General features: G+C 59.2%; 103 protein-coding genes, 5 tRNA genes and 1 pseudogene (1 of these 109 running past the window's edge). 71 read left to right on the forward strand and 38 right to left on the reverse strand.

Features of this window, described 5'->3' with window-relative positions:
- Positions 1–480 (forward strand): IPTL-CTERM sorting domain-containing protein (locus tag G518_RS0109405; RefSeq protein WP_028602319.1); only part of this gene is annotated, 480 nt, incomplete at its 5' end.
- Between the two features lie 242 nt (positions 481–722).
- Here the strand turns inward: G518_RS0109405 and G518_RS0109410 are convergent.
- Positions 723–1640, reverse strand: coding sequence for a LysR substrate-binding domain-containing protein (locus G518_RS0109410; protein WP_028602320.1), 918 nt, complete (start codon positions 1638–1640; stop codon positions 723–725).
- 169 nt (positions 1641–1809) lie between these two features.
- Here G518_RS0109410 and G518_RS0109415 point away from each other — a divergent pair, with 169 nt between their 5' ends.
- The 8 genes and pseudogenes from G518_RS0109415 (at position 1810) to G518_RS0109445 (ending at position 9038) form a co-directional block, all read left to right on the forward strand.
- A complete protein-coding gene (locus G518_RS0109415; protein WP_028602321.1) occupies positions 1810–2838 on the forward strand; it encodes an amidohydrolase family protein in 1029 nt (342 codons plus the stop codon).
- A 2-nt stretch (positions 2839–2840) separates the two neighbouring features.
- Complete coding sequence (gene ligK, locus G518_RS0109420; protein WP_028602322.1) at positions 2841–3524, forward strand: 4-carboxy-4-hydroxy-2-oxoadipate aldolase/oxaloacetate decarboxylase; 684 nt, start codon at positions 2841–2843, stop codon at positions 3522–3524.
- 38 nt (positions 3525–3562) lie between these two features.
- The gene (locus G518_RS0109425; RefSeq protein WP_028602323.1) at positions 3563–4564 is read left to right on the forward strand and encodes a Bug family tripartite tricarboxylate transporter substrate binding protein; all 1002 of its coding nucleotides are present in this window, start codon (positions 3563–3565) and stop codon (positions 4562–4564) included.
- Positions 4565–4577: 13 nt separating this feature from the next.
- The gene (locus tag G518_RS0109430; RefSeq protein WP_028602324.1) at positions 4578–5510 is read left to right on the forward strand and encodes an amidohydrolase family protein; all 933 of its coding nucleotides are present in this window, start codon (positions 4578–4580) and stop codon (positions 5508–5510) included.
- A 13-nt stretch (positions 5511–5523) separates the two neighbouring features.
- Positions 5524–5844, forward strand: a pseudogene (gene ligA, locus G518_RS40945) (protocatechuate 4,5-dioxygenase subunit alpha); the annotation flags it as partial.
- Positions 5845–6021: 177 nt separating this feature from the next.
- Positions 6022–6882 (forward strand): class III extradiol dioxygenase subunit beta, encoded by an 861-nt coding sequence (locus tag G518_RS40950; protein ID WP_245597947.1) that lies wholly within the window; start codon positions 6022–6024, stop codon positions 6880–6882.
- The gene (locus G518_RS0109440; protein WP_028602326.1) at positions 6883–7848 is read left to right on the forward strand and encodes a Gfo/Idh/MocA family oxidoreductase; all 966 of its coding nucleotides are present in this window, start codon (positions 6883–6885) and stop codon (positions 7846–7848) included.
- 182 nt (positions 7849–8030) lie between these two features.
- Positions 8031–9038, forward strand: coding sequence for an aldo/keto reductase (locus G518_RS0109445; protein ID WP_028602327.1), 1008 nt, complete (start codon positions 8031–8033; stop codon positions 9036–9038).
- 11 nt (positions 9039–9049) lie between these two features.
- Here the strand turns inward: G518_RS0109445 and G518_RS0109450 are convergent, their stop codons facing one another.
- A complete protein-coding gene (locus tag G518_RS0109450) occupies positions 9050–9931 on the reverse strand; it encodes a formylglycine-generating enzyme family protein (protein ID WP_211231692.1) in 882 nt (293 codons plus the stop codon).
- Positions 9932–10018: 87 nt separating this feature from the next.
- On the opposite strand from G518_RS0109450, the gene G518_RS34520 reads away from it, so the two are divergent.
- The 3 genes from G518_RS34520 (at position 10019) to G518_RS0109470 (ending at position 13117) form a co-directional block, all read left to right on the forward strand.
- Positions 10019–11425: a sulfatase-like hydrolase/transferase gene (locus G518_RS34520; RefSeq protein ID WP_051236319.1), complete on the forward strand. Its 1407-nt coding sequence runs from the start codon at positions 10019–10021 to the stop codon at positions 11423–11425.
- A 42-nt stretch (positions 11426–11467) separates the two neighbouring features.
- On the forward strand, positions 11468–11944 hold the full coding sequence (locus tag G518_RS0109460) for a MarR family winged helix-turn-helix transcriptional regulator (RefSeq protein WP_169457924.1): 477 nt from the start codon (positions 11468–11470) through the stop codon (positions 11942–11944).
- 183 nt (positions 11945–12127) lie between these two features.
- Positions 12128–13117 carry a Bug family tripartite tricarboxylate transporter substrate binding protein gene (locus G518_RS0109470; RefSeq protein ID WP_028602330.1) on the forward strand — a complete coding sequence of 330 codons (990 nt, stop codon included), beginning with the start codon at positions 12128–12130 and terminating at the stop codon, positions 13115–13117.
- Positions 13118–13190: 73 nt separating this feature from the next.
- Here the strand turns inward: G518_RS0109470 and G518_RS0109475 are convergent, their stop codons facing one another.
- Both G518_RS0109475 and G518_RS34525 read right to left on the reverse strand, forming a co-directional pair.
- Positions 13191–14246 carry a LysR family transcriptional regulator gene (locus G518_RS0109475; RefSeq protein ID WP_028602331.1) on the reverse strand — a complete coding sequence of 352 codons (1056 nt, stop codon included), beginning with the start codon at positions 14244–14246 and terminating at the stop codon, positions 13191–13193.
- A gap of 27 nt (positions 14247–14273) precedes the next feature.
- Positions 14274–16724: an AI-2E family transporter gene (locus G518_RS34525; protein ID WP_084651634.1), complete on the reverse strand. Its 2451-nt coding sequence runs from the start codon at positions 16722–16724 to the stop codon at positions 14274–14276.
- Positions 16725–16964: 240 nt separating this feature from the next.
- On the opposite strand from G518_RS34525, the gene G518_RS0109485 reads away from it, so the two are divergent.
- Positions 16965–17726, forward strand: a complete 762-nt coding sequence (locus tag G518_RS0109485) for a tyrosine-protein phosphatase (protein ID WP_028602332.1) — start codon at positions 16965–16967, stop codon at positions 17724–17726.
- A gap of 390 nt (positions 17727–18116) precedes the next feature.
- Here the strand turns inward: G518_RS0109485 and ppx are convergent, their stop codons facing one another.
- Entirely contained in the window at positions 18117–19628 is a 1512-nt protein-coding gene (gene ppx / locus G518_RS0109495; RefSeq protein WP_028602333.1) for an exopolyphosphatase, read from the reverse strand.
- Between the two features lie 238 nt (positions 19629–19866).
- Between ppx and pstS the strand changes: the two genes are divergently transcribed.
- The 7 genes from pstS to phoR all read left to right on the forward strand — a co-directional run bounded on the left by pstS (position 19867) and on the right by phoR (position 26645).
- Positions 19867–20913, forward strand: a complete 1047-nt coding sequence (pstS, locus tag G518_RS0109500; RefSeq protein ID WP_028602334.1) for a phosphate ABC transporter substrate-binding protein PstS — start codon at positions 19867–19869, stop codon at positions 20911–20913.
- 143 nt (positions 20914–21056) lie between these two features.
- Positions 21057–22022 carry a phosphate ABC transporter permease subunit PstC gene (gene pstC / locus G518_RS0109505; RefSeq protein WP_036594191.1) on the forward strand — a complete coding sequence of 322 codons (966 nt, stop codon included), beginning with the start codon at positions 21057–21059 and terminating at the stop codon, positions 22020–22022.
- On the forward strand, positions 22019–22882 hold the full coding sequence (gene pstA / locus G518_RS0109510; RefSeq protein ID WP_028602336.1) for a phosphate ABC transporter permease PstA: 864 nt from the start codon (positions 22019–22021) through the stop codon (positions 22880–22882). The genes pstC and pstA overlap by 4 nt, the downstream gene beginning before the upstream one ends.
- Positions 22883–22957: 75 nt before the next feature.
- On the forward strand, positions 22958–23716 hold the full coding sequence (gene pstB / locus G518_RS0109515; protein ID WP_036594276.1) for a phosphate ABC transporter ATP-binding protein PstB: 759 nt from the start codon (positions 22958–22960) through the stop codon (positions 23714–23716).
- Between the two features lie 56 nt (positions 23717–23772).
- A complete protein-coding gene (gene phoU, locus G518_RS0109520) occupies positions 23773–24474 on the forward strand; it encodes a phosphate signaling complex protein PhoU (protein ID WP_028602338.1) in 702 nt (233 codons plus the stop codon).
- Between the two features lie 19 nt (positions 24475–24493).
- Complete coding sequence (phoB, locus tag G518_RS0109525; protein WP_028602339.1) at positions 24494–25222, forward strand: phosphate regulon transcriptional regulator PhoB; 729 nt, start codon at positions 24494–24496, stop codon at positions 25220–25222.
- Between the two features lie 100 nt (positions 25223–25322).
- Positions 25323–26645, forward strand: coding sequence for a phosphate regulon sensor histidine kinase PhoR (phoR, locus tag G518_RS0109530; RefSeq protein ID WP_245597936.1), 1323 nt, complete (start codon positions 25323–25325; stop codon positions 26643–26645).
- On the opposite strand, the gene G518_RS0109535 is transcribed toward phoR, so the two are convergent.
- A complete protein-coding gene (locus G518_RS0109535) occupies positions 26631–28013 on the reverse strand; it encodes an MATE family efflux transporter (protein WP_211231693.1) in 1383 nt (460 codons plus the stop codon). The genes phoR and G518_RS0109535 overlap by 15 nt on opposite strands.
- A gap of 112 nt (positions 28014–28125) precedes the next feature.
- The gene (locus G518_RS0109545; protein WP_028602342.1) at positions 28126–29835 is read right to left on the reverse strand and encodes a hypothetical protein; all 1710 of its coding nucleotides are present in this window, start codon (positions 29833–29835) and stop codon (positions 28126–28128) included.
- 120 nt (positions 29836–29955) lie between these two features.
- On the opposite strand from G518_RS0109545, the gene G518_RS0109550 reads away from it, so the two are divergent.
- From G518_RS0109550 to G518_RS0109580, 7 genes are all read left to right on the forward strand, one after another.
- Positions 29956–30927, forward strand: a complete 972-nt coding sequence (locus tag G518_RS0109550) for an amidohydrolase family protein (RefSeq protein ID WP_028602343.1) — start codon at positions 29956–29958, stop codon at positions 30925–30927.
- A gap of 316 nt (positions 30928–31243) precedes the next feature.
- Positions 31244–31408: a hypothetical protein gene (locus G518_RS39900; protein WP_156909331.1), complete on the forward strand. Its 165-nt coding sequence runs from the start codon at positions 31244–31246 to the stop codon at positions 31406–31408.
- 322 nt (positions 31409–31730) lie between these two features.
- Positions 31731–32750: a benzoate 1,2-dioxygenase electron transfer component BenC gene (gene benC / locus G518_RS0109560; protein ID WP_028602344.1), complete on the forward strand. Its 1020-nt coding sequence runs from the start codon at positions 31731–31733 to the stop codon at positions 32748–32750.
- Between the two features lie 11 nt (positions 32751–32761).
- Positions 32762–33217, forward strand: coding sequence for a bacteriohemerythrin (locus tag G518_RS0109565; RefSeq protein ID WP_028602345.1), 456 nt, complete (start codon positions 32762–32764; stop codon positions 33215–33217).
- Between the two features lie 45 nt (positions 33218–33262).
- Entirely contained in the window at positions 33263–34657 is a 1395-nt protein-coding gene (antA, locus tag G518_RS0109570; RefSeq protein WP_028602346.1) for an anthranilate 1,2-dioxygenase large subunit, read from the forward strand.
- Complete coding sequence (gene antB, locus G518_RS0109575; protein WP_211231694.1) at positions 34654–35148, forward strand: anthranilate 1,2-dioxygenase small subunit; 495 nt, start codon at positions 34654–34656, stop codon at positions 35146–35148. Before antA ends, antB begins: the two co-directional genes overlap by 4 nt.
- A 29-nt stretch (positions 35149–35177) precedes the next feature.
- Positions 35178–36566 (forward strand): MFS transporter, encoded by a 1389-nt coding sequence (locus G518_RS0109580; RefSeq protein ID WP_028602348.1) that lies wholly within the window; start codon positions 35178–35180, stop codon positions 36564–36566.
- Between the two features lie 90 nt (positions 36567–36656).
- On the opposite strand, the gene G518_RS0109585 is transcribed toward G518_RS0109580, so the two are convergent.
- On the reverse strand, positions 36657–37661 hold the full coding sequence (locus G518_RS0109585) for an AraC family transcriptional regulator (RefSeq protein WP_028602349.1): 1005 nt from the start codon (positions 37659–37661) through the stop codon (positions 36657–36659).
- A gap of 487 nt (positions 37662–38148) precedes the next feature.
- Here G518_RS0109585 and G518_RS34535 point away from each other — a divergent pair, with 487 nt between their 5' ends.
- The 10 genes from G518_RS34535 (at position 38149) to G518_RS34540 (ending at position 50850) form a co-directional block, all read left to right on the forward strand.
- Entirely contained in the window at positions 38149–38514 is a 366-nt protein-coding gene (locus G518_RS34535) for a 2Fe-2S iron-sulfur cluster-binding protein (protein WP_051236391.1), read from the forward strand.
- A 2-nt stretch (positions 38515–38516) separates the two neighbouring features.
- Positions 38517–39458: a catechol 2,3-dioxygenase gene (locus tag G518_RS0109600; RefSeq protein WP_028602351.1), complete on the forward strand. Its 942-nt coding sequence runs from the start codon at positions 38517–38519 to the stop codon at positions 39456–39458.
- A 182-nt stretch (positions 39459–39640) separates the two neighbouring features.
- Complete coding sequence (locus tag G518_RS0109605) at positions 39641–41104, forward strand: 2-hydroxymuconic semialdehyde dehydrogenase (RefSeq protein ID WP_028602352.1); 1464 nt, start codon at positions 39641–39643, stop codon at positions 41102–41104.
- Positions 41105–41114: 10 nt separating this feature from the next.
- Positions 41115–41897, forward strand: a complete 783-nt coding sequence (dmpE, locus tag G518_RS0109610; RefSeq protein WP_028602353.1) for a 2-oxopent-4-enoate hydratase — start codon at positions 41115–41117, stop codon at positions 41895–41897.
- 18 nt (positions 41898–41915) lie between these two features.
- Complete coding sequence (dmpH, locus tag G518_RS0109615; RefSeq protein ID WP_036594193.1) at positions 41916–42707, forward strand: 2-oxo-3-hexenedioate decarboxylase; 792 nt, start codon at positions 41916–41918, stop codon at positions 42705–42707.
- Positions 42708–42844: 137 nt separating this feature from the next.
- Complete coding sequence (locus tag G518_RS0109620) at positions 42845–46432, forward strand: indolepyruvate ferredoxin oxidoreductase family protein (RefSeq protein ID WP_028602355.1); 3588 nt, start codon at positions 42845–42847, stop codon at positions 46430–46432.
- Between the two features lie 28 nt (positions 46433–46460).
- Complete coding sequence (locus G518_RS0109625; RefSeq protein WP_028602356.1) at positions 46461–46895, forward strand: MaoC family dehydratase; 435 nt, start codon at positions 46461–46463, stop codon at positions 46893–46895.
- 11 nt (positions 46896–46906) lie between these two features.
- Positions 46907–48586, forward strand: coding sequence for a class I poly(R)-hydroxyalkanoic acid synthase (gene phaC, locus G518_RS0109630; RefSeq protein WP_028602357.1), 1680 nt, complete (start codon positions 46907–46909; stop codon positions 48584–48586).
- A gap of 282 nt (positions 48587–48868) precedes the next feature.
- Positions 48869–49795, forward strand: coding sequence for a TauD/TfdA dioxygenase family protein (locus G518_RS0109635; RefSeq protein WP_028602358.1), 927 nt, complete (start codon positions 48869–48871; stop codon positions 49793–49795).
- An 80-nt stretch (positions 49796–49875) separates the two neighbouring features.
- Complete coding sequence (locus G518_RS34540; protein ID WP_051236323.1) at positions 49876–50850, forward strand: Bug family tripartite tricarboxylate transporter substrate binding protein; 975 nt, start codon at positions 49876–49878, stop codon at positions 50848–50850.
- A 61-nt stretch (positions 50851–50911) separates the two neighbouring features.
- On the opposite strand, the gene dmpG is transcribed toward G518_RS34540, so the two are convergent.
- The 8 genes from dmpG to G518_RS0109680 form a co-directional block, all read right to left on the reverse strand.
- On the reverse strand, positions 50912–51934 hold the full coding sequence (dmpG, locus tag G518_RS0109645; protein ID WP_028602359.1) for a 4-hydroxy-2-oxovalerate aldolase: 1023 nt from the start codon (positions 51932–51934) through the stop codon (positions 50912–50914).
- On the reverse strand, positions 51931–52893 hold the full coding sequence (locus G518_RS0109650) for an acetaldehyde dehydrogenase (acetylating) (protein WP_281170522.1): 963 nt from the start codon (positions 52891–52893) through the stop codon (positions 51931–51933). Before G518_RS0109650 ends, dmpG begins: the two co-directional genes overlap by 4 nt.
- A 112-nt stretch (positions 52894–53005) precedes the next feature.
- On the reverse strand, positions 53006–53773 hold the full coding sequence (locus tag G518_RS0109655) for a 2-keto-4-pentenoate hydratase (protein ID WP_028602361.1): 768 nt from the start codon (positions 53771–53773) through the stop codon (positions 53006–53008).
- The gene (gene mhpD, locus G518_RS0109660) at positions 53770–54573 is read right to left on the reverse strand and encodes a 2-keto-4-pentenoate hydratase (RefSeq protein ID WP_028602362.1); all 804 of its coding nucleotides are present in this window, start codon (positions 54571–54573) and stop codon (positions 53770–53772) included. Before mhpD ends, G518_RS0109655 begins: the two co-directional genes overlap by 4 nt.
- 70 nt (positions 54574–54643) lie before the next feature.
- On the reverse strand, positions 54644–54898 hold the full coding sequence (locus G518_RS38375) for a tautomerase family protein (protein WP_051236325.1): 255 nt from the start codon (positions 54896–54898) through the stop codon (positions 54644–54646).
- Between the two features lie 38 nt (positions 54899–54936).
- Positions 54937–55920: a Bug family tripartite tricarboxylate transporter substrate binding protein gene (locus tag G518_RS0109670; protein ID WP_051236327.1), complete on the reverse strand. Its 984-nt coding sequence runs from the start codon at positions 55918–55920 to the stop codon at positions 54937–54939.
- Positions 55921–55944: 24 nt separating this feature from the next.
- Positions 55945–56835, reverse strand: a complete 891-nt coding sequence (locus tag G518_RS0109675) for an amidohydrolase family protein (RefSeq protein WP_028602364.1) — start codon at positions 56833–56835, stop codon at positions 55945–55947.
- The gene (locus tag G518_RS0109680) at positions 56832–57302 is read right to left on the reverse strand and encodes a carboxymuconolactone decarboxylase family protein (protein WP_084651638.1); all 471 of its coding nucleotides are present in this window, start codon (positions 57300–57302) and stop codon (positions 56832–56834) included. The genes G518_RS0109675 and G518_RS0109680 overlap by 4 nt, the downstream gene beginning before the upstream one ends.
- A 98-nt stretch (positions 57303–57400) precedes the next feature.
- Between G518_RS0109680 and G518_RS0109685 the strand changes: the two genes are divergently transcribed.
- The gene (locus G518_RS0109685; RefSeq protein ID WP_028602366.1) at positions 57401–58297 is read left to right on the forward strand and encodes a LysR family transcriptional regulator; all 897 of its coding nucleotides are present in this window, start codon (positions 57401–57403) and stop codon (positions 58295–58297) included.
- Positions 58298–58463: 166 nt separating this feature from the next.
- Here G518_RS0109685 and G518_RS0109690 read toward each other — a convergent pair whose 3' ends face one another.
- From G518_RS0109690 to trxA, 3 genes are all read right to left on the reverse strand, one after another.
- Positions 58464–58718 carry a type B 50S ribosomal protein L31 gene (locus G518_RS0109690; protein ID WP_028602367.1) on the reverse strand — a complete coding sequence of 85 codons (255 nt, stop codon included), beginning with the start codon at positions 58716–58718 and terminating at the stop codon, positions 58464–58466.
- A gap of 198 nt (positions 58719–58916) precedes the next feature.
- Complete coding sequence (rho, locus tag G518_RS0109695; protein ID WP_028602368.1) at positions 58917–60182, reverse strand: transcription termination factor Rho; 1266 nt, start codon at positions 60180–60182, stop codon at positions 58917–58919.
- Between the two features lie 269 nt (positions 60183–60451).
- On the reverse strand, positions 60452–60784 hold the full coding sequence (trxA, locus tag G518_RS0109705) for a thioredoxin TrxA (RefSeq protein WP_028602370.1): 333 nt from the start codon (positions 60782–60784) through the stop codon (positions 60452–60454).
- A gap of 47 nt (positions 60785–60831) precedes the next feature.
- Between trxA and G518_RS34550 the strand changes: the two genes are divergently transcribed.
- The 4 genes from G518_RS34550 (at position 60832) to G518_RS0109725 (ending at position 69298) form a co-directional block, all read left to right on the forward strand.
- Positions 60832–63447: a PD-(D/E)XK nuclease family protein gene (locus G518_RS34550; RefSeq protein WP_245597937.1), complete on the forward strand. Its 2616-nt coding sequence runs from the start codon at positions 60832–60834 to the stop codon at positions 63445–63447.
- A gap of 88 nt (positions 63448–63535) precedes the next feature.
- Positions 63536–66832: a UvrD-helicase domain-containing protein gene (locus tag G518_RS0109715; protein ID WP_028602371.1), complete on the forward strand. Its 3297-nt coding sequence runs from the start codon at positions 63536–63538 to the stop codon at positions 66830–66832.
- A gap of 58 nt (positions 66833–66890) precedes the next feature.
- Positions 66891–68252: a carboxylesterase family protein gene (locus tag G518_RS34555; RefSeq protein WP_051236329.1), complete on the forward strand. Its 1362-nt coding sequence runs from the start codon at positions 66891–66893 to the stop codon at positions 68250–68252.
- A 44-nt stretch (positions 68253–68296) separates the two neighbouring features.
- Positions 68297–69298 carry a Bug family tripartite tricarboxylate transporter substrate binding protein gene (locus tag G518_RS0109725; RefSeq protein WP_084651642.1) on the forward strand — a complete coding sequence of 334 codons (1002 nt, stop codon included), beginning with the start codon at positions 68297–68299 and terminating at the stop codon, positions 69296–69298.
- Positions 69299–69394: 96 nt separating this feature from the next.
- On the opposite strand, the gene G518_RS0109730 is transcribed toward G518_RS0109725, so the two are convergent.
- Positions 69395–69631: a hypothetical protein gene (locus G518_RS0109730; protein ID WP_028602373.1), complete on the reverse strand. Its 237-nt coding sequence runs from the start codon at positions 69629–69631 to the stop codon at positions 69395–69397.
- A 171-nt stretch (positions 69632–69802) separates the two neighbouring features.
- Here G518_RS0109730 and G518_RS0109735 point away from each other — a divergent pair, with 171 nt between their 5' ends.
- Positions 69803–71146, forward strand: coding sequence for a TIGR03862 family flavoprotein (locus G518_RS0109735; RefSeq protein ID WP_028602374.1), 1344 nt, complete (start codon positions 69803–69805; stop codon positions 71144–71146).
- Positions 71147–71325: 179 nt separating this feature from the next.
- Here the strand turns inward: G518_RS0109735 and G518_RS0109740 are convergent, their stop codons facing one another.
- The 5 genes from G518_RS0109740 to G518_RS0109760 all read right to left on the reverse strand — a co-directional run bounded on the left by G518_RS0109740 (position 71326) and on the right by G518_RS0109760 (position 76892).
- Positions 71326–72006 (reverse strand): OmpW/AlkL family protein, encoded by a 681-nt coding sequence (locus G518_RS0109740; protein WP_028602375.1) that lies wholly within the window; start codon positions 72004–72006, stop codon positions 71326–71328.
- Between the two features lie 36 nt (positions 72007–72042).
- On the reverse strand, positions 72043–73209 hold the full coding sequence (locus G518_RS0109745; RefSeq protein WP_028602376.1) for an SGNH/GDSL hydrolase family protein: 1167 nt from the start codon (positions 73207–73209) through the stop codon (positions 72043–72045).
- A 317-nt stretch (positions 73210–73526) separates the two neighbouring features.
- Positions 73527–74993 carry an NAD-dependent succinate-semialdehyde dehydrogenase gene (locus tag G518_RS0109750; protein WP_028602377.1) on the reverse strand — a complete coding sequence of 489 codons (1467 nt, stop codon included), beginning with the start codon at positions 74991–74993 and terminating at the stop codon, positions 73527–73529.
- A gap of 60 nt (positions 74994–75053) precedes the next feature.
- On the reverse strand, positions 75054–76505 hold the full coding sequence (gene cls / locus G518_RS0109755; RefSeq protein WP_028602378.1) for a cardiolipin synthase: 1452 nt from the start codon (positions 76503–76505) through the stop codon (positions 75054–75056).
- Between the two features lie 18 nt (positions 76506–76523).
- Positions 76524–76892 carry an ArsC family reductase gene (locus tag G518_RS0109760; RefSeq protein ID WP_036594200.1) on the reverse strand — a complete coding sequence of 123 codons (369 nt, stop codon included), beginning with the start codon at positions 76890–76892 and terminating at the stop codon, positions 76524–76526.
- Positions 76893–76931: 39 nt separating this feature from the next.
- Here G518_RS0109760 and folC point away from each other — a divergent pair, with 39 nt between their 5' ends.
- From folC to G518_RS0109815, 11 genes are all read left to right on the forward strand, one after another.
- Positions 76932–78221 carry a bifunctional tetrahydrofolate synthase/dihydrofolate synthase gene (gene folC / locus G518_RS0109765; protein ID WP_028602379.1) on the forward strand — a complete coding sequence of 430 codons (1290 nt, stop codon included), beginning with the start codon at positions 76932–76934 and terminating at the stop codon, positions 78219–78221.
- Between the two features lie 3 nt (positions 78222–78224).
- Complete coding sequence (locus G518_RS0109770; protein ID WP_028602380.1) at positions 78225–79181, forward strand: SPOR domain-containing protein; 957 nt, start codon at positions 78225–78227, stop codon at positions 79179–79181.
- Positions 79178–79693, forward strand: coding sequence for a CvpA family protein (locus tag G518_RS0109775; RefSeq protein WP_028602381.1), 516 nt, complete (start codon positions 79178–79180; stop codon positions 79691–79693). The genes G518_RS0109770 and G518_RS0109775 overlap by 4 nt, the downstream gene beginning before the upstream one ends.
- Positions 79694–79829: 136 nt before the next feature.
- Positions 79830–81338: an amidophosphoribosyltransferase gene (purF, locus tag G518_RS0109780; RefSeq protein WP_028602382.1), complete on the forward strand. Its 1509-nt coding sequence runs from the start codon at positions 79830–79832 to the stop codon at positions 81336–81338.
- Between the two features lie 13 nt (positions 81339–81351).
- Positions 81352–82590 carry an O-succinylhomoserine sulfhydrylase gene (locus G518_RS0109785; protein ID WP_028602383.1) on the forward strand — a complete coding sequence of 413 codons (1239 nt, stop codon included), beginning with the start codon at positions 81352–81354 and terminating at the stop codon, positions 82588–82590.
- A 56-nt stretch (positions 82591–82646) separates the two neighbouring features.
- Positions 82647–84056: a glutamate--tRNA ligase gene (gltX, locus tag G518_RS0109790; RefSeq protein WP_028602384.1), complete on the forward strand. Its 1410-nt coding sequence runs from the start codon at positions 82647–82649 to the stop codon at positions 84054–84056.
- Positions 84057–84090: 34 nt separating this feature from the next.
- Positions 84091–84166, forward strand: a tRNA-Ala gene (locus tag G518_RS0109795).
- Between the two features lie 30 nt (positions 84167–84196).
- Positions 84197–84272 (forward strand) — tRNA-Glu (locus tag G518_RS0109800).
- A 49-nt stretch (positions 84273–84321) separates the two neighbouring features.
- Positions 84322–84398: transfer RNA gene (locus G518_RS0109805), tRNA-Asp, on the forward strand.
- Positions 84399–84480: 82 nt separating this feature from the next.
- Positions 84481–84556 (forward strand) — tRNA-Glu (locus G518_RS0109810).
- A 48-nt stretch (positions 84557–84604) separates the two neighbouring features.
- Positions 84605–84681, forward strand: a tRNA-Asp gene (locus G518_RS0109815).
- A gap of 196 nt (positions 84682–84877) precedes the next feature.
- Here the strand turns inward: G518_RS0109815 and G518_RS0109820 are convergent.
- Both G518_RS0109820 and G518_RS0109825 read right to left on the reverse strand, forming a co-directional pair.
- Complete coding sequence (locus G518_RS0109820; RefSeq protein WP_156909332.1) at positions 84878–85414, reverse strand: hypothetical protein; 537 nt, start codon at positions 85412–85414, stop codon at positions 84878–84880.
- Positions 85415–85710: 296 nt separating this feature from the next.
- Positions 85711–86535: an IclR family transcriptional regulator gene (locus G518_RS0109825; RefSeq protein WP_051236331.1), complete on the reverse strand. Its 825-nt coding sequence runs from the start codon at positions 86533–86535 to the stop codon at positions 85711–85713.
- A gap of 98 nt (positions 86536–86633) precedes the next feature.
- Between G518_RS0109825 and G518_RS0109830 the strand changes: the two genes are divergently transcribed.
- The 6 genes from G518_RS0109830 (at position 86634) to G518_RS0109855 (ending at position 91561) form a co-directional block, all read left to right on the forward strand.
- Entirely contained in the window at positions 86634–87800 is a 1167-nt protein-coding gene (locus tag G518_RS0109830; RefSeq protein WP_028602387.1) for an acyl-CoA dehydrogenase family protein, read from the forward strand.
- Positions 87797–89005 carry a CaiB/BaiF CoA transferase family protein gene (locus tag G518_RS0109835; RefSeq protein WP_028602388.1) on the forward strand — a complete coding sequence of 403 codons (1209 nt, stop codon included), beginning with the start codon at positions 87797–87799 and terminating at the stop codon, positions 89003–89005. Before G518_RS0109830 ends, G518_RS0109835 begins: the two co-directional genes overlap by 4 nt.
- 41 nt (positions 89006–89046) lie before the next feature.
- Entirely contained in the window at positions 89047–90009 is a 963-nt protein-coding gene (locus G518_RS0109840) for a Bug family tripartite tricarboxylate transporter substrate binding protein (RefSeq protein ID WP_028602389.1), read from the forward strand.
- Between the two features lie 124 nt (positions 90010–90133).
- On the forward strand, positions 90134–90574 hold the full coding sequence (locus tag G518_RS0109845) for a group III truncated hemoglobin (protein ID WP_051236333.1): 441 nt from the start codon (positions 90134–90136) through the stop codon (positions 90572–90574).
- Positions 90575–90658: 84 nt separating this feature from the next.
- Positions 90659–91114, forward strand: a complete 456-nt coding sequence (locus tag G518_RS0109850; protein WP_028602391.1) for an RrF2 family transcriptional regulator — start codon at positions 90659–90661, stop codon at positions 91112–91114.
- A gap of 39 nt (positions 91115–91153) precedes the next feature.
- On the forward strand, positions 91154–91561 hold the full coding sequence (locus G518_RS0109855) for a SirB2 family protein (protein WP_028602392.1): 408 nt from the start codon (positions 91154–91156) through the stop codon (positions 91559–91561).
- A gap of 61 nt (positions 91562–91622) precedes the next feature.
- On the opposite strand, the gene G518_RS34560 is transcribed toward G518_RS0109855, so the two are convergent.
- A complete protein-coding gene (locus G518_RS34560) occupies positions 91623–92609 on the reverse strand; it encodes a tripartite tricarboxylate transporter substrate binding protein (RefSeq protein WP_036594207.1) in 987 nt (328 codons plus the stop codon).
- Between the two features lie 41 nt (positions 92610–92650).
- On the reverse strand, positions 92651–93595 hold the full coding sequence (locus G518_RS40625) for an amidohydrolase family protein (protein WP_051236335.1): 945 nt from the start codon (positions 93593–93595) through the stop codon (positions 92651–92653).
- Positions 93596–93702: 107 nt separating this feature from the next.
- On the opposite strand from G518_RS40625, the gene G518_RS0109870 reads away from it, so the two are divergent.
- The 6 genes from G518_RS0109870 to G518_RS0109895 all read left to right on the forward strand — a co-directional run bounded on the left by G518_RS0109870 (position 93703) and on the right by G518_RS0109895 (position 101073).
- Entirely contained in the window at positions 93703–94143 is a 441-nt protein-coding gene (locus G518_RS0109870) for a MarR family winged helix-turn-helix transcriptional regulator (protein WP_028602393.1), read from the forward strand.
- 220 nt (positions 94144–94363) lie between these two features.
- A complete protein-coding gene (gene pobA / locus G518_RS0109875) occupies positions 94364–95545 on the forward strand; it encodes a 4-hydroxybenzoate 3-monooxygenase (protein ID WP_028602394.1) in 1182 nt (393 codons plus the stop codon).
- Entirely contained in the window at positions 95542–95955 is a 414-nt protein-coding gene (gene ligA, locus G518_RS0109880; RefSeq protein ID WP_028602395.1) for a protocatechuate 4,5-dioxygenase subunit alpha, read from the forward strand. The genes pobA and ligA (G518_RS0109880) overlap by 4 nt, the downstream gene beginning before the upstream one ends.
- Complete coding sequence (locus G518_RS0109885) at positions 95948–96811, forward strand: class III extradiol dioxygenase subunit beta (RefSeq protein WP_028602396.1); 864 nt, start codon at positions 95948–95950, stop codon at positions 96809–96811. The genes ligA (G518_RS0109880) and G518_RS0109885 overlap by 8 nt, the downstream gene beginning before the upstream one ends.
- A gap of 38 nt (positions 96812–96849) precedes the next feature.
- A complete protein-coding gene (locus G518_RS0109890) occupies positions 96850–97842 on the forward strand; it encodes a Bug family tripartite tricarboxylate transporter substrate binding protein (protein WP_028602397.1) in 993 nt (330 codons plus the stop codon).
- Between the two features lie 15 nt (positions 97843–97857).
- A complete protein-coding gene (locus G518_RS0109895; RefSeq protein WP_028602398.1) occupies positions 97858–101073 on the forward strand; it encodes a 4Fe-4S dicluster domain-containing protein in 3216 nt (1071 codons plus the stop codon).
- 75 nt (positions 101074–101148) lie between these two features.
- Here G518_RS0109895 and G518_RS0109900 read toward each other — a convergent pair whose 3' ends face one another.
- From G518_RS0109900 to G518_RS34570, 3 genes are all read right to left on the reverse strand, one after another.
- Positions 101149–102051, reverse strand: a complete 903-nt coding sequence (locus G518_RS0109900; RefSeq protein WP_028602399.1) for a LysR family transcriptional regulator — start codon at positions 102049–102051, stop codon at positions 101149–101151.
- Between the two features lie 86 nt (positions 102052–102137).
- A complete protein-coding gene (locus G518_RS0109905; protein WP_028602400.1) occupies positions 102138–103127 on the reverse strand; it encodes a Bug family tripartite tricarboxylate transporter substrate binding protein in 990 nt (329 codons plus the stop codon).
- A 49-nt stretch (positions 103128–103176) separates the two neighbouring features.
- Positions 103177–104958, reverse strand: a complete 1782-nt coding sequence (locus G518_RS34570; RefSeq protein WP_211231695.1) for an acyl-CoA dehydrogenase family protein — start codon at positions 104956–104958, stop codon at positions 103177–103179.
- A gap of 197 nt (positions 104959–105155) precedes the next feature.
- On the opposite strand from G518_RS34570, the gene G518_RS0109915 reads away from it, so the two are divergent.
- Entirely contained in the window at positions 105156–106379 is a 1224-nt protein-coding gene (locus G518_RS0109915; RefSeq protein WP_028602401.1) for a CaiB/BaiF CoA transferase family protein, read from the forward strand.
- Between the two features lie 19 nt (positions 106380–106398).
- Positions 106399–107223 (forward strand): IclR family transcriptional regulator, encoded by an 825-nt coding sequence (locus tag G518_RS34575; protein ID WP_051236337.1) that lies wholly within the window; start codon positions 106399–106401, stop codon positions 107221–107223.
- A 77-nt stretch (positions 107224–107300) separates the two neighbouring features.
- Here the strand turns inward: G518_RS34575 and G518_RS0109925 are convergent, their stop codons facing one another.
- Genes G518_RS0109925 through G518_RS0109945 form a run of 5 tightly spaced genes read right to left on the reverse strand, consistent with a single transcriptional unit; the run spans position 107301 to position 111796 of the window.
- The gene (locus G518_RS0109925; protein ID WP_028602402.1) at positions 107301–108278 is read right to left on the reverse strand and encodes an acyl-CoA dehydrogenase family protein; all 978 of its coding nucleotides are present in this window, start codon (positions 108276–108278) and stop codon (positions 107301–107303) included.
- 12 nt (positions 108279–108290) lie between these two features.
- Positions 108291–109448: an acyl-CoA dehydrogenase family protein gene (locus G518_RS0109930; RefSeq protein WP_028602403.1), complete on the reverse strand. Its 1158-nt coding sequence runs from the start codon at positions 109446–109448 to the stop codon at positions 108291–108293.
- Between the two features lie 18 nt (positions 109449–109466).
- On the reverse strand, positions 109467–110243 hold the full coding sequence (locus G518_RS0109935) for an SDR family NAD(P)-dependent oxidoreductase (protein ID WP_028602404.1): 777 nt from the start codon (positions 110241–110243) through the stop codon (positions 109467–109469).
- A 12-nt stretch (positions 110244–110255) separates the two neighbouring features.
- A complete protein-coding gene (locus G518_RS0109940) occupies positions 110256–111413 on the reverse strand; it encodes a thiolase (protein WP_028602405.1) in 1158 nt (385 codons plus the stop codon).
- Positions 111413–111796, reverse strand: coding sequence for a Zn-ribbon domain-containing OB-fold protein (locus G518_RS0109945; RefSeq protein WP_028602406.1), 384 nt, complete (start codon positions 111794–111796; stop codon positions 111413–111415). Before G518_RS0109945 ends, G518_RS0109940 begins: the two co-directional genes overlap by 1 nt.
- A gap of 332 nt (positions 111797–112128) precedes the next feature.
- On the opposite strand from G518_RS0109945, the gene G518_RS0109950 reads away from it, so the two are divergent.
- The 3 genes from G518_RS0109950 to G518_RS34580 all read left to right on the forward strand — a co-directional run bounded on the left by G518_RS0109950 (position 112129) and on the right by G518_RS34580 (position 114712).
- The gene (locus G518_RS0109950; protein ID WP_028602407.1) at positions 112129–112923 is read left to right on the forward strand and encodes a crotonase/enoyl-CoA hydratase family protein; all 795 of its coding nucleotides are present in this window, start codon (positions 112129–112131) and stop codon (positions 112921–112923) included.
- Positions 112924–112963: 40 nt separating this feature from the next.
- A complete protein-coding gene (locus G518_RS0109955) occupies positions 112964–113899 on the forward strand; it encodes a LysR family transcriptional regulator (RefSeq protein WP_028602408.1) in 936 nt (311 codons plus the stop codon).
- Positions 113900–114271: 372 nt separating this feature from the next.
- On the forward strand, positions 114272–114712 hold the full coding sequence (locus tag G518_RS34580; RefSeq protein WP_036594297.1) for a GAF domain-containing protein: 441 nt from the start codon (positions 114272–114274) through the stop codon (positions 114710–114712).
- Between the two features lie 177 nt (positions 114713–114889).
- Here G518_RS34580 and G518_RS0109965 read toward each other — a convergent pair whose 3' ends face one another.
- Positions 114890–115343, reverse strand: the 3' portion of a protein-coding gene (locus G518_RS0109965; RefSeq protein ID WP_028602409.1) for a LysR substrate-binding domain-containing protein. The gene runs 449 nt beyond the window's last position; the window shows 454 of its 903 coding nt (coding positions 450–903); its start codon lies off the right edge, out of view; the stop codon is at positions 114890–114892.

Consider the following 115343-nt stretch of genomic DNA (forward strand, 5'->3'; position numbering starts at 1 on the left):
GGCACACCTGGCCCCGCGAGTGCAAGCTTCACCGGAGGCGGTGCGAGCTGCCGCTTCGAGAGTGCTGGATTTGTGGCGTCTCCTGCAGCGCCCCCTGTGGGCCAGCGTTTGCCACAAGGCATGTTCAGGTTCAAGCTGATTGGATGCGATGAGACACCGGTGCAGATGAGTGTGACCTGGCCTCAGGAGGTGAGCGGCTACACCAAACACGGCAAGGCCAGTGCAGGAGCAGCAGAGAGCTACTTTGTGCCAGAGGGCTTGATGGTCAGTGGGCACACGGTGAGCTTCACGGTGCAGGATGGGCAGTTGGGTGATGATGACTGGCAGGTCAATGGGGAGATTGTTGACCCGACTGGTCCAACTGAGTCCATACCCCCGTTGGTTGTGACACCTGTGCCGACTCTGGGCGAATGGGGTTTGATGCTGCTGGGGTTGCTGGCAGCGGGGCTGGGGATGCGCAGGCTGCGGCAGGCAAGCTGATTTGAGAGCGCGCAATCAGGGTCTTCGCGGCTGTTTGAATGCTCTTTTCGGCTCAATCATGTAGGCCGTGAACACGTGCTTATCTGTTCGGCCTTATGAATCGTGAATTCCTTTGGCTCGGGCTGTTTACCTGGGACCGCCGAGCTCCTGCTCGGCATCTTCGACGCTGGAACAAATGCAGATGCCGCGCAGGAGCTCGGCGGCCCCAGAAAATACTAAGCTCGATACATCACCGAGCGAGATCAACTGGCCGCGTCAAGCCGTTCGAGGGCGCTGGCTTTCACCAAGGCCAGGGCGGCTTGCTGAGTACGCGTGGCGGGGCGCAGGGCGCTGACGGCCGTAAAGAGTTCAATGCGGAGCGCAGGCGCATGACGTGTCTCGATTCGCCGTACGCTGAAAGCCTCCGGACGCGGCGCGCTTGCTACAGCGTTGCGCGACAAAATAGCGCAGCCTGCACCTCCTGCCACCAGATCCAGGATGGCTGGTACCCCATCTATTTCCAACTCGACACGTGGCGTGCAGCCTGCAGAGGCTAGTGCAGCGTCTACATGCATGCGAATGGCATTAGGGTGGCTTGGGATGATGAGGGGCAGCGCTGAGATTTCACGCAGGGTGGCGGGCCTGGGTTCACCAGCAGGTCGATCGGATGCCGCTTGCACCAGCAATAGCTCCTCCACCGCAAGCGGCTCGATGTCCAAACCTGCTCGCGGCCTGGCGTTGTAGAGCACGGCTATATCGAGCCGGCCACTTAGTAGCGCTTCCTGCATGCTGGCCGAAAGCCCTTCGGTGATGGCAAGTCGAGCCTCGGGTAGTTGCGCGCGAAAAGCCTGGGTGAGTGGCACCGCCAGTGCGCGTGCCACGCTTGGCGGAAGGCCCAGTGCCACACGCCCTGCAAGGCTCCCCCGCATGCGCGCCAGTTCCTCCCGTGTGCGCTCTACCTGATGAAGAATGCCGCGGGCGTGTTCGAGCAGCAAAGTGCCCGCCTCGGTAGGCACCGCACCACGGCCATTGCGCGTGAGCAGGGGTTGGCGCAGTTCCACTTCCAGCAAGCGTACCTGGCGGCTGAGCGCCGGCTGGGCGACCCCCATCGCCGTGGCCGCGCGCGTGAAACTGCCAAGCTCCGCGACGCGAACGAAGTATTCCAGTTGCTTGAGATCCATAGGAAAACTCCAGGAAGTGCTGATGGCGGCATGACGAGTGATGAGTTATAACAAAATTTTATAACTGCTAGTGCCTGTGGTGGCTGGCATCACCGGCATCCAGGCGCCAAAATGACCGGTTAGCGATCGCCGGTGATTCGGCGGGTTTGCCCATAAAAGAGGAGAGTTCATGATTATCGATTGCCACGGCCACTACACCACGGCGCCCAAGGCGCTGGAAGACTGGCGCAACCAGCAAATTGCGGGCATCAAGGAGCCGGCCGCCAAGCCTAGAGTGGCCGATCTGAAGATCAGCGATGACGAGTTGCGCGAGTCCATTGAGACCAACCAGCTGCGGCTCATGAAAGAACGCGGCAGCGATCTCACCATCTTCAGCCCTCGCGCCAGCTTCATGGCCCACCATATTGGCGATTTCGAGGTGAGCAGCACCTGGGCTGCGATCTGTAATGAGCTGTGCTTCCGGGTGAGCGAGCTGTTTCCTGATTACTTCATTGGCGCAGCCATGCTGCCGCAATCGCCTGGCGTTGACCCTGCGAGCTGCATCCCTGAACTGGAAAAGTGCGTCAAGGAATATGGCTTCGTTGGCCTGAATCTGAACCCAGATCCCTCCGGTGGCCACTGGACAAGCCCGCCCCTCACGGATCGCCACTGGTATCCCATCTACGAAAAGATGGTGGAATGGGATATTCCCGCCATGGTCCATGTGAGCACCAGCTGCAACGCGTGTTTTCACACCACGGGTGCGCACTATCTGAATGCAGACACCACGGCTTTCATGCAGTGCCTGCAGGGCGATCTGTTCAAGGATTTCCCCACGCTGAAATTCGTGATTCCCCATGGCGGCGGCGCTGTGCCCTATCACTGGGGCCGATTCCGCGGCTTGGCGCAGGAAATGAAAAAGCCTTTGCTGAAGGATCACCTGCTCAAGAACATTTTCTTTGACACCTGCGTCTATCACCAGCCGGGCATTGATCTGCTCACCAAGGTGATTCCGGTGGAAAACATCTTGTTTGCCAGCGAAATGATCGGCGCCGTACGAGGCATTGATCCAGAGACCGGCAACTACTACGACGATACCAAGCGCTACATAGAAGCTTCCACCATTGTGGTGGGAGACGACAGACACAAAGTGTATGAGGCCAATGCGCGCCGCGTTTATCCGCGGCTGGATGCGGCTCTGAAGAAGAAGGGGAAGTAAGCATGTACGAACTCGGAGTTGTCTACAGGAACATCAATCGTGCTGATCGCGCCGCCACCGATGAGCTGGCCAAGTTCGGCAGCGCCACCGTGCATGAGGCCATGGGCCGAGTAGGCTTGCTCAAGCCCTATATGCGCCCTATCTACCCAGGCAGCCAGATCAGCGGTAACGCCGTGACCGTGCTACTGCAGCCCGGCGACAACTGGATGATGCATGTGGCTGCCGAGCAAATTCAGCCGGGTGATGTGGTGGTGGCTGCCGTCACTGCGGAGTGCACGGATGGCTACTTTGGTGATCTACTGGCCACGAGCTTTCAGGCCCGTGGCGCGCGGGCGCTGATCATCGATGCCGGCGTGAGGGACGTGAAGACCCTGAAAGAAATGGATTTCCCCGTCTGGAGCAAAGCGATTTCCAGCAAAGGCACCATCAAGGCAACGCTGGGCTCCGTCAATATTCCCATTGTGTGCGCCGGCATGCTGATTACCCCTGGTGATGTCATCGTGGCTGATGACGATGGCGTGGTCTGTGTGCCAAGCGCCTTGGCTGCCAAGACATTGGAGGCTGCTGCCGCTCGCGAAGCCAACGAAGGTGCCAAGCGGCAAAAGCTGGCCAGTGGCGTGTTGGGCCTTGATATGTACCAGATGCGCGAGCCGCTGCAAAAAGCCGGCCTTCGCTACGTAGATTGATTTCCCTCGCCCTTAAAAAACAACCAGGAGACAACACCATGCGTCAATCCTCCATTGCTCGCCGCGCGCTGTTAGGCGCCTGTGTCGCTGCAGCGTTTTCAACCGCACTGCCAGCGAATGCCCAGAATGCCGCAGCGCAGTTTCCGAACAAGGCAGTGCGCATCATCAACCCGTTTCCCGTAGGCGGTGGCCCTGATGGCCTGTCCCGGCTGGTAGCTGAAAAACTCTCTCGCATCTGGGGCCAGCCTGTCACCGTGGAAAACCGCCCGGGCGGCAATGGCTTCATCGCTATTGATGCCTGGAAGCGTGGTGCCAAGGATGGCACAGACCTGCTGTTGCTCGACAACGTGCACCTGACAGCCTACCCCTTCCTGTTCAAGAAACTGCCTTACGACGCCGCCAAGGATTTCGACACCTTGCTGCCGCTGTTTCGCACACACTTTTTCTTTACCGTACCGGTCAACAGCCCCTACAAGACCGTTGGCGATCTAATTGCTGATGCCAAGGCCAACCCTGGCAAATTGAACTACGGCTCGTGGTCTATCGGTAATCCAGTGCACCTGGGCTCAGAGCTGTTCAAAAGCATGACCGGCACGCAGATGGAGCATGTGATCTTCAAGGAAACATCGCAGCTCTACACCTCGGTTTCTACTGGTGATATTCAGTTTGCGCTGGGTAGCGCTGCCACGGCAGGCCCGCTTTACCGTGCAGGCAAGTTGCGCCTGCTGGCCTATGCTGGCCCCAAACGCTCTACCGATTACCCAGATGTGCCTACGGTCGCTGAATCAGGCGGTCCCAAAGACTTCGCCGTGATGGGCTGGAACGCCATTGCCGTTCCTCCTGGCCTTCCCGCAGGCGTGGCGGAAAAGATCCGCACCGACATCCTGCAAGCACTCAGTGGCCCCGATGTGGCGGAAAGATTCAAGACCTTCGGCTATGAGGCTTTCCCTGTCACGCGCGCCCAGTTCAATGAGTTCGTGAAAGAAGACTCCAAGAATATTGGCCAGGTGATCCGCAAGGCCAATATCTCCATCGATTGATCATTGCTTCGATATGAGTAAACCCACTACAGGTCCTTTCGAAAAAACACCCGGTTGGCTAGACTGGTACGCAGGCCCCTCCAAGCCCACATTCCAGGCGCCACCGGGCAGTGTGGATTCACACTGCCACGTTTTTGGTCCGGGCGAGGCATTCCCTTATGCCCCCGAGCGTAAGTACACCCCTTGTGATGCCAGCCGGGAGCAATTATTTGCTTTGCGAGACCATCTCGGTTTTGAGCGTAACGTCGTGGTGCAAGCCACCTGCCATGGTGCGGACAATCGCGCCCTGGTGGATGCGTTGCAGGCCGCCGGTGGTCGCGCGCGCGGGGTAGCTACCGTCAAACGCAGCGTGACAGATGCAGAGCTTCAGAGCCTGCATGATGCGGGTGTGCGTGGCGTGCGCTTTAACTTCGTCAAGCGACTGGTGGACTTCACTCCGCGAGACGAGTTGATGGAAATCGCGGGCCGCATTGCCAAGCTGGGCTGGCATGTGGTCATCTATTTCGAAGCGGTGGATCTGCCTGAGCTGTGGGACTTTTTCACCGCCTTGCCCACCACCGTGGTGGTTGACCACATGGGCCGGCCGGATGTGAACCAACCCCTGGACGGCCCCGAGTTCGAGCTGTTCGTCAAGTTCATGCGCGAGCACCCCAATGTCTGGAGCAAGGTCAGCTGCCCGGAGCGGCTTTCCGTGAGCGGGCCCCAAGCCCTGGCAGGGGAGCAAAACGCTTACCGCGATGTGGTGCCGTTCGCGCGCCGGATTGTTGAAACCTTCCCTGACCGCGTGCTGTGGGGTACCGACTGGCCGCACCCCAATCTGAAAGGCCACATGCCAGACGATGGTCTGCTGGTCGACTTCATTCCGCATATTGCGACCACGCCCGAATTGCAGCAGAAGCTGCTGGTGGACAACCCCATGCGGCTATATTGGCCCGAAGAGGCCTGAACGGAGACGATGAATGTCGCTTGACAAGCCCTACCTGGATGTACCGGGCACGACCATTTTTGATGCCGAACAAAGCCGTAAAGGCTACTGGCTCAATCAGTTCTGCATGTCGCTGATGCAGGCAGAGAACCGTGTTCGCTTCAAGGCAGACGAAGACGCTTATCTGGCCGAGTGGCCCATGACCGCGGAGCAACGTGCGGCAGTGCGCGCACGTGACCTCAACTGGGCCATGCGCACGGGAGGCAACATCTATTTCCTTGCCAAGCTGGGCGCTACAGACGGGCTCAGCTTTCAGCAGATGGCCGGCAGCATGACCGGCATGACCGAGCAGCAATACCGCGACATGATGATCGCTGGTGGCCGCTCCGCCGAAGGAAATCGCGTGCTGGGTGAGGGCGGCAATGCGCAAGGCCCGGCAGCCCTCTCGGACGCCGGCAAGGCATGGGACGCGAAGGCGCAAGATGAGCTTGCGGCGGCTGTGCAGGCACACGATGCGGCTAAGGGCAAGGAAGTGGGCCAGGCGCGCATTTCGGCTTCGGTCTATACATCGCATGTGCCCGCCATTGGCGCGGCCATCGATCATGGCAAGACAGAAGAGCCCTATTGGCAGCCCCTTTTCAAAGGCTATGAATTCAGCAAGCAGTGGATGAAGGAGAACTTGCCTGATGTCATTTTCCTCGTCTACAACGACCACGCTACCAACTTCGATCTGGGGGTGATCCCCACTTTCGCCATTGGCACAGCGGAAGATTTTGAACCGGCCGATGAAGGCTACGGCCCGCGCCCGGTGCCTGTGGTGAAAGGCTATCCTGAGTTGGCCTCACATATTGCGCAGTCGGTGATTCAGCAGGATTTCGATCTGACGATTGTGAACAAGCTGAAGGTGGATCATGGCCTGACCGTGCCCCTGAACCTCATGTTCGGCTCGCCCGCTGAGTGGCCCTGCAAGGTGATCCCGTTTCATGTGAACGTCGTGCAGTATCCCGTGCCTTCGGGCGCGCGCTGTTTTGCGCTGGGGCAGGCCATACGCCGTGCCATAGAAAGCTTTGACAAGCCACTCAATGTGCAGATCTGGGGCACCGGCGGCATGAGCCACCAGTTGCAGGGGCCACGCGCTGGTTTGATCAATGCCGATTGGGACAACCGCTTCCTTGACCGCATGATTGCGGACCCAGCGGATCTCTCCACCATGCCCCACATCGACTACGTCCGTGAAGCGGGTAGCGAAGGGATAGAGTTGGTCATGTGGCTGATTGCCCGGGGCGCCATGGCGGATGTCAAAGGTGGCCCCGCGCCCAAGGTGGCACACCGCTTCTTTCATGTCCCGGCGTCGAACACGGCGGTTGGGCACCTTATTCTGGAGAACGAATAAATGAGCAAGACGATCAAGGTGGCCCTGGCGGGCGCCGGAGCCTTCGGCATCAAACACCTGGACGGCATCAAAAACATTGACGGCGTGGAAGTTGTTTCACTCGTGGGACGTCGTAAAGACCAGACCCAGGAAGTGGCTGACAAATATGGCATCAAACACGTTGCTACTGATTTGGCTGAGAGCCTGGCCTTGCCAGAGGTAGATGCCGTCATTCTGTGCACACCCACGCAGATGCATGCAGACCAGACCGTGCAATGCCTTCAGGCTGGCAAGCACGTGCAGGTGGAAATTCCGCTGTGTGACAGCCTGGAAGACGGCCTGCGGGTGCTGGAAGCCCAGAAAAAATCTGGCCTGGTGGCCATGTGCGGCCACACACGCCGCTTCAACCCCAGCCACCAATACCTGCACAAGAAAATCAAGGCGGGCGAGTTCAACATTCAGCAGATGGATGTACAGACGTATTTCTTCCGGCGTACTAATATGAATGCGTTGGGCCAGCCCCGCAGCTGGACAGACCACCTGCTGTGGCACCACGCTGCGCACACGGTGGATCTGTTTGCGTATCAGGCCGGCTCGCCCATCGTGAAGGCCAATGCGGTGCAAGGCCCTATCCATCCTGAGCTGGGTATCGCCATGGACATGAGCATTCAGCTCCAAGCAGCCAATGGCGCGATTTGTACGCTCTCTTTGAGCTTCAATAACGATGGCCCTCTAGGCACCTTCTTCCGCTACATCGGTGACAACGCCACTTACATCGCCCGCTACGATGATCTGGTGAAATCGAGCAGCAAAGGTGGCGAAGAAGCGGTGGATGTCAGCAAGGTCGATGTGAGCATGAACGGCATCGAGCTGCAAGACCGTGAGTTCTTCGCTGCCATTCGTGAAGGCCGTGAACCTAATTCCAGCATCGCGCAAGTGATGCCTTGCTATGAAGTGCTGCACAATCTGGAGCAGCAACTGCGATGAGCCTCACTTGAGAGCGTGTTCACGTTCTCAAGCGCTACGGCAAGATTTCATCAGCGGCTGTGGCAAGGCCGCTTCGAAGCGGCTCTTGGATCACTTGTCCTGCGCCCTTCGAGATTTTGCGTTTGATTCGCAGTGAGGGCGCAGCATCATGGTTTTGGGAAACTGAAATAGGAGCATTACGGATGCAACAGCGCCAATTGGGTCCTTACACTGTCAGCGCCATCGGTCTGGGCTGCATGAATATCTGCCATGCCTATGGCGATCCTGTGTCCAAGGAGCAAGGTGAGCGTGTGCTTCGCACCGCACTGGATGCGGGTGTAACCCACTTCGATACTGCGGCGCTCTATGGCTTTGGTGTCAGTGAAAAAATGGTTGGGGAGGTGCTTGGGCCTTATCGCCAGCAATTCACCTTGGCCAGCAAATGCGGGATGACGGTAGAAGAAGAGGGCAATCGCGTCAGAACGGGCCGTGTGATCGACGGGCGCCCTGCCACTTTGCGTGCCACGTGCGAAGGTTCGCTCAAGCGCCTGAAGACCGATGTGATCGATCTGTACTACCTGCACCGCTTTGACAAGAGCGTTCCGATTGAGGAAAGTGTGGGCGCTTTGGCTGATCTGGTGCGAGAAGGCAAGATTCGAACCATAGGCTTGTCCGAGGTATCTGCCACCACCTTGCGAAAAGCGCATGCGGTGCACCCCATCTCTGCGGTGCAGACAGAATATTCCCTGTGGACCCGCAACCCTGAGATTGCGGTGTTGGCTGCATGCCGTGAACTGGGCGTGAGCTTTGTCGCCTTCAGCCCGGTTGCGCGCGGATTCTTGTGCGATGTGCTGCCTAGCATCGCTGCGCTGCCAGAGAAAGACATTCGCCGCGCCATGCCGCGTTTTTCGCCTGAGAACTATCCAAAGAACCTGGCCCTGCTGACCCCCTACAAAAAGATTGCAGAGGAAGTGCGATGCACGCCGGCGCAACTGGCGCTGGCTTGGCTGTTGCACCAAGGAAAAGACATTCTGCCTATTCCCGGCACAGCCAGCGAAATCCATGTGCGCGAGAACTTGGCCGCTGCAGATATCGTTCTTTCGAACGAGGTGATCGAGCGTTTGAACAACCTGATCAATCAGCGCACGGTTTCAGGAAATCGCTACAGCGAGCAAAGCGCCCGGGAAGTCGATACAGAGCCTCTGCCTTAAGTTTGAGGTGATCAAACGCGCACGATGCAGCGGAAGCCAATGTGACCAGTGGTTTCCCGGGCCGGCTGTGCATGCCTGGCGGCTGGCCGGTAGCGTTGGCAGTAGTTTTGGGCACAGAGGTGTGAGCCGCCCTTGAGCACCAACGATGACTCTTGTTCCGGACGTTTTGTCGAGCAGCATGAGGGCTTGCCGCCTTGCGCCGCGTTTGACACCGTCCAGAGGTCCGACGTCCACTCCCAAACGTTGCCGATCATGTCGAAGAGTCCGTAGCCGTTTCCAGGATAGCTCCGCACGGGCGATGTCCGCTCCCATCCATCGGCCAACGTGTTTTGCATAGGAAATTCGCCCTGCCAGTAGTTGCCGAGCATCAGTCCATCCGGAGCTAGAGAGTTGCCCCACGCGTAGTCCTCGCCGTCGAGTCCACCGCGGGCAGCGAATTCCCATTCCGCTTCTGCGGGCAATTCCTTACCCGCCCAACTTGCGAAGGCAGTGGCATCTTCGTAGGCGACATGAACCACTGGATGCTCTTCAAGGCCTGCAGTCGTGCTGTGCTGGCCCAGAGGATGACGCCAACACGCACTTGCCCTGAACTCCCACCACTGGGATGGGTCACCGAGGTCCACCGGATGCTCTGGACGCGCGAAGACGGAAGATCCGGCGGCCGGCATTCTGGCGACTGACATTCCCTCGGCGATCCGCTCTGCAAGCGTCACGTACCCGGTTTCGTCAACAAACCTGGCAAAGACCTTGTTTGTTACCGGCGTCTCGTCGATCCAGAACGAGTTCACTCGTACCCGCTTGACAGGGCGTTCCTCCTCATAAAACCGGGCCGATCCCTTCGAAAACTCACCGCCGTCGATCAGGATCATGCCGGGGTATGTCATCTCTTTCATATCAATTCCACTTGCATATGCTTGTGCATACGATACCATGTGACCACCCGAACAGACTCTCAACCACCTATTTTTACTATGACGACAATGGCAAATTCCCAAACGCCCCGGCGACCCAATGTCGTCATCATCCTCGCCGACGACATGGGCTACGGCGACCTGTCCTCCTATGGCAGCGAGCTCGTCGAGACCCGCAACATCGACAGCGTAGGGCGCGATGGTGTGCGCTTCACCGCGGGCTACAGCTCAGCACCGCTGTGCAGTCCGTCGCGTGCCGGCCTCATTACAGGCCGCTACCAGCAGCGCTTCGGCTTTGAGCAGCAGGTCTCGTCCGGCGCGTTCCCGGAGCAGCGCGAAGTCCGTAACGAAGACGGCAGCCTGGCGCCCATGCAGGGCGAGGCGGAGTTCCTGCGCCGCGGCATCCCTACGACGGAGAAGAACGTCGGCGAAGTGTTCAAGGCAGGCGGGTATCGAACCGGTGTCTTCGGCAAGTGGCACCTGGGCCATGCACCCGAATTTCTTCCCCAAAATCGCGGGTTCGACGAGTCCGTCGTGTTCTATGGCAACACCAGCCTGCAGTCGACGCGTCCGGACGATCCCGATCTGATCAGCGTTCGTGTCGACTTTCACGATGAAGCCAAAGACACCGCGTGGACGCGTGACGGGTTGAATTCAGTGTTCCGCAACGGACATAAGATCGATGTTGATCAGTACCTGATGTTTTTCTTTCGCGACGAAGTCGTGAAGTTCATTGACCGGAACAAGGACGAACCCTTCCTCCTGTACTTTCCGGTCAATTCGCCCGTGCCGCCGTTGCAAGTGCCCAAGGCCTACTTCGATAAGCTGCGCGACCGCATACCCAACATCAACCAGCGCGCCTACAACGCCATGTTGTTGGCTCAGGACGAGGTCGTCGGATCTGTGCTCGAGGCGCTTCGCCGCCATGGCCTTGAAGACGACACGTTGGTGATCTTCGTGAGCGACAACGGCAACGCCCTGAGCCGCCCCGGTAGCAACGCACCTTTCTCGGGCGGGAAATACAGCACATACGAAGGCGGCATCCGTATGCCGTACATGATGAAGTGGCCGGGGCATATCCAGCCGGGTCAAATCTACGAGCAGCCTGTGAGCACGCTCGACATCCTGCCAACGGCTGCGGCCGCCTGTGGAGTGACCACCGCAGGAACGCAGCCGCTGGACGGCGTCAACTTGCTGCCCTACCTGAAGTCGGAGGCAAAGGGTGCGCCGCACGAAGCGTTGTTCTGGAAGCTTGCCGCGTATTCGGCGGTGAGAGTCGGCAACTGGAAGCTTTACCTGGAGCCAAAGAATGGGGTGGCGAATCTATTCCACCTCGAAGCCGATCCGGGTGAGAAGGTGGACCTGAAAGCACTCCAGCCCGCTGTGTTCCACGATCTGCTGGCTCGCTATCAAGCATGGGACAAATCACTGCCGCCGCGTGCGTGGACCAACATCTCACCGGTTTTCAAGAAGTAGCGCCTCGGCTGCGCATTGCATCGGACCACACGAATGCCATCCATGAAGAATCCTCTGCACAAGGCGGAGCATCCATTTGATCTGGAAACTTTCCTTCCGTACAAGCTGTCTGTCGTTTCAAGACTCACGCAAGGCTTGCTCGCTTCGGCACTGGGCAAGAGCGGCGTGACCATAGCGCAATGGCGGGTTTATCTCTGCCTGACCAAGCTCGGGCCTATGCACCTCAACGGCATCGCCGATTTCACTCTGCTGCCGCAATCGTCTCTCAGCCGGTCGATTGCACAAATGGACGAGCGGGGGCTCGTAAGGAACGCACGGAACGAGAACGACCGAAGAATCTCCCGTGTGGAACTCACGCCAGAAGGGCGCAAGCACTTCGAGCTATTGACGGTGGCAATGAATGAAGCTTGCGATGCGGTATTCGATATGGAACCGTCGCAACTGGCCGAGTTCGTTCTCACCATCGACAAACTGATCGCGCGCCTCTCGGGTATCGATGCTTCGGGCAGCCAATCCTAGGGCGTGTTCACACTAAATTCGCGGGGGTGGATTTAGTGTGAACACGCCCTAGTCCACCACGACATTCATGTTGCTGATCGGGTCTTCCACTTTTCTCACTTCCCAATTGGTGGTGGCCGTTCTAGACTGAAATCGCAGGCAGCTCGCCATGCCACCGTTCATCAATCGGTAACCCCTTCAGCCATGACCTCAGCTCGCTCAATCCAGAACCCCGGCCGTCGCGACCTCATTGCTGCCGCACTGGCGGCCGGTGCGCTCTCGTATCCGATCCGAGCGCTGGCCGCGGCGTATCCTGCTCGCACCATCACACTTGTTTCGCCATTCGTAGCGGGTGGGCCCAATGACATTGTGGGCCGCATCATCGCCGAATCGCTGAAGGACGCGCTGAAGCAGCCCGTGCTTGTCGACAACGTGACCGGTGCAGGTGGCCTTGTCGGCACGCGCAAGGTGCTTGTCGGCCCCTCAGATGGCTACACATTGCTGATTGGTGCCGCATACCTCGTCACGGCGCCGCATCTCTATAAAGCCGCGACGTTCGATCCAGCGCAGGACCTCATTCCGCTGTCGCCTCCGATCGAGTCCTCGCTTGTGTTCGTCTCAGCCGAACACACGGATCTGAAGTCACTGATTGAAAGCGCGAAGAAGTCAGGAAAGCCGATCCGACTGGCATCTCCCGGCGCGGGAACCCTGTCGCACCTGGGCGGCGAGATGCTTCGTTTGGCGGCGAACGCACCGCTCGTTCACATTCCCTATCGCGGCATCGGGCCCGCCATGACCGACGTCATGGGGGGCCACGCCGATCTCCTGATTGATGGCGTTTCTTCGTCTCTCCCCCAAATCCGCGACGGGCGGCTCAGAGCGCTCGCGGTCCCTGATGAACAGCGAAATTCGCTGCTGCCTGACGCACCGACTACGGCCCAACTGGGCTGGCCGAGCGTCAAGGTTCGCGCCTGGAACGCTATCTTCGCCAAGGCCGGCACGCCTGCCGACATCGTGGAGCTGCTGACCACCGAGATCACGAAGGTGGTGAACCGTCCAGAGATCACCAGCGAGCTGAAGAAGCGCGGCCTGGACCCGTCACCGCTCGCCGCAGCTGCGTTCAAACAGCGTCTGGCTGTCGAAACTGCTCACTGGAAATCCGTAGTCCAGTCGGCCAAGATCACCCTGGAGTGATACCCAAAGGGTAGCTGCTTGTAGCAGCCTCACCAAAAATCAAGGGGGTCCGGGATATGTAGATATTTATGTCCTAACGGGACAGGGGCGGCCTCTGCGGGACGTTCTGCATCATGACGTCAAGGAGCACCTGGGTGGATGGACGCGAGGGCGCGTCCGCGTCCGTCATCAAGGCGACAGCACTCTCGATGTCACCAATGCTGTCTACCAAGACCGTCACCAGGCCCGACTGGGCGAGAAACGTCGCAACACCTGAGGCGAGCACGCAGACATCGAAGGTTTCCTTGAGCAGCGAGAGGCACGACAGCATCGAAAGCGAGGACTCGATCGCGACGCCCGGCGCCCGCCCGCAGGTTTCGGCGAAATGGGCGTCCAGCTTCTGCCTAAGAAATGAGCTGCGCGCGGGCAACACCCAACGCTTGTCCATCAGCAAATCCAGCGAAGGCGCGCCCGTTCCTCTCGCAAGTTCATTGTTCACGCTGCAGACAACCGAAAAACGTTCACGATAGAGGACGTGCCGCTTCAGGCCGGACTCGACCTCGGATGTGATCAGACGCCCAACGGCCGCATCGAGTTCGCCTCGACGCACGGCTCCCGGAAGAAACTCCTGAGGGGCCTCGCTCAGCGACACCTGTAGCTTGGGTAGCCTCTTCTGAAGCATCTCTATGCTTCTGGAGAGGAAGTCTGGGTCAAGAGAGCCAAAAATTCCCAACCGCAGCACGCCGGCGTTGCCTGTCGCCGCGCGCTTCGTATCGAGATAGGCATTGAGCATTCTGTTCTGGAGCGAGATCGCATGCGAGATCATCATCTCGCCGGCAGGAGTGACCTGCATCTTGCCCTTGTTGCGTATGAACAGGGGCTCACCAACGGTCTCTTCGAGCTCCTGCAGCAGCCGCGTTGCGCCGGGTTGGGATACGTGAATTCGTTCGGCCGCACCCCGGAGCGTGCCCGTGTCCGCAAGCGCCGTCAGAAGTGCAAGCTGGCGCAGCTTGAAATTGATGTTCGAGCGCGCAACATCTTGCACCTCCTGCGGGGGCAAGGCCGAATTGGTTGCAGCCGCATCTGGTTGCTGGGCCGGCGTAGGCGCCGCATCGTTCATCCTGGCTCCGGACTGATCATCCTTTGCCATTGAACCACACTCTCCGGTCTCAGAACGTCAGGTGAGCCCACCGGCCAGTCCGCTGGAGGACGTAGGAGCTGGTTCGGGGGTCGCGCGGCTGCGCTTGACCATTTGCATCAAATCAGCCGCCATCGATTCGAGCAACAAGATGTCCCGCGAGGTGAGCGAGCGCGGTTCGGTGTCCAGCAGGCACAGCGTTCCCAGGATCATGCCGTCTGAATCACGCAGCGGGGCCCCGGCGTAAAAGCGGATTCCTCGTTCCATGAGCAATTCATTGCCTGCAAAGCGAGCGTCTCGCCGGACATCCGGCACCACCAGAGTTTTGCGAAGGGCGACGACGTGAGAACACAAAGCCTGATCACGAGGAGTGGCGCGTTGAGGTGTACTGCCCTCAAGGCTGCCGCCGTTGCCAGCGGCGCCATGCACCAACTGCCATTGCTCATCCACCAGCGAAACCTGCGCAATGGCGCAATCAAACGCATCTGCAGCGTGGCGGGCATAAGAGTCCAGCCGCTCACGCATGGTTTCGGCCAACAGCCCGCTGGAATGCAGTGCACTCAGGCGATCTGGCTCGTTGTCAGGAAGCGGCGCCGGCACATAGGGAGCTGCTTCCCCTAGCCGGCTTTCAGCCTGCACCAGCAATTCATCCAGCGAGGTGACCAGAGCGTCGGCGCCAATTTGCTCTACCGGATTGGGCTCTTGCTCATTGGGGGAATGGTTCCACGCCGCCAAGACGACCTGTATGTTCGGCCACCGGCGCTTGAGTCGCCTCACGAAGAACCTGGCGTGCGTGGTGGGGGAGGGCGAGAAGTAGCAAAGGCACACCACGCTGACGCCATCCAGGTCGAGCTGGGCGAACTGCTCTGCCGAGATGATGCCCACTTGCACCACCCGGCTCCCGTAGCCCCTGAGAGACAGCACATGCGCCGCCATTTCAGCGGCCAGGGCATCAACTGCCCAACGGCCCCCGATGCAAGCCACTCGCACGGGCAATTCAGGCTCAGGCGGATATTGTTCGCGCATCTCCTCAATGACTTGTTCCATTCCTGAAACCACACGATGCCTATGCTGCGCGGTGGCCACTGTCCCGTGGGCGTTGGTGGCCAGGCGGAGCGTGTCCAGGCCAACGCGGGCGTAGAAATCTTCAGGGGAGGATTTTTCGGCATGCTCCACTGATAGTTCCACCGCTTCCTCTGTATCGCCAGCCAGCAGGCGTTGGTATAGCCGCGTGGGCTCATCAAGTGCGCGCGAATTACCCAGAAGCACTTCAAGAAAATGCAAGGCCGGAAGATAGCGCCCCGCCACCAGCAGGACCACCGTGATGGGCGTGGAAAGAATCAAGCCCATGGGGCCCCACAGCGTTGTCCAGAACATGGCCGCCAGGATGAGCGAGAGCGTGGAGAGCCCCGTGCTGGAGCCATATAGCCAGGGCTCGACGATGTTGTTGCTGATGAGTTCCAGCACCAAAATCAAGGCGAGAGTCCAAAGCACCATGTCCCACCCTGGGTCTATGGCAAAGGCCAGCGTGAGCGGAAACACTGCCGAGATCAGTGGACCCGCATACGGCACAAAGCGCAGCAGAGCGGCCAGCAGCCCCCAGACCAACGCGCCAGGCACGCCAATCACGAGTAAGCCAAGGGTCATGGGCAGACCATACGCTGCGTTGACGATGAGCTGCATGGTCAGGTACTTGCTGACCCGTTCGCCGGCCTCGGTGAGCGCATCTGTGGCGCGATGAAGACTCCCTCCCATAAGGCGAAGTAATCGATCGCGCAGATCGCCGCGGTCAAGCAATATCAAGAAGACAAAAACTATGACGATGCCCGCAGAAGCAATCGTAGGCACGAATGTTTCCGCCCAGCCCATGAGCCTGGCCATTGGTTTGGCGTCGCTTACCACCTCCACTTGTGTAGGCGCCGCGGGGCGAGGCCCAGGCGAAGCCTGAACGGCGCCAATTTCCTTCTCCACTTTGCCGAACACGCGTGAAAACTGATCCACCACACCAGGCTTGCGCAGATCACGGCCAAAGTCTCGCAACTTCTTGGTGATGTTGGTTTCGTAGGTCGGCAGGTTGTTGCCGATCTGGCGGAGCTGGGTGAATGCGAACAAGCCCGTGGCGACAATCAAGCTCAGTGTGGCGGCGACCACCAAAGTCACGGCGGCAGCGCGGGGAACGCCCACGCGTTTAAGCCAGGTCACCAGCGGATCAAGCACAAAGCTGATCAAGATGGCGAAAGCCAGAGGAACGAGCAGATCCTGCCCGAAATACAAAGCTGCCGTAATGATGGCCAGGCTGACCAGCGCGTTCATCACCGGCGCGCGAGCCGCGCCGGCATAGGGGGATTCAGGGCTTGGAAAATCCTCATCAGCGCCTTCGCTCCACGGCAGCCCCTGCAACGCAGGTACGCCCAAGCGAGGCTCCCGAGCATGTTCCACACCCGAAGGTGCCTTCATACCCCCTTTTGCTCCCTGCGTATCAGCCGCCATGGGGCGCACTCCGTTTAATATGCATACATTGTCATCGGCACCGGCAATAAGGCACTGTAGGACAAGTCCCTGATAGCTGTTGCGGTGACCGCGTCGGCAGTGTCCTGGCCAATAGTCGCTCCTGTTGGAGACTGCCTCGGCAACGATCCCAACCCTGATTGGACCACCGTGGCAATAGCCGCCACGACGCTGTCACGTGCCGGGCGAGAATGTTATTCAATCACTTTACTTTGAACCGCCATGCTTTTTCACCCTGATCGCTCCCTGAAACTCACTGGTGCCAGCAATTTTCGTGATCTTGGCGGTTACACGGGGGCAGATGGCCAAGCGGTGCGGTGGCGGCGATTGTTTCGCTCAGATCACCTGGCTGCGCTTACCCCTGAAGATGAGCAATCTCTCGCATCGCTAGGCGTGGCTCGTGTTTTCGATTTTCGTGGCGTGGGCGAACGTGCAGCGGTACCGTACAACTTGGCCGGCATGGCACAGCATTCGCTGCCCATCGAACCAACGGTGGTTCAGCGCATGAAAGACCTGCTGGATGCCGGGCATGAGATCACTCCCGCAGATACCGTAGCGCTCATGCAGCAAACCTATCAGGCCTTTGTGCACGACAACGCGGCGCGCTTTGGCAGCTTGTTTGAACACTTACTGCAAAGCGATTCGCCCCTTGTGTTCCATTGCACTGCGGGCAAAGACCGCACAGGCTTCGCAGCTGCCCTTATCTTGCTGGCGCTGGATGTGCCGCGTGATGTGGTGATGCAAGACTATCTCCTCACCAATGAGCTCTACCGTATGCCGCATGTGAGCGCTGGCCGAACACCGCAAGAGGTGTTGAATGTGCTGTGGCGAGTACAGGAGGCATTTCTTGATGCCGCCATGCAGGCGGTTGATGCAGACTACGGCGGAGTGAAGGCTTACCTGGCGGATGAGCTCGGCGTCGGAGATCGGGAGCGTACGCGGCTAAAAGAGCTGTATCTGGTTTCGCCAGAAGGCGTCCGCTGATAGATCGTGCCCATTTCATCCTGGGCACGTGTTCTGAGGTCATGGAGTTGATCGCGACCTAGGTTCATGCCTGCGCGGAGGCTGCAATAGGCCGCAATGGGCTGCGATGGGCGCCAATCCCAGGCAAGGGGCATCGCTCAAGGTGATGCGGTTGGGCGATCCATGGAACCTGTTGGACGAGTTATTGAAGGCGTTTGTGAACCATGCATTTTTGCTTGTAATGTGAGCGAAAAAGCGCGGTAAAAATACCCATCGCATGGGCGCCATGCGGCGCCACAACTCCGCGCCAACCGCCCGCCAAATCAAGCGCAAGACCAAAAGGTAGCCCCGCGGTTTGCTCGTTGCCTGGCGCTCAATTCCGCCGAGCTGTTTGCTCGGCGGAATTCCCATCTAGCGCGCGGCCTGCACCAGCCCCAAACCCCAAGGGGTTTTTTGCCAGGCCAGTACTTCTTCGCGCAATAAATGCGCTGATTGTGGCCAGGCGTCAGCCCAGCCTGAGCGGAAGGTCAGCGTGAAACCAGGGGCTGGCCCTGGATCGGCGACGATGCCTATGTCTTGTATGTCCGGGTCTTGCCGTGCGTGGCAGAAGATCACGGCCAATCGAAGTGCCATCAATTGGCGCATGAAAAGCTCATCACCAAAGCGGGTTTCCAGCTTGCGCAGTTTGCCGCGGTGGCCCAGGACCAATTGGCTTAAGTCATGCATCTCATGCATCGAAAAGCCTGGCACATCGGCGTTGTCCAGAATGTAGGCACTGTGCTTGTGATAGTCCGCGTGGGAGATGCGCGAACCAATTTCGTGCAGCCGTGCCGCCCATTCAATATGCCGCTCGCTTGCCTGGCGCTCAGCTTTTTTCGTGCGCGGGAGTAATTGGCCCAAAAGATGGACCGCAGCGCGGCCCACGCGTGAGGCCTGTGCCGAATCTGCGTTGAATTTGGAGGCCAGGCGCTCGATGGACGACGAGCGTACGTCGGTGTGGTTTTCTTCTCTGTCCAGAAGGTCGTACAGCGCACCGTGGCGCAAAGCACCGTGGGCGTGCTGCATGGAATCAATGCCAAGCAGGTCGAAAACCGCACGCAAAACCGCCAAACCCCCGGCAATGACGGGCTTGCGCTCATCCTTGATGCCCTCGATGCGAATGGCATCCGCGCGCTGTGCTTTCACCAGCCTGTCTCGCAGCCAATCCAGCCCTTCCCGGGTGATGACACCCTCAGCGGGGGTGCGGCCGGCTTGCTGCAGGACGTCCGCCACGGCCCCTATGGTCCCTGATGAGCCGTAGGCGGCTTCCCAGTGGTTGCGTGAATATGCGGTGAGCGCGTCGTCCAGCACCGCTTTGGCTGCAATTTCCGCGATTTCGAATGAGCGCGTCGAGAGTGCTCCATCGGGGAAATAGCGCATCGACCAGGCGACGCTCCCAATGCGGTAGGACTCCATGGTTTCGGCAGCATAGCCTTGGCCAAGGATCATTTCAGTGGAGCGGCCACCAATATCGATGACCAGTCTTTTTTCATCGGATTGAGGCAAAAGGTGTGCCACACCCTGATAAATCAGGCGTGCTTCTTCGCGTCCGGAGATGACATCGATTGGAAAGCCAAGAATCTGCTGCGCCACAACGAGGAATTCTTCCCTGTTGCGCGCCTCACGCAAGGTCTGCGTGGCCACGGCGCGCACCTGGCCGGGCGTGAAGCCGGCGAGGCGTTCCCCGAAGCGTGCCAGACAATTCCAGCCACGTTGCATGGCTTCCTGTGAGAGCCTTCGATCAGCATCCAGCCCATTTCCCTGACGTACCGTTTCCTTGTGGTATTCCATAGGCTGGATCTGGCCCAGCTCCAAGCGGGCGATTTCGAGGCGGAAGCTATTGGAGCCGAGATCCACGGCGGCGAGACGAGTACCAGTTTGCATGATCCGAGCTAAGTTAGGCGCCCCGCATGGTACTCGCTGTACGTTTCAATTTTTTATCCGTCATGACAGATGAGTCTGCCACGTGCCATTTGCGGCACTATTTGTCATATGAAGCGGCGGGAAATTGCTGGGCTAACGGCCTTGCCGCCATGACATTTTGATGGCGTGTCTGTCACGGTTATGTCACACAGCGGTCGTACAGTTCGATTCATTCCACAACCCCAAAGGTTTGATTCACATGAACAACTCTCGCACATTCGTACTCAGCAGCCTGGCTGGCTTGGCTATGTTCGGCCTGTCGGCCACCGCTTTCGCTCAAAGCGTAACAGGCGCTGGCGCCAGCTTTCCTGCCCCCCTTTATTCCAAATGGGCTGCTGATTACAACAAAGCCACGAACGTGCGCGTGAACTACCAATCGGTGGGCTCCAGTGCTGGCATGCGCCAGATCGAAGCCAAGACGGTTGATTTCGGTGCTTCTGATGCTCCCCTGACCGATGAAGACCTGGCCAAGAAAGGCCTGGTTCAGTTCCCCACTGTGGTGGGTGGCGTCATTCCAGTGGTCAACATTGTTGGCGTCAAGCCCGGCGAGATGAAGCTCGACGGCCGTGTACTGGGTGATATTTTCCTGGGTAAAATTACCAAATGGAATGACCCAGCCATCACTGCGCTGAACCCCGGCGTGAAGCTGCCTGACTCTGCCATCGCTCCTGTGCGTCGTGCAGACGGTTCCGGCACCACCTTCGCTTTTACCAACTACCTGAGCCAAGTCAGCCCAGATTGGAAGAGCAAGGTTGGCGAGGGCACGGCAGTGAACTGGCCTACCGGCGCGGGTGGTAAAGGCAATGAGGGCGTGGCCGCTTTCGTCGGTCGCCTGCCAAACTCCATTGGCTACGTGGAATATGCGTATGTCAAGCAAAACAAGATGACTTACGTGCAGCTGAAAAATGCTGCTGGCAAGTATGTGAATCCAGATGACTCAGCTTTCAAGGCTGCTGCTGCAGGAGCCGATTGGGCTAAATCGTTCAACCAGGTGCTGAACAACAAGCCGGGTGATGCTTCGTGGCCTATCACTACCGCTACTTACATCATCATGCACAAGACTCAGGACAAGCCCGCCCAAGCTGCGGAAGTGCTGAAGTTTTTTGAGTGGGTTTACGTCCAGGCTGACAAAACAGCCGCTGAACTGGACTACGTGCCCATGCCAGCCAGCGTGAAGGATTTGATCCGCCAGCGTGCATGGGGCGAGATCAAAGACGCTTCCGGTAAAGCCGTAGCTTACAAATAAAAAATAAGCCAACGGGTACCAATCCACTCACGAGCCGGACTTAGTTCCGGCTCTTTTATAAGTTTGGGTATAACGTCGTGTCTTCCACTCTTCCTGTCGGCGCCGATGGCTTTGCCAGACCAAACCAACGGCCCGGGGCTACCATGACCAATCCGCCCCCTGAGCGCAAGGCTCGAACTGGCGCAGGCACCGATCTGGTGTTCGCCTTCCTTACCAAAGGTGCAGCACTGCTCACCTTGTTTGTGCTGATCGCCATCATGGCTTCGCTGGTGGTGGGCGCCTGGCCGGCCATCACGCATTTCGGGCTCGGTTTTTTGACGAGCGCGAAATGGGATCCAGTGCAGCAGGAGTTCGGCGGCCTGGTGATGATTTACGGTACGCTGGTCACTTCGTTCATCGCGCTGCTGATCGCTGTTCCAGTGAGTTTCGGCATTGCGTTGTTCCTGACCGAGTTGGCACCCAGCTGGCTTAAGCGTCCATTGGGAACTGCCGTCGAATTGTTGGCCGCGATTCCTTCCATTGTTTACGGCATGTGGGGCTTGCTGGTGTTCGCCCCCATCCTCTCGACCTATGTGCAGCAGCCTTTGCAGCGCTGGTTTGGTGACTGGCCGGTGCTGGGTACCCTGTTTTCGGGGCCACCTGTCGGTATCGGTATCTTGTCTGCGGGCATTATTTTGGCCATCATGATCATCCCCTACATCGCTTCGGTGATGCGAGATGTCTTCGAGGTCACTCCTGCGCTGCTCAAAGAGTCTGCTTACGGCCTGGGTGCCACTACCTGGGAGGTTGTCTACAAGGTGGTGTTGCCTTACACCAAGGCGGGTGCCATTGGCGGCATCATGCTGGGCTTGGGGCGTGCCTTGGGGGAGACCATGGCGGTCACCTTCGTGATCGGTAATATGAACCAGCTGAATTCACTGAGTGTGTTCGAAGCAGCCAACTCCATTACCTCGGCACTTGCCAACGAGTTCGCTGAAGCGGGCCCCGGTTTGCATCAGGCTTCGTTGCTCTATCTGGGCTTGGTCCTGTTCTTCATCACCTTTGTGGTGTTGGCGCTCTCCAAGGTGCTTTTGTCCAAGCTGGCCAAAGGTGAAGGAACCAAAACATGAGTACCGCTCTCGCCTCCCAAAGCCGCCTGGCGATCTATCGCAAGCGTCAGATGGTCAACAAGATCGCTCTCACGCTCTCTTTGGCGGCCATGGCCTTCGGCCTGTTCTGGCTGACCTGGATTTTGTGGGAAACGCTGCGTCTGGGTCTGTCAGGGCTTAGCTGGTCCACTTTTTCTCAAGCAACACCTCCGCCCAATGCAGAGGGCGGCCTGATCAATGCGATTTACGGTTCTCTCATGATGGTGGGTGTGGCAACGCTGGTGGGTACGCCCATCGGTATCCTGGCCGGCATCTATCTGGTTGAATACAACCGTGGAAGCTGGCTGGGCACCGTGACTCGTTTTGTGAACGACATTCTGTTGTCGGCACCTTCCATCGTGATTGGCCTTTTTGTGTTTGAGGCTGCAGTGCGACCCTTCGGTGGTTTCTCCGGATGGGCCGGATCCATTGCCCTCGCGTTGATCGTCGTTCCTGTGGTGATCCGAACCACGGAAAACATGCTGCGCCTGATCCCACCAGGCTTGCGCGAAGCGGCCTATGCACTCGGTACGCCTAAATGGAAGGTGATTCTGAGCATTACGTTGCGTGCTGCCCGGGCTGGTGTTATCACCGGTATCCTGTTGGCGGTAGCCCGTATCGCTGGTGAGACCGCACCGCTTCTGTTTACCGCTCTGTCGAACCAGTTCTGGTCCGCTGATCTGTCTTCACCCATGGCCAGCTTGCCGGTAGTGATCTATCAGTTCGCGATGAGCCCTTACGAAAACTGGCAACACCTGGCCTGGACCGGTGTGCTCCTTATCACGATGGCTGTGCTTGGCTTGAACATCCTTGCGCGCTCGCTGTCCGGTAGCAAGAATTGAAATCGAGAGGTTCCTAGAATGTCCGCCGTCCTTGAAGCTCCTGTTGTTGCTGGAGGCACTATTGCCTCGGCAAATATGTCCAAACCGAAGATATCGGTGCGTAACCTGAATTTCTATTATGGAAAATTCCACGCACTCAAAAACATCAACCTTGATATCCCCGAGAAAAAGGTGACAGCGTTCATCGGCCCTTCGGGCTGCGGAAAATCCACGCTGTTGCGCATTTTTAACCGCATGTTCGAGCTCTATCCGGAGCAGCGCGCTGAAGGGCAGATCATGCTCGATGGCAACGATCTGCTGGACAAGAAAGTCGATGTAGCGCTGGTGCGCGCCAAAGTGGGCATGGTGTTCCAGAAGCCCACGCCATTTCCCATGTCGATCTACGACAACATCGCGTTCGGTGTTCGTCTGTTCGAGAAATTGAACAAGGGCGATATGGACGACCGCGTTGAATGGGCGCTCCGCAAGGCCGCGCTGTGGAACGAAGTCAAGGAAAAGCTTGGCCAGAACGGCAGCAGCCTCTCCGGCGGCCAGCAACAACGTTTGTGCATTGCGCGCGGCGTTGCCATCAAGCCTGAAGTGCTTCTGTTGGATGAGCCTTGCTCGGCACTGGATCCAATCTCCACCGGGAAGGTGGAAGAGTTGATCACAGAGCTGAAGGACGAGTACACCGTGGCCATCGTTACCCACAACATGCAACAGGCTGCCCGTGTGAGCGACTACACAGCCTACATGTACCTGGGTGATTTGATCGAATTCGGTGAAACCGAACAGATGTTCTTCAAGCCCAAGCGTAAAGAGACCGAGGACTACATCACGGGCCGTTTCGGTTAAGCGCCCGCACGGCGCAAGACCCCTAGGCAACGTGGCAATTCTCAGGAGAAGTATTCATGCACGAAAAGCATCTTTCCAGTCAATTCGATAGTGACCTCAACCGCGTGTCTACACGGGTGCTGGAGTTGGGGGGCTTGGTTGAATCACAAATTCGGCAAGCGATCTACGCGCTGTCTGAGTTCAGTACCGAGGTCGCAGACCAGGTGTTGGAAACGGAAATTCGCGTCAACTCCATGGAATTGGAAATTGACCGCGAACTCTCCAGCATCATTGCCCGCCGGCAGCCCACTGCGGTAGATCTCCGGCTGTTGCTGGCGATCTCCAAGACCACGGCTAACCTGGAGCGTGTGGGTGACGAGGCGAGCAAAATTGCACGCATGGTCAAATCCATCATTGATGCAGGGGCTGCGCGCTCGCTTCCAGCGGGTGAGCTGCGGGTAGCCGCAGATATGGCCGCTTCCCAACTGCGCAAGGCACTGGACGCATTTGCCCGCCTGGACGTGGTAGCTGCAGTGTCCATTCTCAAGGAAGACGATTACCTCGACCGGGAGTTTGATGGTTTTGTGCGCAAGCTCATCACCTACATGATGGAAGACCCGCGTACCATTTCGGCGAGCCTGGATCTGCTGTTCCTGGCCAAGGCGATTGAGCGCATTGGCGACCACGCGAAAAATATCGCTGAGTTCATCATCTACATCGTCAAAGGTGCCGACGTACGCCACGCTTCGATGGAAGAGGTGGAGTCAGCCGCCAGATGAACACTGCGGTCACTACGTTATGAGAACTATGCCCCGTGTACTAATCGTCGAGGACGAGGCCGCGATCGCGGAGTTGATCGCGGTGAACTTGCGCCACAACGGGTTCCAGCCCACGTGGGCCATGGACAGCGAAACGGCCCAGAGAGAACTTGATGCCGTGCTGCCCGATGTCATCTTGCTTGACTGGATGTTGCCCGGCGAAAGCGGATTGTCTTTGGCCAAAAAGTGGCGCAAGGATGCACGAACCAAGAGCGTGCCCATCCTCATGCTGACCGCTCGTGGCGACGAAGCGGACCGTGTAGCCGGGCTCGATGCGGGCGCGGATGACTACATCATCAAGCCGTTTTCCACCAAGGAAATGCTGGCGCGCATACGTGCCGTGCTGCGACGCCGGGCGCCGGAGCAGGCGGGTGGCTCGGTGGCCATTGGCGGGTTGCTGCTGGATGCTGCCACTCACCGCGTGTCCTATGATGGGCAGATGCTCAAGATGGGACCCACTGAATTCAAGCTGCTGCACTATCTGATGAAAAATGCAGAGCGGGTGCACAGCCGTGGCCAGCTGCTGGACAAGGTGTGGGGAGACCATGTCTTCATTGAAGAGCGTACAGTGGATGTACATGTCAAGCGCTTGCGCGAAGCACTGGGTGTTGCAGGCATCTTGATAGAAACCGTGCGCGGGGCTGGCTACCGCCTGACCGCTCAACCGTTGATCCAGATTCAAAGTCCACAGACGGCCACACCTTCTTGAGTTCTGTCAGGTTCATGCTGATTGCAAAAATTTTCTCCATCCTGCGTATGCCTGTGCAGGAATGTGGGAGTGCGCGCCCGAGATGATTTTCCGGCTTTGCATGTTCTTCGTTGCCCAGTTGCTGGGCGGCGTGCTGGGCTGGTTCCTGGGCGGTTGGCCGGGCGCTCTCATGGGCATGGTGATTGCCTCGACGGGCGTATTCATTGCCGATTCACTACGCGCTCAACTTTTCATTCGCTGGATCACGGAGCCTGATACCTCGAAACCGCCCATGCTGCATGGCCTGTGGGGGGAGGCGGCCTACCGTGCGCGCCGCGCACTGCGCGGGCTGGAAAAGAATGCGCATGACAGCAACCGGCGGCTAGAAGAGTTCCTGGAGGCCATTCAGGCTTCTCCCAATGGTGTGGTGCTGTTGGACCCGGAAGGCCGCATTGAATGGTGCAATGAAGCGGCTGCGGAGCATTTTGGCTTCGACGCTGAGCGCGACCGGCTGCAGCACATTGGCAATCTCGTGCGCCAACCCGCCTTTGCGGCCTACTATGCGGCCAAGACCTACGAACGGGACGTCAAGCTGATAGGCAACGGGGACAGCGCCACACATCCCGTGAAGTTGTCAGCGCAATTGCACCCCTATGGCGATGGCTACAAGCTCCTGCTCTCGCGAGATGTCACCGCGCTGGCGCAAGCCGAGGCCATGCGCCGCGATTTCGTGGCGAACGTCTCTCACGAGATTCGCACTCCGCTCACCGTGCTGGCGGGGTTCGTGGAGACTATGCAAAGCCTGCCGTTGTCAGAAGCTGAGCGGTCCACGTATTTGGCGCTCATGGCATCCCAGTCCGGGCGCATGGAGACCTTGGTTAACGATCTGCTCACGCTTTCGCAACTGGAGGGCAGCCCGCTCCCGGGGGCTGGCGAAATGGTGGATCTGAGCTCACTGATGGCTCAAAGCGAGACCGAAGCGCGCGGGCTTTCCCGGCTGCTGCATCCACCGGACAAGCGGCCTCAGACGCTGCAGTTTGCTCCAGCGCCAGATTTCATGCTGGCAGGTTCGGTGAGTGAGTTGCGCAGCGCAGCCTCGAATCTCATCAACAACGCGGTGCGCTATACCCCCGGCGGAGGCACTATCGACGTGCGCTGGGAACGCTTGCCAGATAATCGGGTACGGCTGGCCATTACAGATTCTGGCCCTGGCATTGCCCCGGAGCATTTGCCCAGGTTGGCTGAGCGTTTTTATCGCGTGGACCGGAGCCGCTCGCGCGAATCAGGGGGGACCGGGCTGGGGCTGGCCATCACCAAGCACGTGGCGCAGCGCCACGGCGGAGAATTGCAGATCACCAGCCAATTGGGCAAAGGCTCCTGCTTTGCATTAGTTTTTCCAGCTCAGCGCGTTCGCGAAGTGCAGGCTTCATCAAGCCCTAACTGACCGCTGGGTCACGCGCCGCAATAGCCCAAGGAAAATAGTCGCTACCAGGGCCGTGGCGCCTGCGCTGGCCATCCAGAATGCGCTCGGCGCAGACATGGCTGACCATGGCCCCAAGCCGTTGAAAGCCAGGTAATAGCCTCCCACGAGGCCTAGTCCCCAGAGAAACAGGCAATAGATCAGTAGCGGCGCCAGGACCATGCGGTAGCTGCGCAGCACGAAAACGCTCACGGCCTGGATGGCGTCCCCAAGGTGGTAGAGCGCCACCAAAGTGAGCAACCCGGAAGTCATGGCGATGATGGCGGGCTGGTCAACATACAGCGCTGCAAGAGGCCGGGCGAGAAGCGCTACGCCAGTGGCCAGGCAGAGGGCGATGGCGCCTGCTACCCATATACCCAGGAAGGCGGCACGGCGGGCTTTCATCTCATCGCCGGCGCCCAGCCAAAAACTTACCCGGGCGCTGGCGGCAATTCCCAGCGCAAGGGGCACCATGTAGAGAATGGCCGCGACGTTGGAAGCGATTTGATGGCTGGCGGCGGCCAAAGTGCCCAAGCGCGCAATGAACAGCGCCATCAAGGTGAAAGAAGTGACCTCCACCATGACCGCTAAGCCCGCAGGAATGCCCAGGCGAGCAAACCTGGCAATCTGGCTCCAATCCGGGCGTTCCATACGGCTCCAGATACCGTAAGGACGATAAAGGCGCTGTTTGCGCAGCAAATACACAGCCACTACCAAAAGCGCGTAGTTGACCAGCAGCGTGGCCCAGGCACAGCCAGCCGCACCTTGCGGTGCCAGCCCGGCCCCGCCAAAGGTGAACCAGATGGACAGCAGTATCTTCGGTAGCAAGGCGCCGATCTGCAATGACGACACCAATCTCGGCTGTCCCAGGCTCTGGTTGAGCGTGCTGAAAAGCCTGAACAGTAAGGCGGGGGGTAAAGCCCAGGCCAAAATAGCCAGGTACCTGCTCGCTTCCACCTGCAGTTCCGCAGGCACGCCCGTGGCGCGCAGCATGGGCCCGGGTGAGAGTAATACCACCATACCGACGAAGATGGTGAGCACGCACAAGTAAAGAGCCTGCCGCACCGAAGGGCCGACTTCCCCCTGCCGCTGGCCTCCGTGCAATTCCGCCCAGACCGGCAGCAAGGCTTGAATGATGCCCATCAAACCTACATAGACACTGATGTAGACCGCGGAGCCCACGGAAAGTGCTGCCAGTGCAGTCTCGGAATAACGCCCGGCGACCACCGTGTCGGTCACGCCGAAAGCCATGACTGCTAACTGGCCCACCAAGACGACGCCAGCATGTTGCGAAATTTGTTTGAGCTCCGCCAGTCTTCCTGCCGTAGGGGTAGGCTTGAGTCCGTCACTCATGGGTTTGCGCCGAATAGGGGGAGGAAAAAGGTGCTGAAATGGAAAAGGCGAGCGCGCCCCAGGCGCAGATGCGGTCAATCATCTATTTCTATTGGCTAAATCTCGATATCTATTAGCGAGAAGGCTCAGTGCGCTTGAAAAGCAGGAGTGTGTCGCTGATGTCCGTGGGTCGAGGCACTCGGTTCGTCAGTGACCATTGCGAGGGAGTGAATGCATATTGAAGCTCCTTCTCAGCATTCACATCCACCAACAACCAGGGGCAACCGTCGGTATCGCTGAGTGGACGTGGTGTCCAGCCCCCATGAAAACGCACGGCCGCCACTTGGGGCGAGCTGAATCCATACACTTGGACGCATGGTGCATCCCCGATGATCCTGCGTACCTCTCGCATCTGCGGTGCGAAACTGCGGGCGTAGTCCAGGGCTGGGAGCCACAAAGTCATCAAAAGTAGCCAGCACAGGGTGGCACCTGCTGCAGGGAGTACGAGGCTCTTCCACAAGGCCGTGCGATGGCGGCCAGTGCGCCAGCGGGCGAGCAATCCCCAGGCGAGCGTGCCAGCCAGTGCAGCAGCCAACGCCACCCATTGGAATACTGGCTCGAAACCGGGAGCCAGCCGGGCGACGTTAGCCGCCGGCTTTGGAGGTATGCCAGTTTGCAGTGAGAGCCAAACACCCCAGATCACAATCGCCCACGCGCTGAAAAAGAGCACTGTGAACCAATCGATGAAAGCGGATGCACTGCGCTTGAAGGTAGGTAATGCGAACGCTGCCAAGGCGGCCAACGCGGGCAACGCAAGCAAAAGCGAGCGATCTCCGGCGTGTGTGGCAATCGTACCGGCCACCGGCACCAAAGCCATGAAGAAAGGCAGGCCCAGATGACGGTGTTGCTGCATGTCAAGCAACTGATAGCGCCAACGCCAGAGTGTCCAGAGCACCAGAGGCCAGACTGGCCACGTAAACCATAGGAACAGACGCCCAAGAATGCGCCACCGGTCCCAGTTGGCCAGGGAGAGATCGAGGCTCCAGAGGAACAGATTGAAACGCAGGGCCAGAGCGATGCTGACAAGGGTGCTGATCAGAACGATGATCAAGGCCCGCCGGCGAATCTGCGCCTCCAGGTGCATCACGCGTGCGTTCAGCAGCCCGAGTAGGCTGACCACGCCATATATAAGGGCAATGGCGGGCGCCCCGGAAAGGGTGAGGCCCGGCAGGCCCACAAGGAGGGCAATCGTTGAACTCAATGGGCGAAACGGGATGACCGCAAACCCATAGAACACAATGGCTGTGAAGCAAAGCTGTGTCAGGGCGGGTGTTGTCTCGTGAGACAACTGTGCAAGGCCTAGAGTGGCAATTAAGGCCAGGAGACTCCCATCGGCCAGCGCCCGGGCGTAGTCGGTAGGTTCGGCTTCACCCCCAAAAGCAAAGGCGACCGGCTGCGCACCTGGGGTTCGCGCCAAGTAGTACACCGCATACCAGGTAGCCGCCAGCGTGAGGCTCAGCATCAGTCCGAACGGAACCCGGGCCGCAAAATCAGGCGCCACCCAGGCGGGGGCCAGTTGCATGGCCCACGCGCCAATCCAATAGGGCAGCAAGGCGGAGGTGTCAGCGGGAATACCCATCAGGGTGGGATTCAGCCAAGTCTGCCATTGCTGCGACCCCAGCATTTCGAGCATGTACCCGAATGATGCAATGTCAGCGTTTTTCCAGGGTTCACGGCCAATATAGCCGGGCAGCACGTAAACCACGCACAGCAGCAACAAGGCCCAGCGCGGCAGGCGGCGCACGGCGTCTTGCGTAACGAGGGCGGGACTAGGCTGGTTCAAGTGAAATGTTCGGAAGGGAAACCGAGCGATTTTGCCGGATTGGCTCGAGGGTGTCTGCGGAGCGAGCCAGGGCGTGCGTTGCCGGTCAACGGGAGCGCATGATACTTCGTTAACCGGAGTATGGCGCCATTCCTATTGTCGGCCTGTTTGGCCTTGTTTTCGCTGGCGGCTTGGGCGCAGGTAGATAGTCCTGGAGCCGAGCGCCAGTTGCGCAGATCGATGTCACAAATATCGTCTGCCCAGGTATCTGCCGGGACGGGTGTAACGCCACCCGCCACCCTCATTCCGTTCGTTGATGCACACGCGCACCTCAACGATCCCGCCATGCAGCTGGAGCTGATGAAGCGCTGGGGCGCCAGCCATGCGGTGGTGTTCTGGGGTGGGCGCAGCAGCAATGAATCGGTCGCGGAGGCTGCGCGGGCCTTTCCTGGTCAATTGATACCCTTCGCGTCGATCTCACCGGAACGCACGGCTTACCGACCAGCTTGGGTTCAGTTCGACGATGGGTTGCTCAAGCAGCTCGATGCTTTGCTAGCCACGGGTTCGTTCAAGGGTATTGGTGAGATCTCTGCCGTACATTTTCCGTCAACCGGCTTCGATGAGACCGATTTCAGTCTGTTGGGTCCTATGGTCACGGGTATTTTGGAGTTGGCACGTAAGTACAAGGTGCCCGTGATGTTGCACGTGGAGAGCACCCATATGGCAGAACTTGGCCAATTGCTGGCGCGCTTTCCTGATGTGCCGGTGATCTGGGCCCATGGCGGGTACACGCCGCTTTTTCTGGCGCGCCGCATGCTCGAACGCCACCCCAATTTGTACTATGAACTGAGCGCCCGCACCTGGCCGCACCACCCACGCTCGCCAGACTACACCATCCTGCGCGATGGTCAGCAGGTCTGGCCCGAGTGGTTGCGTTTGATTGAAGCGATGCCACAGCGCTTCATGGTGGGTACCGACGCGAGCAATCGCTCGGCGTCAGCAGATGCGATGAAGTTTGCGAGTGTGCAAAATTTCCTGGCTCAGCTTTCACCGGCCGCACGTGAGCAAGTGGGTAGCGGCACGCTACTCAAGCTGGTGGGGGTTCGGCCTTGAAAAATACGAACGTGCATTCTTATACAGCGCGTTCGGCGTAGGCCTGGGGCCACGCCCTAGCCTACGTTTTATTTGAGCGATTGCCCTTCTTCGGGTGCCCGGGTGAATTGCATTTTTCGGATTTTCTTCCGAGCCAGAAATGCAAGATTGGGATGGCTCGGGCAGCGCATTGAAGTTACGGTGTGTAGTGGGAATTGCATCAGAGGCCATTTCCATTTGGCTGACTGTCTTGCCCCAAGCAAGGCGGTCTGATGAGTAGGTCAAACCACACACCGGAGGGCTCGTGAACAATCCCGCGATTTGCTTGAAACCCCTGATGAAAGTCGAGGCAGTCCTTGTCTCGTCACGCGTCTCTGGTGACGAATTGCCGGAGACGCGAGAAGAGGATGAGCGTGCTGCCGAGAGGATGAGTGATCTCTCCAGGATGGCCTCTGCCGCACACGAACAAGCCATCACCGAGATTGAAGCCAGGGCGCGGTAGATATCCAGGAATCTTCGCTGCAGAAGGCTCCTAGCCTGGTCCTTGCGAGGGCGCAAATCACAAGTTGACCGCATTCATTCAAGGATGAGGCTTTGCGCTGGCCAAGCGCTAACAAGGTAGTGCTCATCTGCATGGCGTGCAGGGCAGGCTTCTACCAAAACCGGACGACTGAGCAACGTTGTTTTGCAGGTTTCGGATAGTGCGCGAGCGTTCTCATCGCCACACTCTAAATACCCCATGAAGGTCGGATTAAGTTCCTTCCACTTTGATGCCCGGACGCGCTGCGGCGCTCTTTCCGTTAGAAAAACTGGAGACAACATCAATGAGCTACAACATCGCGCTCAACTTCGAGGACGGCGTCACCCGCTTCGTCGAATGCGGCGGTCATGAGTCCGTCGTAGACGCAGCTTACCGCCAGGGAATCAATATCCCGATGGACTGCCGGGAAGGCGCCTGTTCTACCTGCAAGTGCCGTGTGGAGTCTGGTGAGTACCTTCTTGGTGACTACATCGAGGATGCGCTGAGTCAAGACGAAGCCGATCGCGGTTATGCGCTGGCCTGCCAGATGCGCCCCAAGACAGATTGCGTCGTGTTGGTCGGATCCAGTTCAGCGGCGTGCAGCACCAAGCAAGAAGTTTTTACCACCAGCATCACTGAGGTGCGTCGGCTGTCTGACAGCACTTTCGCATTGGAGCTGCAGGGTGAGGGGCTGAAGTCGCTGAATTTCCTGCCTGGGCAATACGCCAATCTCGACGTTCCGGGTGAAGGTGGACATCACCGCTCGTATTCGTTCAGCAGCATGGGTGCTGACGAAGGGCGCGCACGCTTTTTGATTCGCAATGTGCCTGGAGGGCTGATGAGCGGTTATCTGAAGGAGCGTGCCCAAGTGGGCGCGACGTTGACCATGACAGGCCCGTTCGGAAGCTTCTACCTGCGCAAGTTGGAGCGACCAGTATTGATGTTGGCGGGCGGCACTGGCCTGGCTCCGTTTCTTGCGATGTTGGACAAGCTTGCGAGCAATGGTGGTTTGGCTCATCCGACTCACCTGATCTACGGCGTCAACACGGACCGCGACATCGTCGAGCAAGACACGCTGGATGACTTCACAAACCGCCTGCCAAATTTCACCTATTCAATTGTTGTGGTCGATGCCAATAGTGAGCAGCCCAAGAAGGGCTATGTCACACACCACATCACGTCTGAGCATTTGAACGAAGGCAACGTCGATATCTATCTGTGCGGACCGCCTCCCATGGTCGAAGCCGTGGCGCAGCACTTGCGTGATGTCGACGTGAAGTCGGTCTCATTCCATTTTGAGAAGTTCAACGCCAGCATCAGCTGAGAGGAGCACGTATGCACACGAGTACCCAGCCGATGGACTGGAGCGATAGCCTCCTGGTAGGTCACCCTGCCATGGACTGCGAGCATCAGGCATTCACGCGCTGTGTCAATGCCATGTTGACTGCAGGTGATGCCCACTTCGCGGAAGCACTGCAGGCCATGGCCGAGCACTTGGCCGAGCACTTCGCGTTGGAAGAACGGCTGATCGACGAACACCGCTTTCCCGCCGGTGCTTGCCATGCCGAAGAGCATGCCAAAGTGCGTGCTTCGGTGCGCGAGGTACAGGCACTGGTTGCGGCGGGCGACATGGAGATTGGACGTGAACTCGCTCAGGCACTGGTTGACTGGTTCCCGGGCCACGCCGAACAAATGGATTCAGCCCTTGCTATCTGGGTTGCCCGCAAGACATTGGGCGGCGCACCCGTGGTACTGCGACGCGACCTGCGCGCGCTGGCCCCTTCCGCATGATCCGCACCCCTCAAAAAACTCAACCACTGTGAAAGGGAGACTCCCATGACCACGATCGCCAGAAGCGCGCAGGATTGGCGCAGCTTCGTTACTGATAGCCTGGATTTTCGGCCTGAGGATCGCGCCTACCGCGTCTCGCGTCAAATGTTCACTGAGCCGGATCTGTTTGACCTGGAGATGGAACTCATCTTTGAGAAGAACTGGATCTATGCCTGCCACGAGAGTGAGGTCAGCCAGCCGCATGACTACATCACCATGCAGGCAGGTCGTCAGCCCATCATCATCACGCGCGGCGGTGATGGCAATCTGAATGCGCTGGTCAATGCCTGCGCGCACCGTGGCGCTACGCTGACGCGTGTTTCACGCGGCCACCAGAGCACCTTTGTCTGCTCGTTCCACGCCTGGACATTTCGCTCCGATGGCAAGCTTCTCAAGGTCAAGGCCCCGAGCGAATACCCTGAGGGGTTCGATCTTTCCAATCGCAACCTGAAGAAGGCGCGCGTGGCCAGCTACAAGGGCTTCGTGTTCGTGAACCTGGACACCGAGGGCACAGTTTCTCTGGAGGACTATCTTGGTGACGCCAAGGTTTTCCTGGACTTGATGGTCGCCCAGTCACCCACAGGTGAGTTGGAGGTGCTGCCGGGCAAGGGGCGCTACACCTTCGCAGGTAATTGGAAGCTGCAAAACGAGAATGGTCTGGACGGCTATCACGTCAGTACCGTGCATTACAACTACGTGGCCACAGTGCAGCACCGCTTGGAGATCAACGCCAAGAAGGGTGCCGAAGTGCCCAACACCCTGGACTACCGCAAGCTCGGCGCTGGGGATTCGCAGACTGACGACGGTTGGTTCTCATTCAAGCACGGTCACAGCGTGCTGTTCAGCGAAATGCCCAACCCTGAGGTGCGACCCGGCTACGCGACCATCATGCCGCGCCTGGTCAAGGAGTACGGTGAAAAGAAAGCTGCGTGGATGATGCAGAGGCTGCGTAACCTCAACGTCTACCCCAGCCTGTTCTTCATGGATCAGATCAGCTCGCAGCTGCGCATCATCCGGCCCGTTGCTCACAACAAAACAGAAATCCTCAGCCAGTGTATTGGCGTCAAAGGCGAGTCGGACAAGGACCGCGAGAACCGCATCCGTCAGTTCGAGGATTTCTTCAACGTCTCGGGCATGGGCACCCCAGACGACCTGACCGAATTCCGCGAAGCGCAGCGAGGGTTCCAGGGCCGTATGGAACGCTGGAACGATATCTCCCGTGGTTGCGATAAATGGATCAAAGGCACTACGCCGAACGCCGAAGTGCTGGGTATTCAGCCGGTGCTGACCGGGGGCGAGTTGACCCATGAAGGTCTATACGTGAACCAGCACTCCGCTTGGCGAGATTCGTTGCTGCGTGGGCTGGATCAGAAGATCAAACAAAGCGAAGGAGCTAAATGATGAGCGGTGATCTACAACTCTCCGTGGAACGATTCCTCTACCGCAAGGCGGATCTATGTGACCGGCGGCAGTGGGTGGACTACCTGGAACTGTTCGATGAGGAGTCAGAGTTCCACATTCCTCAGTGGGACTCCGAGCATGTCTACACCACCGACCCAAAACGCGGGATGTCGCTGATGTACTACCCAAATCGTGCAGGCTTGGAAGACCGCGTTTTCCGCCTGGGCACAGGAAAGTCGGCGGCCTCAACACCTATGCCGCGAACCTTGCATGCAGTCAATAACGTGCTGGTTCGTGAGGTGTCGGATTCACAGCTGGAAGTCAGCTGCAAATGGACTACACACATCTACCGCTTCGGCGAAGCCAGCATGTTTTTTGGTGATGTCAACTACAAGCTCAAACCAGCCGGTGGCAGCTGGACCATCCTGAAAAAGCACGTGATCCTGATGAACGACACCATCGATTCGGTGCTGGACTTCTATCACGTCTGACCGACAAAAAGAAAAGTAGGAGACAAGTCATGCGACAGATTGATGTCAACAAACTGGCCGATGAAGCCAAGTTCAACCGCTTTCATGGGCTGGTGCTGTTCTGGTGCGCCATGGTCATCATTTTCGATGGCTACGATCTGGCTGTGGCCGGAATTGCGCTTCCTTCCATCATGAAGGGAATGGGCGTAGACGCGACGCAAGCGGGTTTCATGGTCAGCTCAGCACTGTTCGGCATGATGTTTGGCAACATCATCTTCGGTGCAGTGGCCGACCGCATTGGCCGCCGCCTGGTCATTGTGCTGTGTATCTTGATGTTCAGCGTTTTCACGGCCGCTGCGGGTTTGATGACGGAGCCCATCAGCTTCTCAGCCATGCGTTTCCTGGCCGGTGTGGGTATCGGGGGGGTGATGCCGAACGTCATCGCGCAAATGACCGAATACTCGCCGCTCAAGATGCGCGCCACACTGGTGACTTTGATGTTCTCGGGCTATTCAGTCGGCGGCATGCTCGCAGCCTTGTTGGGCAAAGGACTGATCGAAGTCTATGGCTGGCAGGCTGTGTTCATTGCGGCGGTGGCGCCCGTGGTGCTGCTGCCGTTGGTGCTCAAGCAGATGCCTGAGTCCATGGCCTTTCTGCATCGCAAAGGCCGCATTGAAGAGCTGAAGCGCACGATTGCGCGCCTGTCACCCGGCTATGTGCCACAGGCCGACGACCAGTTCGTATTCAATGCAGTGGGCAAGCCAAAAGCGGAGAACCAATCCTCGTTCGGCGCGCTGTTCGCTGATGGCCGTGGCTTTTCGACGCTCATGCTTTGGCTCAGTTGTTTCATGTGTCTGTTCATGGTCTATGCGCTCAGCTCCTGGCTGACCAAGCTCATGGCCCAGGCCGGTTACAGCCTGGGTTCGGCCTTGACCTTCGTGCTGGTGTTGAATTTCGGCGCCATGATCGGTGCGATTGGCGGAGGCTGGCTTGCCGATCGATTCCACATCAAGTACGTTCTGGCTTTCATGTTCGCACTGGCGGCCGTCGCGATCACACTGCTGGGCTACCCGATGTCAACCGGCGTGCTATTCCTGATTGTTGGAGTGGCCGGTGCCACCACCATCGGCACGCAGATCGTGATTTGCGCCTACTGCGGTCAGTTCTACCCAATGGCCTGCCGCTCCACCGGCATTGGTCTGATGCTGGGCGTGGGCAGGGCCGGCGCGATTCTCGCACCCATCGCGATTGGCATCATCGTGGGTATGAAACTGCCGTTAGAGCAGAACTTCATGGCCATCTCGATCCCGGCTGCGATCGCTGTTCTCACCATCTTGCTGGTCAACCATAGTCGCTCCGACCTTGTGCGGCAACAGCAAGCGTCAGGGCAAGGCGAGGCCCGAATTCCCATGGGGCAACCTGCCGGCGCGCACAAATAGCGAGAGAGAACGGGGGGAGAATAGGCAAGGGGCGGTGCGCTGTAGTGCGCACCGCCCCTCTCTTTTATGTGGTCGGGGGCACGCTAATGCTCAATCGTCGCGCTGCCCTGCCGTATGGCGTGGCAGCTCGCCGAACCGCTCCAGGTAGTAAGAGGCGAAGCGGCCCAGATTGCCGAATCCAGCCTCCAGTGCCGTTTCGGTCACGCCGGCCTGAGGGTTCAACCGCAGTTTGTGGCGCACGGAGTCCAGCCGGAGGTTGCGCAGCGCATCCATGGGTGTGGTTCCAAGGTGCCGGTTACTGAGCGAGTTGAGTGTACGTACGCTGACACCCGCTGCTGCTGCAATGTCAGCCAGGGACAGCGGGGCTGACATATTCTCCTGCATGAAACGCAGCGCTCCGTCTATGCGACGAGCCTCCTCGCTCATGCCGGCACGGTCATGATCGGGCGCCGGGGTAAGCGGACTGGTCGCGAGCGAGTCGCGGCCCTGGTGCGCCAGCGCGAACAAGGCCACGTTGCGTTCCAGATCGTCCAGCCAAAGGGAGCTCAATCCTGCGTCTGTAGGCAGGCGCATCACTCCCAGTACCGATTGCATCAACACCTCCCACTGCGGCGTGAGCGCGGAGGGAATCAGGCAGCCTGGTGCGAAGTCCAGCTTGTCTCGACCCAGGCGTTCAAGCACCTCATGGACCAGCGCGTGAGGCAGCTTCAGGATCAATTGTTCGGTGCCAGCGTGCCAGCGCAGTTGAATGGCGTGCTTGGGTGCGATCAATGCCGCCCGTCCTTCAGCGACTTCGATTCGTTGGCCATCGGACTCCACTTCGGCAGCTCCGCGCAGCGACATATGCACGAGCACAAAGTCCTCGAACGGGCGCGGTGTGATTTCCACTTCTGCGCCGTAGCGCAACACGTAGGCTTCCAGGCGCCGTACGCGGCCTTTGTACATGGCTGCGTCCACGGCGCCACGCTTCCAGGCGATCGTGTGTTCAGCCAGTTCTTGCGCAACTTGCCAATGCGAGAGAGACCGCTCCTCCGAATGGAAGACACGGTTCTGGTAAATGGGTAGCAAGGCTTCTGAGCCTCTTCGAAGCAGCATGCCGGTTTCCTTCATCGTGGCCGGCGGCGTGGACCTGCCGGCTATTTGTATTGGCGGGCCCCATTTATGCGAAACGTACTCCCGGACCTGCCTGACGCAGATTCTCCCGGGTACGCGTCGGGATCGCCTAGGAACTTACCCGATGAAAAAAGACGATGAATGCTGTTTTTGACCGAAGCTGTAGGTTAATTGCAAGAATCGGCCAAAAAATTCACCCGGATTGCCGAAATCGGATGATTCGGATTTCGCACGAAACAACGGCTTCGCCATGTCGTCCAGGACGCCTACAGGGGCCTTCCGGGGTACCGCCACGCGCGTTTCGGTAGGTGCGAACGGCATCGCGCCACACCCAAATCGTGGCCCACAACCCGCTGTGGAAGTGCCCGCTTAAGGGAGCAGCAGAAACCGGACACATCCCACCCAGGCCCCTGCAAGAAACGGCTATCGGGCCTGCTACTGCGTTCATAACATGCGGTCAGAGATTTGCATGCACTACGACATCACCATCGCCAACACAGGAGAGAGCTTCGGCTGTACAGCCGAACAGAGTCTTTTGTCTGCGATGGAGCGATTGGGCCGAAAGGGAATTCCCGTGGGCTGTCGCAATGGTGGGTGTGGCGTATGCAAGGTGCGTGTACGTGAAGGCAGTTTCCGCATGGCCAAGATGAGTCGTGCGGTGCTGAGTCTGGGTGAGCAAGACAGTGGTTGCACGCTTGCTTGCAAGACCTTTCCGGATAGCGCATTGGTCGTGGAGATTGTTGGTGCCATGGCGCGTGCTGTGTGCGCACCGAGGCCTAGCGGCTTTGATTTCGAGTTCAAGAGACCCCTTTCCAAAAACCGTCAGGAGACATAGACATGGCAATTACCGGCGTACTGCGCCCTGGGCACGTGCAAATCCGCGTGTTGGAGTTGGCACCAGCCCTGAGGCACTACGTGGACATCCTGGGTCTGCGCGAAACCGCGCGAGACCAGAAAAGTGGCCGCGTCTTCCTCAAGGCCTGGGACGAGCACGACCACCATAGTGTGATTCTGCGCGAGGCCGACGAAGCGGGCATCGACTACATGGGATGGAAGGTCGATTCTCCAGCCACGCTGGAAAGGTTGGCTGGCGACATCGAGAAGTCAGCTCTGTGTACAGAGTTGTGCTGGATTGATGCGGGAGAGCAACCGGAAACTGGCCGGCGCTTTCGTTTCACCATTCCAACCGGCCATGTGATGGAGTTGTACGCTGAGCGTGAGATGCTCGGCAACAACTGCGGCACAGCGGGTGATGATGTGAATCCCGACCCATGGCCCGATGGGCTCAAGGGGATCTCTCCCTCGCGCTTTGACCACTGCCTGCTGTATGGCGATGACCTCGATGGCACGGTCAAGCTGTTCTGCGAAGTTCTGGGCTTCGGAGTTGCTGAACAAGTCATGGCTGGGCCGGACATGATTGGCGCCTTCCTGAGTTGCTCGAACAAAGCGCATGACGTGGCTTTCATCCGGCAACCGGTCAAGGGCAAGTTGCACCACATCAGCTTCCTGCTGGGTAGTTGGGAGCAGGTGCTGCGGGCAGGCGATATTTTGTCGCGCACCAAGACTTCAATCGATATTGGCCCCACGCGACACGGCATCACACGTGGCGAAACTATCTACTTCTTCGATCCCTCGGGTAACCGCAACGAGGTATTTGCCGGCGGCTACTCCTACTACCCAGACAAGCCAACCATCACTTGGCACGCCGAGGAGTTGGGACCAGCGATCTTCTATCACGACCGCAAGTTGAACGAAGCCTTTCTGTCGGTGTTCACCTGACGCGCACGGTGGCGCAATGCCGGGCAATGAATTGATGGCGCGCTAGTCGATCCCTTTTCGGCTGTGCGCGAGGGGCTATCCCTGCGTTCGCGCACTCCGGGCGGCTCTGAACTCTAGGACGTGGTCTGCGCCCGAGTCAGCTTGGCTGCGACCGGCCTGTTTGAGACACACAAGGAACCAGTATGAGCAAAGATATCTTGAATTTCATCAACGGCGAATATGTCAAGAACGTGAGCGGTAAGACGTACGAGAAGCGTAACCCGGTCGACGATTCGCTGGTCGGTATGGTGCATGAGGCCGGCAAGCCCGAGGTAGATGCTGCCGTGGCTGCGGCCCGCGCCGCGCTGCATGGCCCATGGAGCAAGCTGTCAGTAGTGGAGCGTTGCGACCTGCTCGACGGTCTGGTCCACGAGATCAATCAACGTTTCGACGACTTTCTGCAGGCTGAGATTGCCGACACTGGCAAGCCCGCGCACCTGGCCTCGCACGTGGATATTCCGCGCGGTGCGGCCAACTTCCAGGCCTTTACCGACACCATTAAGAACGTCTCGACAGAGTCCTTCGAGATGCGTACGCCGGATGGAAAGATAGCGCGAAGCTACGGCGTGCGCGTGCCGCGCGGCGTGATCGCGGTCATCTGCCCATGGAACCTGCCGCTACTGCTGATGACGTGGAAGGCGGGCCCTGCGCTGGCCTGCGGCAATACCGTGGTGATCAAGCCGTCGGAGGTCACGCCTAGCACGGCGACATTGCTGGGTGAGGTTATGAACAAGGTGGGCATACCGAAGGGCGTGTACAACGTGGTCAACGGCTTCGGTGTGGATTCGGCCGGCTCTTTCCTGACCTCGCATCCAGGCGTTGACGGCATTACGTTCACCGGAGAGACCAAGACCGGCACCGCGATCATGAAGGCTGCCGCCGAAGGCATCCGCCCGGTATCACTGGAACTTGGTGGCAAGAACGCGGCGCTGGTCTTCGCCGACTGCGATTTCAACAACGCGGTGGCTACCGTTGCCCGCTCCTGCTTTGAAAATGCAGGCCAGGTTTGCCTAGGTACCGAGCGTGTCTACGTGCAGCGGCCGATCTTCGACAAGTTCGTACAGGCGTTGAAGGTACAGGCAGAGGCCATGAAGCCGGGCCGCCCTTTTGACAAGGACACCAAGATTGGCCCGCTGGTCAGCAAGGTGCATCAGAAGAAGGTACTGGGTTTGTACGCCAAGGCCAAGGAGGAGGGCGCGACCATTGTCACCGGGGGCGGCATTCCAGATATGCCAGAAGAGCTCAAGGGCGGCTGCTGGGTGCAGCCCACGATCTGGACCGGATTACCGGAAACCGCCACCGTGGTGACCGAAGAAATCTTTGGCCCCTGCTGCCACATTCAGCCCTTCGACACAGAGGAAGAGGTGCTGGCGATGGTCAATAACAACCGGTACGGACTGGCCACCTCCATTCATACGCAGGACATCAGCCGTGCGATGCGCCTGGCCAATGCGATCGAGGTTGGTCTGTGCTGGGTCAATAGCTGGTTCCTGCGCGATCTGCGCACGTCGTTCGGTGGTTCCAAGCAGTCAGGCATTGGCCGGGAAGGTGGTGTGCATTCGTTGGAGTTCTACACCGATTTGCGCAACGTGATGGTCAAGTACTGAGGAAGCAAGAATGGATAAGCAAAAGATCCAGGGCTGGGGCGACACGCTCTACGACGCCTTCATCAACAGCCGGCCCATCGAGCCACTGACCGACAGCGAACCCGGCATCACCATCGAGGATGCCTACCAGATCCAGCTGCGCATGATCCAGCGCCGCATTGAACGCGGCGAGACGGTGGTGGGCAAGAAAATCGGCGTGACCAGCCAGGTGGTCATGCAGATGCTCGGCGTGAACCAGCCGGATTTCGGCCAGATGCTCTCAGGCATGGTCTTCAACGAGGGTGAGCCGATTCAGGTGGGTGGCCTCATTGCGCCCAAGGCGGAGGCTGAAGTCGCTTTCCTTCTCAAACGCGATCTTACTGGCCCTGGGGTCACCGCGGCCGATGTACTACGCGCCACCGAATGCGTGATGCCATGCTTTGAGATCGTTGATTCGCGCATCAAGGATTGGAAAATCAAGATCCAGGACACCGTGGCTGATAACGCCTCCTGTGGCGTGCTCACGCTCGGTGGACAACGCCGCAGCCCGCGCGATCTTGACCTTGCCCTTGCGGGGATGGTGCTGGAGAAGAACGGCGAATTGGTCAGCACTTCCACGGGTGCGTCTGTACAGGGCTCCCCGGTTAATGCGGTGGCTTGGCTTGCGAACACCCTGGGCCGGCTCGGCATCGGGCTCAAAGCCGGCGAAATCATTCTTTCTGGTTCGCAATCGCCGCTGGTGCCGGTGAAGGCGGGCGACAGCCTCTACTGCAGTGTCGGTGGGCTGGGCAGCACTTCGGTGCGATTCATCTGATAGCCAAGGAATATCTTCATGACCACACTCAGCAAGAGCGATATCGGCCGGTTGGCCGTGTTGCTGGAAACGGCCGAACTGCAGGCGCACGACGTGACCAAGATCACTGACGACAACCCAGGGATGGACTGGGAGGATGCCTACGATATCCAGGACGAGATCCGCCGTCTGAAGGAAGATCGTGGCCACAAGGTCGTCGGCCTCAAGGCGGGTCTGACCTCTTTCGCGAAAATGAAGCAGATGGGCGTCACCAGCCCTGTGTTTGGATTCGTGGCCGACTACATGGCGCGGCCAGACGGCGGAGAGATCGAAACCTCGCAGCTCATCCACCCAAAGGTTGAAGCCGAGATCTGCATCGTCACCAAGGCACCGCTCAAGGGGCCGGGCTGCCATGTGGCGGCAGTGATGGCCGCGACTGATTTCGTAATACCCGCCGTCGAAGTGATTGACTCACGTTACCGCGACTTCAAGTTCGATCTAAAGAGCGTGATCGCAGACAACACCTCGGCCTCGCGTTTCGTCATCGGCGGTCGTATGCGCGATCTAGCCGAGCTCGATCTCCGCACGCTCGGTGTGGTGTTGGAGATCAATGGGGAGGTCGTCAGCATGGCGGCCGGTGCAGCCGTTCTGGGCCATCCACTCGCGGCGGTTGCGATGCTGGCGAATCATCTGGGTGAGCGCGGCCAGGAGATTCCGGCGGGCAGCTTCATCATGACCGGCGGTGTGACGGAAGCCATCTCGGTAAGCGCTGGAGACCACGTTGCCGTGCGCTTCCAGGACCTTGGCACGGTTTCGATGCGGTTTGTTTGAGCGCCGTAGAGCACGCTTTGAACACGCTCCTATAGCCCGCTGCACCATCCACGCCACATGATTAACCCAGGCGGTTTGCCGCATGGGCTTGGATGTGTGTGCCCTGAAATAAGAAGAACGACCACACGAGGCCCGCCATGGCAGACAAGAAATCCGACAAAGCGAACGTCCCTAATAACTTCACGCAGGAAGAAGGCCAGATCAATCTTGGCGGCATCGACGCCATCGTGCGCTTGACGCTCGATCAGGTGCGTGCCGATGAACGCCGAGGGCTCAAGACCGGCATGTTCGTCAGTGGCTACCGTGGTTCGCCCGTGGGTATGCTGGATGCCGCCTTGATCAAGCAGCAGAAGCTGCTGCTGTCCAAGCACATTCACTTTGTGGATGGCTTGAACGAAGACTTGGCCGCCACGGCTGTGTGGGGCACGCAGATGCTGCACACCGTGGGCAAGCAGAAGTTCGACGGCGTGACAGGCCTTTGGTATGGAAAGGCCCCAGGCGTCGACCGCTCGGGCGACGCTCTCAAGCACGCTAACTACACCGGCATCGGCAAGAACGGTGGTGTGCTGGCAATTGCAGGCGACGACCCCAGCTGCAAAAGCAGTTCGCTGTGTAGCCAATCTGAACCCATGCTGATGCACGTGGGGATTCCGAGCTTGTACCCGGCCAACGTGCAAGAGATTCTGGACTACGGCCTGCATGGCTATCAGATGTCTCGCTTGGCGGGTCTGTGGGTCGGCATGAAGATCGTGACCAACGTCGCGGACGGCACCGGTACAGCCAACATCTCGCCTGATCGCATGCGCTTCATGGAGTCTGACCTCGAGTTTGACGGCCAGCGTTTTTCCCCCAGCATGAACTTGGGCATGAACGTGCGTGCCCAGGCGCTGGAGATGGAGCAATCGCTCTACACGCGCCGGCTTGAAGTGGCCAAGCGCTACGCCGCAGCCAACCGACTGAATGATGTCGTCTTTGAAAATCCTGATGCCTGGTTGGGGATCATTACTGCTGGAAAAACCTATAACGATCTGCGGCAGTGCTTCCTCGAACTGGGATTGGACGACGCGGCGCTGCGCCGCTACGGCATCCGAATTCTCAAGATGGGCATGCTGTTTCCCATGGAGCCGCAGGTGGTGCGCGATTTTGCGCGTGGTCTGGAAGAGATCTTCGTTATTGAGGAAAAGCGCCCCTTTCTGGAGATGTTCGCCAAGAACGTGCTCTACGGCATGGCCAACGCGCCGCGCATCGTTGGCAAGTTTGATGAGCAGGAAAAGGAGTTGCTGCCGCACTACGGTGAGTTCGAGTCAGATGCGATCGGCCGTGCGCTGACAGCTCGGCTGTCCAAGAAAGCGAGAGTGGAGTCGGCCGAAGCCTGGTTGCAGCGGTTGGATGAGATCCATGCACGCGGTAAATTGACCGAAACGGCTGGCCGTACCGCCTGGTTCTGCTCAGGCTGCCCGCACAACAGTTCCACTCAGGCGCCAGACGGATCGATTGTCTCGGCCGGCATTGGCTGTCATACCATGGCCATGTGGATGGACCGCAACGTGGTCATGGGCACGCACATGGGTGCAGAGGGTGCGCAGTGGATCGGCATGGCGCCGTTCACCGACACCAAGCACATCTTCCAGAACATGGGAGATGGCACTTACGCTCATTCGGGAAGCTTGGCGATCCGCTATGCCGCAGCCAACAATACCAACATCACATTCAAGATCCTGCGCAATGCCCATACCTCGATGACTGGCGGACAGGCCATCATGGGCGCACACCCGGTCGCTGCCATGGTGGCTGACCTGCTGGCCAACGGCGTGAAGAAGGTCATCGTGACCACGGATAACCTGGAGCAATACAAGGGGTTGAACCTGGCCGGAGGCACCCAAGCCTGGCACCGTGACCGGCTTGACGAAGCGCAGCGCCTGCTGGCCGATACCCCCGGCACGACTGTATTGCTGCACGACCAGGAGTGCGCGGCAGAGCTGCGCCGCGCTCGTAGCCGCGGCAAAGCTGAAGAGCCGGTTGAGGTGGTCGTCATCAACGAACGCGTCTGCGAAGGCTGCGGTGACTGCGGCGAGAAGAGCAACTGCATGAGCGTGGAGCCTGTGTCCACGGAATTTGGCCGCAAGACACGCATCCATCAAGGCTCATGCAACAAGGATTTCTCATGCGTCAAGGGCTTTTGCCCTTCGTTCCTCACCGTCATACCGAATCCAGCACCAGCCGAGGCCGACGGCAAGAAAAGGAAGAAAGGCCGAATTCCGGCCCTGGAGCGCGCACTGCCAGATCCGGAAGCCAAGATCGACGGCAAATTTGGGTTCTCTGTGCACCTGATGGGCATCGGTGGCACCGGCTCTGTCACCGTCGCATCGACTATCGCCCAGGCCGCCCGGCTTGAGGGAAAGCACGTGATTGGTTTGGATCAGACTGGCCTGGCGCAAAAGGGTGGCGCCGTGATCTCTGACATCAAAGTTACTACCGCGCCGTTCAACGGCTCCAACAAGGTCTCGGATGGTCGCAGTGACCTTTACCTGGGCTTCGATATCCTGAATGCGACCGATCCAAAGAACCTTGACAAGTGTCACCCTGAGCGCACGATCGCCGTGGTGTCCACTACGCAGACGCCAACTGGCCAGATGGTGGCCAACCGGAACGTTCTTTTTCCGTCGACACGCGTGCTGACCTCGGGTATTGATAAGGTCACACGCAAGGCAGACAACGTGTTCCTGGATGGCCAGGCCTTGGCTGAGGGCCTGTTCGGTGATCCCATGGCAACCAATACGTTTATGGTTGGTGTGGCGTTCCAGGCCGGTGCGATCCCGCTGAAGGCTGAGTCGATTGAAGCCGCCATCCGCAATGCCGGCGTGGGTGTGGAGCAGGGCATCGCCGCGTTCAGGTGGGGGCGCATGGCTGTAGTGGACCGCGCCTTCGTGGTGGCTGAGGCTGATAGGGCAAAGGGTACAACGCGCGCCGTTGCACCGCTCAGCACTGAAGCCGCGAGCATTGTCGACGGTACAGGTGCTACAGGAGAGCTCAAGCGCCTGCTGCAGGTGAGGGTCCCTGAACTGATGGCCTTCCAGGACGCAGCCTATGCGCGCCACTATGCCGCTCAGGTACAGCGAGTGTCGGCAGCTGAGCAGAAAGCCGCTCCAGGCCAAAGCGCATTGGCCGAGGCTACCGCACGCTACCTCTACAAGCTGATGGCCTACAAGGACGAGTATGAGGTGGCCCGGTTGCACAACGATCCGGCGTTCCTGGCTCAGCTCGATGCGCAGTTTCCGAATGGCTACTCAGTGAAATACCACTTGGCGCCGCCCACGATCTCCAAGCGCGATCCGGTCACAGGTCACCTGATCAAGCAGAAGTTCGGCCCATGGATGCGCAACGCGTTCTCCTGGTTGTCGCGGCTCAAAGGCTTGCGCGGTGGGGCGCTGGACTTGTTTGGCAAGTCCGAGGAGCGCCGTGCGGAACGTCAACTCATCACCGAGTACGAGCACATGCTCGACGAAGTGGTGACGAAGCTGAACGCGAACAACCATGAAGCAGCCGTGCGGCTGGCCTGTGTGCCCGACGCCATCCGCGGCTACGGCCATGTGAAGGAGAAAAGCATGGCTCAGGCAGAAGCGGTGCGCGCCCTGAGATTACAGGCATTTCGCGAGCCGCCAACGGCACGGCGACCTGTCCGCGACGCTGCGGAGCAGTTGCAAGCCGAGCACCTCTCGGCTTGATATTCCATCACTCAGGAGACATCGATCCATGAATACTCTCAACGGCTACGACTTCGAAGACCTGCAACCGGGCATGCACGCCACGTTTGCCAAGACCATTACGGAAGCGGATATCGTCATGTTCGCCGCTGCATCGGGTGACTACAACGCGATGCACATCAACGAGGTATTCGCTCAGACGACCCAGTTCAAAGGGCGCATCGCGCACGGAATGCTTAGCGCCAGCGTTATTTCTGCCGCCATAGCCGGGCAGCTACCGGGGCCTGGTACGGTGTATCTGGGACAGAACTTGCGCTTCAAGGCGCCGGTAAGGCCTGGTGACACGGTCCATGCGACGGTGACTGTCAAGGAGTTGTCGTACGAGAAGAAGAGGGTGATGCTCACCACCGTCTGCACGGTGGGCGACAAGGTGGTCATTGAGGGGGATGCGCTGGTTATGCCGACTTCACGCCAAGCGCACTGAGGGAGTGGGCCATGGCGTTTCAAATTCCTGAAGAATTCATCGAAGGTTTTGCCAAGGCGGGGCAAGCGTATTGGAGCAGTCTTCTCTCCGGATCATCTGAGGCTGGTGGCATCGCGGACGGGAAAAATATCGCGGCTGCTCAGCAGAAGTACTGGCAGCAGCAGATGGCACTATGGGGACAGGCGCTGGGCCAACCCGCTGAGCCCGTGGCTGAAGCGGTGCGTGGCGATCGGCGCTTCCACGGCGAAGCATGGAAGAGTCATCCCTGGTACCGATCGCTTCAGCAGCAATACCTTGTACATGCGCAGTTGCTGACCAGCCTCGCCGTCGCCGCGCCACTGCCGCGTAAGGAAAAGCACAAGCTGGAGTTTTTCACGGCCCAGTTGGTCAACGCGCTAAGCCCGGCCAACTTTGCCGCTACCAACCCCGATGTCGCGCGCCAAGCCATGGACAGCAATGGTGAAAGCCTGCGAGCCGGTCTTTCCAATCTGATTGAAGACCTGCAGCACAAGCGCATTTCAATCACGGACCGTGATGCGTTTGAGATTGGTGTGAACGTCGCTGTGTCGCCGGGCGCCGTGGTGTTTGAGAACGACTTGCTGCAGCTGATCCAGTATGCGCCGTCGACCAAGCAGGTGGCGGCGAGGCCCTTGGTCATCGTGCCACCTTGCATCAACAAGTTCTACATCCTGGATCTGCAGCCTGAGAATTCCTTTGTGCGCCATGCAGTGGAGAACGGACTCACGGTGTTCCTCGTGTCCTGGCGCAACCCGGAGTCTGCGCAGGGGCATCTGCGCTGGGACGACTACGTGGAGCAAGGCGCCCTACAGGCCCTTGAAGTGGCGCGTACGATCAGTGGTGCGGACCAGGTCAATGCGCTGGGCTGGTGCGTGGGAGGCACCATCTTGTCGACAGCGCTCGCCGTCGCGCGTGCTCGGGGAGAGGAACCGGCCGCTAGCTTGACGCTGTTAACCACCATGCTGGATTTTGAGGAGCCTGGCGATCTTGGCGTTTTCATTGACGAAGAGAATGTGCGTCAGCGTGAACAGACTATTGGCCAAGGTGGCATCTACCCAGGTGGTGAATTGGGCTTCGTGTTTCAGGCCATGCGTGCGAACGATCTGATCTGGCCCTATGTGGTCGACAACTACCTCAAGGGAAAGTCGCCTCCGGCCTTTGACCTCTTGTACTGGAACGCTGACGCGACGAATCTCCCGGGACCGATGTACGCCTGGTACCTGCGCAACATGTACCTGGAGAACAATTTGGTGGTGCCGGACAAGCTGGTTGTCTGTGAGACGCGAGTGGACCTGGGCCGCATCGACATGCCCAGCTATGTGCTGGCAACGCAGGAAGACCACATTGTTCCCTGGCGCGCGGCTTATAGGAGCACACAGCTGCTTGGTGGACGCACCCAATTTGTGTTGGGGGCCAGCGGTCACATTGCCGGTGTCATCAATCCAGCGTCGAAGAATAAGCGCAGCTACCGGTCAGGGGGCAAACTAAACGGCGATTGTGCGCAATGGCTTGAGACCAGCCAGGAGACGCCAGGGAGTTGGTGGAGCCATTGGTTTGAATGGCTGTCTCCGCATACCGGAAAGAAAGTCGCCGCCCCGCATGCGCTGGGTCATAAGAAGTACCCCACCATCGAGCCAGCGCCGGGGCGCTACGTGAAGGTCAAGGCGAGCTGAGAATGATTACGAAGACATCCGTGCCGCAGGTGTCTTCGTATCATCGGGGCAGGTTCGGGGGGAGCGATTACTCGGGTCGATCCGTGACTTGACACCCGGTTGCGCAGGCGTGGCATAGCGCGTTTGCTGAACGTCTGAAGCCTCGCCGCACCGAAACAATGCCCGGGGTGCGTGCCCAAGCACCACTCTGTATATGCGGCAACCGGGCTTGCATATTCGCAAGCCTTCTTTCTCATTTTGGCGACGAGTTCTCATACTTCGTTTGAAGCAATTAGGACTCCCATGACCGTACTCGAACGCACCCGACTCGACATCCGCCCGCTCTCCGTCTTCACCGGCGCCGAAATCCATGGCGTGGATCTGCGCGAACCGCTGGATGATGACACCACTGCGGATATCCGTGCAGCGCTGCTGCGCTGGAAGGTGATTTTTTTCCGAGACCAGCACATCAGCCACGCCCAGCACCTGGCTTTCGCCCGGCGTTTTGGCAAGCCTACGGCCGCACACCCCTACGACGGCCATCCGCCAGAGGGCTTCCCGCAGATCCGCACCATCTCGTCGAAATCCACCACCGGTCGCCGTGGCGACCGGTGGCACACCGACGTCACCGGTGTCATCAACCCGCCGGCTGGCTCCATCCTGCGTGCCGGCAAGGTGCCGCCTTATGGTGGGGACACGCTGTTCACCAATCTCGCAGCCGCTTACCAACACCTGTCTGCGCCGTTTCGCACCTTGGTCGATGGGCTGTGGGCCCGGCACCAGTTCGGCGGCTACAACGGCGATCTGGATAACGCTTCAATCTATGCCAGCAAGGTGCGCTCCAACCCCAATGCGGCGGACCATGCGGTGGTTCGCGTGCATCCCGAGACTGGCGAGCGCGTGTTGTTCGTCAACCCCGGCTTTACGCGCCGCATCAACGATGTGGCCGAGACCGAGAGCCGCCACCTGCTGAACCTGCTGTTTGAGGAGATCGCACGCCCTGAGTACCAGGTGCGCTTTCGCTGGGAGCCGGGCAGCCTGGCGTTTTGGGACAACCGCGCCTCCGCTCATCAGGGGCCGGGTGACTTTGCTTACCTCGACACCGAGCGCGTGCTCTACCGCATCACGCTGGAAGGCGATGTGCCGGTAGGCATCGACGGAACGCCCTCGCGCCTGATCGCCGGCCAACCGTTCACCGCATTCGACACGCCCGAAGGGGCACCGCAGTAATCCTGCTTCTTACACGGACGCTTCGCCTTTGGCGACGCACCGCCAACCTCTCATATTTTTTCATCAGCAGGAGTTCCGCCATGAAACGACGTTCCTTCCTCCATGCCACGGCACTGGCCCTGCCGGCGATAGCCGGCGGTGGTGCATGGGCGCAAACCTACCCCACGCGCAACGTACGCATTGTGGTGCCGGTCGCAGCGGGCGGAAGCGCTGACAAGCTGTCCCGAATCCTGGCCCAGCAGCTCAGCGAGCAATGGAAGCATTCGGTGGTGGTTGAGAACGTACCGGGTGCCAGCGGTGCTATCGGCACGCTCCAGGTGGTGCGCGCACCGGCTGATGGCCACACGCTGCTGCTGGGCGGAGACCAGCTGGCAGTCAGCCTGGCGATCGGTACCCCACTGGCCTACGACGCACGCAAGGATCTGAAGGGCATCGTCAAAGCAGTCGTCAATCCTCAGTTGCTGGTGGCCCGGCCTAGTCTGGGCGTGAAGGACTTTGCTGGCTATGTCGAGCTTCTGAAGAAGCGGCCTGGTGAGGTCACGCTGGCGCTACCGGGCGGCAAAGGCAGCCTGCAGCACCTGGCGGTGGAGATGCTGAATGCTCGCCTGGGCCTGCGCACCAATAACATTCCCTACCCCGGAGGTGGGCCAGCTACGCTGGACGTGCTGGGCGGGCACATCGACACCATGCTGATCACGCTGGCGGCGGCCACGCAGAACGTGCGCTTGGGCAAACTGGTTGCGTTGGCTGTAACTACACCGACGCGTTCCAAGGCGCTACCGAACGTGCCCACGCTCCAGGAGCTGGGCGTCGCCGGCTACGTGGTCGAAAGCTGGCAGGGCCTGCTAGCGCCAGCCGCCACGCCGCCAGCCCTGATTGCGCAGCTCAACCGTGACATAGTCGGCGTGCTGCGCCGGCCCGACATCACGGCGCAACTCGAAGACCTTGGTTTCAATCTGGCCGCTGGCACCTCCGGCGACGTGGACAAGACCATCGCTGACGACGCCACGGCGTACAAGAAGGTGGCTCTGCAAGCCAACATCCAGTCGGCATGATCCAAGGGTGCGTAGCCTACGCTACTGTGCCCTTGCGTTTGGCTATCAGGTCAGCGTTTCCCTAGGCCTGCTGAGACGACAGCAGATCCAAGGCAACGTCCACGATCATGTCTTCCTGGCCTCCAACCATTTTTCGGGCTCCCAGCTCAACCAGGATGTCTACCGTCTTGAGGTCGTATTTCTTTGCCGCGGCTTCAGCGTGACGAAGAAAGCTTGAGTAAACTCCTGCATAGCCGAGCGCCAGCGTTTCTCGATCGACGCGCACTGGACGGTCCTGCAACGGCCTTACAAGATCGTCGGCCGCATCCATGAGCGCATAGAGATCGGTGCCGTGATTCCAGCCCAAACGGGCCGCCGCCGCGATGAACACCTCGAGCGGCGCGTTACCGGCACCGGCGCCCATGCCTGCCAAGCTGGCGTCGATGCGATCGCACCCTTCCTCGACCGCCACGATAGAGTTGGCTACGCCAAGGCTCAAATTGTGGTGGGCGTGAATGCCGGTTTGGGTGTCGGTTTTCAGAACATCCTTTAATGCGCGGAAACGTTCTCGTACGTCCGTCATGCCAAGCGCTCCGCCAGAATCAACGACATAGATGCAGCTGGCGCCGTAACTCTCCATCAGGAGGGCTTGTTCGGCCAGCTTCTGCGGCGTCGTCATGTGGCTCATCATCAGAAAACCAACTGCGTCCATGCCGAGTTCGCGTGCGTATTCCAGATGCTGCCGTGACACATCAGCCTCAGTGCAATGCGTGGCAACGCGCACAATCCGCGCTCCGGCGTCGTAGGCATTTCGCAGGTCATGGGTGGTACCGATGCCGGGTAGCAGCAGTGTCGCAATTTTTGCTGACTTCACGGTTTCAGCGGCAGCTGCAATCCACTCCACATCGGTACGCGCACCAAAGCCATAGTTGAAGCTGGAGCCTTGCAGGCCGTCGCCGTGCGCTACCTCGATGCTATCGACACCTGCAGCATCAAGAGCTGCCGAGATCGATTTGACATTGGCAATGCTGTATTGGTGGCGAATGGCATGACTACCGTCACGCAGCGTCACGTCGCTGATGTAGAGTTTTTTCTGCGGATTCATACCACCTCCTTCAACCCACGGGCGATGCCGCTGGCAATGCGTCGTTGAGCCATCATGTCAGCGCAGGCAAGCGCGGCCGAGGTCATGATGTCGAGATTACCGGCATAAGCAGGCAAGTAGTGAGCAGCACCCTCGACCTCAAGGAAAACGGAGGTCTTGAGGCCGTGGCGCATGCCGAGACCGGGTACGTTGAGCGGTTGGTCAGGCGCGATGACGTCGAATTGCACGCGCTGCTTGAGTCGATAGCCTGGCACGTACGCCTGAACGCTCGCCACCATGGCATTGACGCTGGCTTCCACGACGGATTCATCCACAAGCTCGGACAACACGAAGACCGTATCGCGCATGATCAGTGGGGGCTCAGCGGGGTTGAGCACGATGATTGCCTTGCCGCGCTCCGCACCGCCGAGTTTTTCGATGGCAGCACGAGTGGTTTCGGTGAATTCATCGATATTGGCGCGCGTACCTGGGCCAGCACTCTTACTCGCAATCGACGCCACAATCTCTGCGTAGTGGACCTTGGCTACGCGAGAGACCGCGGCGACTATGGGAATGGTGGCCTGGCCGCCACACGTCACCATATTCATGTTGCTGGAGTTTTCGGCCTCAAGGTTGATGGCCGGGATGACATAAGGCCCTATGGCCGCAGGCGTGAGATCGATGACCTGTACACCGTGGCGTTGCAGGATATCGTTGTGGTGCTTGTGCGCTCCCGCTGAAGTAGCGTCGAAGACAATGTCGATATCGGCGAACACATCTAGAGCGAGCAGGCCGTCAAGACCACCGGCGGTGGTCGCGATGCCCAGACGCGCGGCACGTGCAAGCCCGTCGGAATTTGGATCAACGCCCACCATCGCACCCATTTCGAGATGCTGGCTGTTGCGCATGACCTTGATCATCAAGTCGGTGCCGATGTTGCCGGAGCCGATGATGGCTACTTTTAGTTTTTTCTTGTTCACATGCATTCCTTTAGGAGGAGGAAAACTTCGGCTTGCTCCAGGTATGAGCAAATTCTTCCAAGGCAGTTTTCACGATCGACCCAGATGACCCAGATGACCCAGAGGGCAGCGTTCAGCCTTTCACATGGAAGCCTGCCACGCCGAGGCGCTCCATTTCGATCGATACGTACTGCCCCGGCTTGATCCACTCGGCTGACGTGGCGCCGCCCGCCATCACAACCCAACCTGCCTGCAGCGGCTCGCCTGCGGCTGCCGACAAGCGCGCAGCTGCCACCAAGGAGCGAAGTGGGTGGCCGAGGATGGCCGCTGTGGAGCCCACTTGTACTGTGCGGCCGTCAATGTTCAGAGTGAGGCCAAGGTTGCTGAAGTCCTGCTGCGGGTCGTTCCACGCACCGATCACAAAGCCGCTCGACGAGGCGTTGTCAGCAATCACATCTGACAGACTGAATTTGAAGTCGTCATAGCGCGAGTCGATGATCTCTAATGCCGGCGCGATGGCTTCTACTGCGGCCAGGGCTTCAACGGCGGTGACGTTGCCGGAAAGAGGCTTCTTGAGAACGAAGGCCAGTTCAGGCTCCACGCGCGGATGGACAAAGCGTTCGAACGGTACGGATGAGCCTTCTTCGTATTGCATCTGGTCGGAGAGACGCCCCCAAATGACATCGTCGATGCCCATCTGGATCATCTTGGCGCGGCTGGTGAAGCCCATCTTTACTCCGATGCGCCGTTCGCCTCGTTCTACGCGGCGCTGGATCGATGCCGACTGAACAGCGTAGGCATCGCTCAATGACAGTTCACCCTGAGGATCGATCTGGCCTACGGCCTTCGCATTGAAAGCTGCCTCATCGAGGAGGCGAGCATATTCGAGGATTTGGCTCACTTCTGTGTTCCTGGTGCGGTGTCGAACACGGCCTTGACGTTGCCCAGACCGTTGATGCGTGTGTCGAAAATGTCTCCTGGGGTGACGGCGACCATCGGTCCCAGTGCCCCTGAGAGAATGAGGTCGCCGGCTCTCAGCGGTTGACCCAATGCGGCCATGGTTCGAGCCAGCCAGACTACCGCGTTGAGTGGATTACCCAGGCATGCCGCGCCTGCTCCAACCGAGACGGGCTCTCCACGACGAGTCATAGCCATACCGCACAGGCGCAAGTCGAACTCCGAGAGCTTGCGGGGCGTGCTGCCGAGCACATAGACACTGGAGGACGCGTTGTCGGCCACTGTGTCGACGAACTTGATGTTCCAGTTGGAAATTCGGCTTCCAACGATCTCTAACGCGGGCAGCGCATAGTCGATGGCATTCATGACATCGACCTGAGTCAGGTGATCTGCGTTCAGATCCCGTCCGAGCACGAAGGCTATCTCGGCTTCGATCTTGGGCTGCTGGAGCACGGAGGTGGGGATGGGTTCGCCATCTCCATAGCCCATGTCGTCGAAGAGTATGCCGAAGTCTGGTTGGTCCACACCAAGTTGGGCCTGCACCGCACGCGCAGTGAGGCCGATCTTGCAGCCAACGATGCGGCGCCCTTCAGAGACGCGAGCTTCGGTGTTTATGCGTTGAATGGCATAGGCGTCATTGGCGTTGATGCCAGGATAGGTGTCACGCAATGGCGCGATGAACGCGCCGGTGCGCGCTGCGTTGCGCAGGGACTGCGCAGCCGCCGAAAGCTCTTCGGGTGTCATGAAATACTTTTCAAAGTTTGATATTCGGATGATTTCGTGCGCCGGCTTGGCCCCGGCGAAACCGCCGCATTCAGGGTTTCGTTGACGTGTTCGAACGTGTCTGTTCCGTCGGTTGGAGGGCTGCCCGAGCATTCTCTGCATCGATCTCGTCTCGCGTTCGATCTCCAATGGCCCAGTGCGTCGAAGGCACCTCGCTGGCAATCACACGGATCGTGCTCAATGGCGCGCCCAGTGTCTTGTGAACGACCCGGGCAATCTCCTGCAGGCAGTTCTTGATGGTGTCGGCATCGCGGCCGGCGATCATCTCGATATGTACGATTGGCATATTGGTTTCCTGTCTTTCTGCGGATGCTGGGCTGAGGATCAATCGAGATTGACGCCGACTGACTTGACCACCTGCGCCCATTTCCGGCTTTCGTCCTTGATGAGAAGAGCGAGATCCTGAGGCGAGCCACCCTTCAGTGTCACGCCCGACGCGCCGAATCGCTCACGGAGATCGTCGCGATTCAGCGTGGCATTGACAGCCGAGTTCAGCTGCCGAACGACATCTGGTGGAGTGTTCGCAGGCGCCACAAGAGCGAACCATGCCACCGACTCAAAGCCTTTGACCGCTTCGCTAATCGACGGCAAGGTCTTCATTGCCGGAACGCGCTCAGCGCTTGCTACTGCCAGGCCTCTCATGCGGCCTCCCTCAACAAAAGGGAGAGTCGAGGGCGAGTTGTCAAACATCACCTGGATAACACCACCCATGAGGTCATTGGCCGCAGGTGCACTACCGCGGTAGGGTACATGCACGAGGCTGATGCCTGCTTGCGATTTCAGTAGCTCCATGGTCAGGTGGCTGGTGGTACCGTTGCCTTGCGAACCGTAAGAGAGCTTTCCAGGATTGGCTTTCGCAAAACTGATCATTTCCTGCAAGCTCTTGAATGGTGCCTGTGGGTTGGAGACCAGCATGATCGGTACCGACGCCAGCATGCTCACAGGTGCGAAGTCTCGCTCAGGGTCATAGCCAAGCTTCTTGTAGAGATGCTTGTTGATGCTCAGCGGGCCTGCCGTGGAGACCAATAGCGTGTGTCCGTCGGGCTTGGCCCGTGAGACAACTTCTGCGCCCACGTTGCCACCAGCACCAGCGCGGTTTTCGACGACCACGGTTTGTTTGAGTTCGCGGCTCATACCCTCCGCTACTGCGCGCGCCACAATGTCAGTTGTGCCTCCCGGAGGAAATGGCACAACGATGGTCAGCGGGCGATCAAAGTCTGCGCCCTGTGCATTCATGCCTAGGGCCAGCACAGCGCAACCTATCGCCAGGCAAGCCACGCGACGGTTTGAAGAAAGAAAGTTTTTCAAGATATGTCTCCTTTTTTTAATGATTTAGTCGAAGCCGTACAGGCTTGACGGGTTACTCACCAGCATCTGGTGCTGCACCTCAATGTCTGGTACCCACAGAGGGATCAAGTCCACCAGGTCGGCGTCGTTGGGCATCGCACCAGCGTAAATGGGGTGCGGCCAGTTGCTGCCCCAGATCACGCGATCCGGGCGCGCACGAACCACCGCGTGTATCAGCGGCAGCATGTCGACATGCGGATACGGCTCACTTGAAGAGCGATAGAGGCTAGCCAGCTTGACCCAGCAACGATCCGTTTCCAGCAGCTCCATGACTGCCGCAAATCCGTCTGACGTCAACCCTTCATTTCCTCGCACGTGCCCCAGATGGTCGAGCACAAACGCGTTGGATATGCCCTTCAGCCGTGGCACCAGCGCCCGTAGTTCGTTTGAACTCTTCAGATGAAGCAGCACATGCCACCCAAACTCGCCCACCTCATCGGCGAGCGACTCGAGGTCGTCAAAGCTGGCTCCACCGCGCACTACGCTCGAAATTCGGCAACCCCGCATACCTCCGGCGTGCATAGCCTCCAAGGCAGCGCGTCCTAAGCCAGGACGAATGACCGCGACGCCACGCGCGCGTGGACCGAGTGCACGAATCGCATCAAGCGTGACTTGATTGTTGGTCCCGTTCGCACCGCCATGCACCAGCACGCAACGGTCAATACCCAGCATTTCCAGAAGCTCGTGGTATTGCTCGACGGTGCAGTCTTCAGGGGTGTAGTTGCGCTCTTCAGAAAAAGGATAACGGGCCCGTGGACCAAACACGTGAGCATGGCAGTCGACTGCGTTGCGTGGCATCTGGAAATGGGGACGGCGCAGAGCGCGATCCGGTCCCTGACAAGGCGGAGCTACCAGGCTCTCGGTTGAACTGCTCATGACGCTTTCGACGCTGCCGTGGCTGCCGCGTCTTCACGGGCTGCCAAGTCGGCAAGAATGTCCGCGCCGCGATTGGCAGCAGGCAAGCCACGAAACAGATAGCACAGACTGATCACTGCCTGCAGTTCTGCCCAACTGGCACCCGCACGGCGAGCAGCCAACCCATGTACCGTGGCGGCGTCGCTCATGTCCATCAAGAGCATGCCGAACAGTAGCAGTTGAACCGTCTTTTGGTCCATGCCTTCCGGATACATGGCATGGGTGCGAGCCTGCTCCTGAAGATCGAGCATCTTGGTGTCAAGTGCGCCGGTGACATGAAAGCGAGACCGAATGCGCGGGGGTACGAAGCCAAGCAGCTCCTGGTAGATTTCGCCGCGTTCCTCGACGCTGGGCTGGCCTTCGAGGTACGGGCCGATGACCCGCTGAAGTAGAGCGGGGTCGAATGGTTTTGGGGTGGAAGTGCTCATGGTGACGCAATGATGCGCGCCCTAAGCGATCCAATCCAATACCATTTTCTTCGATTGCAATACCATATAGGTATGGGAAACTTACCTTAGGACGATATATGGATTTGCGCAAAATGCGCTACTTCCTGGCGCTGGCACAAGAGCGCAACTTCGCGCGCGCCGCCGTCAGGTTGCACATGACTCAGCCTCCATTAACGCGTCAGATCCGTGCACTTGAAGAAGATATCGGGGTGCAGTTATTTACCCGCACCTCCAAAGGTGTAGACCTGACTGAAGCCGGGCAAACACTGCTCAAAGAGGTTCCCAATCTCTTGTCGCTGGCCCGGCGGGCCGAAGAGCGCACCTTGCGCGCCGGACAAGGTCTCACTGGCAAGCTGGAAGTGGGCATCTTCACAGCAAGCGTGCTCGACGTCATCCCCTCGCTGCTTGCTCGCTTCCATTCGGAGCGACCGGACGTTCAAATCGGCTTGCGCACGATGACGAAGATTGAGCAGCTCGAAGCATTGCGTGAGCGTCGCATCCACGTTGGATTCAATCGATTCGTGCCCGCCTCAACCGATATCGCGGTGGATGTAGTGTTGCGCGAAAAATTTGTGGTCGGTCTCCACGAAAATCACCCGCTTTGCGCGAAGCGGGAGATCACACTTCGAGACCTGGAAGATGAGCCGATGATCCTCTACCCTAACCAGCCCATCGCGGGGTTGGCTCAGGAAATCAGTTCTGCATTTCAGCGAGAGAACGTACGCATGCGCGTTGAGCAGGAAGTTGAGGACGTATTAACCTGCATTGCATTGGTATCAGCAGGTTTCGGTGTCTGTATCACCACTGCGCCGGCCATGAATCTTGGGCTCCCTCACATGGTGTACAAACCGCTGAAGTCTCGTACTCTGCGTGATGCCGAACTCGCCTGCCTCTACAGGTCCGACGATCGCTCGCCGGTGATGCGCGCATTCCTCGATGTAGTTGAAGCGTTCCGCAGTGGAGTTGGAAGCTAGGGCGTGTTCGAAGACGTCGGGTCGCATGCTGGGCTGGGGTTATCAGCAGTGATTGAGGCAGACCGCGCAAGTGCTCAGGATGGACGTAGTTTGGATGTTCAGGACGAAAAAAAAGGGTAGCACGGATGACCGTACTACCCCTTTTGGGTATTTTGCGAGCGAGTGCTTAGCGCGCGACTTTACCGAAGCGGTTGCGGAATTTCTCAACGCGGCCACCCATGGTGTCCACGGATTTTTGCGTGCCGGTGTAGAAGGGGTGCGATTCGCTGGAAGTATCAAGCTTGAAGAGGGGCAGCTCGCGGCCGTCTTCCATCTTCACAGTTTCCTTGGTAGGAGAGCACGAACGTGTCACGAACTTGAAGCCGTTTGACAGGTCCATGAAGCAGACTTCGCGGTAGTTAGGGTGAATGCCTTCACGCATGATAAAAATCCTTGAGTTGCGTTGCGGGAGCCGCGCCAGCCAGCCTGACGTACTTTCCGAGAAACCTCGCATTATAGGCGATAGGCCGGAGGCAGGGTGTAAAACACCGCAAAACCGAAAATCCGGCTTTGCTCAATCCCAACCACCCGCCGAAGCGAACTAAGCTGCTCAAGGGCCCAAGCCCCGAGCATCAGGGTGTTAGCCGCCTCTACGCATCATGTCGAAGAACTCGGAATTGGTCTTGGTAGCCTTCATGCTCTTCAAGACCATTTCCATCGATTCAACTTCATCCATGTTGTACATGAACTGACGCAGGATGCGGGTTTTTTGCAGCACTTCAGGCGCCAACAGCAATTCTTCACGGCGGGTGCCACTGCGGTTGAGCTGGATCGAGGGGAACACGCGTTTTTCGTACAGGCGGCGATCCAGGTGGATCTCGCTGTTGCCGGTGCCCTTGAATTCCTCGAAGATCACTTCGTCCATGCGGCTGCCGGTGTCGATCAGGGCGGTGGCGATGATGGTCAGGCTTCCGCCTTCTTCCACATTGCGCGCCGCGCCCAGGAACCGCTTGGGCCGATGCAGTGCGTTGGAATCCACACCACCGGTCAGAACCTTGCCGGATGAAGGCACCACGTTGTTGTAGGCGCGAGCCAGGCGGGTAATGGAGTCCAGCAGGATCACCACGTCCTTTTTGAGCTCAACCAGGCGCTTGGCACGTTCGATCACCATTTCGGCCACGTGCACGTGGCGCGCGGCGGGCTCGTCGAACGTGGAGGCAATCACTTCTGCTTTCACAGAGCGCTGCATCTCGGTCACTTCCTCGGGACGTTCGTCCACGAGGAGCATCATCATGTGAGCGTCAGGGTAGTTGGCGGCGATGGCGTGGGCAATGGTTTGCATCATCACCGTTTTACCGCTCTTGGGCGGGGCCACGATCAGGGCGCGCTGGCCTTTGCCGATAGGGGCAATGACGTCGATCACGCGGCCAGTGATGTTTTCCTCGCCCTTGAAGGCGTCGCGCTCCAGACGCATTTGTTCACGTGGGAACAGCGGCGTCAAGTTCTCGAACATCACCTTGTGCTTGTTTTGCTCAGGTTGCCCGCCGTTGACGGCATCCAACTTGGTCAGCGCGAAATAACGCTCGCCATCCTTGGGGATGCGTACTTCGCCCTCGATCATGTCACCCGTGTGCAGGTTGAAGCGTCGTACCTGGCTGGGGCTGATGTAGATGTCGTCGGTGCTGGCGGTGTAGCTGGTGTCGGGGCTGCGCAAGAAACCAAAGCCGTCAGGCAATATTTCGAGCACGCCGTCTGCGAACACTTGCTCGCCCGCCCTGGCGCGTTTCTTGATGATGGCGAACATCAGCTCTTGCTTGCGCATACGGCCAACGTTTTCGATCTCAAGGGCCTCGGCCTGCTTGAGTACTTCAGACACGTGGAGTGCCTTGAGTTCGTTCAGATGCATGAATGCTTGTCCTGCAATGAGGCCACCCGGATGCGCGACCAGAAAAAAACTGAAGCTAAAAAAAGAAAGAGGGGAGTGGAGGGAGGCTCAGGCAGAAGGCCTGATCTCGGGTGCCCTGGACTTCAGGGCACCGGGGCTGACGTTCACTTGCGCGCCAGCAATGAGGAAAGATTATGACAGGAAAATGGCCGGCTTTGCGTGGCAATGCATTGCCGGCGTGAGAGAACTCAAAAAACGAGTGGCTTCAGACCGAAAAAACGGGCCGAATTTCAGGCCAGTTGCTGGTCAATGAACTGGGCCATCTGCGCCTTCGTCATCGCGCCCACTTTGGAAGCGGCGAGTTGGCCATCTTTGAACACCATCAGCGTAGGGATGCCGCGAATGCCGTACTTTGCCGGTATAGCGCGGTTCTCATCCACATTCACCTTGGCGATCTGGAGTTTGTCGCCGTAAGTGCCTGCCAACTCATCAAGAGCTGGGGCAATGGCTTTGCAAGGGCCGCACCATTCGGCCCAGAAGTCCACCAGCACGGGCTTGCTGGACTGCAGAACATCGGTTTCGAAAGAGCTGTCGCTCACATGCTTGATCAAATCGCTGGCCATGAAAATCCTCGGAAAAACGCCGGATAAGCAGATAAAGTTGATTCATTGTGACAGAAACCCTATTTCCTTGCGCCCCCGATGGCTCTCCCGAAGACACAGGTGCTCCCGGCGTTTTCATCCCTCCCACCCATATCGGACAAGCTACCGCCCGAAGCGGGGCGGATTTTCATGGGCCGTACTTAGAAACCTGGCGCCTATTACTCACTCAGGTGCAAGAGCATCTGGCAAGCGATGCCGCGCATCCGGCGCGCAGTGTGGTGCTGCTGCCGTTTGCCCAGCTCGTGCCGCTTGCCAACCGTTTGTGGGCAGAAAGATTTCCCAACGGCTTTGCTCCGCGTTTCGAGACCACGCGAAGCTGGGCTGCGCGTGTGGGCATTTTTGCTTCCGGCCCGAACGACATCGCGTTCGATCACGGCCGGGATCTGCTCACTGCCGCATCATTGCTGGATGGGGCTGGATTTGGCGCGCGGCGCGGGCTTCTAGCGGGTCCTTTGGTGGAACAGGCTCTCCAGTTGGCGCCGCTAGCTGCCAGCGTGCCTTCCGCGCTGCGCCCGGATTGGGCTGCGCAGGCGTACGCCGAACTGCCTTTAGCCGCTGGGGGGCCACTTGAGCTGGAAGCCGCCGTGGCGCGCATCGCCGTCGCCTGGGCAGCCACTTCCGATTACGCGACTGATGTGCTCTTCGAGCCGCGCATCGCGCGCGAGTTGGATGCTTTGCTGGTCGTCAATGGCTTGCAACCTGACGAGCTGACATCGTCTCTGGTCGATCATTTCTCTGATTGTTCCTCGGTGCTCACTCCTGACGCCGGTGGGCCGCCAGGAACCATTGCATTGCACGCCACGCGAGACGGCGAAGATGAGGCTCAGCGCGCAGCGGCTTGCGTGCTGCACCACATCGCTGCCGGACGCCTGCCTGTGGCGCTGGTGTCTGGCGATCGTCTGTTGACGCGGCGCATCAGCGCCATGCTTGCAGCCAAGGGGGTGCGCCTGCGTGACGAGACCGGATGGAAGTTATCCACCACCCACGCGGCAGCGCAATTGATGAGTGGATTGCGTGCTTGCGCGCACCATGCATCGACCGATACCGTGATCGATTGGCTCAAGCTCACCCCTCTTTTTTCTGTTGCAGAAAAACCTGCGCTGCAGGCGCTGGAGCGGGCCTTGCGCCGCGGCTCTGTGAGGGACTGGGCGAGCGCCGCCGGCTTGCCAGATCATGGCTCCCTCATGGACCGCATAGAGCTCATCAGGGAAACACTGCGCGATCCCCGTCGTTTGCCTGATTGGCTGGCTGCGACTCGTTCACTGTTGGAGGTGTCGGGCCTTTGGCAAAGCCTGACGACAGATACCGCGGGCGAGGCTGTGATCGCTGCCTTGGGATTGCACGAAGGCAAGCAAGCTGAGCTGCATGCATGGCCCGCTGCCCAGCGCCGGATGTCGCTGTCTGAGTTCACGGCATGGGCGGGTGCTGCGCTGGAAGCCGTGAACTTCCGGCCCCTGGCGTATGGCGAGGCACAGGCCGTCATTTTGCCCATGAGTCAGTTGCTGGGCAGGCCTTTTCCCGCACTGGTTTTGCCAGGTGCAGATGAACAGCGCCTGCCTGCCGCGCCAGAGCCACCGGGATCGTGGAGCACCGCTCAGCGCATAGCCATGCGCCTGCCCACGCGCACCTTGCTCGAAACCGCCCAGCGTGAGGCTTGGCGCGTGGCGCTGCAAACCCCGGTGGTGGATGTGCTGTGGCGTTGCAGTGATGACAGCGGGGAGTCTCTACTACCTTCTCCCTTGGTACAGGCACTTCGCTTGCGCGGTGAAGGTGAGCAGGGGAGCGACCCCAGAGCGCCACGTACCGTGGTGCCGCAGCCCGTGTTTTCGCCGCAGCCGCGCGGTGATGCTCTGCCTGCCATGCCGCTGTCTGCCAGCAGTTACGACATGCTGCGCTCTTGTCCCTATCGCTTTTTCGCCTTGCGCCAGTTGGGCTTGCAAGATGAAGGGGAGCTGGACGTCGATGTGGACAAGCGCGACTTCGGAAATTGGGTGCACCTGGCGTTGAGTCGCTTTCACGAAGCCCTGAAAGCCAGCCCCGATGCTGACCGCGTGGCTTTGCTGGATACCGCCGCCCGCGAAGCTACCCAAACGCAAGCTCTGGACGAGGGTGAGTTTCTGCCGTTTGGTGTAGGGTGGCAGGGGCTGCGCGATGGCTATTTGCGGTGGTTGACGGAGCACGAAGCCACCGGCGCCGTGTTCGAAGCCTCAGAGAAAGATGCTCGGGTAACGCTGGGTACTTTGCAACTGCGAGGACGCCTTGATCGTGTGGATCGCTTGCCCGATGGCGCCCCACTGGTCCTGGACTACAAGACCGAGGCTCTCAAGCGCACCACGGATCGCTTGAAGGCGGGCAATGAAGATACTCAGCTGCCTTTCTACGCCTTACTCTCTGGCGCTGATGCGCCGCGGGCGGCTTATGTGAATGTGAGTGAGCGGGAAGGCACGAGCCTGCATGAGCCGGCCGATCTGCTTTTGCTGGCCGAGCAGTTGTACGAAGGTATGCAAAGTGATATTGACCGGATATCGGCGGGCGAGCCTTTGCTCGCCTTGGGAGAGGGCGCTGTGTGCGAGTGGTGCGAGGTGCGAGGCTTATGTCGCAAGGATTTTTGGAGTGGAGAATGAACCGGGTATTTCCATATTTCCCGTTTATTCGCAGACACAGCGATTGCATGAAATTGAATGCTGAAGCTTGGTTAATGGATGTGACGGCATGAACCCAGCTTACGAACACAACGGCCAACCCTGCTCCCGCGAGGCCTTTTATGCCATTGCCTGCGACCCTCGCCGAAGTGCGGCGGTCGAAGCGTGCGCAGGGGCCGGCAAGACCTGGATGCTGGTTTCGCGCATCCTCAGGGCTTTGATAGATGGTGCAGCGCCGCACGAGATTCTTGCCATCACCTTTACCAAGAAGGCCGCTGGCGAAATGCGCCAGCGCCTGCAGGAATGGCTCGCTGACTTTGGTCAGGCGAAACCTGCCGAGACCCAAGCAGAGTGGGCAGACCGTTTACGGAAAGAGCTGATTGCACGAGGTGTTCAGCCCGCGGCCGTGGGCGCGCAAGCTGAACGCCTGCAGGGCCTTTATCGCTCAGTCCTTGAGCAGGCTCGGCCGGTACAGATCCGCACCTTTCATAGCTGGTTCGCAGCGCTGCTGCGCACGGCACCCTTGCAGGTACTCGATGATTTGAATTTGCCTTCGGCCTACGAGCTGCTTGAAGACGATCAAGACGCGGTGGCTGAAGTGTGGCGCCGTTACCTGCGCACTGTGGCAGTCGATGAGGTGCTACGTGCGGACTACTCGGCGCTGGTGTCAGCGCATGGGCGCCACCAGGCTCACCAGGCGTTGCACGCTGCGCTTTCTCGGCGAGTTGAGTTCAACATGGCAGAGGCGGCGGGTGTACTTGATGAAGCGGTACCCCCATTTGAAGCGGTGGTTCCCGAATTGGCGGGCTTGTCTCAACCTGCCGATTCGCTCGCCTCGGAGTCCGCGCGGGCACGCTGGCTGGAGCGTGCAGCCTCCTTGGGTGGGCAGTCCAACAAGACCCCACAGAAAGCAGCGAACGCCATCATCGATGCGTTTGACTTAACCGATCTTCCTGCCCGCCTGGCTGCGTTGCGCAAGGCCTTTTTCGTCGCCAGTGAAGACCGCTTGACGCAGCACCTGAAAAAATTTGATGCCGCTCAAGCGGCTGAGGCTGAGCTGCAGCGTCTGCTGCTTGCCGCCTGCCAGTATCGCGGTCGATTGCATCAACAGAGGCTGGTGAGGCTGTCGCGCTGTTTGATTGATGAGTTCGCGAAGCTGAAACGCGAGCGAGGCTGGATCGACATGGGCGACATCGAACGCGCGGCGCTCACCATGCTGAGCGATCCGGTTCTCTCGGGTTGGGTGCAAGAGCGCCTGGATGCACGTGTTCGCCACCTGCTGATCGATGAGTTTCAAGACACTAATCCGCTGCAGTGGCAAGCCCTGAATTCATGGCTCTCAGGTTACGCTGGTTCGGGTGGCGGAAACACCGCTCCGAGCGTATTTATTGTGGGCGATCCCAAACAAAGCATCTATCGTTTTCGGCGTGCAGATCCGCAGGTGTTTGTCGCCGCCAGGGAATTCGTGAAGAACGCTTTGGGTGGTGATCTGCTGGCGTGCGATCACACCCGACGCAACGCCCCCGGGGTGCTGGAGACGGTCAATACCGTGATGCTGGCTGCGCAGGACGCAGGTGAGTTCACGGGTTATCGCGCGCACACCACGGAATCCAATATTCAAGGTGAGATAAAGGCCCTGCCGGCCATTCCACGCCCGACACGTACGGGCACTGCAGATGCTGATCCGCTTTTCTGGCGCGACAGCCTGAACGCTCCGCGCACGGTGTTGGAAGACACGCTGCGCACGCTGGAATGCCGCCAGGCGGCGCAATGGATCGCTGCGCAAGTGCAGGCCGGTGTCGCCTTGCGGGAAATCATGGTTCTGGCGCGTAAGCGGGAGCCACTGGGAATTTTGCAGGCCGAGCTTCGACGCATCGGGATTGCCTGCGAGCAACCAGAAGAGCAAATTCTTGGAGAGCTGCCTGTCGTGCAGGATGTGCTCGCCTTGGTCGACGCGCTGATTTCTCCTGATCACAACCTGTCGCTGGCGCGCGCGCTCAAGTCACCTTTATTCGGTTTGGGCGATGATGATCTGGTGCGTATGGCGGTGGCTGCGCGTGCTGATGCCCACAGAGGCCTCAATTGGCTTGATTTGCTGCCCCACGTGGCGCTTGATGCTGCCGACGGAGCCGCCTTGCATGCCGCTTTAACGCAATATCAGCGCTGGCTCACAAGCTTGCCTCCGCATGACGCCTTGCAAGCCATCTATAGCCACGGCGACGTTCTGGCGCGCTACGCCGCCGCCGCACCTGCATCCGAGCGAGACCACCAGTTAGTGGAGTTGCGCGCGCTGCTCGCCGCCGCATTGCAAGTAGGTGGTGGGCGTTACCTGACGGCCTACCAACTGGTTCGCGCCTTGCGCCGCCAGCGCGTCGCCGCGCCGCGCCAAGCCAACCCTGATGCCGTGCGCTTGCTGACAGTGCATGGTGCCAAGGGGCTGGAGGCCAATACCGTGCTGCTGCTTGATTCCCAAGCCGCTCCGCCACGGGCCAAGAGCATGGGCGTGTTGATCGAATGGCCTGGTGAGTCGCCCGCGCCGCACCAGTTTATTTTCGTGGAGAGTGAGAAGGAAATGCCCCCCAGCGCTTTCGATCTCGCGTCAACAGATCGTTTTGACGCTGCCCGCGAGGAGCTCAACGCGCTCTACGTCGCCATGACCCGGGCTCGCGAACGCCTGGTGCTGTCCAGTGTGACGCCTCATACGCAACCGGCCAACAGCTGGTGGCAGCGCATTGAAAAACTGGCGCAAGCAGAAGAGGCTCCCAGCGCTGAATATTCGGATGAGTTGGTGGAGCAGGCCTCATTTGAGTTGCTCGAGGTGCCTCCGCTAGCGGGACTGCAAGCACTCCCCGGGGGGGGCGATGTCGTTGTAGCGACCATCGCGCCTGAACCAGAGGCCAGTGAGGCTTCCCGCTTGGGCCAAGCCATGCATTGGCTGTTGGAGCACGCGGCCGATACCCCGCTTGGCTGGCGGCCCGAGCGGGTAGGCCAGGCTATTCAGCGATTTGATGTCAGCGCAGAACAGGTGGCTCGCGCTGAAGCGCTCGCTCGCCGAATATTGGAGGGTGAGGGTGCCTGGGCGTGGAACACCGACCACGTCATGGAGCATTTCAATGAGGTCGAATTGCTCCACGAAGGCCAACTGCTTCGCATGGACCGACTTGTGCGTCGCCGCGCAGGCCCGCATGGGCCGCAAGCCTGGTGGGTGCTTGATTACAAAAGCGCAGCCAGACCTGAGAACGATCCTCTGCTGCTCGCGCAACTGGCACGGTACCGCACGGCAGTTCAAATGGTTCACCCGGAGCAGGTGGTGTTTGCCGCCTTCCTGAGCGCGGACGGGCGTATGGTGGTTGCGGCAGATGCGTAGCTTGCTACTACCGGATATGACGTCAAAGGCGGATACTTTGAACTCCATGGAGATGACAATGCACGAATTCAAGAGCATCGATCAAGACGGCAACACCGTGAAAGTGCGCACCCGGGCAGGGGAGATCGTCGGGCGTGTGCTTGGCAAGCCTGACGATGCCTTAGGCCAAGCAGGGTGCTGGATGAATGTGCCCTATGCCCGCGCGCCGGTGGGACCCCTTCGCTTTTCTCCACCTCAGCCACTTCCCAAATCCGGCAATCAATCTACCCAGGTGGATGCGCGCTCTCCCGATCCCATCGTGGCGCCGCAACTGCCTTCGCGGCTGGAAGACGTACTCGGCAGCTTCGCAGGAACGCAACAGGAAGACTGTCTGCGTCTGAACATCTGGTCGCCTCTTGAAGCACTGGGTAGTCAGCCGACCCGCCCCGTGCTGGTCTGGCTGCATGGTGGTGCCTGGATTACCGGGGGAGGGGGGATTTCCTGGTACGACGGCACCCAGTGGGCGCGAGAGGCCGGCATCGTCGTGGTTGGTGTCAACTATCGATTGGGTGCGTTGGGCTGGCTGGCGGGAGATGACGCCGAACAGAACAACCTGGGTTTGCAAGATAGCCAAATGGCGCTGCAGTGGGTGGCTGAACATATTGGCGCCTTTGGCGGCGATCCCAGCCGCGTGACCGTCATGGGGCAGTCGGCCGGAGGCGACAACATCGGTGCGCTCATGCAATCGCGCCGCTCGTTGCTCTTCCAGCAAGCCGTTTTACAGAGCGCTCCTCTTGGCAGGGAGCTGCGCACGCTGGAAGAGGCGCACGCGATTCGCCAAGTGGTGATGCAGCAGTGGGGCGCGAGCAACCTGAATCAAATTCAGCAGTTGCCCTTGGATGCCTTGCTCAAAGGCCAGTCCAATCCCGCCGTGATGGCGCAAATGAAAGCACTCGGCATTGCGGGCCAAGCCTACATGGTGGTGGCAGACGACTTTCACGTGAACGCCGAAGGCCGCGAGCGCTATCTAAAGTCAGCCGCACGGGTACCGAGCATCGTGGGCGCCACGACGGATGAGATGACCGCGTTTCCGGACATGCAGCGCGTGGATTCGGATTTGGCCATTGGTCGCCGGATATTCAACGCTGGCGCCGAACGGTGGCAACGCGAGGCCGAAGCCGCTGGCCAAAAATGCTGGCGCTACGAGTTCCAGTTTGGTCCCAACCCGCGCTATGGGGCCTGCCATTGCATTGAGTTGCCATTCACGTTTGGCACTTTGCCTGCGTTTTCTGAGGCCCCAATGCTTGTGGGAGGCCATGCTGCCCAGATGGACGCCTTGTCGCGCCGGTGGCGTGGCGCTTTGCAGAGTTTTGTCATTCAAGGCGACCCGCTTTGGCCAGAACGCCAGGGCGGCGTCCATAACGTGGATGCCGCGCACTGATCGCTAGTCATTTCTGAACCCCTTTCGAACCCTCTGGAGCTCATATGTTTTCATCGTCAAAAGCGCCGAGACCCCTTACCCGCCGCGACTTGTTGCAGCGCGCTGCTGCGGGGGCTGTGGTGGTGGGCGCTCCGGCATCGGTTTTTGCCCAGGAAGCATGGCCTCAAAGGCCTGTGACCATGATGGTGGCCAATGCTGCCGGTGCACCGGTTGACGTGGCCATACGTCTGGTGGCCAAGGAACTGGAAGCCAAATGGGGGCAGGCAGTGGTGATCGACAACCGAGTAGGCGGTTCGGGCTTGGTGGCCTTGCGCACACTCGCGCGTGCCAAACCAGACGGCTACACCTTCGGCACCTTGTTTGGCGCCATCTACACCACCTTGCCATTTGCCGTGGAGCAGATGGAGATGGATCCGCTTACCGCGCTGGATGCGGTGAGCCTGGTGGCGCGCACCCCATTTGTCTATATGGTCGCGAAGGAAAGTCCACTGCAAACCTGGCAGGACTATGTCAAACTGGCTCGTCAGAAAGACACGACGGTGGGCTCTTATTCCGTTGGTACTGCGTTCCATTTGACTTGGGCGCAAACGGCCCACGCCGCCGGCATCAAGGCCGTCTATGCAGCCTCGCCCACCGCCGGGAAGACTCAGATGGATTTGATTGGGGGATTGCTGGACATTGCCCTGGACGCGCCGTCCAGCGCCAAGGGTCTGATCGAAACAGGTCGAGTTCGGGCACTGGCTGTGACCAGCTCCAAACGCCTGCCCATGCTTCCCGACGTTCCCACTCTGGCCGAGCAGGGCCTACCTGGCTTCTCCAGTGATCCCTGGTTTGCCATGGCCGCACCTAAAGGCGCGCCGGCAGCCATTCTGGCCAAGGTTCAGCAGGATTTGAAAGAGGTTATGCAGCATGCGTCCCTGCGCGAGCGGCTGGAAGGCATGGCGATGGTGCCGGTGGCCTCGACTGCAGCGCAGATGCGAAGCGTCATTGAAGGCGATCGCAAAGTGATTGAGCCACTGGTCAAGCAACTGGGCATTCGCATGTAAGAGCGGCTTCACGCTCTCAGCATAACGTCGCCCGGGTTGACGTACGGCGCGAACGGCGGAAACTCTCCAAAAGTAATTGAGGAGAAAAACGCCGAATCAGCCGAGACGCTGAGCCCGCCAACGGTTGAGGCCGTAGCGGATCAGGAATGCGCAGCCCAGTACCAAAGCGAACCAACCAGGCAAGTAGGCTTGGCGCAGGATTTCTGCCATGTCGGGCGAGCGCGCAAAATGTGGCCCAATCAGAATGACTAAGCCGATGAGGGCGCAAATAACACCCTTGAACAACAGTTCGGAATCCTGTTTGCTCTGGGTTGTTTGGTTGGGAGAGGGCATGAAACATTATCCCTTGACGCGTGCCTGCCCCTCATTCGTGAAACTACGCAACGCGTTTGAGGCCACATCGCAGGCAGCGCACACAAGCTTGGCGGTTGCTGGTCCAACCAGCAACCGCCAAGCTTGGTAACCTCAGGTGTTCGAATGAACGTTTTCTGATTGAGCCAAGCTTTGCTGATCCCACCCGTTTCCATTGCCATCATCGGCGCCGGACCTGCCGGCCTCATGGCCGCACAGGTCCTTTCTGAAGCCGGCCTGCAGGTCGACCTGTTCGATGCCATGCCGTCTGTTGGCCGCAAGTTCCTGCTGGCAGGCCGTGGCGGGCTGAACTTGACCCATTCCGAACCCTACGAAGCATTCGTCTCCCGCTACGGTGCGCGCCAGTCAAACATCGCTCCACTTTTGCAAGACTTTGGTGCTGATGCGTTGCGCGCCTGGGCCACTGAATTAGGGGTGGAGACCTTTATCGGCACCTCCGGGCGCGTGTTCCCCAAGGAAATGAAAGCCGCGCCCCTGTTACGTTCATGGTTGCAGCGCTTGCGTCACCCTGGAATGGGCGGCGTGCCGGTGCGTTTTCATATGCGGCACCGTCTGGTCGACTGGGCGCCGGTTGCTGAGGGCGGTGGTGGGGATTTTCGCTTTCAGACTCCAGCGGGTGAGGTGTGCGTACAGGCAAACGTCGCGGTGTTAGCCCTGGGAGGTGCCAGTTGGCCTCGGCTCGGATCTGATGGCGCCTGGGCACCCTGGCTGGCCAAGCATGGCATCGATGTAGCGCCACTGATCCCAGCCAATTGTGGCTTCGACGTAGCTCTTACGGCGGCCCGTCGAACCGAGCAGACTGAGCCTCACGCGAATGAGGCCGCTCAGCCGCAAGAGGGGGGCTGGTCAGCCTATTTTCGCCAGCGTTTCGCAGGGCAGCCGCTTAAATCTGTCGCCATCACTGTTCAGGGCGATGATGACGCTCCAGCTTTTTATCGGCGCGGGGAATTCGTGGTAACTACCACCGGTGTTGAAGGCAGCTTGGTCTATGCGGCTTCTGCGCTGCTGCGTGATGAGTTGGCGGCACGGGGATCGGCCACGATGCTACTGGACTTGCTGCCCGCGCATACCTCTACGCAGGTGCTCTCCGCTGTGCAAGCACCACGTGACGGCCAAAGCCTGGCCAATCACCTGCGTCGTCGCCTGCGGCTTGATGGCGTAAAAACGGCGCTGCTGCACGAGTTATTGCCGCGCGAATCGCTGCGAGATCACGATTTGCTCGCCCGCGCCATTAAAGCCCTGCCGGTGATTTTGGCTGCGCCACGCCCCATTGAGGAGGCTATCAGTACGGCAGGTGGAGTGCGCTTTGAAGCGCTTGATGAAGCATTGCAGATCAAACGTGTCCCCGGGGTGTTCTGCGCCGGTGAGATGCTGGATTGGGAGGCCCCTACAGGCGGCTATCTGCTGACAGCGTGCATGGCCAGTGGCGTGCGAGCGGCTCGGGGGGTACTTGCGATGGAAACGAAGGCGGCCTGAGGCAAGAGCGAGATCGAGAGACGCCAGAGGTCATTTCTGGTGTCGAAGCGCCCGCGTGAATAGTGGCACGCGAAACCAGTTAGCAAAAATGGGGACGCATCAAACAAAAAGGAGCGCATAAAGCGCTCTTTTTTGCATGTTCAGAAACTAAGCTCTGAAGTCTGCGGAAGCCAGGCGAATCAGAACCTATAGCCTACAGACAACGCCGCAGTGGTCGGGTTTAACCGAGCGTCTATGGTTTGCCCGCTCGATAAGGTCGTGGTGGTCTTGATGAAGGTCTTGCCAATCATCGCCTCAATGAACCAGCGCTCATTGATGGAATACACCATGCCGATGATCACCGTGGGCGCGAGCTTGGACTGAATGCTTATGCTCGTAGGAACGCTGGGTGATCCACCGGTAATCGAGCTGAGCGTATTGCTGGCAGTCTCCTTGAAGAACTTGGCGTAGGTCAGGCCGCCGCCAATGTACGGACGAAATTTGGCGTTCGCTGCACCGAACCGATACTGTCCAAAAACGGATATCGGCAAGCTCTTGGTGTGTCCAAGCTCTCCGGCACCTCCTACGGCGCCAGCGCCCACGATCTTGTGTTTGAAGGGCAAGGCCAGGGGAACGTCGACCGCGATGTTGTCAGTCACCATGTAGGTAATGCCACCGCCGAGTTGCGTGGCAGATTCCACATCGATCTTGGAGCCTGGCAAGCTCGGAGCGGTCAGGTCGCCACTTGAGACTGAAGGGGCAATGTGGATAGCTCCCAAGCGAACCTGAAAGGTGCCTGCACTTTGAGCGAACGCGCCACCCGCTGCGGTAACTGCCACCACAGCCATGAGGGAATGTGAAATCTTGCGGAAGGTTTTCATGATGGGCTTCTTATTCAAATTTATGACGCCGAGCCATCACAGCCAGCCGGCCTTGGCCAGATCAACGGTGACCATCTGGGCCATCAACTGATATCCGTACGGAGTGGGGTGGAAGCTATCCGCAAAGGCATACGTCGTCCACCAGTTGGTACCGCCAGTGCTCCCTGCGGGAGGTGTCATGGCAGACAGGGAAGCGGCCGTACAGGTGGCGAAGCTGTATGTAGGCAAGCCATCGCTTCCAACGCCGCTAGGTGGGCAAGCTGGCGTGGTTACGTTGGTGAGGCCGTATTGTGCGGGGTTCTTCATTTCGTTGACGAAATTCGTGTAGAAGTCGACCACGATCACGCGCTTTTCTGCACCCACCTCTTGTGCCAGGCGAGCGTTGAAGGTTTGAACCCACACATCAAACAGAGCTCCTGCCTGTGCGCTGGCTGCTTCGCCTTGCGCAGCCGCAATGGCTTTCAGAACCATCTGGAAGCGGGGGGTGAGCGTGACAGGCGGCATGTTCAGAACGGCCACGTGTTCGGCGCCCTGATCAAGTGCTTGCGACTTGATGGTGCCGTAGAGCAGGTCAGCCAGCGCGGTCATGTAAGCGCCGCCTGCTTTTTCAGCACCCTGAGGCTGGGCCATTAGCGCTTGTAGAGTGGCTTGTGGCAATAGCGAGCCGAGCAACGCTGCATAGGCTGCGCCCCCATCCCTTGCGGCTCCAATGTAGGCGCCGATCAGGTCAGCTGCATCGTTGCCGCCGCCATCAATCAGAACAAGATCGCTTTTCTGGAAACCGGTGCCGGCCTTGGCAGCATCAGTGATCTGTTTGACCACCGACAGGGGGCTTTGCTGTCCGCCCGGTTGCGTGAAGGCGTTGATGCGGCCTCCACCAATGGCGAAGCTGGTGCAGCCTGGAGTGGGCGTGAATCCGCTGCCGTTGAAGCGGTAATAAGCGCACATGGGAGACGCGCCCACGTTGGCTGCCACACGCTCAGTCCAGATCACATTGGGTTCGCTGCTGCTGCCCTGAACGGTGAATGTGCGGGACATACCCGGAATGCCTGCAAAGGTGCCGTTGTCAGCCAGGCTATCGCCCATGACCTTGACGGTCTTGATGCCCGCCGGATTGCCCGCCGGCTCTGTACCACCGCCACCACAGGCGGCCAAAATTGCACAAGCGGCCAGTACCGGCAAAGTCCAAAGGTTTCGTTGCATAGCTGTTGTACTCCTCAGATGGGCAAAAGTAATTCTTTAGTTACGGCAGAGATATTAGCCTATGAATCACTGAACCTGGGAGTGGGGAAACCCGTGTAAGCTTTTAGACCATATAAAAAGGCGCGCGGGATCGCCTGCTCTGTGAGTGAGCGATCACGTTCTTTGGTTATCCAGGCAGGCTGCAGCTCAGCCTAAGCCGCGCCCTAATACGGCGCGAGGTACGGGCGATTTCGGTGAAAAACACTACAACATCAGAGGCTCGCGCGGCAAGCCCTGATGATAAAAATGAATTCTTTATTACTAATCCAATGAACTGACTATGCAACTCCCACGCATAGATACTTCATCTCCAGGTACTCATCAATACCGTGTCGTGAGCCCTCTCGGCCCAAGCCGGATTGTTTGACTCCGCCAAAAGGCGCCTGCTCCACTGAAATGATGCCGGCATTGATGCCCACAATGCCGTATTCCAGTGCTTCTGAAACGCGCGTAATGCGGCCGATGTCGCGTGCATAGAAATAGCTGGCCAGCCCGAAGATGGTGGCGTTGGCGGCATCAATGGCTTCCTGCTCCGTCTTGAAGCGGAAAACGGGTGCCAGCGGGCCGAACGTTTCCTCGCTTGCCACGAGCATCTTCGCCGAGGCATTGGCGATGACCGTGGGCGGGTAGAACTGCCCGGCAAGCTTTTGACCGCCCGTGACTACCTTGCCGCCTTTCTTGACTGCATCAGCCACGTGCCTGGCGACTTTTTTCACAGCCGCATCTTCGATCAGCGGACCTATGGTGACGCCTTCTTCAAAGCCGTTACCGACTTTCATCTTCGCCACTTTGGCGGCCAACTTTTTGACAAACTGGTCGTAGACGCGGTCTTGCACGTAAAGGCGGTTGGCGCAGACGCAGGTCTGGCCGGCGTTGCGGTATTTGCTGGCAATGGCGCCCTCCACAGCGGCGTCAATGTCAGCATCGTCAAACACAATGAAGGGCGCGTTGCCGCCCAACTCGAGCCCGAGCTTTTTGACGGTAGAAGCGCATTGCGCCATCAGGATACGCCCGACTTCAGTGGACCCTGTGAAGGAGAGGTGGCGAACGATGTCGCTCTCGCAAAGAACCTTGCCGTAGGCGGCGCTATCTGTTCCGGTGATCACATTCAATACACCTGCAGGAATACCTGCACGCAATGCCAGCTCTGCGGCGGCCAGCGCCGTGAGTGGGGTGAGTTCAGCTGGCTTGATGACCACCGGACAGCCCGCGGCGAGCGCTGGTGCCACCTTGCGCGTGATCATGGCGAGAGGAAAATTCCAGGGGGTGATGGCAGCGCACACGCCTATGGGCTGGCGCAGCACCGAAAGTCGTTTTGTGGGGTCAGAGGTGGCCAGTGTTTCACCGCCCACACGTTTGGCTTCTTCAGCGAACCACTCGACAAAGCTCGCCCCGTAGGTGACTTCACCCCTGGCCTCGGCAAAGGGCTTGCCCTGCTCGGCCGTCATGATTCGGCCCAGATCATCCTGATTGTCCATCAGTAGCTGAAACCATTTCATCATGATGGCATGGCGCTGCTTACCCGTTTGTGCGCGCCAAGCCGGCCAAGCTGCGTTTGCGGCAGTAATGGCATTTTTGACATCTTTGGGCTCTAGATCGGCCACATCAGCCAGCACTTGGCCAGTGGCTGGATCTGTCACTTCGAAGCGCTTCTTGCCCTTGATCCACTTGCCGTTGACAAGGCCATCGGTCTTGAGAAGGCTGGGGTCCTTGAGTAGAGCGAGGGGGTTGGGTTTGACGGTCATGGGGTCTTTCAAAAATGTCTTGAGGCGATTTTAGGCAGGGGTAGCAAGCGATAGCGACGTCTACAGCAATGGCGAGGCCAGCCGCGCCACAGCTTCAAAGAGCCGCTGTGGTGCAGGTGCGCGGCGCTGCGGATGCACCCGTTTGCAGTCCGAGAGGTCCTGTTCGAACATCGCTGCCAATTGTTGGTTGAAATCAGCGCCGAACACGGCAGCCGCTACTTCGAAGTTGAGCCTGAAGCTGCGGTTGTCGAAGTTGGCGGATCCCACCATGCCGTAATACTGGTCAATCAATAATGTCTTGGCGTGGAACATGCGCCCTGTGTATTCAAACACCAATACACCCGCATTTTGAAGTTCCTCGAAATACGAGCGCGCAGCTGCGGTGACTACCCTTGAATCGCTTTTCTCGGGCACCATCAGCTTGACCGAAACTCCCCTTAGCGCTGCGTTGGTCAGCGCCATCAGTGCAGACTCCGTGGGCACGAAATAGGGCGTGGCAAGCCATATCCGTTCCCTTGCCATATGGATGGCATCGATCATGGCGCGGTGGATGGCTTCACTGTCGTTGTCGGGCCCGGAGGCCACGATATGCACGTGCACCGAGCCAGGTTTGTCATCGGGCAGCATGTCCTCATCCGTGATCTGCCGGCCTCCTGCATAACCCCAGTCTTGCAGGAACAGGTATTGCAGCCACCTTACGGCGCCGCCGCGCAGCAGAAGATGAGTGTCGCGGTAGGCCTCTTTGGGGCGCACACGTTCGTTCTCGTCATCTGTAATGTTGATGCCGCCCAGCAGGCCTGCGCGCCCGTCAATGATGGCGATCTTGCGGTGCGTGCGCAGGTTGACCAGGGGTCTAAGACGGTCCAGCTTACGTGGGTGGAAGATCGCGAACTGCCCGCCCGCCTTGAGGTAATCAGCCAAAAACCTGTTCCCGCTGCGCGAGCAAAGTCTTGACGAGCCGATCGCATCAACCAACAGCCGTACCCGTACACCTTCTCGCGCCTTGGTAGCCAGCGCCTGTAGCACGGCCTGCCCCGTAATATCAGGCTCAAAAATGTAGTATTCCAGGTGGATATGCTTTTGCGCGGCAGAGATCTCTTGCAGCAGCGTATCCAGCGTGGTGGCTCCGCTGGGTAAGAGTTTGACTTCCTGGCAACTCGCCAGTTGAAGGCCACAGCTGCGCTCGATCAATTCAGCATGCTGAAGCGCCCAGATGGGAGGTTCAGGCCGGTCTTTGCGCAGGGTTTTTAGATCTTCCTGGGACATCAACGCCGCCCGCTTGTGCCAGCGTTTGAGTCGCTGCCGCTTGACACGCTGCGGGCCAAAATACGCGTAAACCGCCAAGCCCACAACGGGCAGGAGGTTCAGCGTGATGATCCACGCCAAAGTGGACACCGGTGCGCGGCGCTGCATCACGATCCAGGTCGTCAGCACAAGGCTTGATAGCGTCCATATCCACCCGAGCCAGTAGGTCCAGGCGTGGCCAGCGATCGTCCATTCGGACAGGTTCATTTTCCGGCGGCGACTTAGTTATCGAGCCAGCTGATTGGCCCAAACATCCGCGTTGAATCCCACCGTCACATCCTCAGCCACTGGCGTCCATTCCACCACCGGTCGTTTGATCACGCTGGGCTGTGCCAGCATCAAGGTGGCGGCGCTTTTGGCATCGTGAATTGCGGCCTGTTCTGCTGGTGTCAGTTTGCGCCAGGTCGTGCCCTGACGATTGAGTAATTTCTCCCATCCCACAGCTTGTATCCACCGCTGAAGCTGAGCTGGCGGCACCCCATCTTTCTTGAAATCGTGAAAGCGATGGGTAACATCGTGCGCGGCCAACCAGGTGCGTGATTTTTTCACGGTGTCGCAATTGGGAATGCCGTAAAGCGTCAAGGAAGTGGTCATAGCGGCGATGATGCCACGCCTCGGCGAGAATCCTCTTATATGAATACTCTTGAAGACTGGCTCGCACACGCTGAGCGGTTGCATCCCAAGGCCATCGACATGGGCCTGGACCGGGTGCGCGCTGTGGCCGAACGCATGGCGCTCGGCTTTTCCTGCCCGGTGTTCACCGTGGCGGGCACCAATGGCAAGGGGTCCACCTGCGCCATGCTCGAATCCGTCCTGGAGCGCGCCGGCTGGCGTACCGGGGTTTTTACCTCGCCGCACCTGGTGCACTTTGAAGAGCGTTGCCGGCTCCATGGTGAACCCATCAAGGCGGAGGCGCTGATCGCGTCCTTTGAACGAGTGGAGTCGGCTCGGGGAGAAATTACCCTTAGTTACTTTGAGTTCACTACGTTGGCGATTCTCCATGCCTTGGCCAGTGCAGGCCTGGACGCGGTGATTCTGGAAGTGGGCCTGGGTGGGCGTCTGGATGCGGTAAACATCATCGATACCGATTGCGCCATCATCACCAGTATTGATATCGATCACGCCGAGTTACTGGGTGATACGCGCGAGAAAATCGGGGCAGAAAAGGCTGGCATCCTGCGCACGGGCCGCCCGGCCATCATCAGCGATCCAGTGCCTCCGCAGAGCGTGATTGACCGCGCCCGCGAGATCGGAGCGGATCTTTGGTTGCTGGGCCGCGACTTCAATTACAACGGTGATCCCCAGCAATGGGGCTGGGCCGGGCGTGGAAGGCGTTACGCCGGCATGGCTTACCCTGCACTGCGAGGCGCTAACCAGCTCCTCAATGCTTCTGGTGTGCTGGCGGCGGTGGAGGCCATGCGCTCCCGCCTGCCCGTGACCGCTCAGGCTGTGCGCAGCGGATTGGCGCTGGTGCAGTTGCCGGGGCGCTTCCAGGTGGTGCCCGGCCAGCCGGCGCTGGTACTGGATGTGGCGCACAACCCACATTCCGTTGCCGCGCTGGCCCTCAATCTGGATGCCATGGGGTTCTTTCCCACCACCCACGCCGTCTTTGGTGCCATGGCAGACAAGGATCTTGCTCCCATGCTGGAGCGCATGGACCCGATCATTGATCGCTGGTATTTCACCGATCTGCCTACGCCCCGTGCTGCGGCCGGTTCTGCTCTGCAGGCCGCCTGGCAAAACATGACGCGTCGCAAGGATGCATCTGCGAGCGTTTATGCGGATCCGCAAAGCGCTCTGCAGGCCGCTGCGGGGGCTTCTACCCCCGCTGATAGAATCGTCGTCTTCGGTTCGTTCTACACGGTGGGAGATGTGCTGAGGCACGGCGTGCCCCGCCTTCATGCTGGCCGCGCTGGCGACTAATAAATGGCGTTCTTCAAGTTCCGGCTGCGCGGGCAGCCCGCTGATTCGATCCCCCCAACAAGACGCGGGTCTTCCAAGAGCGCAGCCGCGCCAACGGAAACCGTAGAAACGCTGCGGCGCCGAGCGCGGTACCGCCTCATTGGCGCCGCCGTTTTGGTGGGCATTGCCGTGATCGCGTTTCCCTTGCTGTTTGATACCCAGCCGCGCCCAGTGGCGTTGGATGTACCCATCACCATTCCAGATCGCGAGCGAGTGGCCCCTCTTACGCCGCCTGGCACGCCAGGGCGTACCGGACAGGTTACCGCCGCGGCAAGTTTGGATGCCCGCGAGGAAATGGTGGCGGAGAACTCCACTGCTCGTTCGCCCACGCCACCGCATGTAGCCCCAGTGGCCCCTCGCGTGGAAAAGCCCGTTGAGCGCACCCCTGAGCGTGTCTCGGAGAAGCCCGCCGAAAAGCCACCAGCAAAGCCAGTGGAGAAGCCGGCTGAAAAACCTGCGGAAAAACCGGCCGAGAAGCCAGCGGAAAAACCTCCCGAGCGCAAACCCACTCCCACGCCCGTAACACCTCGCACCAGCGATGCGCCTTCGCGCGAAAGTACTGATCGCAACTCGGCTGAACCACGTGCACGCACCGATGATGCAGCTCGCGCTCGTGCTTTGCTAGAAGGTCGCAGCCCCGACCGGGCCACTGCGGCACGGCCCGAGGCCAAGCCCTCAGCGGCTGCAGGCGCCGGTCGCTTCATTGTTCAGGTGGGCGCGTTTGCGGATGCCAGTTCCGCTCGCGAAGCGCGCAGCAAGGCCGAGCGCGCTGGCGTCAAAACTTACACACAGGAAGTCGATACGCCGCAGGGCAAACGCATTCGCGTGCGGGTCGGCCCCTACTCCAGCCGAGAAGAGGCTGACAAAGCCGCTGCCGCGATCAAGAAATCCGGCTTGCCGGCCTCAATCCTCTCGCTTTGAGCGGCGTCGACTGGATTTGCCTCACCGTGGCCGTCGCCTCGCTGCTTCTGGGCGCTTGGCGGGGCTTCCTATACGAGGTGCTGGCGCTCGGCAGCTGGGTATTTGCTTTTTTTGCCGCGCGCTGGGCTGCGCCCGTAGTGGGCCTTTGGCTGCCTATGGGCGAATCCCCCGAAGGCGTCCGCTATGCCGCCGGTTTCGCGTTAGTGTTCATCTCGGCAGCTTTTCTGGGCGGCATGCTGGCATGGGCAGCGCGCCGCGGCGCCACGGCTTTGGGCGTGCGCCCTGTAGACCGCGTGTTTGGGGCTGTATTTGGCGCTGCGCGCGGTCTGGCCCTGCTCTTGGTAGGTGCGGCCATCATCGGCATGACCCCGGCGCGCGAAGCGCTTTGGTGGCAGGAGTCAGTTAGTGCCCACTGGCTGGAAGCCACCCTGGGTGCGCTTCATCCCATGCTGCCCGAGCCTGTCGGAAAGTATTTCCCACCATCATTGGGGGAGCAAGGTGATCGCAAATAGCCCCTACTGCCCTGGCGGTCAGCTTGAAATAGCCCTTGCGCGCCGCCATTGTTTAAAAATCTCGCCGCTTGAACCATGGCTTCGGCCTGACAATCGGAGTTTCGACCTTTCACCCTTACCCTAGGAGCAGCACCCAATGTGCGGCATCGTCGGCGTTGTCAGCAACGCACCAGTCAATCAGCTTATCTACGACGCCCTGTTGCTATTGCAGCACCGCGGGCAAGATGCCGCAGGCATCGTGACGCAGCATGAGCGCAAATTCTTCATGCACAAAGCCAAAGGCATGGTGCGGGACGTGTTTCGTACCCGCAACATGCGTGCGCTCCCCGGCGCTTCGGGGTTGGGGCAGGTGCGCTATCCCACCGCAGGCAATGCCGCTAGCGAGGAAGAGGCGCAGCCCTTCTATGTGAATGCACCTTTTGGCATCGTGCTGGTGCACAACGGCAACCTGACCAACGCCCACGCCCAGAAAGCGGAGCTTTTCAACACCGACCATCGGCATACCAACACCGATAGCGATTCCGAAGTACTGCTGAACGTGCTGGCGCATGAACTCGAGAAAGCCACGCGTGGCACCCACTTGAGCGCCGCTGAAGTATTTACCGCCGTGGCCGGAGTGCATCGCCGTGTGCGGGGCTCCTACGCGGTCATTGCTCAGATTGCCGGGCATGGCCTGCTCGCTTTCCGTGATCCCTATGGCATCCGGCCTCTATGTATGGGTCGCAGCAGCGATGGCACCGTCATGCTCGCCAGCGAATCGGTCGCGCTTGAGGGCACGGGCCACGTTTTTGAGCGGGATGTCGCTCCTGGCGAAGCCGTGTTTGTCGCCCTGGATGGTACGGTCCACGCCCAAAGCTGTTCCGATCATTCGCAACTGTCGCCTTGTATCTTCGAGTTCGTGTACCTGGCCCGGCCTGATTCCGTGCTGGATGGCATATCTGTCTATCAAGCGCGGCTGAACCTCGGCAAAACCTTGGCCAAACGCGTGGTCTCCATGGTGCCGCCTGATGAAATCGATGTGGTGATCCCCATTCCGGAATCCAGCCGCCCAAGCGCTACCGAACTGGCCCATTGGCTGGGCAAGCCTTACCGCGAAGGTTTCGTGAAAAATCGCTACGTGGGCCGCACCTTCATCATGCCCGGTCAGTCTGTGCGCGCGCGTTCAGTGCGCCAGAAGCTCAACGCGATCGCCAGCGAATTCGAAGGCCGCAATGTGCTGCTGGTAGATGATTCCATCGTGCGTGGTACCACTTCTCGCGAAATCGTCCAGATGGCACGCGAGGCCGGCGCTCGCAAGGTTTACCTGGCGAGCGCAGCGCCTCCTGTACGCCACCCTAATGTCTACGGCATCGATATGCCCACCAAAGAAGAGTTGGTGGCTCACGGCCGTACACAAGAGGAAGTGCGCCAACTGATCGGTGCAGATGCCTTGATCTACCAGGACGTTGATGCTATGAAGCACGCGGTCGGCGCGCTCAATTCAAGCATTGGCGATTTCGATGCGTCGTGCTTCGATGGCGTCTACGTCACCGGCGACATCACTGATGGCGATATCGCCCGCTTGAACGAGCAGCGCGTGGTTCCTCAGCAGGAGGGTGAGGAAGATACCTCGCGCCTGTCCTTGCCAAACGCCACCCCGGTTTGAAGGCGAGCATTCGATGAATACAGGTTCCAAACCCTCTCCTGATCTACCCGAAGGTCTGCACCCTGACACTCTGGCCGTGCGTGTGACCGTGCCTCGCAGTCAGTATGGGGAGCACTCCGAGGCGGTATACCTCACCAGCTGCTTCGTGCAGCCGGATGCGGAAACGTCTGCGCGCCGGTTTGCCAGCCAGGAAGAGGGCTACACCTACACGCGTACTGGTAACCCTTCTGTGACCAGCTTCGAGCGTCGGTTGGCAGCGCTCGAAGGGGCTGAGAGTGCCGTGGCCACTGCCAGCGGCATGTCTGCCATTCTGCTGATGGGCATGGGTTTGCTCAAGAATGGTGACCACGTGATCTGCTCGCAGTCCATGTTCGGCTCCACCATCAAGATGTTTGGAACCGATTTTGCAAAATTCGGCGTAGAAACCTCATTCGTTTCTCAGACTGACCCTGCCGCATGGCAGGCTGCGGTCAAGCCCAACACGCGGCTGCTGTTCGCCGAAACACCCACCAACCCTTTGACCGAGGTGTGCGACATCGCCGCACTTGCGGCCATTGCACACGATGCGGGTGCACTCTTGGCTGTGGACAACTGTTTCGCCACCCCCGTTCTGCAGCGCCCCCTTTCAATGGGCGCCGATCTCGTGATCCATTCCGGTACCAAGTTCCTGGATGGCCAGGGCCGTGTGATGGCTGGCGCCATCTGCGGGCCAAGCAAGTATGTCGACCAGATATTTGCTCCCTTGATCCGATCAGCCGGCATGGTGCTGTCACCCTTCAATGCCTGGGTGGTCACCAAGGGGCTCGAAACACTGTCTCTGCGTGTCAAGGCGCAAAGCGCGAATGCCCTGCAAATCGCCAGTTGGCTGGAGCAACACCCCGCCATTGAGCGCGTTTTCTACCCCGGGCTGCCTTCCCATCCCCAGCATGCGCTCGCGATGGCCCAGCAGTCCGGTATCGGTGGTGCGGTGATCGCTTTCAGTGTGCGGGGTGATTCACCGGAGCAAACCAGGGCGCGTGCATTCCACGTGATCGACAGCGCTCGCGTATGCAGCATTGCCACCAACCTGGGCGATGTTAAAACGCTGATTAGCCATCCTGCCAGCACATCTCATGGCCGCCTGACGGAAGAACAAAGGCAGGCAGCTGGTGTGGTGCAAGGTTTGATCCGTTTGGCTGTTGGCCTTGAACACGTTCCTGATATTCAGACCGACCTGGCACGTGGCCTGGACAGTTGCCTGGCCATAGCCTGATTCCCACTTACTTGAGCGCTAGCTCCTTGTGCCTTTGCGGCATAAACGATTGAAAAATGTCAGAAAAACCGTCTTCTACTTCCCAGCGCGTGCGTACTCGCTTTGCGCCTTCGCCAACGGGTTTCATTCACCTGGGAAATATCCGCTCGGCGTTGTATCCCTGGGCTTTTGCACGCTCGCAGGGGGGTGATTTCATCCTGCGCATAGAAGACACGGATCTGGAGCGCTCTACTCAGGCAGCCGTTGATGTCATTGTCGAAGGCATGGCCTGGCTCGGACTCGATCATGACGAGGGGCCCTTCTACCAGATGCAGCGCATTGATCGGTACAAGGAAGTGCTTGCCCAATTGCAAGCCGCCGGCCATGTTTACCCCTGCTACACCAGCGTGGCTGAGCTAGACGCCCTGCGTGAACGCCAAATGGCCGCCAAGCAAAAGCCTCGCTACGATGGCACTTGGCGCCCCGAGCCAGGAAAGACGTTGCCGCCTGTGCCTGAAGGCGTGCAGCCGGTACTGCGCTTCCGCAATCCCTTGGACGGCATCGTGGCCTGGGACGACAAGGTCAAAGGCCGCATCGAAATTGCCAACGCCGAACTGGATGATCTGGTGATTGCGCGCCCTGATGGTACGCCCACCTATAACTTCTGCGTGGTCGTGGACGATATTGACATGCGCATCACCCATGTGATTCGCGGCGACGACCACGTCAACAACACGCCACGGCAGATCAACATCTTCCAGGCCCTGGGCCACGAAATTCCCATCTACGCGCATTTGCCCACCGTGCTGAACGAGCAGGGCGAGAAGATGAGCAAGCGCAACGGTGCGAAGCCCGTTACGCAATACCGTGACGAAGGCTTCCTGGCAGATGCCATGGTCAACTACCTTGCGCGCCTGGGTTGGAGCCATGGCGATGATGAGCTCTTCAGCCGTCAGCAGTTTCTCGAATGGTTCAACCTCGATCACCTGGGCAGGAGCGCTGCGCAATTTGACGAAGCCAAGCTTCGTTGGGTCAATGCGCAGCACCTGAAAGCCATGGACGATACGGCCCTTGCCGCATTGGTAGCCACGCAGCTACAGCAGCGGGGCATTACCCCGGACGATCGCTTGGTGGCCATCTGCGGCCTGTTCAAAGACCGGTGCGAGACTACCGTTGCCCTGACCGATTGGGCGCAGGCTTTCTATACAGACCTGCAACCAAGCGCGGACGACTTGGCTACGCATGTCACGGACGCTATCAGGCCCGCGCTGACTACCCTGGCCGATCTCCTGGAGAAAGCCACCTGGGACAAAGCTTCCATCGCGGCTGCCATCAAGCAGACTCTATCGACGCACAGCCTCAAGATGCCCCAACTGGCTATGCCTGTTCGTGTACTGATCATGGGTACACCGCAAACTCCCTCGGTGGATGCCGTGCTCGCACTGCAAAATTCCAAAAAAGTTTTGGACAGTTTGCGTAAGGGCTGATTTTCATCGTATACTTCGAGGCTCGACACCCAACGGGGGTATAGCTCAGCTGGGAGAGCGCTTGCATGGCATGCAAGAGGTCAGCGGTTCGATCCCGCTTACCTCCACCAAAGTGTCGAATTGGTTAGTTCCAAGGTTTTGACCCTATCGTCTAGAGGCCTAGGACATCACCCTTTCACGGTGAGTACCGGGGTTCGAATCCCCGTAGGGTCGCCAAGTTTGGCTGCACTTGAACTCGAAAGAGTTACAACGCAGCTACCAACGCGGAGTGGTAGTTCAGTTGGTTAGAATACCGGCCTGTCACGCCGGGGGTCGCGGGTTCGAGCCCCGTCCGCTCCGCCAACTTATAATGCCCTGTTGCTAAGAAATTAGCGGCAGGGCATTTCTTATCCATGATTTTTGGGTAAGAATGTGTTCGTTTGATGACCCTATCGTCTAGAGGCCTAGGACATCACCCTTTCACGGTGAGTACCGGGGTTCGAATCCCCGTAGGGTCGCCAAGTTTGGCTGCACTTGAACTCGTAAGAGTTGCAACGTAGCCACCACGCGGAGTGGTAGTTCAGTTGGTTAGAATACCGGCCTGTCACGCCGGGGGTCGCGGGTTCGAGCCCCGTCCGCTCCGCCATAGTTTGAAAGCCTTGCAGGTCAATGATCTGCAAGGCTTTTTAATTTCTATTCCAAAGTTTGGAATATGACTTCTTGGTGAGACCTTTGGCCTATCCCGTGGGCGTCGGTGTCCGAATTCAGCTTGTCCGGCGTGCACTGCCCTTGGTAGGTCAGTACTGCAGGCTTAAAGCCCGGTCGGCCATGTAGTGGTCAGACTATGGGCAAGATTTATCCTTGTGCACAGAGTACACGCCACCCCGCAGACAAGTATAGAGAATGAGGTTCTTAATGGGCAATAGCAGTCCTGGGTGACTGTTTTTCCCCTTAACTCGTAATGTCTCGATGTAGTCCAGAAGTGTCTCGCCCTTTGTGTTTGGCATGTTGAGAATCTTTGGAAAGATCTGCGGCTCTTTTCTCTTCCGTGAGTAATACAGCCAGATGCTATGAAGGAAGTCAGCACGAGATTCAGGAGCATCTGCGATTGAGTGAATCATCGGACTTTTCACGGCGCGGGAATAGTTCTCTGACTGGCACTTATTGTGAAAAAAATACTCGTCAGCGGGAAACGGGGATTGCTCGAACTCTTTAATCAGGCTCCCCACCAACTCTTTTGGAGTCTGGTCAAATTTCATGCAATATTTTTCGATGTAGTCTTCTTGTGTGGGTTCAGTTTCCGCAGATGTGGCAGTCGCGAACATTAGGAGCGTGAGCGACAGTGCAGCAAGTTTCTTAAAGTTGAATGGTTTGTTCATCTGCAATTCCATAGGTTGGCGAAATTTTGCATGATGAGAACTGACCACGCAATAGTTCTTACTTAACTGCTGTAAGCCAAGCAAAATTAGCCGAGCCTTAAACTGAGGAGGACCTCCGTCCCGCCTAGTTCCATGTGAAGGTAAAAGCTTGGACTGGTCCTACGCTCCGAGTCCGAGGCTCTCTCGATATCACCGAGACAGAGAGCAATGGGTAATGAGCGCCATGGTTAGAGTCAACCACGGCCAGCATATTGGTCGCCCAAGTTTTCGTTCGCATGTCCGAGCCAACGTGCCATCTACCGTAGATTGACTTGGCGGTTCGCCATATTCACGAGTTGCACAAGTGCAGGCCCGATGCTCTTCAAGAGGTCCGTCTGGTTTGCGCGGTATCCCGGCACGGCACAGTTGAACAGCAAATTCCGCGGGCCGTACTGGATCGTTGACGCAACGCCCACTGCCAGTATCCCCATGCCCGCATCCCCCAGGTTGATCGCAAAACCTCGCTTTGGGTATTGAGAGAAGCTGTCCTTGAGACCCTCGGAGGATCGGCTGAACTCATCTGGTCGCTCCTGCTTTGCGCGCGCGAGAAACCCGGTACGTTGTGATGCGGTGTGCTGAGACAACCAGCTGCGTCCCATTGCCGTCTCCACGATTCCCCGCACGGCGCCGACGGCCGGTCGCATCAGCGTGCCGCGCTCGTGCGCGCATGACTCCACGTAGACCACGTCGAGGTCCATCGCCACGCCGACGGACACGGCGCCTTCGAAGCGCTCTGCCATTGACTGCATGGCGGGCCTCAGTTGCGTGATCAAAGGCATGTTGACGACATAGGGGTAACCCAATGTCAATGCGGCGGGGCCGATGAAATAGCGGTCCAGGCGATCGTCATGATCCAGGAAGCCCATCGCTTGCAGACTTCGACAAAGGCGGCTGACCGTGGGGCGGGGTAGGCCCAGGCGTTCCGCAAACTCGCTGTTGGCGTGTGCGCGAGGGTCGTGCACAAAGCACTGCAAGATCATGAGGCCCTTCGCCAGGGTGCCCGAAAAATAGGGGTCGTCGTCGCGCACCTTTTGCAGGTCCGTCCGGGTTTTGATTTGGTGCAGGGCTCGGTGTTCTGGCATGCACCATTCTGAAGGCAGCGTGGTGCACTGGCAAATCGTCGTTCCAATAGTTGAAACTCTATTCGACTAATGCGAGCGGTGCCGCCTAGAGTGCGCACATGATTCGAAACGCCGCACGCTTGGAAAACCTTATTTATGGGATTCGCGTCTTTGTGCGCGAGTGCTGGCATCCGCTGGAAGATGAAGTTGATCGCACTTCCACCATTCCGCAGGATGTGGTCGAAAGGCTTCGCCGGGAGGGCTATTTTGGCTGGAGCATTCCTGAAGCCTATGGCGGGCTCGGACTGACGGCAGAAGAACTGGTGCTGTGTGCGATGGAGTTGTCGCAAGCTTCGGTGGCGCTGCGCGCCCGCGTAGGAACCAACACAGGCATAGGGTCAGAGGCTCTGGTGGCAGACGGTACGGAGGCGCAGAAGGCCCGGTGGCTTCCTCGAATGGCCAGCGGAGAGCTCACGGCGTGCCTGGCTCTCACCGAGCCCGACGCGGGCTCCGAGGCAAGCAACATACAGACCACGGCCCGCCGAGATGGCGACGACTACGTGCTGAACGGCGTCAAGCGCTTTATAACCAACGCGCCGCTGGCCGATGTCTTCACTGTGATCGCGCGCACCGAAGAGGGCTCGCGCGGCAGTGCCGGCCTTACCGCGTTTTTGGTCGAACGCGGTACTCCCGGACTGCGTACCGGTGAGCCCTACCGCAAGATGGGCCAGGCGGGCTCGCCCGTGTCCGACGTCATCCTGGAGGACTGCCGCGTACCGGCAACCCACATCATTAGCGAGCGCGAGGGTGTTGGTTTTCACACGGTCATGAAGGTGCTGAATAAGCAGCGCCTGCACCTGGCGGCCCTGTGCACCGGGCCGGCCATTCGCATGCTGGATCTGGCCTTGAGCCATACGCGTGCTCGCAGCCAGTTCGGGCAACCCGTGGCCAATTTTCAGCTGGTGCAGGCCATGATCGCGGACTGCCAAACCGAAATCTTCGCCGCGCGCTCCATGATCCTGGAAGCGGCCCGCGCGCGGGACCGGGGCGAAGACGTGGCGCTCGCTGCTTCCATGTGCAAATACTTTGCTTCCGAGATGTGCGGCCGTGTGGCCGATCGTTGCGTGCAGATGTTTGGCGGCTCAGGCTATGTTGCCGATTTCAGTTCCATCGAGCGCTACTACCGCGACGTTCGGTTGTTCCGCTTGTACGAAGGTACCAGCCAGATACACCAGCTCAACATTGCCAAGCTCACGTTGCGCGATCTCCAACAGGCGCGCCCATGAACACTGCTGGCTACCCGTTAAAGGGCGTTCGAATCCTGGACATGGCAACAGTTATTGCCGCGCCGTTCGCCGCCACGCTGTGCGGTGATATGGGCGCCGAAGTCGTCAAGCTCGAGCTTCCCATAGGCAACGACCCTCTTCGAAGCCTGGCTCCTGTGCATGAAGGACACGCCCTTTTCTGGAAGACCACCAACCGCGGAAAGAAAGGCATCTCACTGGACGTTCGAAAGGCTGAAGGGCGCGAGCTGTTTCTGAAGTTGATCGGTGACTTCGATGTGCTGGTGGAGAACTTTCGCACCGACACGATGGACCAGTGGGGCCTGAGCCTCGAAACCTTGCATGCCCACAATCCAGGGCTCATCGTTTTGCGGCTAACGGGCTTCGGCCAGACCGGCCCTTACGCACGCCGGCCAGGATTTGCACGGATCTTCGAGGCCATGAGCGGCTTTACTCATTTGACCGGTGAGCCCGGGGGTCCGCCGCAACACATGAACTACCCTCTGGGAGATGTCACCGCGGGGTTGTTCGGCGCTTTTTCCATCTGCGCCGCACTGGCTGAGCGCAACTCAAAAATTCCTGCAGAGCGGCTGGGTGTCGAGATTGACCTCTCCGCCACCGAGGCCATGATGCGCCTGCTCGATCCACTCGCTGCCGAGTACCGAATCGGTGGCATTGTTCGGGAGCGGGCGGGGTCGCGCGCAACCTATACATCGCCGTCGAACGTATACCAAACTGCGGATGGCATCTGGTGCACGCTCGTGGGTACCGGTGATGCGATGTTCGCCCGCATTTGTCGCGCCATGGGGTGTGCCGAGCTGGCCGAGGATCCGCAGTTCGCAACTAACGAACAACGCATGCAAAACCTGGAGCAATTGGATGCACGCATTGCAGCGTGGTGCAAAGGCCTGCCGTTTGCCGAACTTGAGGTTCTGCTCGACCGCCACGATGTACCACACAGCAAGGTGTATTCGATCGCGGACAGTCTCCGCGACCCGCAAATGCTGTCGCGCGGCGCGTTCATTGACCTGGTTGACCCGCAGTTGGGCGCCGTACCAGCGCCGGCACCCGTGCCGAGGTTTGTGGGACGCGAGTCCCAGCGGCTTTCCGTGGGGCCTGACACCGGTCAACACAATGAAGAGGTTTACGGCGATCTTGGCCTGACCGCGCAGGACCTGCGGGGATTGCGCGAAGCGGGTGTGATCTAGAAAAAGTCTCGCAATCTCTATTACTCCCCCAAAGGAACACCATGAATATCGCCAAAGCCCTCTGTGTCGCCACCGCTGCGGTACTTTCTACCACCTGCCTGCAAGCTCAAGAGAGCTTTCCCAAGCGCACGGTGACCTTCGTGGTTCCTTTCGCCGCGAGCGGGGCCACCGACCACCTGGCGCGGGTGTTGGGTCTCAAATTGTCAAAAATTTGGGGGCAGGCTGTAGTCATAGAAAACCGCGCTGGCGGGGGGACCATCATTGGCACGCAATTGGTTAGCAAGGCCCCAGCCGATGGCTACACCTTGCTATTCACCTCCTACGGCTTCACGGCCAACTCGGTGCTGCGCAAGAACTTGCCTTACGCCAGCAACGCGTTTCGTCCGGTCGCAAGGGTGGCCACCGGGTACAACGTGCTGATGGTGACCAATCGTCTGAAGGACAAGTCGCTCAAAGAGCTGATTGCGAATTCCAAGACCCAGTCCGGTGGTCTGTCGATCAGCTCGTCCGGTTTGGGCTCCAGCCCACACATCGCGGCAGAGTTCTTCTCCAAGCTGACCGGCACTACCTACACGCACGTTCCCTACAAGGGGCAAGGACCGGCCATGGTCGATCTGACCGCAGGGGTGGTGGACGCCATGTTCGACGGCATGTCTTCGTATTCGCACGTCAAGAGTGGTTATGTCGGTGCCGTGGCAATTGCTGCGCCGCAGCGGCATCCCGACGCGCCAGAGATCCCAACCTTCAAGGAGCTGGGAGTCGATTTTGTCGCGGGCTCCTGGTTCGGCATGCTGGCACCAGCCGGAACGCCAGACAGCGTTGTCGCAAAGATCAATGCCGACATGCAACTTGCCTTGCAGGACGAAGAGGTGAAAGCGCAGATGGTGAAAACCGGTGCGAGCATCGGGATCACCTCGTCTGAGGCCTTTGGGCAATTCCTGAACCAGGAGGCGACCCGGTTGCAAAACCTTGTGAACCAGGGCGCCAAGATCGACCTGAACTGAGCATCATGGCGTTCACGGTGGGCCTCGTGAACGCTTTGCATTTGATGAAGATCAAGGGGAGGAGAGCCGCAACGCGGCCTTTGACAGTTTGAGGTGAAAATAAGATATATTTGTAATAGATCTTATGAACAATGCCGCACCACCAATAGCCGCGGGCCAAGTGCCTGGAAGCGACTTCTGCACCGAAGCCGATGTCACGAACCTAGTGCATACGTTCTATGCACAAGTCCGTGAGGATGAGGTTCTGGGCCCCATATTCGAATCACACATTGATGACTGGGATCACCACCTGGCCAAGTTAGTGGATTTTTGGTCGGCCATTCTTCGGCGTACCAATCGGTTCTCCGGCGCACCCATGCCCAAGCATGCGGTGTTGCCTGGTCTGTCTGCCGAGCTGTTCCAGCGTTGGCTGAAGCTGTTCCGGGAGAACGCGGCATCCCAGCCCAATCAGGCCATGGCCCAGCAAGCCTGTGCGATGGCTGAGCGCATCGCACAAAGCCTGTGGATGGGCTACCAGATGAGCCGTGTTCCAGATGCCATGCCTACCGAGCTGACTCATGAGTGAGAGGCATGGTTGAATGGCTGCAGTTCGAACAAGTGGGGCACGCCATGCCGCAGGCGCGTACGCTGCAATGACTAGAGTCTGCTTATGCACCTGACCACGATGACTGACTACGCGTTGCGCCTTCTGATGTACGTAGCGCAGCGGCCTGATCGCCTATGCACCATCTCGGAAGTGGCGCAGGCCCACAAGATTTCGGAAGCTCACCTGATGAAGGTCACGCACCAGCTCGGTTTGCATGGCTGGATCAAGACCCTACGCGGCAAGGGTGGCGGCATGCGCCTGGCGCATTCGCCGCGCGACATCAATCTGGGCGCTGTTGTGCGCAGCATCGAGCCAGACTTCGCATTGGTCGAATGCTTCTCCACCGGAAACCATTGCGTCCTGATCGGGCAGTGTCGCCTCGCGAACGTGCTGGAAGGGGCGTTGAGCAGTTTCATGGCGCACCTGGATGATTTCTCGCTAGCGGATTTGCTACCTGGCACTGATTTACCAGTGAGAGAGGGGCAGGGCATTAAGCTGGAACGTAAGCGCGTGCAATGAACCAGGCTGTCTTTCTCCCTACTTCACCTTTTGGCTGCGATGGCGCTAATTGAGTTATATCCACTTATCAAGCTCTCACACGTCTTGCTGGTGATGCTGAGCGGTGGTCTATTTTTGGGCCGGGGCTTGGGAGTGTTGCTGGGCGCAACGATGCCCATGTCCACGCCTGTACGTCGCTTGAGCCAGGTGATCGATACCGCTTTGCTTGCGGCGGCTTTGCTATTGCTGATGACGCTGCAGCTCAATCCCTTCGCTACGCCGTGGCTGTTGGCCAAGCTGATGCTGTTGGTGGCTTATATCGTGTTCGGCACGCTGGCCCTGCGGCGGGCGCCAACCCTTTCAGGGAAAGCGCTGGCATTCGCTGCGGCTTTGACCTGCTTCGTCATGATGTTCACCATCGCCCGAACCCGTGACCCATTTGTGTTCTTGCGAATGCTGGGAAGCTGATCTTCGCGTGCGCGTTGGATCTGAGTCATCTTGGTCCGAACTGAGGGAGTCGCCGGCGCGCTCAGTCCGCCTTTAGCTTGACCGCTTGAAACACTCGCTGCAGCCGCTGCGCTTCGGCGTTGTAGAAGGTCTGCGCTTGTTTAAGGGGCATGGCGCGCGTGAGGGCCACGCCACCCGCGTCGCGTGTGTAGGCGCCGAACTCAGGCCCTTGCAAGGCGGTGTCGATGGCTTTGTGCACCGCCGCCACCACCTCGGTGGGCGTCTGACGAGGCAGGAACACGCCGGTCCACACGGTGTATACGAAGTCCTTCAGGCCGCTCAGTTCGCTCAGGCGCGGAAGGCCGACCATTGGGGTGTCGGCGGTATGGGCCAGGGCGCGCAGCGTGCCAGCTTCGATCTGCTTTGCGGTGCTGCCGGCCATGGGCAGGAAGGCCAGGTCAACCTGACCACCGATCAGGTCGTTGACGGCCGGTGCCAGGCCTTTGTAGGGCACGTGGATCAACTGTGCGCCGGTCAGAGACTTGAAGTGCTCGCCCATGAGGTGGTAGAGCGTGCCGCTGCCTGGCGTGGCGTAGCTAAGGGGCTTGCTGGCTGGGTTTTTCAGGTAATCCAGCAGCGCCTGCGCCGAATGGATCTGCAGGCTGGGCCGAACGACGAGCGCGATGTGGGTGTACGAGAGCTGCGAGACCAGCACAAGGTCCTCGGGTTTGTAGCGCACACTGGGCATGGTCAACGGCGGCAGGATGGGCTCGGCGACGGTGGTGAGCAGCATGGTGTGGCCGTCGGCCGGCGCAGCCAGCACCTTGCCCACGCCTATGGCGCCGCCGACACCGGCGAAGTTTTCGACGATCACGGTCTCGCCCAGGGCCTTCTGCATCAGCGGTTGCATGACGCGAGCCACCATGTCGGCCGGGCCTCCGGCCGGGAAGGGCACCACAACGGAGATGCGACGAGAGGGGAACGCGCCTTGTGCGCTGGTCAGCGGGGCGAGGGTGCTCAGGGCCGGCGCCAGAGCGGCGGCCAGCAGGGAACGGCGGGCGATCTTCATGGTGTCTTGTCTCCGGGTGTTGTAGTTGGGCACCGGGGTGCTCAGGCGGCGGCCTTGGTGGGCGTCGCGGTGCGGTGCTGCTTGCTCTGGTCGATGCGGTAGAGGCGTGTGGCGTTGCCGCCAAGGATGAGTTCCAGCGCGTGGTCGGGGATCTCGGGCATGTCCAGCGCGCGGGCGTGTTCGTTGATGTTCTGCACGGTCTTGTGGAAGGTCCACATGAAGGGGTTTTCCGAACCGTAGAGCAGACGCTCCCAGGGGTTGACGCAACCGAAGTCGTGGATCAGCTGATAGACGGTACGCGGATGGTAAAAGCCCAGCGCACTGAGATCGGCGTGAAAGTTGGGGTTGCGCGCAACCACACCCATGGCCTCGGCCGCATAGGGGTAGCCCAGGTGGCAAATGACGACCTTCATCTTGGGAAAGCGCTGGCCCACTTCGTCGAGCAGCCAAGGTTGCTGTAGTTTCATGTCTGCGCCGCAGACGGGGGTGAACCCCATGTGGAAGTGCACCGGCACGCCGAGCGCCGTGGCGGCTTCGTACAGCGGCTCGCAGGTCTTGTCGCGTGGGTCGAAGTGTGCGTAGGTGGGGTAGAGCTTGATGCCTCGGAAGTCGTGGTCGCGCACGCAGCGTTCCAGTTCGTCGGCCGCGCCCCATGGGTCAATGATTGGGTCTGCGCTGCAGATACCGATGAGCCGGCCGTTGGAGGCCTTGACCTGTTGGGCTACGAACTCGTTGGGCACGTTATAGGGGCGCTGTTCGGGCGGCAGCACGCGGTTCCAGTTGCCGGCCAGTACGCAGCACACGTCGATGCCCACATCGTCCATGACCTGAACGAGCATTTCGCCGTCGCGACGTTCGGACTTCACCTCGCTGCTGTGGTAGCGAAACCCGCGATCGCTCCAGTTCTTGCGCAGCTCGTTGTAGATGTGCTGCGAGACGTGAACACCGGGCTGACCCAGGTGAATGTGGTTGTCGACGACGAACATGCGGTCTCCTGAATGATGTTGCGTCAAAGTGTAGTTATCAAATAGTTCGATGTCAAACTAATAGATGGAGATGCATGTGGGGGTGCGTGCTATCCTGCCAGCTGCCAATGTCTGATTTCACCCCTCCTTCTTCTCCCGCGCTCGACTCATATATCGGGTACCACCTCCGAAAAGCCCACAATCAGGCGCTACGCCGGTTGGACCTCGCGCTGGGCAAGCTGCAACTGACGACCGCCATGTATGGCGTGCTGGAGTTGTTGAGTTGCCATGTGGAGTTGGCGCAGGGACAATTGGCGCGGGGCGTGGGGCTGACCAACCCGTCTATGGTGCCGCTGGCGGACAAGCTGGCCGAGCGTGGCCTGATCGACCGCACCCGCCAGGAGCACGACCGACGCATGGTGCACCTGAAGCTCACGCCCGAAGGGCGCAAGTGCTGGAGCCGCGCCTCGCGCATTGTGCGCGAGCACGAGGAGGCGTTGCGCGGCGCGCTCTCCGATGCAGAGACTGCTGAATTAATCCGGCTGCTGGGCAAGATCACCGGGGAGTGAACAGAAGCCCCCCCGCGCCGCTACGCGGCTACTGTATCTATGCCTTCGTAGATTGGCCGAATGTTGCGTGACAACGGCCGGCGGCACCACGGGCGCCATCAGAGCCTGAGTCAGCCGCAAAAACCTGATAGCAGCGAGCGATCAGGATAGCTGATCGCTGGCTCCTCAAAGGTCGTTGTTGTCCCTAGGATGGCAACTATCTACACGGAAACCGCTGCAAATGAAAACCCTAGTGACGATCATCGGCGCGGGGCCAGCCGGCATGTTGCTCTCCGAAATCCTCGCACGACAAAAGATCGACAGCATCGTCGTCGAGAGGCAAAGTCGGGACTATGTCAAATCCAGGATCCGCGCCGGCGTCCTTGAACAAACCACAGTGGACGTGCTGCGTGAGAACGGGCTAGCCGATCGGCTGGATAGTGAGGGGCATGTCCATGATGGGATGAAGATTGTCTGGGCAGGAAAGGAGAGCTTCTTCATCGACGTCAAAAAACACGTCGACAAGCAGTTTGTGGCCTATGGCCAAACAAGCATCCAGGAGGACCTTTTCGCCGCAGCGAACCGGCGCGATGCGCGAATCGTCTTCAATGCTGAGGATGTGAAGCTACACGACGTTCAGTCGAAGAAGCCGTCTGTGAGCTTCTTCAGCAACGGTGAAAGGGTGAGCATAGAAACAGACTTCATCGCGGGATGCGACGGCTTCCATGGTGTGTCTCGCCAAGCCATCCCACACGACGTACTGAAGGAGTACGAGAAGGTCTATCCGTTCGGGTGGCTTGGTATCTTGACAGAGCGGCCCCCGTTGCCGGACATCGTCTATGCGAACCATCCGCGTGGATTCGCTCTGGCATCCATGAGAAGTCCCACCTTGAGTCGCTATTACATCCAGGTACCGCTCGATGCACAGCTCGTCGAATGGACCGATGAGAGATTCTGGGAAGAGCTCAGGTCTCGATTTCCGCCGGAGATGGCGCGAGCTATTGTTGAAGGCCCATCGATTGAGAAGTCGATTGCACCCCTTCGCAGCTATGTGGCCGAACCTATGAGCTACGGAAGCCTTTTCCTCGCTGGTGACTCGGCTCACATCGTTCCCCCGACTGGGGCGAAAGGTCTCAATCTCGCAGTCTCGGACGTGTTTTATCTGAGTCGTGCGCTGACCTCCTTCTACAAGACGGGCAATGAAGCGTTGCTGGATGAATACAGCGCGACGGCGTTGCGGCGGGTGTGGCATTCAGTGCGTACCTCCTGGTACCTGACGAACTTGTTGCACCGATTCCCTACTGCGAACCAATTTGACCAAAAAGCACAGGAGTACGAGCTCGAATTCCTCAGATCGTCAGCGAGCGCGCAAGCGGCTCTGGCGGAGCAGTACGCTGGCCTTCCACTGGAGGAACTGAAATGAATCAACCACTCAGGGACTACAACGATATCCCGGGAACGTACGTCTTCGACGGCCTGCATCAGCGCCGCGGCTACTGGTTGAATACCTTCTGCAAGTCGCTTGACCACGCAGGAAACAGAGACGCGTTCAGGGCGAACCCGGCGACATACGTTGAGAAATTTCCGATGACGCCTGAGCAACGCGAAGCCGTTCGAGAAAGAGACTGGCTGGCCATGCTCCGGCTGGGGGGCAATATCTACTACACCTTCAAGCTCGCCATCTTCGACGGGTTGTCGATGCAGCACGTAGGTGCAGCGATGAATGGAAGCAAGATGACCGTTGAGGAGTTCCGCTCGATGATGGTGATGGGCGGCAGGCCGATCGATGGGATGCGCAGTCGGCGCGAGAACAGGGCGCGGGACCATGGCTAAGGTTGTCGGTGGAGTTGGTACCTCTCACGTACCCGCCATCGGCGCAGCCGTCGATGGCGGCAGGACAGGCGATCCCTACTGGAAACCAGTCTTTGACGGGATGCAGGCGGCGCGCGATTGGATCGCCGAGGTCAAACCCGACGTCTGCATCATCGTGTACAACGACCACGCGTCCTGCTTTTCGTTGAACCTGACGCCGACCTTCGCGCTCGGCGTCGCCGAGAGCTTCCAGCCGCACGACGAGGGCTACGGTCCGCGGCCCGTGCCCGTGGTGAGAGGCGCACCCGATCTGGCCTGGCACCTTGCCGAGCAACTCATCCTGAGTGAGTTCGACATCACCATCGTTTCTGAAATGACGGTGGACCATGGACTGACGGTGCCGCTGTCGGTGCTGTTTGGCCAACCAGCCGAATGGCCGTGCCGCGTCATTCCGTTGTGCGTGAATGTCATTCAGTACCCGCCGCCGACAGGAAATCGATGCCTGAACCTGGGAAAGGCCATCAGGTCCGCGCTGGAAAGCTTCCCGGAGGAGTTGAAGGTAGCAGTCCTCGGCACGGGTGGGTTGTCGCATCAACTGCAGGGCGAGCGTGCGGGCCTGATCAATGTGGAGTTCGACAACGCGTGGCTGGATGCGTTTGTAGACCGTCCGGCCACGGTCGCGTCCATGTCCCATCTCGAGGTGTTGAGAGAAGCGGGCTCAGAGGGGCTGGAGTGCGTCATGTGGCTCGTCATGCGCGGAGCACTGAATGAGGATGTGGATGTCCACCATCGGTTCTATCACGTCCCGGCGTCCAACACGGCCTACGGGCTTCTCGTTCTGGAGGACGCCAAGAATCCGGCGTCGCCAGGACGCTAATGGAATAGCGAACACCACAAGAACACCGGAGACAAGTCATGACCGTTCCCTACCCCAGTATCAGCCGTCGCGTTTTGATCGCATGCTTGGTTCCGCTGTCAATGCACGCATGGCACGCCACGGCTTGGGCGTCCGGCGACTGGCCATCCAAGCCGATCAAGCTGATTGTCGCGTTCCCGCCTGGGAGTTCACCGGATGTTATCGGGCGTGCTCTCGCCCCCGGATTGGCGGAAGCCCTGAAACAACCCGTTGTCGTGGAAAACAGAACGGGCGTCACGGGAATGATCGCCGCCGAGTTCGTCGCCCGATCACCGGCAGATGGCTACACCTTTCTCATGACCTCAGGTAGCTCCGTGACGATTTCGGTGCACACGCTTGCGAAAGTGCCGATCGATCCCTCGAAAGATCTCGTGCCCGTGGCGAGCACCGCTCGAATCGAGCTTTTCCTGGTGAGCGACGCACGGCAGGAATTCAAGTCCTTTGCTGAGCTTGTGGCGACGGCAAAGGCGCGGCCCGGCAGCCTTTCGTATGCCAGTCCTGGCAACGGCAGTGCACCTCATGTGGCGGCGGAGATGATGAAGGCTCAATCGGGCATGACCGCCGTGCATATTCCATATCGCGGCGCGTCGCCTGCGCTTCAGGACCTGCTTGGAGGGAGCGTCCAGTTTGCTTTTGACCCCGGAATTGCTCTCGAGCATGTCAGGGCGGGAAAGCTTCGCTTACTGGCTGTTGGCAGCACGAAGCGATCACCGTTGTTCCCCGGCACACCCACGCTGCAGGAACTCGGACTGAATGGATTCGACTCCGGAACTACCCATGCGATCTACGCTCCGGCAAAAACGCCGGTAGAGATCGTGGAGCGCATGAACGCGGAAATCAACACGCTGTTGGCAAGTCCTCACGTCACCAAGATCATTCGAAATCTTGGCGCCGAGCCGACTCCTCTCAGCCCCGCGGAGCTCGCAGATCAGCTGCGCCGCGATAGCGCCCGCTACGCCGAGATCGTGAAGCTTCGTGGGATCAAGGAATAGCCACGAAAGCTGCAGATGCGAATTTTTTCCCACACACAACGCGCCGTGCATGACGGTGCATACCCCAGTGAACGGCTTTCGCGCAGAGCGGGCTCAAGCACCCAGCCACCGATCCGAGAGACGGGCGCCCTGCAACCCCCCGCGTCAAACGAATTGGAATTCACGCTGGCAGATTCCGTCAGCAGATTCATGTGCGCTCTCGACCAAGTGAGGGAAGGAGACCACAACAAGGAACTAGGTGAAATTCCATCGGATGCAATGGAACGCGCACGCCATCTGAAGTCAGCTGCGTACTTCCTCGACACTTCAATTGCCGGCGTCAGCGAACTCAAACGCGAGCATTTGCTCGATCTCCGTATCGAGCATCCCACGTTTCGCACGGCAACATACGAGCAATCCGAGACCAAGCTCCGGCTTCGCTTCAACCCGAACGCCGTTTTGCGACAGATGAAGCGGTCGATGGACCTGTGCGAGCAGGGCGTCGAGCATCACACGCACGCGCTTGTTTTGATGGTCGAGTTTCCTCGCGATCCCCAGGCCGGGGAGCCAGGAGCAGACTGGATCGTGGGAATGCAGCAATGGCGCGCCGCGCTGAGGGCAGCTGAAACAGCCGCGGTCCTGGCCAACTACATTCGCATTCTCGGCTTTAGCGCCAGGAGCCACACGGCGACAACGACCGACGTGAACCTGCTCAGGCTCGCGGTGTCGTCCGGTCTGGCGCGTTCCGAACAAGGACGTATCTTGAACCCGTTTGTGGGTGACAGATTCGCGCTCGCAGCAGTGACGACGGATATGGCACTTGATCCGGACCTGCCGCTGGCTCCGCCATCCTTTCTGGAGTCCTTTAGGGCGAAGGGTCCGAGCTGGTGGCTGGGCTCGTCGAGCCCAAAGAATAAGTGGAATTTCCGTGAGTTTGGCGCGCGGGAATATCGGAACAGCCGCTTTCCGGTCGAAACCCTCAAGCGGGTCGAGGAGACAACGACCTTTATCGACGAGGCGCGCATTCCGCGCGTTCCGAAAAGCAGCGAATTCTTCCTGCGTGCGGCGTTTGGCGATCTCGGAAAAGCTCCCCAGGAAGCCTCAAAGGACGGCTATTCCGTAGCTAAGGCACCCCTGGCGGCGGCTCTAAGACTTGCACTGAACGTCTATTCGGTGCTTCAGCGAGGCGAGCCCGCGAAGCGCAAGCTTGCGTTTCCAGATCGCAAGAACAATGCGGACTTGGTCAAGGCAACCCTGCACTTTCTTGGCGCGGACATTGCGGGCGTTTCGCGCGCACCCGATTGGGTCTGGTATTCGCATCGCCAGGACGGCACGGAGATGCCGGTGGCGCATCCCTTTGCAGCTACGGTGATGATTGACCAGGGCTTCGATACCATGGAAGGCGCGTCCGGTGACGACTGGATTTCAAGCGCGCAATCCATGCGAACCTACATGCGTGCGGGCTTGGTGTGTAGCGTTCTTGCCGATCACCTTAGACGCCTTGGATACGACGCCACGGCTCATTCTGCGGCAGACAGTGACGTTATACAGACACCACTCGTTCTGCTGGCGGGCCTTGGAGAGGTGAGCCGGATCGGCGAGACCATCCTCAATCCGTTCCTTGGTCCAAGAAGCAAGACGGGGGTCATGACCACGGATTTCCCCATCGAGCCGGACAAGGCCATCGACTTTGGGCTGCAGAATTTCTGCGAATCTTGCAACAAGTGTGCGCGCGAGTGTCCCTCAGGCGCCATCTCGGCCGGACCGAAAGTGATGTTCAACGGCTACGAGATCTGGAAGGCCGACGTCGAGAAATGTACGCGGTACCGGATGACGAATCTGGCAGGCTCAATGTGCGGTCGATGCATGAAAGCTTGCCCATGGAATCTTGCCGGACTTGTTCAGGAAAAGCCCTTTAGGTGGGCTGCGATGCATATTCCCGTGGCCGCCCAGTGGCTGGCAAAGCTTGACGACTACCTCAATCGGGGGGAGATCAATCCCAGGAAAAAATGGTGGTGGGACATCACGACCGAGCGCAACGGTAGCGTGGTCGCCGCGAAGGAAGTGAACGTCCGGGGCCTCAACAAGCATATTCGGCTGAAGTATGAAGACCAGACGCTCGCCGCCTACCCGGCCCCCCTCGCTCCTCTGCCATTGCCCATGCCGAGCAGAGTTGATCGCGAAGCAGGTATAGAGGCGTACAAGAATCTCCCGACACCAGACGCGTACAAAGCGCGCATCGCTTCCGGTGACACGGACAATTTGGTTCCAGGTTTGCGGCGCCTTACCGAAGAGCCACCTGTCGTCGTCGCAAAAGTCAGTCGACGCTGGGCAAGCTCGAAAGATGGAAAAATTGACCTCTTCGAGATTGTCTCTGCGCACGGATTGCCGTTGCCAAAGTTCGATGCAGGCGCGCACGTCGACGTGACGATTACGCCCGAGTTCATTCGGCAGTTCAGCCTGGCCGGAGATCCCGCTGATCGCACCAAGTATGTACTTGGCATTCTGAGGGAGGATCAAGGCCGGGGTGGCTCCTTGAAAATCCACCAGATGCTTCGACCTGGGGTTCCAGTAGTCGTCTCCACGCCCAGAAACCATTTCCCGGTGATGCGGGAGGCACGCCGGCATCTTCTTCTGGCCGGGGGAATTGGGGTCACTCCGCTGATTGCGATGGGGCATGAACTCTATACCGCCGGTAAAGACTTTGTCCTGTACTACAAAGCGAAGACACGAGCACAGGCCGCTTTCATTCAGGAACTCGAGTCAGTAGCATGGTCGAATCGCGTCCACTTTCACTTCAGCGATGAGCGGCGGTTGGATATTGCAGATGTGCTGCGCGAGTATGTTCCTGGCGATCACGTCTACACCTGTGGTCCAGCTGCATTTATGGATGCTGTGTTTGACACGGCTACCACCTTCGGATGGGACGAAAGCTCCTTGCATCGAGAGTACTTCTCCGTGCCTGAGATGGACGAGCGGGAAAAGCTCCCGTTCAAGCTGCGTCTGGGCAGCACAGGCCAAATCATTCCTGTGAGCGCTACGCAAAACGCCGTGCAGGCGCTCGCTAGCGCGGGCCTTCAAGTAGACGTGAAATGCAGTGATGGTCTCTGCGGCGTCTGCGCAGTTCCCTATCTCTCAGGCGATGTAGATCATCGCGATTTTGTTCTTAGCAAGGAGCAGCGCAAGGTGAAGATGATTACGTGCTGCTCCCGAGCAGCCACAGCCGACGGCGAGATCGTCCTGAATCTCTAGTCCTTGCCCTGTCATCGATCGGTGACAGCCGCGGCCACGTTTCCTGACCCTTCAGCGCGCAGCAAACCGTCAGCACTAATCACGCATTAGGACTCGTGACATCGACTCGCACATGGCGGCAAAAGCTGACGCTGGTCTTGAAAGGGGCAAATCGGCGCGATAGATGAGTGCGTTGGACGATCCGTGAAAACGTTCCTGGATGTCCATGGCGCGGATGTTGCTGCCCAAAAGCCCCTTTTCAACAAGTCTGGAGGGTGCCAATGCCAACCAATCTGTGGAGCCTACAAGCGCAGCAAGTTGAGTGAACGATTCGCATGTTGCAGCAACGGCAGGGGCCGCGAGCTCATTCTCATCATAGACTCGCATGATGGAGCTTCCAGGTCCACCAGGTGGTCCCAGGAGAATCCATTCTGCACTCGTGAGTTCCTTTAGCGATGTGGCCTCGGCCAGGGGATGTTCGTTCCGACAGACTACCTGCAACTGGCTATCGAAAAGATGCCTCATTATCAGACCCGGTGCGACCCCTTGGTCTGGCACTGCAGTGATTGCGATCTCAATTTCGCTCCGCTGAAGTGCTGGTTGCAGTTGCTGATGAAAGCCGATCCGCAGATGCAGTCTCACGGAGGGAAGGGCGCGGTGAAAATGCGGTGCGACTAGTGGAAGAAATACTGCGGTCGGAGTGGGCCCAAGTCCAACGTACAGCGGGCCGTCGATGTTATCGCTGGACACCCGGAGCTCTGATTCAGCAATAGCGGCTTCCCGTAGGATCATGCGCGCACGTGGAAGTAGCTTCTCGCCATGAGGAGTGAGGCGCAAACCGCGGGTCGATCGTTCTATGAGTTGTACACCGAGTCCGGATTCAAGTGCCTGGAGACTCCCAGTGAGGCCCGCCTGGGAAACGCCAAGTTGCGCAGAAGCCCTTCTGAAGCTCCCGTGATCAAGAACTTCGACAAAGGCCTTCAGCTGCTGGAGTGTCATGCTTCATCCTCTGATCGATTAATGCGATCAGGATAGCCGAGAACGTCTTGAGTTACGTCCATGCGTTCCCTAAGCTCACTCACTTATTATTCCAGTTTGATGTTCGCCTCCCGGACCAGATCGGCCCAGAGTTTGGTATCTACCGCGATCATGTCCGCCAGTTTTTTGGGCGTGCTGCCGAAAACTTCGTAACCCTGGCCGGCCAGCTTGGCGCTGATGTCAGGATCTTTCAGAATGGTGACGATCAGGCTGCTGAGCTTTTGGACAATCTCTGGCGGGGTTTTGGCCGGTGCCAGGACACCGAACCAGGAGGTGACGTCGTAACCCGGAACACCGCTGCTCGCAATGGTGGGGACCTGGGGAGCCAGCGGGCTCTTGTCCAGGCCGGTAGTGCCCAGCAGCTTGATGTTGCTGGCACGGGCGTGGGGCAACGTAGTGGCCGGGAGATCAAACATCATCGAGATATTCCCGCCCATCACATCCGTCATCGCTGCCGCATTGCCTTTGTAGGGCACATGCATGAGGTCAATGCCTGCCATTTTCTTTAGCAGCTCGCCAGACAAATGATTGGAGGTGCCGTTGCCGGCCGAACCGAAGGAGAGTTTGCCGGGGTTGCGTTTGGCATAACTGATCAGTTCGCTAACGGAGTTGAACGGCAACTTTGGGTTGACCGCCAGAAACATGGTGTAGGAGCCGGCGCTGGAGACAGGTGCGAAGTCCTTGACCTGATATGGCAACTTGGGATTGAGGGATGGGTTGACGACCAGGGCTGCGCTGGCGGTAAACAGCAGGGTGTAGCCGTCCGCCGGCGACTTGGCGACATAGTCCACACCCAGAATGCTGCCGGCCCCCGGTTTGTTTTCAATGATGACAGGCTGGCCCAGGCTCTCCTGCATGCGCTGGCCCAGTGAGCGCGCCAGCTGGTCGGTTGGACCACCGCTGGCATAAGGCACAACCAGCCGGATCACGCGGTTGGGGTAGGTGTCGGTCTGTGCGTGGGCGAAAGGCAGCGCGAGCGCGGCGAGGCCGGTCACGCACAAAAGGCGGCGCATCTTGCGAAATGTCAGGGGTGTCATCAGTGTCTCCATGAAGGGTTATTGTTGTCATCTGCCGCTTGCGCGGCGCTCAGCTGACCAGGGACTGGGCCAGTGCCAGCGACACGGGGTCGGACTGCAGCAGCAGCTTTTCTATTTCGTTGTCGCGTTGGACGTCTTTGACACCACTTTGCAGGCGGTGCAGCAAAACTTGCCGGCTGATCAACAGGCGGCGTGCGTCGCCGCCTTGTTGGCCGATACGGGCACCTTCACCCGCCAGCAGGGCGGCGGTGACAGCGTGGTACATGCGTGAGGCGGCCTCGCGGCTGTCCACTTCACCCTCCAGGGTTGCCGCGCTCTGGTCCATCAATGCCCGCGCTTCTTCGATCGCGGCGCTGAGGAGGTTCAGCAACGGAGCCGGAATGCCGAGTGACAGCCGCAGCCAGTCGGCCATCGATTCCGCCAGGGCGTTATGAGCGCCTTCCTTGCCTGCAGCGCGTTGCACTGCGTCAAGCGCGTTGATGTTGCTGGTGCCTTCCCACAACACCCCAATGTGCGAGTCGCGAACTAGGCGTTCGTTGACAAAATCCTCGATGTAGCCGTTTCCGCCACGAACTTCCATCGCGCCAGTCGCCACCTTTACGTTGTCCCGGCAGGCGCGGAACTTGAACAGCGGCGTGAGCATGCGCAACTCCAGTTGCGCGCGCAGGTCTCCGCTGTCTGCGCGATGCATGACGTCGGCGGCATGTACAAACATGGACAAAGCCTGTTCCGTGGGCAGCAGCAGCTTCATCAGTTGGCGGCGGTGCAGGGGGTGGTCGATCAGGCGGCGGCGAAACGCGATGCGGTAGTTGGACACCACCATGGCCTCGTTCCAGCAGCGGCGCATCATCGCCGCCGCGCGCACGCCGTGCGACAGGCGCGACAAGTTGACCTGGTCCAGCATCTGTTTGAGGCCCTGGTGGACATCTCCGACCAGATAGGCCACGGCACCCTCGAACAGCACCTCCCCGCTGGGCATGGAACGTGTGCCCATTTTGTCTTTCAGGCGTGCGATGCGGTAGGTGTTGCGGCTGCCGTCGTCGAGGTGGCGTGGCACGGCAAACAGTGCCAGTCCCTTGGTGCCGTCCGGGCCGTCCGCCGGCCTGGCCAGCACCAAGGCCACGTCGGCATCCACCGCCGAGCAAAACCATTTGTCGCCTGTCAGGCGCCAGTGCTGGCCATCATGCGCCGCCTGCAGCCGGTTGGTGCCAATGTCCGAGCCGCCGGTGCGCTCCGTCATGAACTGCGTGCCCTTGAGGATCTTGCTGGGGTCGGTGCTGGTCATACCCGGCAGGAAACGCGCCTTGAGTTCTTCGTCGCCATACCGCTCGATCAGAAAGGTCGAACTGTCGGTCACGCTGATTGGGCACATCAGGCCAAATTCAGCCTGCACAAACACATACTGGAAGGCGTATTTCGCCAGCGGCAGGTAACGTGTTGGCCAGCCCAGCACTCCTTTGGCGCGTGACATGGCATGGATGCCGAAATCGGTGTAGCCGATTTTTTCCATCTCGCGGTAAGCCGGGTGGTAGTCGACCCAGTCCTCGTCGGCGCCAAAGCGGGTGCGGGGGCGGAGCACGGGTTTGTTCTTGTCGGCGGCCATGGCCAGCTCGTCCAGTCGGCTGCCCGCGACTTGCCCCAGCTTGTGCAGGTGAGGGGTGATGAAGTCCAGCACCTCGCTGGGCAAACGCAGCGCCAGCAGCTCGGAGAGGGCTGGATCAAGCGTATGGAAGTTCAGGCCACGACAGTCAGGGGCGACCAGTGTTTCCGCGGAAACTGCGCCCGCCCTGTCGAGCGCCGGCGCCTTGGGAGAACTAAATACAGAGGTCACGTCATCGTCCTTATCGGTGGTCAGTAGGGGGAGATGGGCTCATGGCTCGAGGCCTAGAAGCCTGTTGGGAGCCAGTCTAGGCAGACGGCTTGAAAGCGCAAGGAGCATTCCGCACAGCGGAAAGGGGCGTTGATTTTTCAGACACTGCACGCACACTATGAGCCGTTCCAGTTCCTCAACCTTTAGCGAAGCCGACCATGCAAGGTGCTCTTTCTCATATTCGCGTCCTTGACCTGACCCGCATCCTGGCGGGCCCGTGGTGTACGCAAAATCTCGCGGATCTGGGCGCCGAGGTGATCAAGGTGGAGCGCCCCGGTGTGGGCGACGACACACGGACCTGGGGACCACCCTGGCTGGCGGATGGCCGGGGCGGCAACCTGCCGGACTCCACCTATTTCTCCTCAGCCAATCGTGGAAAAAAATCCATCACCGTCGACATCGCAACGGACGCCGGCCAGCAGTTGATTCGCACCCTGGCCGAGAGCTGTGATGTGGTGGTTGAAAACTACAAGGTCGGTGATTTGAAGCGTTATGGCCTGGATTATGAAAGCCTGAAAAAGGTGAATCCAGCCTTGATTTATTGCTCCATCACAGGTTTTGGCCAGGATGGACCGTATTCCCATCGCCCCGGCTACGACTTTGTTTTTCAGGGCATGGGCGGTCTGATGAGCATCACTGGCGAGAAGGACGAATTGCCGGGCGGTGGGCCGCAGAAAGTCGGTATTGCCGTGGCGGACATCACCACCGGTATGTACGCCACAGTGGCTGTGTTGGGCGCGTTGGTGCACAGGGCCGAAACCGGTGTTGGTCAATACATCGATACAGCGTTGCTCGACTGCATTGTCGCCTTTGGATCGAACCAGATCGCGGGATTTTTCGCCACCGGCAAGTTGCCGCATCGTTATGGAAACGCCCATGCCAATGCCGTGCCTTATGGCGTGTTTTCTACCAGCGACGGGCAAATCATTCTGGCGATTGCCAACGATGGGCAGTGGCAAAAATTCTGCCGCGCGATGAACCTGCCGGAGCTGGGGCGTGATGAATCCTTCCTGACCACGCCGCAGCGCCTGGTCCATCGTGAGCGGCTGATTCCCCAGGTTGCCCAGGCGCTGCTGCGCTGGAAACGGGATGAACTGCTGGTTTTGCTCGAGGAGCACGGCGTGTCCTGCGCACCTATCAATGACTACTCGCAAGTGTTTGCCGATCCGCAGGTCCAGGCCCGGCAATTAAAGACCGATATCGCCCATCCGGACGGGCATGTGGTGTCGACAGTCACCAGCCCGATTCGTTTGTCCGAGACACCTGTTCGCACCGACATGGCCCCGCCGCGTCTGGGTCAGCACACTGACGAAGTGTTGGGTGAATTGCTGGGATTGCCCCCGGAAACTCTGCTAACCTTGCGTGAGAAAAAAATCATTTAGCGATCACCGTCGCTGAGATATGAATGACTCGGCACCCGTAAGCACCCCTGATCGACAACTGGTCAACGCGCTGTCACGCGGGCTGCTGATCCTTGCATGTTTCCGGGTCAGCCGGCCGCTTTTGACTAATGGCCAACTCGCGGAGTACAGCGAGTTGCCGCGCTCTTCGGTGTCACGCCTGACCCATACGCTAGTCAAACTGGGATATCTCGAATACGACAGCCGCCATGCGGCTTACCGCTTGGGACCGAAAGTGTTGTCGCTGAGCTATGCCATGTTGGGTGGCATGGCGATGCGTCCGCTGATTCTTCCGCATATGAAGGAACTGGCGGAACGCGCCAACAGTCTGGTGGCGCTGGCGGCCTGTGAGGATTACGGCATGTTGATTGTCGAGACTGTGATGGGCCGCAATACCCTGGCCAAACCTATGGAGGTCGGGGCACATATGGCCCTGGACACCACTGCCATGGGCCGGGCCTACCTGGCTTCCTGCAGCGTCTCGGAACAGAAAAAGATCATCCACCACTTGAGCAAAAGCAAGAAGCGTGATGCGCAAGAGCTGGGGGGTGCCACCGCCAAAGCGGTGGAAGAATACCGCGAGCAGGGTTATTGCACCTCCATCCATGAATGGCGCGAAGGTGTCACTGGTGTTGCGGTTCCGCTTTACCTGAAGGACTTTGGCCGTACCATGGTCCTGACCTGCGGCGGTTCGGCCAAACAGCTGACGCCCAAACACATCACCGAAACGATCGCGCCGCTGCTGATCAGGACAGCAGCAGAAATCGAGCAGGCTTTCAAGGATTCCGGCACCATGAACTTGTTGGGCCGAGGCCGGAAGCGCTGAGTATTTTTGGTGGGCACCATGGTGCCTACGCACATATAGGCGGCGGAGCCCGGCACAGCGGCCTCGCCAGTAAAAACTTAGATGGTGCGGACAAAGTCAGAGAGCGACGACTCGCTGGCGAGTACATGTTGGCCAACCAGCGTGTTCCAGTAAGCCTCTGATCCATGGGCCATGCGCCATTCGTGCAGGCGACGGGTTAACAGCTGGAGGTCGTATTCTTGGGTCACCCCGATGGCGCCATGCAAGGCATGGGCGGTTGCGGCTACCAGCGCGGCCGCTTCACTTGTGCGTGACTTGGCGATGGCACTGGCCAGCAGCGAGGGGGTCTTTCCATTTCCCTGAAAGCCGGCTTCGGCTGCGATCGAGGCGGCAGCGGTATGCTCCGCCATCACGCTCAACTGGTGTTGCACGGCCTGAAATTTCCCGAGCGATTTTCCGAACTGAACACGGTCGTTGCAGTACTGCAGCGTCATGTCGAAGACGCGGTTCATCGCGCCGCTGAGCAAGGCCGCATGTAAGGCCGCCCCGAAGGCAGCCAGCATGCTGCCGCCGCGTGGCGCGCGCATGGCACTGCTGGCATCGGGCCAGGTTAGCGTGGCCGTCAGGTTGTGTTTGACGCCCGTGCCTTGGCGCTGGCCCGCTGCGCAAGGCAGCAGCAGCAGGGCGTCGCCGTCGCTGGCGAGCACGAAGTCGGCCAGCATGCCGTAGGGCGTCAATGTGCAAGTGATGGCGCCATCCGCTTCGCGGCGAAAGGCGGCGGCCAGCGTGATCATGCCGGCGGGCGCCGGCAACTGGGCATCCAACAGGGCGCGGGCCACAATCGTTTGCGCCAGCGGCAGCGGAACCGCGTAACGTCCCAAACAGCTCAGAACCGGAAACAGCTCGGCTAGGGACAGGGCGGCTCCGCCGTCAACTTCAGCTGCCAGCAGCTCTAGAAATCCTGCGCCCGCGACCGCTTCCCACAATGCCGTGGGTGAGCCGCCGGCTTCGATGACCCGCACGGCGGCCGGCGTGCACTGGTTCTTGAGAATGTCTTCTATGGCTTCTGCAAACATGGTTTTTCTTTCTTAGCGCAAGCCCAGACCACGCGCGATCATGCCGCGCAGGATCTCGCGCGTGCCGCCACGCAGCGAGTACGTGGGTGCAATCTGGCTCACATAAGCCACGGTGCGGTAGAGGTCGGCGTCCACGGGCGCATTGGGGTCCATGGCGATGGCGGCCTCTAGAACGGCCGGGATGTTTTGCTCAAACTCGGTGCCTATGTCCTTGATCAGCGCCGCTTCAACGATGGGACTTTCACCATTGACCAGTTTGCTGGTGACGGCGATGGACATATTGCGCAAGGTCGTCAAGTGTGTGGCGAAACGCCCGATAGTCTCGGCGTGGACAGCGGCGCCCGGCATACGGCGCAAGCACCGAATCCAGTGTTCCAGCAGCACGATGCTGGAGTAAATACGTTCTGGGCCACTGCGCTCGAAGGCGAGCTCGGCGTTGACTTGGGCCCAACCGCTGCCTTCCTGGCCGATCAAGGCATCGTCGGCCAGCAATACGTCGTCAAAAAAGACCTCGGAAAAATGGGCATCCCCTGCCAGGTCATGGATGGGTCGTATCGTCACACCCGGCAAGCTCAGGTCGATAATAAATTGAGACAAACCTTGTTGTCTGTCCTGCGCTTCGCCGGAGGAACGCACCAGGGCAATCATGTAGTGGCAGTGTTGCGCATTGGTCGTCCAGATTTTTCGACCGTTCAAGCGCCAGCCGCTTTCGCCGCGGGTTGCACGCGTGCCAACGCTGGCGAGGTCCGAGCCGGCGTTGGGCTCACTCATACCTATGCAAAAAAAGGCCTCTGCGGCACATATCTTTGGTAAATAGAACTGGCGCTGCGCTTCCGTACCGAACTTGAGGATCAGGGGGCCGCTCTGGCGATCGGCTATCCAGTGGGCTGATACTGGTGCGCCGGCGGTCAGCAGTTCTTCGACCAGAACGAAACGCGAATAGGCATCCAGACTGGCACCACCGTATTGGGCGGGCAGGGTCACACCTACCCAGCCGCGTGCCGCCAGTTTTTTGCTGAAGGCGGCATCAAATCCCATCCATGAGCGAGCCCGGATGTCTGGTGGTGTGGTCTCAAAACTGGATGCGAGAAATGCTTTCACCTCGGCGCGAAACGCCTCAGCAGCAGCGGGGAGTGCGGCGAGCCGGAACGCCGATAACAGGTTGCTCAAGGAATTCTCCTGCGGGGATCAGACGCCGATGGTGTAACCACCGTTGGCCGATAAATGTTGACCTGTGATGTAGGACGCGGCATCCGACAGCAGGAAGCAGACCGGACGGGCCACTTCCACCGCTTCGGCCCAGCGCCCGAGTGGGATTTGTGCGAGGTAGGTGTCGGCAAATTTTTCGCTGCGTATGGTTTCGGTCATGGGCGTCTCCACCACGCCAAAACCTACGGTGTTCACGCGCACGTTGTACTTGGCCCACTCGCGTGCGGCACACATGGTCAGGCCTAGCAAGCCGGCCTTGGCAGCCCCGTAGTTGATCTGGCCTATGGTGCCGCGCCGGCCGGCGTCGGACGAGATATTGATGATGGAGCCTGCAGCCTTGTCGCCAGCGCGTGAACGCGTCAGCATGTGACGGCCCACGGCCTGTAAAAAATAGAAGGAGCCTGACAGATGGACGTCGATAACCTGTTGCCACTCTTCGACACGCATTTTTTCAATCATGGCGGGCCGGGTGATGCCAGCGTTGTTGACCAGACCATGGACGGCGCCGAACTTGGTGACCGCTTCGTCCACGGTGCGTTGTGCAAATTCAATTTCGGCCACACTCCCAATCATGGGCAACACGCGGTCTTTGCCGGCTTCGTCGCGGAAGGCCTCCAGCGCGCCGGCGTTGAGGTCTACCGCCGTCACCGTGGCGCCCAGCTTCAAGGCCAGATCGGCAATAGCACGCCCAATACCCTGGGCGGCGCCAGTCACCACAATGCTTTTGTCTTTCAGTGAGAGGGATTCGTCATTCATGACAGTTCTTTCTTAAAGTGTCTCTTCGGTGCCCAGTACCAACGTGGCCTGGCTGGAGAGTTCGCCGCCGTTGCCGTGGGCCACGGCCAGTTGTGCGTCTTTCACCTGGCGCTCGCCGGCTTGCCCCATCAGTTGCTGTGTCGCTTCGACCATGGTGAACAGTCCGTACATGCCTGGATGAACACACGACAGGCCGCCGCCATTGGTGTTCACGGGCAGAGCGCCGCCCGGGGCAATACGACCGTTTTCCACAAAAGCACCGCCTTCGCCCTTTTTGCAAAAGCCCAGGTCTTCCAGGAACAGAATGGTGTTGATGGTGAAGGCGTCATAGACCTCGACCACGTCAATATCGGCAGGTTTGACACCAGCCTGGGCAAAGGCGCGTGCGCCGGAGGAGACCGCTGCCGTGGTGGTCAGGTCGGGCATGGAGGTGATGTCGCGGTGGTCGGTGGCTGCGGCGGCGCCCAGCAGGTAGACCGGCCGTCTGGCCAGGTGTTTGGCACGCTCGGCACTCACCATGACCACAGCCGCTGCACCGTCGGTTACCAGGCAGCAGTCGCGCACGCTGATGGGGTCCGACACCATGCGAGCCTTGAGGTAATCCTCCATCGTGAGCGGGTCACGCATGAAGGCATCGGGGTTGAGCTGAGCCCAGCGCCGCGCGGCCAGGGCGACCTCGCCGAGTTGTTCGCGTTTCAAACCATATTCGTGCATATAACGCGAAGTCGCCAGCGCATAGGCGCCTACCGGGCGTCCGAGTTTGAAAGGCGCTTCATAGGCCGACGGCCGCATCGCGCTGACCAGTCCGCCTGCCGCGGTGCGCTGGTTGCTGCCGTAGGCAATCAGCGCCACGTCGCATTGTCCGGCCTCGATGGCCAGAGCTGCCCACATGGCATGTGTCAGAAAGGCCGAGCCTCCGGTGCGGTTGTTTTCGGTCAGCCGGGGCTGTAGCCCCAAGTATTCGGCAAAGGTCAGGCCCGACAGGAAGTCATCGGGCAGACCAATGAACAGGCCGTCCACATCGGCGGGTTTGAGACCAACCTGATCGAGCGCATTCAAACTGGCCGACACCGCGAGGTCCATGGAACTGCGGCCCGAGGACTCGCCTATGCCATAGGTGGCGGCTGCCACGATGGCCGATTTTCCGCGCGGGAATTTGTCTTCTTTCATCACTTGTTTCCTGTGTCTGCGGCCATGTCGAACAACAGGAGAGGGCGCTCGTCCTGCGACCCGATACGGGCTTGCACCTTCATGCCGATGTAGACCGCTTCAGGGGCCAACCCTTCGACACGGCTCATCACGCGTGGACCTTCTTCCAAGTCCACCAGCACCACGTTGTAAGCTTGTTGTGGTGGTTTGACGCGCACCACGGTCGTGGCATGAACGGTGCCGCGGCCCGAGGCCTCCACCCATTCGAGATCGCGCGCCCCCGTGACGGGTTCGGCCACACGGGGATAAAAACAGCACTTGCCGCTGCTGCGTGAACGCTGGAGCATGAATTTTCCTCGTGCCAGGTGTGCGAAGAATTCCTGCTCGGGTCGGATCTCAGTCATGAATAGTCTCCTCCATCAAGCGCGGCCCACGGGCCGGCAAGGATGCGGGTCAAATCGAGTGCATCGAGGTGCCTTAACGCCGTTTTCATGGGGAACTCCTGTCCATTTCTATACGCCAAGAATAGGAGGAGTGGTTGATACCGTCCAATATTTAATAATTGAATATTGATATTGTTTTGGTATCGGATGTCAATAAGTCAAGCTCAATTTAAGAATTTTGACAATTCAGTCGATACTAATTTGGTATCGATTTGTTTGATAACGATATTGGACGTTGATTTTGAAATCCTCTACGCTGGAGGTCTATGACACAGCCTGAGGAGGCCCATCCCATGTCTGACTTTCTTTTGTACGAACAGCAAGACCACGTGGTCACGCTGACGATGAACGAGCCCGAACGCCGCAATCCGCTGACGGGCAATACGGCCGTGCCGGACTTCTTGGCCGCGATAGATCGCATTCACAACGACCGGAGCGTGCGCGCCGTCATCCTGACCGGTGCCGGCACGGCTTTCTCCTCCGGCGGCGACATCCGCGATATGGAGCGGCAGGCTTCGGGGGAAGTCAGCGGCATGCAGATTCGCCAGGAATACCGCACCGGCATCCAGCGGCTGCCGCTGGCCTTGTTCAACCTCGAAGTTCCTGTGATTGCCGCGGTCAATGGCGCGGCCATAGGCGCGGGGCTGGACCTGGCCTGCATGTGTGATATCCGGATTGCCTCGGAGCATGCCAAATTCGCCGAGAGTTTTGTCAAATTGGGGATCATTCCGGGCGACGGCGGCGCCTGGTTGCTGCCCCGCATCATCGGTATGTCGCGTGCGTCCGAGATGTCTTTCACGGGGGATGTCATTGGACCGGACCTTGCAGCGAACTGGGGCCTGGTGTCACGCGTGGTGCCAGCCGATAAACTGCTGACCATGGCGAATGAACTGGCCTTGCGTATTGCAGCCAACCCACCTCATGCCGTGCGCCTGACCAAGCGGCTGCTGCGAGAAGCCATGCACACGCGCCTCGATACGCTGCTGGAAATGGCCTCGGCCTTTCAGGCGATGTCGCATCAGACGGATGATCACAAGGAGGCTGTCTCGGCCTTTTTGGCCAAGCGCCCCCCGGTTTTCAAGGGCTGAGGTGCGTGCAGGCAAGGTGGTGGTAGCAGGATGCTCCGTTATGCTTGACGGCAACGACACCGCCAAACCTATGGATCTGCGACGTATACGCCACTTTGTCACGCTTGCCGAGACGCTTAATTTTCGTCGTGCGGCAGAGCGCCTGCACATGGCGCAGCCGCCGCTGACGGTTTCGATTCAGAAACTGGAGGCGGAGCTGGGCGTCAAGCTATTCGCCCGCGAATCCACGGGGGTCACGCTGACGGCCAGCGGACGGGCGGTACTGGTGGAAGCGAAGAATCTGTTGTTTCACGGAAGTCAACTCCTTGAAACGGCCAAGGGAACGCTGGAAGGAACGGGAGGAATACTGCAGATTGGCTTTGTTGGCTCGTCGACCTACGGGATGCTGCAAAAACTGCTGCCCCTGTTCCGTGCGGAATATCCTGGCGTTGAATTGATCCTGCGCGAAGCAACGTCGGTGGCCATCATGCAGCAGCTTCAAGACAATGCACTCGATATTGGCCTCGTCCGTGTGCCATTGCTGCAGACATCCAGGGCGACGCTGGTGCAGCTTGAGCGCGACGAATACATCGCAGCGCTGCCACGCGGCAATGCCTTGGCAGGCAAAAGGTTGCTGAAACTGTCGGATATGGCCGGCGAGTCGTTCGTCATGTATGCCCCCGATCATGCCTCTGGTCTGCACAGCACGGCCATGCTCGCTTGCCAGCACGCTGGGTTCATCCCCCGCGTCACACAACAAGCCATTCAGATTCAGACAGTCTTGGCATTGGTGGAAAGCGGGCTGGGTGTGGCGCTTGTGCCCTCGGTCATGCAGCGCTATGTCAGCAGCAAGATCGTGTATCGCCCTTTTGTGGACTTTCCAGCGGCCGCATCCATCGGGCTGGCGTTGGCCTATATGGCCGAGACGGAGAACCCGGCCGCAAGCAGGTTTCGCCAGCTTGCTTCTCGTGAGTTTCCGCCGGCGCGCCCACAATAACTTTGCCGTGCGATCCAAACGGAATAGGCATCCCTGAACCTGACTGCATTGCGCAGTGGTTACCAGTATCAGGAGCGCCATGGCTATGTGATCGAGTGCAGGTTCGACAGGCCCGGGTATTGCCACTGAATTGCCAGTCGAGTTGAGAAAATGGCGTCGACTGCAATCTTGGCGCAATGCCGGCATTACCGCGATAGATGGGGCTGTCGTAGATTTTTCCCGTTTGCGCATCCGTCAGTGGTGAAGGCGCCAACGACGGCGTCACATTTGGGCTTTCATTGCACCGTAGTTGCGGGTATGTCCTGGAATTCAGCCCAAAAACTAATTTGGCCCGCACCGCACGAATCAGTGACAGACGCATATCATTCAAGTATGGAAAATGCCCTTCAAAGCCTACGCGCCACCCTGCTCAGAGGGGGGCTGTCTGCAGGCCTGGAGCAGCTTAATCTGCGAGTTCTTCATCGGTTCACAGCGGTTTATCGCCTCGAGGGCGACATGCTTAAGAACGTCGCGATCGTCGACAAATTGGGCGAAGTAGTGCCTGAACACCTTCTCGCTGTGCCGCTTGGCAGTAGCTTCTGCCAGTTCGTCCTGCGCGATGGCGTCTTCAACCACGATGGGTCTGACGATTCGCGCCTCCTGGGCCATCCCTACAAAGGCGTCGTGAACGCCTACGTTGGCTTGCCTCTGATGAAAAATGGAGTCGACTTGCTTGGAACGTTCTGCCACTTTGATTTCTCGCCGATGCAAGTCACCGACGAAGAGTTTCAGTTTATGGAAAAGGTGGCGCGTGAACTCCCGCGATACCTTTAGGGCGCGGGCAACATCCCGGAGAGCCCTTCCGACGGCGTGGAGAGCATGAAACGCGTGCAAGACTCGCTCTAGCGCGGGCTCGCGAGAGGAGCCTTGCGGAAGTGTTGGCCACGGTCATCAGCGGTGTTTCCGGTTTGGGCGCCGTGATCGACATCCGCCTGCCCACCTCTCACTGGCTTAAGCGAGGTTCCGCTGGGTTGGCTCAGGCAGGTCAAGCGAGAGCAGGTTGCTCAGCGCGGGATGGGTGTTGTCTTGCAACCATGCCATGCCATGTGCGAGTCGGAGCGCGCCGGGCCCGAGCGGCTTGAAGACGATGCCCCCGATTTCCTCCTGGTATTGCAGCTCGCGCGGAATGATGGACACGCCCGTGCCAGCGGCGACCAGGCACAGCAGAACTTGCGAGGTTTCGCTCTCCCGGACGACGCGGGGCGTAAATCCTGCGCGCGCGCATTCCGCGTCCATGCTGCTGCGCAGCAAGAACCCTTGGTTAGAGGGATAGGCCACAAAAGGTTCATTCGCCAGTGCGGATAGTTCGATCCTCTCTTGCTGCGCCAAAGGGTGCGTGGCGGGCAACGCCAGAACGAACTCGATGTCGGCAAAGCTGCGCGTGGCAATGGCTGGGTGCGAGAGC

Source organism: Ottowia thiooxydans DSM 14619, assembly GCF_000422885.1.
GTDB classification, from domain to species: Bacteria; Pseudomonadota; Gammaproteobacteria; order Burkholderiales; family Burkholderiaceae_C; genus Ottowia; species Ottowia thiooxydans.

Excerpts from the sequence above, each read along its gene's own strand:
- G518_RS0109410 (WP_028602320.1), bottom strand. The coding sequence starts at position 1,640 with ATGGATCTCAAGCAACTGGAATACTTCGTTCGCGTCGCGGAGCTTGGC.
- G518_RS0109415 (WP_028602321.1), top strand. The coding sequence starts at position 1,810 with ATGATTATCGATTGCCACGGCCACTACACCACGGCGCCCAAGGCGCTG.
- ligK (WP_028602322.1), top strand. The coding sequence starts at position 2,841 with ATGTACGAACTCGGAGTTGTCTACAGGAACATCAATCGTGCTGATCGC.
- G518_RS0109425 (WP_028602323.1), top strand. The coding sequence starts at position 3,563 with ATGCGTCAATCCTCCATTGCTCGCCGCGCGCTGTTAGGCGCCTGTGTC.
- G518_RS0109430 (WP_028602324.1), top strand. The coding sequence starts at position 4,578 with ATGAGTAAACCCACTACAGGTCCTTTCGAAAAAACACCCGGTTGGCTA.
- G518_RS0109440 (WP_028602326.1), top strand. The coding sequence starts at position 6,883 with ATGAGCAAGACGATCAAGGTGGCCCTGGCGGGCGCCGGAGCCTTCGGC.
- G518_RS0109445 (WP_028602327.1), top strand. The coding sequence starts at position 8,031 with ATGCAACAGCGCCAATTGGGTCCTTACACTGTCAGCGCCATCGGTCTG.
- G518_RS0109450 (WP_211231692.1), bottom strand. The coding sequence starts at position 9,931 with ATGAAAGAGATGACATACCCCGGCATGATCCTGATCGACGGCGGTGAG.
- G518_RS34520 (WP_051236319.1), top strand. The coding sequence starts at position 10,019 with ATGGCAAATTCCCAAACGCCCCGGCGACCCAATGTCGTCATCATCCTC.
- G518_RS0109460 (WP_169457924.1), top strand. The coding sequence starts at position 11,468 with ATGAAGAATCCTCTGCACAAGGCGGAGCATCCATTTGATCTGGAAACT.
- G518_RS0109470 (WP_028602330.1), top strand. The coding sequence starts at position 12,128 with ATGACCTCAGCTCGCTCAATCCAGAACCCCGGCCGTCGCGACCTCATT.
- G518_RS0109475 (WP_028602331.1), bottom strand. The coding sequence starts at position 14,246 with ATGGCAAAGGATGATCAGTCCGGAGCCAGGATGAACGATGCGGCGCCT.
- G518_RS34525 (WP_084651634.1), bottom strand. The coding sequence starts at position 16,724 with ATGGCGGCTGATACGCAGGGAGCAAAAGGGGGTATGAAGGCACCTTCG.
- G518_RS0109485 (WP_028602332.1), top strand. The coding sequence starts at position 16,965 with ATGCTTTTTCACCCTGATCGCTCCCTGAAACTCACTGGTGCCAGCAAT.
- ppx (WP_028602333.1), bottom strand. The coding sequence starts at position 19,628 with ATGCAAACTGGTACTCGTCTCGCCGCCGTGGATCTCGGCTCCAATAGC.
- pstS (WP_028602334.1), top strand. The coding sequence starts at position 19,867 with ATGAACAACTCTCGCACATTCGTACTCAGCAGCCTGGCTGGCTTGGCT.
- pstC (WP_036594191.1), top strand. The coding sequence starts at position 21,057 with ATGACCAATCCGCCCCCTGAGCGCAAGGCTCGAACTGGCGCAGGCACC.
- pstA (WP_028602336.1), top strand. The coding sequence starts at position 22,019 with ATGAGTACCGCTCTCGCCTCCCAAAGCCGCCTGGCGATCTATCGCAAG.
- pstB (WP_036594276.1), top strand. The coding sequence starts at position 22,958 with ATGTCCAAACCGAAGATATCGGTGCGTAACCTGAATTTCTATTATGGA.
- phoU (WP_028602338.1), top strand. The coding sequence starts at position 23,773 with ATGCACGAAAAGCATCTTTCCAGTCAATTCGATAGTGACCTCAACCGC.
- phoB (WP_028602339.1), top strand. The coding sequence starts at position 24,494 with ATGAGAACTATGCCCCGTGTACTAATCGTCGAGGACGAGGCCGCGATC.
- phoR (WP_245597936.1), top strand. The coding sequence starts at position 25,323 with ATGTTCTTCGTTGCCCAGTTGCTGGGCGGCGTGCTGGGCTGGTTCCTG.
- G518_RS0109535 (WP_211231693.1), bottom strand. The coding sequence starts at position 28,013 with ATGAGTGACGGACTCAAGCCTACCCCTACGGCAGGAAGACTGGCGGAG.
- G518_RS0109550 (WP_028602343.1), top strand. The coding sequence starts at position 29,956 with ATGGCGCCATTCCTATTGTCGGCCTGTTTGGCCTTGTTTTCGCTGGCG.
- G518_RS39900 (WP_156909331.1), top strand. The coding sequence starts at position 31,244 with ATGAAAGTCGAGGCAGTCCTTGTCTCGTCACGCGTCTCTGGTGACGAA.
- benC (WP_028602344.1), top strand. The coding sequence starts at position 31,731 with ATGAGCTACAACATCGCGCTCAACTTCGAGGACGGCGTCACCCGCTTC.
- G518_RS0109565 (WP_028602345.1), top strand. The coding sequence starts at position 32,762 with ATGCACACGAGTACCCAGCCGATGGACTGGAGCGATAGCCTCCTGGTA.
- antA (WP_028602346.1), top strand. The coding sequence starts at position 33,263 with ATGACCACGATCGCCAGAAGCGCGCAGGATTGGCGCAGCTTCGTTACT.
- antB (WP_211231694.1), top strand. The coding sequence starts at position 34,654 with ATGATGAGCGGTGATCTACAACTCTCCGTGGAACGATTCCTCTACCGC.
- G518_RS0109580 (WP_028602348.1), top strand. The coding sequence starts at position 35,178 with ATGCGACAGATTGATGTCAACAAACTGGCCGATGAAGCCAAGTTCAAC.
- G518_RS0109585 (WP_028602349.1), bottom strand. The coding sequence starts at position 37,661 with ATGCTGCTTCGAAGAGGCTCAGAAGCCTTGCTACCCATTTACCAGAAC.
- G518_RS34535 (WP_051236391.1), top strand. The coding sequence starts at position 38,149 with ATGCACTACGACATCACCATCGCCAACACAGGAGAGAGCTTCGGCTGT.
- G518_RS0109600 (WP_028602351.1), top strand. The coding sequence starts at position 38,517 with ATGGCAATTACCGGCGTACTGCGCCCTGGGCACGTGCAAATCCGCGTG.
- G518_RS0109605 (WP_028602352.1), top strand. The coding sequence starts at position 39,641 with ATGAGCAAAGATATCTTGAATTTCATCAACGGCGAATATGTCAAGAAC.
- dmpE (WP_028602353.1), top strand. The coding sequence starts at position 41,115 with ATGGATAAGCAAAAGATCCAGGGCTGGGGCGACACGCTCTACGACGCC.
- dmpH (WP_036594193.1), top strand. The coding sequence starts at position 41,916 with ATGACCACACTCAGCAAGAGCGATATCGGCCGGTTGGCCGTGTTGCTG.
- G518_RS0109620 (WP_028602355.1), top strand. The coding sequence starts at position 42,845 with ATGGCAGACAAGAAATCCGACAAAGCGAACGTCCCTAATAACTTCACG.
- G518_RS0109625 (WP_028602356.1), top strand. The coding sequence starts at position 46,461 with ATGAATACTCTCAACGGCTACGACTTCGAAGACCTGCAACCGGGCATG.
- phaC (WP_028602357.1), top strand. The coding sequence starts at position 46,907 with ATGGCGTTTCAAATTCCTGAAGAATTCATCGAAGGTTTTGCCAAGGCG.
- G518_RS0109635 (WP_028602358.1), top strand. The coding sequence starts at position 48,869 with ATGACCGTACTCGAACGCACCCGACTCGACATCCGCCCGCTCTCCGTC.
- G518_RS34540 (WP_051236323.1), top strand. The coding sequence starts at position 49,876 with ATGAAACGACGTTCCTTCCTCCATGCCACGGCACTGGCCCTGCCGGCG.
- dmpG (WP_028602359.1), bottom strand. The coding sequence starts at position 51,934 with ATGAATCCGCAGAAAAAACTCTACATCAGCGACGTGACGCTGCGTGAC.
- mhpD (WP_028602362.1), bottom strand. The coding sequence starts at position 54,573 with ATGACACCCGAAGAGCTTTCGGCGGCTGCGCAGTCCCTGCGCAACGCA.
- G518_RS38375 (WP_051236325.1), bottom strand. The coding sequence starts at position 54,898 with ATGCCAATCGTACATATCGAGATGATCGCCGGCCGCGATGCCGACACC.
- G518_RS0109675 (WP_028602364.1), bottom strand. The coding sequence starts at position 56,835 with ATGAGCAGTTCAACCGAGAGCCTGGTAGCTCCGCCTTGTCAGGGACCG.
- G518_RS0109680 (WP_084651638.1), bottom strand. The coding sequence starts at position 57,302 with ATGAGCACTTCCACCCCAAAACCATTCGACCCCGCTCTACTTCAGCGG.
- G518_RS0109685 (WP_028602366.1), top strand. The coding sequence starts at position 57,401 with ATGGATTTGCGCAAAATGCGCTACTTCCTGGCGCTGGCACAAGAGCGC.
- G518_RS0109690 (WP_028602367.1), bottom strand. The coding sequence starts at position 58,718 with ATGCGTGAAGGCATTCACCCTAACTACCGCGAAGTCTGCTTCATGGAC.
- rho (WP_028602368.1), bottom strand. The coding sequence starts at position 60,182 with ATGCATCTGAACGAACTCAAGGCACTCCACGTGTCTGAAGTACTCAAG.
- trxA (WP_028602370.1), bottom strand. The coding sequence starts at position 60,784 with ATGGCCAGCGATTTGATCAAGCATGTGAGCGACAGCTCTTTCGAAACC.
- G518_RS0109715 (WP_028602371.1), top strand. The coding sequence starts at position 63,536 with ATGAACCCAGCTTACGAACACAACGGCCAACCCTGCTCCCGCGAGGCC.
- G518_RS34555 (WP_051236329.1), top strand. The coding sequence starts at position 66,891 with ATGCACGAATTCAAGAGCATCGATCAAGACGGCAACACCGTGAAAGTG.
- G518_RS0109725 (WP_084651642.1), top strand. The coding sequence starts at position 68,297 with ATGTTTTCATCGTCAAAAGCGCCGAGACCCCTTACCCGCCGCGACTTG.
- G518_RS0109730 (WP_028602373.1), bottom strand. The coding sequence starts at position 69,631 with ATGCCCTCTCCCAACCAAACAACCCAGAGCAAACAGGATTCCGAACTG.
- G518_RS0109740 (WP_028602375.1), bottom strand. The coding sequence starts at position 72,006 with ATGAAAACCTTCCGCAAGATTTCACATTCCCTCATGGCTGTGGTGGCA.
- G518_RS0109745 (WP_028602376.1), bottom strand. The coding sequence starts at position 73,209 with ATGCAACGAAACCTTTGGACTTTGCCGGTACTGGCCGCTTGTGCAATT.
- G518_RS0109750 (WP_028602377.1), bottom strand. The coding sequence starts at position 74,993 with ATGACCGTCAAACCCAACCCCCTCGCTCTACTCAAGGACCCCAGCCTT.
- cls (WP_028602378.1), bottom strand. The coding sequence starts at position 76,505 with ATGAACCTGTCCGAATGGACGATCGCTGGCCACGCCTGGACCTACTGG.
- G518_RS0109760 (WP_036594200.1), bottom strand. The coding sequence starts at position 76,892 with ATGACCACTTCCTTGACGCTTTACGGCATTCCCAATTGCGACACCGTG.
- folC (WP_028602379.1), top strand. The coding sequence starts at position 76,932 with ATGAATACTCTTGAAGACTGGCTCGCACACGCTGAGCGGTTGCATCCC.
- G518_RS0109770 (WP_028602380.1), top strand. The coding sequence starts at position 78,225 with ATGGCGTTCTTCAAGTTCCGGCTGCGCGGGCAGCCCGCTGATTCGATC.
- purF (WP_028602382.1), top strand. The coding sequence starts at position 79,830 with ATGTGCGGCATCGTCGGCGTTGTCAGCAACGCACCAGTCAATCAGCTT.
- G518_RS0109785 (WP_028602383.1), top strand. The coding sequence starts at position 81,352 with ATGAATACAGGTTCCAAACCCTCTCCTGATCTACCCGAAGGTCTGCAC.
- gltX (WP_028602384.1), top strand. The coding sequence starts at position 82,647 with ATGTCAGAAAAACCGTCTTCTACTTCCCAGCGCGTGCGTACTCGCTTT.
- G518_RS0109820 (WP_156909332.1), bottom strand. The coding sequence starts at position 85,414 with ATGAACAAACCATTCAACTTTAAGAAACTTGCTGCACTGTCGCTCACG.
- G518_RS0109825 (WP_051236331.1), bottom strand. The coding sequence starts at position 86,535 with ATGCCAGAACACCGAGCCCTGCACCAAATCAAAACCCGGACGGACCTG.
- G518_RS0109830 (WP_028602387.1), top strand. The coding sequence starts at position 86,634 with ATGATTCGAAACGCCGCACGCTTGGAAAACCTTATTTATGGGATTCGC.
- G518_RS0109835 (WP_028602388.1), top strand. The coding sequence starts at position 87,797 with ATGAACACTGCTGGCTACCCGTTAAAGGGCGTTCGAATCCTGGACATG.
- G518_RS0109840 (WP_028602389.1), top strand. The coding sequence starts at position 89,047 with ATGAATATCGCCAAAGCCCTCTGTGTCGCCACCGCTGCGGTACTTTCT.
- G518_RS0109845 (WP_051236333.1), top strand. The coding sequence starts at position 90,134 with ATGAACAATGCCGCACCACCAATAGCCGCGGGCCAAGTGCCTGGAAGC.
- G518_RS0109850 (WP_028602391.1), top strand. The coding sequence starts at position 90,659 with ATGCACCTGACCACGATGACTGACTACGCGTTGCGCCTTCTGATGTAC.
- G518_RS0109855 (WP_028602392.1), top strand. The coding sequence starts at position 91,154 with ATGGCGCTAATTGAGTTATATCCACTTATCAAGCTCTCACACGTCTTG.
- G518_RS34560 (WP_036594207.1), bottom strand. The coding sequence starts at position 92,609 with ATGAAGATCGCCCGCCGTTCCCTGCTGGCCGCCGCTCTGGCGCCGGCC.
- G518_RS40625 (WP_051236335.1), bottom strand. The coding sequence starts at position 93,595 with ATGTTCGTCGTCGACAACCACATTCACCTGGGTCAGCCCGGTGTTCAC.
- G518_RS0109870 (WP_028602393.1), top strand. The coding sequence starts at position 93,703 with ATGTCTGATTTCACCCCTCCTTCTTCTCCCGCGCTCGACTCATATATC.
- pobA (WP_028602394.1), top strand. The coding sequence starts at position 94,364 with ATGAAAACCCTAGTGACGATCATCGGCGCGGGGCCAGCCGGCATGTTG.
- ligA (WP_028602395.1), top strand. The coding sequence starts at position 95,542 with ATGAATCAACCACTCAGGGACTACAACGATATCCCGGGAACGTACGTC.
- G518_RS0109885 (WP_028602396.1), top strand. The coding sequence starts at position 95,948 with ATGGCTAAGGTTGTCGGTGGAGTTGGTACCTCTCACGTACCCGCCATC.
- G518_RS0109890 (WP_028602397.1), top strand. The coding sequence starts at position 96,850 with ATGACCGTTCCCTACCCCAGTATCAGCCGTCGCGTTTTGATCGCATGC.
- G518_RS0109895 (WP_028602398.1), top strand. The coding sequence starts at position 97,858 with ATGCGAATTTTTTCCCACACACAACGCGCCGTGCATGACGGTGCATAC.
- G518_RS0109900 (WP_028602399.1), bottom strand. The coding sequence starts at position 102,051 with ATGACACTCCAGCAGCTGAAGGCCTTTGTCGAAGTTCTTGATCACGGG.
- G518_RS0109905 (WP_028602400.1), bottom strand. The coding sequence starts at position 103,127 with ATGACACCCCTGACATTTCGCAAGATGCGCCGCCTTTTGTGCGTGACC.
- G518_RS0109915 (WP_028602401.1), top strand. The coding sequence starts at position 105,156 with ATGCAAGGTGCTCTTTCTCATATTCGCGTCCTTGACCTGACCCGCATC.
- G518_RS34575 (WP_051236337.1), top strand. The coding sequence starts at position 106,399 with ATGAATGACTCGGCACCCGTAAGCACCCCTGATCGACAACTGGTCAAC.
- G518_RS0109925 (WP_028602402.1), bottom strand. The coding sequence starts at position 108,278 with ATGTTTGCAGAAGCCATAGAAGACATTCTCAAGAACCAGTGCACGCCG.
- G518_RS0109935 (WP_028602404.1), bottom strand. The coding sequence starts at position 110,243 with ATGAATGACGAATCCCTCTCACTGAAAGACAAAAGCATTGTGGTGACT.
- G518_RS0109940 (WP_028602405.1), bottom strand. The coding sequence starts at position 111,413 with ATGAAAGAAGACAAATTCCCGCGCGGAAAATCGGCCATCGTGGCAGCC.
- G518_RS0109945 (WP_028602406.1), bottom strand. The coding sequence starts at position 111,796 with ATGACTGAGATCCGACCCGAGCAGGAATTCTTCGCACACCTGGCACGA.
- G518_RS0109950 (WP_028602407.1), top strand. The coding sequence starts at position 112,129 with ATGTCTGACTTTCTTTTGTACGAACAGCAAGACCACGTGGTCACGCTG.
- G518_RS0109955 (WP_028602408.1), top strand. The coding sequence starts at position 112,964 with ATGCTTGACGGCAACGACACCGCCAAACCTATGGATCTGCGACGTATA.
- G518_RS34580 (WP_036594297.1), top strand. The coding sequence starts at position 114,272 with ATGGAAAATGCCCTTCAAAGCCTACGCGCCACCCTGCTCAGAGGGGGG.